Source organism: Methylomonas sp. BW4-1 (assembly GCF_052474385.1).
Window position 1 is genome coordinate 4,369,059 of sequence record NZ_CP184125.1, and the last position, 115,343, is coordinate 4,484,401.

The 115,343-nt window shown below is 53.3% G+C and carries 105 protein-coding genes, 1 other RNA gene and 2 pseudogenes (1 of these 108 only partly in view); 69 read left to right on the forward strand and 39 right to left on the reverse strand.

Annotation, left to right across the window (positions count from 1 at the left end; translation table 11 throughout):
- Positions 1-167: 167 nt before the first annotated feature.
- From ACH5Y9_RS20220 to ACH5Y9_RS20240, 5 genes are all read right to left on the reverse strand, one after another.
- Complete coding sequence (locus ACH5Y9_RS20220; protein ID WP_445367355.1) at positions 168-452, reverse strand: lytic murein transglycosylase; 285 nt, start codon at positions 450-452, stop codon at positions 168-170.
- Positions 370-1,350 (reverse strand): lytic murein transglycosylase, encoded by a 981-nt coding sequence (locus ACH5Y9_RS20225; protein WP_445367356.1) that lies wholly within the window; start codon positions 1,348-1,350, stop codon positions 370-372. The genes ACH5Y9_RS20220 and ACH5Y9_RS20225 overlap by 83 nt, the downstream gene beginning before the upstream one ends.
- A 17-nt stretch (positions 1,351-1,367) precedes the next feature.
- Complete coding sequence (locus tag ACH5Y9_RS20230) at positions 1,368-2,501, reverse strand: PilT/PilU family type 4a pilus ATPase (protein ID WP_445367357.1); 1,134 nt, start codon at positions 2,499-2,501, stop codon at positions 1,368-1,370.
- Positions 2,502-2,516: 15 nt separating this feature from the next.
- Complete coding sequence (locus ACH5Y9_RS20235) at positions 2,517-3,554, reverse strand: type IV pilus twitching motility protein PilT (protein WP_101053853.1); 1,038 nt, start codon at positions 3,552-3,554, stop codon at positions 2,517-2,519.
- A 116-nt stretch (positions 3,555-3,670) separates the two neighbouring features.
- Positions 3,671-4,012 carry a TraR/DksA family transcriptional regulator gene (locus ACH5Y9_RS20240; RefSeq protein ID WP_445367358.1) on the reverse strand — a complete coding sequence of 114 codons (342 nt, stop codon included), beginning with the start codon at positions 4,010-4,012 and terminating at the stop codon, positions 3,671-3,673.
- Between the two features lie 145 nt (positions 4,013-4,157).
- On the opposite strand from ACH5Y9_RS20240, the gene ACH5Y9_RS20245 reads away from it, so the two are divergent.
- The 3 genes from ACH5Y9_RS20245 to ACH5Y9_RS20255 are packed head-to-tail and all read left to right on the forward strand — an operon-like array spanning position 4,158 to position 7,962.
- The gene (locus tag ACH5Y9_RS20245) at positions 4,158-5,063 is read left to right on the forward strand and encodes an AAA family ATPase (protein ID WP_445367359.1); all 906 of its coding nucleotides are present in this window, start codon (positions 4,158-4,160) and stop codon (positions 5,061-5,063) included.
- The gene (locus ACH5Y9_RS20250) at positions 5,060-6,010 is read left to right on the forward strand and encodes a DUF58 domain-containing protein (RefSeq protein ID WP_445367360.1); all 951 of its coding nucleotides are present in this window, start codon (positions 5,060-5,062) and stop codon (positions 6,008-6,010) included. Before ACH5Y9_RS20245 ends, ACH5Y9_RS20250 begins: the two co-directional genes overlap by 4 nt.
- Before the next feature lie 2 nt (positions 6,011-6,012).
- Positions 6,013-7,962, forward strand: coding sequence for a transglutaminase TgpA family protein (locus tag ACH5Y9_RS20255; protein WP_445367361.1), 1,950 nt, complete (start codon positions 6,013-6,015; stop codon positions 7,960-7,962).
- Positions 7,963-8,073: 111 nt separating this feature from the next.
- Here the strand turns inward: ACH5Y9_RS20255 and ACH5Y9_RS20260 are convergent, their stop codons facing one another.
- Entirely contained in the window at positions 8,074-8,337 is a 264-nt protein-coding gene (locus ACH5Y9_RS20260) for a hypothetical protein (protein ID WP_445367362.1), read from the reverse strand.
- Positions 8,338-8,438: 101 nt separating this feature from the next.
- On the opposite strand from ACH5Y9_RS20260, the gene ACH5Y9_RS20265 reads away from it, so the two are divergent.
- The 8 genes from ACH5Y9_RS20265 (at position 8,439) to rimK (ending at position 13,972) form a co-directional block, all read left to right on the forward strand.
- Positions 8,439-9,359 carry an SPFH domain-containing protein gene (locus ACH5Y9_RS20265; protein WP_033158304.1) on the forward strand — a complete coding sequence of 307 codons (921 nt, stop codon included), beginning with the start codon at positions 8,439-8,441 and terminating at the stop codon, positions 9,357-9,359.
- 2 nt (positions 9,360-9,361) lie between these two features.
- Positions 9,362-9,808, forward strand: coding sequence for an NfeD family protein (locus ACH5Y9_RS20270; protein WP_445367363.1), 447 nt, complete (start codon positions 9,362-9,364; stop codon positions 9,806-9,808).
- Between the two features lie 157 nt (positions 9,809-9,965).
- Positions 9,966-10,259: a hypothetical protein gene (locus ACH5Y9_RS20275; RefSeq protein WP_445367364.1), complete on the forward strand. Its 294-nt coding sequence runs from the start codon at positions 9,966-9,968 to the stop codon at positions 10,257-10,259.
- 569 nt (positions 10,260-10,828) lie between these two features.
- An RNA gene (gene rnpB / locus ACH5Y9_RS20280) (RNase P RNA component class A) lies at positions 10,829-11,178 on the forward strand.
- 33 nt (positions 11,179-11,211) lie between these two features.
- Positions 11,212-11,838 (forward strand): methylthioribulose 1-phosphate dehydratase, encoded by a 627-nt coding sequence (locus ACH5Y9_RS20285; RefSeq protein ID WP_033157485.1) that lies wholly within the window; start codon positions 11,212-11,214, stop codon positions 11,836-11,838.
- Positions 11,835-12,392 carry a 1,2-dihydroxy-3-keto-5-methylthiopentene dioxygenase gene (locus ACH5Y9_RS20290; RefSeq protein ID WP_033157486.1) on the forward strand — a complete coding sequence of 186 codons (558 nt, stop codon included), beginning with the start codon at positions 11,835-11,837 and terminating at the stop codon, positions 12,390-12,392. Before ACH5Y9_RS20285 ends, ACH5Y9_RS20290 begins: the two co-directional genes overlap by 4 nt.
- Positions 12,389-13,063 (forward strand): acireductone synthase, encoded by a 675-nt coding sequence (mtnC, locus tag ACH5Y9_RS20295; RefSeq protein WP_445367365.1) that lies wholly within the window; start codon positions 12,389-12,391, stop codon positions 13,061-13,063. The genes ACH5Y9_RS20290 and mtnC overlap by 4 nt, the downstream gene beginning before the upstream one ends.
- A gap of 18 nt (positions 13,064-13,081) precedes the next feature.
- Positions 13,082-13,972 (forward strand): 30S ribosomal protein S6--L-glutamate ligase, encoded by an 891-nt coding sequence (gene rimK / locus ACH5Y9_RS20300; protein ID WP_445367366.1) that lies wholly within the window; start codon positions 13,082-13,084, stop codon positions 13,970-13,972.
- An 82-nt stretch (positions 13,973-14,054) separates the two neighbouring features.
- On the opposite strand, the gene ACH5Y9_RS20305 is transcribed toward rimK, so the two are convergent.
- From ACH5Y9_RS20305 to ACH5Y9_RS20315, 3 genes are read right to left on the reverse strand one after another with little or no spacing between them, the layout of a single operon-like run.
- Entirely contained in the window at positions 14,055-14,465 is a 411-nt protein-coding gene (locus tag ACH5Y9_RS20305) for an ExbD/TolR family protein (protein ID WP_033157489.1), read from the reverse strand.
- A gap of 4 nt (positions 14,466-14,469) precedes the next feature.
- Positions 14,470-15,150: a MotA/TolQ/ExbB proton channel family protein gene (locus ACH5Y9_RS20310; protein ID WP_445367367.1), complete on the reverse strand. Its 681-nt coding sequence runs from the start codon at positions 15,148-15,150 to the stop codon at positions 14,470-14,472.
- Between the two features lie 15 nt (positions 15,151-15,165).
- On the reverse strand, positions 15,166-15,954 hold the full coding sequence (locus tag ACH5Y9_RS20315; RefSeq protein WP_445367368.1) for an energy transducer TonB: 789 nt from the start codon (positions 15,952-15,954) through the stop codon (positions 15,166-15,168).
- A 225-nt stretch (positions 15,955-16,179) separates the two neighbouring features.
- Between ACH5Y9_RS20315 and ACH5Y9_RS20320 the strand changes: the two genes are divergently transcribed.
- The gene (locus ACH5Y9_RS20320; protein WP_445367369.1) at positions 16,180-18,066 is read left to right on the forward strand and encodes a potassium transporter Kup; all 1,887 of its coding nucleotides are present in this window, start codon (positions 16,180-16,182) and stop codon (positions 18,064-18,066) included.
- A gap of 21 nt (positions 18,067-18,087) precedes the next feature.
- Here the strand turns inward: ACH5Y9_RS20320 and ACH5Y9_RS20325 are convergent, their stop codons facing one another.
- Complete coding sequence (locus ACH5Y9_RS20325) at positions 18,088-18,537, reverse strand: hypothetical protein (RefSeq protein ID WP_445367370.1); 450 nt, start codon at positions 18,535-18,537, stop codon at positions 18,088-18,090.
- Between the two features lie 73 nt (positions 18,538-18,610).
- Positions 18,611-19,486 carry a fumarylacetoacetate hydrolase family protein gene (locus tag ACH5Y9_RS20330; RefSeq protein ID WP_445367371.1) on the reverse strand — a complete coding sequence of 292 codons (876 nt, stop codon included), beginning with the start codon at positions 19,484-19,486 and terminating at the stop codon, positions 18,611-18,613.
- A 339-nt stretch (positions 19,487-19,825) separates the two neighbouring features.
- Between ACH5Y9_RS20330 and mmoX the strand changes: the two genes are divergently transcribed.
- The 19 genes and pseudogenes from mmoX to ACH5Y9_RS20425 all read left to right on the forward strand — a co-directional run bounded on the left by mmoX (position 19,826) and on the right by ACH5Y9_RS20425 (position 38,900).
- A complete protein-coding gene (gene mmoX / locus ACH5Y9_RS20335; RefSeq protein ID WP_033157495.1) occupies positions 19,826-21,409 on the forward strand; it encodes an aromatic/alkene monooxygenase hydroxylase subunit alpha in 1,584 nt (527 codons plus the stop codon).
- Positions 21,410-21,437: 28 nt separating this feature from the next.
- Positions 21,438-22,616 carry an aromatic/alkene monooxygenase hydroxylase subunit beta gene (gene mmoY, locus ACH5Y9_RS20340; protein WP_033157496.1) on the forward strand — a complete coding sequence of 393 codons (1,179 nt, stop codon included), beginning with the start codon at positions 21,438-21,440 and terminating at the stop codon, positions 22,614-22,616.
- Between the two features lie 9 nt (positions 22,617-22,625).
- Positions 22,626-23,051, forward strand: a complete 426-nt coding sequence (gene mmoB, locus ACH5Y9_RS20345; RefSeq protein WP_033157497.1) for a methane monooxygenase regulator MmoB — start codon at positions 22,626-22,628, stop codon at positions 23,049-23,051.
- 9 nt (positions 23,052-23,060) lie between these two features.
- Entirely contained in the window at positions 23,061-23,558 is a 498-nt protein-coding gene (gene mmoZ, locus ACH5Y9_RS20350; protein WP_033157498.1) for an aromatic/alkene monooxygenase hydroxylase subunit gamma, read from the forward strand.
- 156 nt (positions 23,559-23,714) lie between these two features.
- Complete coding sequence (mmoD, locus tag ACH5Y9_RS20355) at positions 23,715-23,975, forward strand: soluble methane monooxygenase-binding protein MmoD (protein ID WP_051670140.1); 261 nt, start codon at positions 23,715-23,717, stop codon at positions 23,973-23,975.
- Position 23,976: 1 nt separating this feature from the next.
- The gene (gene mmoC, locus ACH5Y9_RS20360; protein ID WP_171696933.1) at positions 23,977-25,014 is read left to right on the forward strand and encodes an aromatic/alkene monooxygenase hydroxylase FAD-binding subunit MmoC; all 1,038 of its coding nucleotides are present in this window, start codon (positions 23,977-23,979) and stop codon (positions 25,012-25,014) included.
- Positions 24,983-25,423, forward strand: a complete 441-nt coding sequence (locus ACH5Y9_RS20365) for a hypothetical protein (protein WP_445367372.1) — start codon at positions 24,983-24,985, stop codon at positions 25,421-25,423. The genes mmoC and ACH5Y9_RS20365 overlap by 32 nt, the downstream gene beginning before the upstream one ends.
- A 20-nt stretch (positions 25,424-25,443) precedes the next feature.
- Positions 25,444-27,126, forward strand: coding sequence for a chaperonin GroEL (gene groEL, locus ACH5Y9_RS20370; protein ID WP_445367373.1), 1,683 nt, complete (start codon positions 25,444-25,446; stop codon positions 27,124-27,126).
- A 212-nt stretch (positions 27,127-27,338) separates the two neighbouring features.
- A complete protein-coding gene (locus ACH5Y9_RS20375) occupies positions 27,339-29,126 on the forward strand; it encodes a sigma-54-dependent Fis family transcriptional regulator (RefSeq protein WP_445367374.1) in 1,788 nt (595 codons plus the stop codon).
- A 753-nt stretch (positions 29,127-29,879) separates the two neighbouring features.
- Positions 29,880-30,101 (forward strand): hypothetical protein, encoded by a 222-nt coding sequence (locus tag ACH5Y9_RS20380; RefSeq protein ID WP_445369930.1) that lies wholly within the window; start codon positions 29,880-29,882, stop codon positions 30,099-30,101.
- Positions 30,102-30,112: 11 nt separating this feature from the next.
- Positions 30,113-30,208 (forward strand): annotated as a pseudogene (locus ACH5Y9_RS20385) (DUF6531 domain-containing protein); the annotation flags it as partial.
- A gap of 69 nt (positions 30,209-30,277) precedes the next feature.
- Positions 30,278-33,916, forward strand: coding sequence for an RHS repeat-associated core domain-containing protein (locus tag ACH5Y9_RS20390; RefSeq protein ID WP_445369911.1), 3,639 nt, complete (start codon positions 30,278-30,280; stop codon positions 33,914-33,916).
- 5 nt (positions 33,917-33,921) lie between these two features.
- Entirely contained in the window at positions 33,922-34,158 is a 237-nt protein-coding gene (locus ACH5Y9_RS20395) for a hypothetical protein (protein WP_445367375.1), read from the forward strand.
- Between the two features lie 403 nt (positions 34,159-34,561).
- Positions 34,562-36,070 carry an anthranilate synthase component I gene (gene trpE, locus ACH5Y9_RS20400; protein WP_445367376.1) on the forward strand — a complete coding sequence of 503 codons (1,509 nt, stop codon included), beginning with the start codon at positions 34,562-34,564 and terminating at the stop codon, positions 36,068-36,070.
- Complete coding sequence (locus tag ACH5Y9_RS20405; RefSeq protein WP_445367377.1) at positions 36,067-36,657, forward strand: anthranilate synthase component II; 591 nt, start codon at positions 36,067-36,069, stop codon at positions 36,655-36,657. The genes trpE and ACH5Y9_RS20405 overlap by 4 nt, the downstream gene beginning before the upstream one ends.
- Positions 36,626-37,111, forward strand: coding sequence for a hypothetical protein (locus tag ACH5Y9_RS20410; protein ID WP_445367378.1), 486 nt, complete (start codon positions 36,626-36,628; stop codon positions 37,109-37,111). The genes ACH5Y9_RS20405 and ACH5Y9_RS20410 overlap by 32 nt, the downstream gene beginning before the upstream one ends.
- Before the next feature lie 46 nt (positions 37,112-37,157).
- The gene (locus ACH5Y9_RS20415) at positions 37,158-37,394 is read left to right on the forward strand and encodes a hypothetical protein (protein WP_033157508.1); all 237 of its coding nucleotides are present in this window, start codon (positions 37,158-37,160) and stop codon (positions 37,392-37,394) included.
- The gene (locus ACH5Y9_RS20420) at positions 37,391-37,648 is read left to right on the forward strand and encodes a Txe/YoeB family addiction module toxin (protein WP_171696943.1); all 258 of its coding nucleotides are present in this window, start codon (positions 37,391-37,393) and stop codon (positions 37,646-37,648) included. Before ACH5Y9_RS20415 ends, ACH5Y9_RS20420 begins: the two co-directional genes overlap by 4 nt.
- Positions 37,649-37,655: 7 nt before the next feature.
- On the forward strand, positions 37,656-38,900 hold the full coding sequence (locus tag ACH5Y9_RS20425) for a TIGR03862 family flavoprotein (protein ID WP_445367379.1): 1,245 nt from the start codon (positions 37,656-37,658) through the stop codon (positions 38,898-38,900).
- Between the two features lie 66 nt (positions 38,901-38,966).
- Here ACH5Y9_RS20425 and ACH5Y9_RS20430 read toward each other — a convergent pair whose 3' ends face one another.
- Positions 38,967-39,812 carry a hypothetical protein gene (locus ACH5Y9_RS20430; protein ID WP_445367380.1) on the reverse strand — a complete coding sequence of 282 codons (846 nt, stop codon included), beginning with the start codon at positions 39,810-39,812 and terminating at the stop codon, positions 38,967-38,969.
- 376 nt (positions 39,813-40,188) lie between these two features.
- Between ACH5Y9_RS20430 and trpD the strand changes: the two genes are divergently transcribed.
- The 6 genes and pseudogenes from trpD to ACH5Y9_RS20460 all read left to right on the forward strand — a co-directional run bounded on the left by trpD (position 40,189) and on the right by ACH5Y9_RS20460 (position 45,743).
- Positions 40,189-41,205 carry an anthranilate phosphoribosyltransferase gene (trpD, locus tag ACH5Y9_RS20435; RefSeq protein WP_445367381.1) on the forward strand — a complete coding sequence of 339 codons (1,017 nt, stop codon included), beginning with the start codon at positions 40,189-40,191 and terminating at the stop codon, positions 41,203-41,205.
- Positions 41,206-41,244: 39 nt separating this feature from the next.
- Positions 41,245-41,541 carry a type II toxin-antitoxin system RelE/ParE family toxin gene (locus ACH5Y9_RS20440; RefSeq protein ID WP_445367382.1) on the forward strand — a complete coding sequence of 99 codons (297 nt, stop codon included), beginning with the start codon at positions 41,245-41,247 and terminating at the stop codon, positions 41,539-41,541.
- A 3-nt stretch (positions 41,542-41,544) separates the two neighbouring features.
- Positions 41,545-41,850, forward strand: coding sequence for an addiction module antidote protein (locus tag ACH5Y9_RS20445; protein ID WP_445367383.1), 306 nt, complete (start codon positions 41,545-41,547; stop codon positions 41,848-41,850).
- A gap of 489 nt (positions 41,851-42,339) precedes the next feature.
- The gene (locus tag ACH5Y9_RS20450) at positions 42,340-43,434 is read left to right on the forward strand and encodes a hypothetical protein (protein WP_033157515.1); all 1,095 of its coding nucleotides are present in this window, start codon (positions 42,340-42,342) and stop codon (positions 43,432-43,434) included.
- Between the two features lie 359 nt (positions 43,435-43,793).
- Positions 43,794-44,592 (forward strand): annotated as a pseudogene (gene trpC, locus ACH5Y9_RS20455) (indole-3-glycerol phosphate synthase TrpC).
- Between the two features lie 110 nt (positions 44,593-44,702).
- On the forward strand, positions 44,703-45,743 hold the full coding sequence (locus ACH5Y9_RS20460; RefSeq protein WP_205450216.1) for an IS481 family transposase: 1,041 nt from the start codon (positions 44,703-44,705) through the stop codon (positions 45,741-45,743).
- Positions 45,744-46,055: 312 nt separating this feature from the next.
- Here the strand turns inward: ACH5Y9_RS20460 and ACH5Y9_RS20465 are convergent, their stop codons facing one another.
- Positions 46,056-46,799 carry a methylenetetrahydrofolate reductase gene (locus ACH5Y9_RS20465; protein WP_445367384.1) on the reverse strand — a complete coding sequence of 248 codons (744 nt, stop codon included), beginning with the start codon at positions 46,797-46,799 and terminating at the stop codon, positions 46,056-46,058.
- A gap of 240 nt (positions 46,800-47,039) precedes the next feature.
- On the opposite strand from ACH5Y9_RS20465, the gene ACH5Y9_RS20470 reads away from it, so the two are divergent.
- From ACH5Y9_RS20470 to ACH5Y9_RS20530, 13 genes are all read left to right on the forward strand, one after another.
- A complete protein-coding gene (locus ACH5Y9_RS20470; protein ID WP_445367385.1) occupies positions 47,040-48,440 on the forward strand; it encodes an efflux transporter outer membrane subunit in 1,401 nt (466 codons plus the stop codon).
- Positions 48,437-49,615 (forward strand): efflux RND transporter periplasmic adaptor subunit, encoded by a 1,179-nt coding sequence (locus ACH5Y9_RS20475; protein WP_445367386.1) that lies wholly within the window; start codon positions 48,437-48,439, stop codon positions 49,613-49,615. The genes ACH5Y9_RS20470 and ACH5Y9_RS20475 overlap by 4 nt, the downstream gene beginning before the upstream one ends.
- A complete protein-coding gene (locus ACH5Y9_RS20480) occupies positions 49,612-52,719 on the forward strand; it encodes an efflux RND transporter permease subunit (protein WP_445367387.1) in 3,108 nt (1,035 codons plus the stop codon). The genes ACH5Y9_RS20475 and ACH5Y9_RS20480 overlap by 4 nt, the downstream gene beginning before the upstream one ends.
- A 476-nt stretch (positions 52,720-53,195) precedes the next feature.
- Entirely contained in the window at positions 53,196-55,493 is a 2,298-nt protein-coding gene (locus ACH5Y9_RS20485) for a PKD domain-containing protein (protein ID WP_445367388.1), read from the forward strand.
- Between the two features lie 291 nt (positions 55,494-55,784).
- Positions 55,785-57,671, forward strand: coding sequence for an ATP-binding cassette domain-containing protein (locus ACH5Y9_RS20490; protein ID WP_445367389.1), 1,887 nt, complete (start codon positions 55,785-55,787; stop codon positions 57,669-57,671).
- Positions 57,672-57,673: 2 nt separating this feature from the next.
- On the forward strand, positions 57,674-58,183 hold the full coding sequence (locus tag ACH5Y9_RS20495; RefSeq protein WP_445367390.1) for a hypothetical protein: 510 nt from the start codon (positions 57,674-57,676) through the stop codon (positions 58,181-58,183).
- A gap of 8 nt (positions 58,184-58,191) precedes the next feature.
- Positions 58,192-58,635 (forward strand): universal stress protein, encoded by a 444-nt coding sequence (locus tag ACH5Y9_RS20500; protein WP_319961020.1) that lies wholly within the window; start codon positions 58,192-58,194, stop codon positions 58,633-58,635.
- Positions 58,628-59,155: a bifunctional adenosylcobinamide kinase/adenosylcobinamide-phosphate guanylyltransferase gene (gene cobU / locus ACH5Y9_RS20505; protein ID WP_445367391.1), complete on the forward strand. Its 528-nt coding sequence runs from the start codon at positions 58,628-58,630 to the stop codon at positions 59,153-59,155. Before ACH5Y9_RS20500 ends, cobU begins: the two co-directional genes overlap by 8 nt.
- Positions 59,156-59,161: 6 nt before the next feature.
- Positions 59,162-60,202 carry a nicotinate-nucleotide--dimethylbenzimidazole phosphoribosyltransferase gene (cobT, locus tag ACH5Y9_RS20510; RefSeq protein WP_445367392.1) on the forward strand — a complete coding sequence of 347 codons (1,041 nt, stop codon included), beginning with the start codon at positions 59,162-59,164 and terminating at the stop codon, positions 60,200-60,202.
- A 174-nt stretch (positions 60,203-60,376) separates the two neighbouring features.
- Complete coding sequence (locus ACH5Y9_RS20515; protein ID WP_445367393.1) at positions 60,377-60,790, forward strand: TM2 domain-containing protein; 414 nt, start codon at positions 60,377-60,379, stop codon at positions 60,788-60,790.
- A 2-nt stretch (positions 60,791-60,792) separates the two neighbouring features.
- On the forward strand, positions 60,793-61,515 hold the full coding sequence (locus ACH5Y9_RS20520) for an adenosylcobinamide-GDP ribazoletransferase (protein WP_445367394.1): 723 nt from the start codon (positions 60,793-60,795) through the stop codon (positions 61,513-61,515).
- Entirely contained in the window at positions 61,512-62,225 is a 714-nt protein-coding gene (bluB, locus tag ACH5Y9_RS20525; RefSeq protein WP_445367395.1) for a 5,6-dimethylbenzimidazole synthase, read from the forward strand. The genes ACH5Y9_RS20520 and bluB overlap by 4 nt, the downstream gene beginning before the upstream one ends.
- Positions 62,215-63,699 (forward strand): cobyric acid synthase, encoded by a 1,485-nt coding sequence (locus ACH5Y9_RS20530; protein ID WP_445367396.1) that lies wholly within the window; start codon positions 62,215-62,217, stop codon positions 63,697-63,699. Before bluB ends, ACH5Y9_RS20530 begins: the two co-directional genes overlap by 11 nt.
- A 142-nt stretch (positions 63,700-63,841) precedes the next feature.
- Here ACH5Y9_RS20530 and ACH5Y9_RS20535 read toward each other — a convergent pair whose 3' ends face one another.
- Positions 63,842-64,285, reverse strand: coding sequence for a winged helix-turn-helix transcriptional regulator (locus ACH5Y9_RS20535; protein ID WP_445367397.1), 444 nt, complete (start codon positions 64,283-64,285; stop codon positions 63,842-63,844).
- Positions 64,286-64,389: 104 nt separating this feature from the next.
- Between ACH5Y9_RS20535 and ACH5Y9_RS20540 the strand changes: the two genes are divergently transcribed.
- The 7 genes from ACH5Y9_RS20540 to ACH5Y9_RS20570 all read left to right on the forward strand — a co-directional run bounded on the left by ACH5Y9_RS20540 (position 64,390) and on the right by ACH5Y9_RS20570 (position 70,903).
- Positions 64,390-65,232, forward strand: a complete 843-nt coding sequence (locus ACH5Y9_RS20540; protein ID WP_445367398.1) for an oxidoreductase — start codon at positions 64,390-64,392, stop codon at positions 65,230-65,232.
- Between the two features lie 82 nt (positions 65,233-65,314).
- Positions 65,315-66,334, forward strand: a complete 1,020-nt coding sequence (locus tag ACH5Y9_RS20545; RefSeq protein ID WP_445367399.1) for an NADP-dependent oxidoreductase — start codon at positions 65,315-65,317, stop codon at positions 66,332-66,334.
- Between the two features lie 55 nt (positions 66,335-66,389).
- Positions 66,390-67,178, forward strand: a complete 789-nt coding sequence (locus ACH5Y9_RS20550) for an SDR family NAD(P)-dependent oxidoreductase (protein ID WP_445367400.1) — start codon at positions 66,390-66,392, stop codon at positions 67,176-67,178.
- Between the two features lie 439 nt (positions 67,179-67,617).
- A complete protein-coding gene (locus ACH5Y9_RS20555; RefSeq protein ID WP_445367401.1) occupies positions 67,618-68,013 on the forward strand; it encodes a hypothetical protein in 396 nt (131 codons plus the stop codon).
- Positions 68,014-68,036: 23 nt separating this feature from the next.
- Positions 68,037-68,477 carry a hypothetical protein gene (locus ACH5Y9_RS20560; RefSeq protein WP_445367402.1) on the forward strand — a complete coding sequence of 147 codons (441 nt, stop codon included), beginning with the start codon at positions 68,037-68,039 and terminating at the stop codon, positions 68,475-68,477.
- A gap of 222 nt (positions 68,478-68,699) precedes the next feature.
- A complete protein-coding gene (locus tag ACH5Y9_RS20565; RefSeq protein ID WP_445367403.1) occupies positions 68,700-69,797 on the forward strand; it encodes an IS5 family transposase in 1,098 nt (365 codons plus the stop codon).
- Positions 69,798-69,871: 74 nt separating this feature from the next.
- The gene (locus ACH5Y9_RS20570; protein ID WP_445367404.1) at positions 69,872-70,903 is read left to right on the forward strand and encodes a hypothetical protein; all 1,032 of its coding nucleotides are present in this window, start codon (positions 69,872-69,874) and stop codon (positions 70,901-70,903) included.
- 228 nt (positions 70,904-71,131) lie between these two features.
- Here the strand turns inward: ACH5Y9_RS20570 and ACH5Y9_RS20575 are convergent, their stop codons facing one another.
- The 4 genes from ACH5Y9_RS20575 to amoA form a co-directional block, all read right to left on the reverse strand.
- Positions 71,132-72,391, reverse strand: a complete 1,260-nt coding sequence (locus tag ACH5Y9_RS20575) for an MFS transporter (protein WP_445367405.1) — start codon at positions 72,389-72,391, stop codon at positions 71,132-71,134.
- A gap of 183 nt (positions 72,392-72,574) precedes the next feature.
- Positions 72,575-73,348 carry a bacterial ammonia monooxygenase, subunit AmoC gene (gene amoC, locus ACH5Y9_RS20580; RefSeq protein WP_445367406.1) on the reverse strand — a complete coding sequence of 258 codons (774 nt, stop codon included), beginning with the start codon at positions 73,346-73,348 and terminating at the stop codon, positions 72,575-72,577.
- 16 nt (positions 73,349-73,364) lie between these two features.
- Positions 73,365-74,603, reverse strand: coding sequence for a bacterial ammonia monooxygenase, subunit AmoB (amoB, locus tag ACH5Y9_RS20585; protein ID WP_445367407.1), 1,239 nt, complete (start codon positions 74,601-74,603; stop codon positions 73,365-73,367).
- 11 nt (positions 74,604-74,614) lie between these two features.
- Positions 74,615-75,367, reverse strand: a complete 753-nt coding sequence (gene amoA / locus ACH5Y9_RS20590) for a bacterial ammonia monooxygenase, subunit AmoA (RefSeq protein WP_445367408.1) — start codon at positions 75,365-75,367, stop codon at positions 74,615-74,617.
- A gap of 250 nt (positions 75,368-75,617) precedes the next feature.
- On the opposite strand from amoA, the gene ACH5Y9_RS20595 reads away from it, so the two are divergent.
- Positions 75,618-76,553 (forward strand): LysR family transcriptional regulator, encoded by a 936-nt coding sequence (locus ACH5Y9_RS20595; protein WP_445367409.1) that lies wholly within the window; start codon positions 75,618-75,620, stop codon positions 76,551-76,553.
- Here the strand turns inward: ACH5Y9_RS20595 and ACH5Y9_RS20600 are convergent.
- The 3 genes from ACH5Y9_RS20600 to ACH5Y9_RS20610 form a co-directional block, all read right to left on the reverse strand.
- Positions 76,550-77,644 carry an L-dopachrome tautomerase-related protein gene (locus ACH5Y9_RS20600; protein ID WP_445367410.1) on the reverse strand — a complete coding sequence of 365 codons (1,095 nt, stop codon included), beginning with the start codon at positions 77,642-77,644 and terminating at the stop codon, positions 76,550-76,552. The two genes, ACH5Y9_RS20595 and ACH5Y9_RS20600, sit on opposite strands and share 4 nt — an antisense overlap.
- 357 nt (positions 77,645-78,001) lie before the next feature.
- Positions 78,002-78,223 carry a hypothetical protein gene (locus ACH5Y9_RS20605; protein WP_033157545.1) on the reverse strand — a complete coding sequence of 74 codons (222 nt, stop codon included), beginning with the start codon at positions 78,221-78,223 and terminating at the stop codon, positions 78,002-78,004.
- 159 nt (positions 78,224-78,382) lie between these two features.
- Entirely contained in the window at positions 78,383-78,544 is a 162-nt protein-coding gene (locus tag ACH5Y9_RS20610) for a hypothetical protein (RefSeq protein WP_165385901.1), read from the reverse strand.
- Between the two features lie 1,035 nt (positions 78,545-79,579).
- Between ACH5Y9_RS20610 and ACH5Y9_RS20615 the strand changes: the two genes are divergently transcribed.
- Entirely contained in the window at positions 79,580-80,545 is a 966-nt protein-coding gene (locus ACH5Y9_RS20615; RefSeq protein ID WP_445366537.1) for an IS110 family transposase, read from the forward strand.
- Positions 80,546-80,633: 88 nt separating this feature from the next.
- Here ACH5Y9_RS20615 and ACH5Y9_RS20620 read toward each other — a convergent pair whose 3' ends face one another.
- The 3 genes from ACH5Y9_RS20620 to ileS form a co-directional block, all read right to left on the reverse strand.
- Positions 80,634-81,509 (reverse strand): restriction endonuclease, encoded by an 876-nt coding sequence (locus tag ACH5Y9_RS20620; protein WP_445367411.1) that lies wholly within the window; start codon positions 81,507-81,509, stop codon positions 80,634-80,636.
- Positions 81,510-82,075: 566 nt separating this feature from the next.
- Complete coding sequence (lspA, locus tag ACH5Y9_RS20625) at positions 82,076-82,555, reverse strand: signal peptidase II (protein ID WP_445367412.1); 480 nt, start codon at positions 82,553-82,555, stop codon at positions 82,076-82,078.
- On the reverse strand, positions 82,548-85,379 hold the full coding sequence (ileS, locus tag ACH5Y9_RS20630; RefSeq protein ID WP_445367413.1) for an isoleucine--tRNA ligase: 2,832 nt from the start codon (positions 85,377-85,379) through the stop codon (positions 82,548-82,550). Before ileS ends, lspA begins: the two co-directional genes overlap by 8 nt.
- 326 nt (positions 85,380-85,705) lie before the next feature.
- On the opposite strand from ileS, the gene ACH5Y9_RS20635 reads away from it, so the two are divergent.
- On the forward strand, positions 85,706-86,308 hold the full coding sequence (locus ACH5Y9_RS20635) for a nitroreductase family protein (RefSeq protein WP_445367414.1): 603 nt from the start codon (positions 85,706-85,708) through the stop codon (positions 86,306-86,308).
- A 44-nt stretch (positions 86,309-86,352) separates the two neighbouring features.
- The gene (locus ACH5Y9_RS20640; RefSeq protein ID WP_445367415.1) at positions 86,353-87,744 is read left to right on the forward strand and encodes a sensor domain-containing diguanylate cyclase; all 1,392 of its coding nucleotides are present in this window, start codon (positions 86,353-86,355) and stop codon (positions 87,742-87,744) included.
- Positions 87,745-87,816: 72 nt separating this feature from the next.
- Here ACH5Y9_RS20640 and ACH5Y9_RS20645 read toward each other — a convergent pair whose 3' ends face one another.
- Entirely contained in the window at positions 87,817-88,890 is a 1,074-nt protein-coding gene (locus ACH5Y9_RS20645; RefSeq protein ID WP_445367416.1) for a TIGR03790 family protein, read from the reverse strand.
- A gap of 222 nt (positions 88,891-89,112) precedes the next feature.
- Here ACH5Y9_RS20645 and ACH5Y9_RS20650 point away from each other — a divergent pair, with 222 nt between their 5' ends.
- Positions 89,113-89,544 carry a DUF2721 domain-containing protein gene (locus tag ACH5Y9_RS20650; protein ID WP_205452035.1) on the forward strand — a complete coding sequence of 144 codons (432 nt, stop codon included), beginning with the start codon at positions 89,113-89,115 and terminating at the stop codon, positions 89,542-89,544.
- A gap of 39 nt (positions 89,545-89,583) precedes the next feature.
- On the opposite strand, the gene ACH5Y9_RS20655 is transcribed toward ACH5Y9_RS20650, so the two are convergent.
- Complete coding sequence (locus tag ACH5Y9_RS20655; protein WP_445367417.1) at positions 89,584-89,970, reverse strand: MAPEG family protein; 387 nt, start codon at positions 89,968-89,970, stop codon at positions 89,584-89,586.
- Positions 89,971-90,136: 166 nt separating this feature from the next.
- A complete protein-coding gene (locus ACH5Y9_RS20660; protein ID WP_445367418.1) occupies positions 90,137-90,763 on the reverse strand; it encodes a DUF998 domain-containing protein in 627 nt (208 codons plus the stop codon).
- Between the two features lie 213 nt (positions 90,764-90,976).
- Between ACH5Y9_RS20660 and ACH5Y9_RS20665 the strand changes: the two genes are divergently transcribed.
- The 3 genes from ACH5Y9_RS20665 (at position 90,977) to ACH5Y9_RS20675 (ending at position 93,632) form a co-directional block, all read left to right on the forward strand.
- A complete protein-coding gene (locus tag ACH5Y9_RS20665) occupies positions 90,977-91,657 on the forward strand; it encodes an SDR family NAD(P)-dependent oxidoreductase (protein WP_319962757.1) in 681 nt (226 codons plus the stop codon).
- Between the two features lie 46 nt (positions 91,658-91,703).
- The gene (locus tag ACH5Y9_RS20670) at positions 91,704-92,963 is read left to right on the forward strand and encodes an NAD(P)/FAD-dependent oxidoreductase (RefSeq protein WP_445367419.1); all 1,260 of its coding nucleotides are present in this window, start codon (positions 91,704-91,706) and stop codon (positions 92,961-92,963) included.
- A 252-nt stretch (positions 92,964-93,215) separates the two neighbouring features.
- Entirely contained in the window at positions 93,216-93,632 is a 417-nt protein-coding gene (locus ACH5Y9_RS20675) for a hypothetical protein (protein ID WP_171697095.1), read from the forward strand.
- Between the two features lie 267 nt (positions 93,633-93,899).
- Here ACH5Y9_RS20675 and ACH5Y9_RS20680 read toward each other — a convergent pair whose 3' ends face one another.
- Positions 93,900-94,997 (reverse strand): IS5 family transposase, encoded by a 1,098-nt coding sequence (locus ACH5Y9_RS20680; RefSeq protein WP_445367420.1) that lies wholly within the window; start codon positions 94,995-94,997, stop codon positions 93,900-93,902.
- Positions 94,998-95,166: 169 nt separating this feature from the next.
- Positions 95,167-96,018, reverse strand: coding sequence for a YicC/YloC family endoribonuclease (locus tag ACH5Y9_RS20685; RefSeq protein WP_445367421.1), 852 nt, complete (start codon positions 96,016-96,018; stop codon positions 95,167-95,169).
- Positions 96,019-96,072: 54 nt separating this feature from the next.
- Here ACH5Y9_RS20685 and ACH5Y9_RS20690 point away from each other — a divergent pair, with 54 nt between their 5' ends.
- From ACH5Y9_RS20690 to ACH5Y9_RS20705, 4 genes are read left to right on the forward strand one after another with little or no spacing between them, the layout of a single operon-like run.
- Entirely contained in the window at positions 96,073-96,978 is a 906-nt protein-coding gene (locus ACH5Y9_RS20690) for a serine/threonine protein kinase (RefSeq protein ID WP_101053752.1), read from the forward strand.
- 57 nt (positions 96,979-97,035) lie between these two features.
- Positions 97,036-97,785: a ribonuclease PH gene (gene rph / locus ACH5Y9_RS20695; RefSeq protein ID WP_020484022.1), complete on the forward strand. Its 750-nt coding sequence runs from the start codon at positions 97,036-97,038 to the stop codon at positions 97,783-97,785.
- Between the two features lie 5 nt (positions 97,786-97,790).
- The gene (rdgB, locus tag ACH5Y9_RS20700) at positions 97,791-98,378 is read left to right on the forward strand and encodes an RdgB/HAM1 family non-canonical purine NTP pyrophosphatase (protein ID WP_445367422.1); all 588 of its coding nucleotides are present in this window, start codon (positions 97,791-97,793) and stop codon (positions 98,376-98,378) included.
- Positions 98,375-99,439 carry a phosphotransferase enzyme family protein gene (locus ACH5Y9_RS20705; RefSeq protein ID WP_445367423.1) on the forward strand — a complete coding sequence of 355 codons (1,065 nt, stop codon included), beginning with the start codon at positions 98,375-98,377 and terminating at the stop codon, positions 99,437-99,439. Before rdgB ends, ACH5Y9_RS20705 begins: the two co-directional genes overlap by 4 nt.
- Positions 99,440-99,713: 274 nt before the next feature.
- Here ACH5Y9_RS20705 and ACH5Y9_RS20710 read toward each other — a convergent pair whose 3' ends face one another.
- From ACH5Y9_RS20710 to ACH5Y9_RS20755, 10 genes are all read right to left on the reverse strand, one after another.
- Entirely contained in the window at positions 99,714-100,064 is a 351-nt protein-coding gene (locus ACH5Y9_RS20710; protein WP_445367424.1) for an immunity protein Imm33 domain-containing protein, read from the reverse strand.
- Positions 100,065-100,151: 87 nt separating this feature from the next.
- Positions 100,152-100,442, reverse strand: a complete 291-nt coding sequence (locus tag ACH5Y9_RS20715) for a hypothetical protein (protein ID WP_445367425.1) — start codon at positions 100,440-100,442, stop codon at positions 100,152-100,154.
- 326 nt (positions 100,443-100,768) lie between these two features.
- Positions 100,769-103,132: a penicillin acylase family protein gene (locus ACH5Y9_RS20720; RefSeq protein ID WP_445367426.1), complete on the reverse strand. Its 2,364-nt coding sequence runs from the start codon at positions 103,130-103,132 to the stop codon at positions 100,769-100,771.
- A gap of 247 nt (positions 103,133-103,379) precedes the next feature.
- A complete protein-coding gene (locus ACH5Y9_RS20725; protein WP_171697084.1) occupies positions 103,380-104,939 on the reverse strand; it encodes a SulP family inorganic anion transporter in 1,560 nt (519 codons plus the stop codon).
- 32 nt (positions 104,940-104,971) lie between these two features.
- A complete protein-coding gene (can, locus tag ACH5Y9_RS20730) occupies positions 104,972-105,604 on the reverse strand; it encodes a carbonate dehydratase (RefSeq protein ID WP_205452110.1) in 633 nt (210 codons plus the stop codon).
- A 148-nt stretch (positions 105,605-105,752) separates the two neighbouring features.
- On the reverse strand, positions 105,753-107,324 hold the full coding sequence (locus ACH5Y9_RS20735; protein WP_445367427.1) for a complex I subunit 4 family protein: 1,572 nt from the start codon (positions 107,322-107,324) through the stop codon (positions 105,753-105,755).
- Entirely contained in the window at positions 107,317-108,858 is a 1,542-nt protein-coding gene (locus ACH5Y9_RS20740; protein WP_445367428.1) for a complex I subunit 4 family protein, read from the reverse strand. Before ACH5Y9_RS20740 ends, ACH5Y9_RS20735 begins: the two co-directional genes overlap by 8 nt.
- A complete protein-coding gene (locus tag ACH5Y9_RS20745; protein ID WP_346015184.1) occupies positions 108,855-110,432 on the reverse strand; it encodes a proton-conducting transporter transmembrane domain-containing protein in 1,578 nt (525 codons plus the stop codon). The genes ACH5Y9_RS20740 and ACH5Y9_RS20745 overlap by 4 nt, the downstream gene beginning before the upstream one ends.
- On the reverse strand, positions 110,429-113,635 hold the full coding sequence (locus ACH5Y9_RS20750; RefSeq protein WP_445367429.1) for a DUF2309 domain-containing protein: 3,207 nt from the start codon (positions 113,633-113,635) through the stop codon (positions 110,429-110,431). The genes ACH5Y9_RS20745 and ACH5Y9_RS20750 overlap by 4 nt, the downstream gene beginning before the upstream one ends.
- 310 nt (positions 113,636-113,945) lie before the next feature.
- Positions 113,946-115,343, reverse strand: the 3' portion of a protein-coding gene (locus ACH5Y9_RS20755; RefSeq protein WP_445367430.1) for a complex I subunit 4 family protein. It continues 75 nt past the right edge of the window; the window shows 1,398 of its 1,473 coding nt (coding positions 76-1,473); the start codon falls outside the window, past its right edge; the stop codon is at positions 113,946-113,948.

Here is a 115,343-nt window from a genome sequence, read left to right on the forward strand (position 1 = left end):
CTTTCGGCGACCCCGTTCAAAAGCGAGGAGCTCAGGGAATAAGCGGCGTCCGGGTATCTTTTCTTTTGGATACTTTTCTTTGGACAAGCAAAGAAAAGTATCTCGGCTGTCGGTCCGAGAACCGACATTAAATCAAGCCGTCGCGCCAGCGACACAATACCAAATCCCTACCCAGCATCAGACCGATTAACAGCCACCCTCTGATACCCCCTCTTAATCGCCAACGCCAACTCATGCACCGCCATCGCATAATGGGTGCTCTGGTTATACCGCGTAATCGCGTAGAAATTAGGATGGCCCAGTAAATACTCATCCTTACTTTGATGCCTGAGCAACAATAACCGCAACGGATAATCGCAAGCACATGTGTCAGACCGGTTCCACACCTGCTTTAACCAAGGTATCCAAAGAATAAGCATGGTCCGCGCCGGGTTCCAGGCTGTCGATGCCATGGAAGCTGCCGCGTGTGGCCGAGACGATGGGTTGACCGGCTTGCCAGCCGTGCTGAGCAAAATAATTGGCCACGCTGCCGATCACGTCTTCCGGGTTCCACAGGTCGCGGCGGCCGTCGCCGTTAAAGTCCACCGCCCATTGCAAAAAACTGCCGGGCATGAATTGGCCCAGGCCCATCGCGCCGGCGAACGAGCCGACCGGTTTGCCGGGGTCCAGGCTCTCGCTGCGGCTCATCACCAGAAAATTTTCCAGCTCGCTACGGAAATATTCGCCGCGCCGCTGGTAGTCAAAGCCCAAGGTAGTTAAAGCGTCGATGATTCTATGATTACCGACGAAGCTACCGAAGGTGGTTTCCACCGCCATGATGCCCAGGATGTATTCCGCCGGTACGCCGTATTGCTGGCTGGCGCGTTGCAGGGCCGTATGATGCTGTTGCCAGAAGCTGATGCCGGCGTTGATATGCCGGTCGTCCAGAAATTGCGCGCGGTAGCGGGTCCAGCCGCCTTTGCTGGGTTTACCTTTCATGCCCTGATCGGATTTGGCCAGATAATCCAACGTCCATTGCTTGCGTTTGGCTTGCGAGAACAGGCCTTGCAGATACTCGCGGTTAAAGCCGTGCTTTTGCACCATCTGTTCGATGAACTGGTCCAAAGCCGGATAGCCGGCGTAATCGCCGGTGACTGTCGTGGCATGATAGCCGCCGACGCTGGCGAACGGCCGTAAGTCCGGCGTGGCGTGGCGTGATTGGTTGGGTGCGGTTTGTTGGGTGGGTGTGCGGACGCGGTTATTGGCTTTATCGCCGGCGGGCGGCTGCGAGGCGCAGCCCGCCAGCAAAGTTATTAACAGTGCCGAACCGGCGTTTTGTAGCGAGACTTTACTAGTACTAAATGTATACAAGCGAGTTATATCCAGGGCTATTTAAAAAGACTGCCTCCCTCGTCGTCATTTTCGGCCAGGGTCATGCCGGCGGTTTCGAAATTGACGTTCTCGGCCCCCAGTTTAATCATCAGGCGCACCTCGTTGCGGGAGTCGGCAGCGTGCAAGGCGTCATCGTAACCAATTTTACCCGCCGTATACAGATCGTAAAGCGCTTGGTCGAAAGTCTGCATGCCATGCTCGCGGGAGCTTTTCATCAGCTCTTTTAATTTGTGTACTTCGCCCTTGCGGATCATGTCTGATGCCAGCGGGGTATTCAGCAAAATCTCAATAGCCGGGTAGCGGCCCTTGCCGTCGGCGCGCTGAATCAATTGTTGGGCGACGATGCCGCGCAGATTCAAAGACAAATCCATGAACAGCTGGCTGTGCATTTCTTCCGGGAAAAAATGCAGGATACGGTCGATGGCCTGGTTGGCGTTATTAGCGTGCAAGGTGCAAACGCACAAATGGCCGGTTTCGGCGAAGGTGATGGCGTGTTGCATGGTTTCCCGGCTTCTGACCTCGCCGATCAGAATCACGTCCGGCGCTTGCCGCAGGGTGTTTTTTAAAGCCACTTCGAACGATTCGGTATCCAGGCCCACTTCGCGCTGGGTAATGATGCAGCCCTTGTGCGGATGGATAAACTCGATAGGGTCTTCAATGGAAATGATATGGCCGCTGCTGTTTTCGTTGCGGTGCCGAATCAAAGCTGCCAGCGAGGTGGATTTACCGGTACCGGTGGCACCGACAAACATCACCAGACCGCGCTTGTACATGATCAGTTCTTTCAACACCGGCGGCAGGTGCAATTCCTCGGCGCTGGGGATGGTGGTTTCGATGCGGCGTAACACCATGCCGGCCGAGTCGCGTTGGGTGAAGGCGCTGACCCGGAACCGACCCAAACTGTGGGCGCTTAAGGCAAACTGGCATTCGTGAGTGTTTTCAAACTCGTCGCGTTGGCGCTGCGACATGATACTGAGTACCAGCATCATTGTCTGTTCGCTCGTTAAAACGGTTTTGGACACTTCGACGACTTTGCCGTTGACTTTCATCGACGGCGACCGACCGGCGGTGATAAACAAGTCGGACGCTTTCTTTTCCACCATCAGGGCCAATAGGGCTTTAAAGTCCATGACGCCTCCTAAAATTTAACGGAACATGTCTTTGTTGACGGCTTTAACCATCGCGCCTTTCGCGGTAATCAGGCCTTTATCGACCAACTCCTTCAGGTTTTGATCCAGAGTCTGCATACCGTCCTTGCGGCCGGTTTGGATCGCGGAATACATCTGCGCTACCTTCGCTTCGCGGATCAGGTTGCGGATGGCCGGGGTGCCGACCATGATTTCGTGCGCGGCAATCCGGCCGCCGCCGACTTTTTTCAATAGCGTTTGCGAGATAACCGCCTGCAAAGATTCGGACAGCATGGCGCGGATCATGTCTTTTTCGGCGGCGGGGAATACGTCGATAATCCGGTCTATGGTTTTCGCGGCCGAGGTGGTATGCAGCGTGCCGAATACCAAGTGCCCGGTTTCCGCGGCGGTCAATGCCAGGCGGATGGTTTCCAAATCCCGCATCTCACCCACCAGAATGATGTCCGGGTCTTCCCTTAATGCCGAGCGCAATGCTTCGTTGAAACCTAAGGTATCGCGATGTACTTCGCGCTGGTTGATTAGGCATTTTTGGCTTTCGTGGACAAACTCGATAGGGTCTTCGACGGTCAGGATGTGCGCGTAATCGTTGGTGTTAATGTGGTTCACCATCGCCGCCAGCGTGGTGGATTTACCGGAACCGGTCGGGCCAGTGACCAGAATCAGGCCGCGCGGTTTGGTACACAGTTCCGCGAAAAATTTTGGTGCATCCAGGTCTTCCAGGGTCAAAACTTTGGATGGAATGGTCCGGAATACCGCGCCGGCGCCTCTATCCTGATTGAAGGCGTTGACCCGGAAGCGAGCCACGCCGGGCAACGCGAAGGAAAAGTCGGTTTCCAGAAATTCTTCGTAATCGCGGCGCTGCTTGTCGTTCATGATGTCGTAAATCAGCGCGTGGACTTCTTTGTGATTCAAGGACGGGATATTGATGCGGCGGATGTCGCCGTCCACCCGAATCATCGGCGGCAGGCCGGCGGAAAGATGCAAGTCGGAGGCTTTGTTTTTGACGGAAAAGGTCAAGAGTTCGGCGATATCCATGATTTATGTCCCAACAATAAAAGGAATGATCGTCGGCAAGGATAGTACACAATTCAAAACCGGCCGGCTTATTCCTGCATGGCAGCAACCCTTATGCTGGTAAGTGGTGGATCGGCCTAGCGGTGTTGGCTTTTTTCGGCGCAGTGTATACATTGATTGGCATACGGCACCGCAGCCAAGCGTTCCTTTCTTATGGGTTCGCCGCAACTCAGGCAAATGCCGTAGGTACCAGCATCGATACGGGAAATGGCTTGTTTGATTTTTTCGACTTCATCGCGCGTAGCATTGCCCAAGGCGTCCAATACTTCGTCATTTTCGGTTTCGACGGCCTGCTCGGAAAAGTCCTGGGCCAGCGGTTTGTCGGTGTGTCTGACGTCTTCGGTGATTTTTCCCAGCCTGTCGTCCAGGTCTTCCAGCATATTCAATAGTTGGTCGCGTACATCGGTATAGTCTTTCATGGTGCTCTCCGCAGCAGGGCTGCATGGTTTAATAACCGGCTTCTGTCGGCCGGATGTCAATCCCTGGTTTATACAATGAAGCCGATAGCAGGTGCAACCAAGCTGATCTATACTCGAGTCATCGACCTTTCTTGTTTTTTGCACAATGGACCTTGCTCTCGATCGCTTACTCGCCGCCGCCAATCAAGTCATTCTCGGTAAACAATCACAAATTCGCCTAGCCGTTTGCTGCTTATTAGCGCGCGGGCATTTGCTGATTGAGGACATTCCCGGTGTCGGCAAAACCACCCTCTCCCACACTCTGGCTCGTTTGTTCGGTTTGGAATATCAGCGGATTCAATTCACCAGCGATATTTTACCGGCCGACATCGTTGGCTCTTCGGTATTCGACGCTCATCAGCAGCTCTTCAGTTTTCATCCGGGGCCGATTTTCAAACAAATGATCCTGGCCGACGAGATCAATCGAGCCACGCCAAAGGCGCAAAGTGCCTTGTTGGAGGCGATGGAAGAGCGGCAAGTAACCGTCGAAGGCCGGACTTACCCCTTGCCGCAACCGTTTTTCGTCATCGCTACGCAAAATCCGGCGCATCAGATTGGCACCTTCCCGTTACCGGAATCGCAAGTAGACCGTTTTTTGATGCGTATCGAGTTGGGTTACCCCAGCCGGCAAGCCGAACGGGAATTACTGAGCGGTCAACCCCGGCATGTCTTAATCGACGAGCTGCCGGTGGCTTTACTGCCCGCGCAATTGGCCGAGTTGCAACAGGCGGCGGATCAGGTGCATGTGTCGCCGGCCTTGCTGGATTATCTGCAAGCGATTCTGGCGTTCAGCCGCCAATCCACGGACTTTGCCAGCGGTTTGTCGCCGCGGGCCGGACTGGGTTTGCTGGCCGCCGCCAAGGCTTGGGCGCTTATCGACAAGCGCAAGGCCGTGTTGCCGGAAGATCTGCAAGCGGTTTTGCCGGCAGTGGCCGGGCATCGTTTAAACGTGGGCGCCAATGATTCGGCTGCCATCGTCGCGCCCATTCTCAAGCACGTACCGGTACTTTGAACGAAGCAGCCTTATCCTTAAAACAGCGCTTTAAACTGTCGCGCTTTTTTACCGGCGAGGCGCCGATTGCCGGGCCGATTGTGTTGACGCAGCGGCGGGTATTTATTCTCCCCACGCAACGCGGCTTGGCTTTTGTACTGTTGATTCTGTTATTGGTGCTGATCGGTTTTGTCTACAACAACAACCTGGCCTATTTGCTGGGATTTTTGCTGGCCAGCATCTTTTTCGTGACCATCCTGCACAGCTTCAAATCCTTGGCCGGATTAACGATTCAGCCGGCCCGGCAGCAAGCGGTGTTTGCCGGCCAGGCCGGTCCGTTTAATTTCCAGATCAGCAATCCGGGCTCGCAGCCGCGCTTTGCTTTGGATTTGGCTTTGCAATCTGAGTTATCCATAAGCTTGGCCGCCGAGCAAACCCAAACCGTCACGCTATATCAACCCACCCGGCAGCGTGGCTGGCAGTTGCCGGGCACATTGACCCTTTCCAGCACTTATCCCTTGGGCTTGTTTCGGGCCTGGGCACCGTTGCGCTTCGATAGTCCTATGCTGGTGTATCCCAAGCCGGCCAGCAAACTATTGCCGTTTCCGGATAGCGACGGCGGTCAAGATAAACCCGGCCAAAACCGCCGCAGCGGCGATGAATTTGATGGGGTAAGAGTGTATCAGCGTGGCGACGCGATTCGGCAAATCCATTGGAAAGCCTTTGCCAAAGGCCAGGGCGTGCACAGTAAATATTACAGCGGCGCCAGTGCCAGTGAATTGTGGTTGGATTATCAACAAGCGCCCGGCCATCATATGGAAGAACGCCTCAGTCAGTTGTGCCGTTGGCTGGTAGACGCGGAACAAGCTGGTTTGCGTTACGGTTTGGTACTGCCCGGCTTGCGTCTGCCGCCGGACAACGGCGCCGCGCATTACCGTCACTGCCTGCAAGCCTTGGCGCTGTTTTGAGCATGCCGTTTCTACCCTCCACACGGCTGATGTTGTTTATGTTGGGTTCGATAGGCCTGATCACCTTGCCGCATGCCTGGCATATTCCGCCAGTATTGTTCAGTTTTTTTACTCTGCTGCTGCTTTGGCGCTTGCTGAGTGTTTGGCAACCCCGCTATTTGCCAAACCGGTTTGGCGTGTTTTTATTGATGCTGCTGGGAATAGGCTTGTTATACAGCCAGCAGCACTCGGTATTCGGCCGCGATGCCGGCACCAGTCTGTTCTTGGTGGCCTTGGGTTTGAAGTTGCTGGAAATTCATGGCCGGCGCGATGTGTATGTGATCGTTTATCTGGCATTCATCGTCGCCGTGACGCAGTTTTTGTACGAAGAAAGCATCTTGATGGCGCTTTATATCCTGCTGGTGTGCGCGGTGTTGCTGGCTACTTTGATTACGCAAAACAGCCACACGCCGCAAACCCTGGCGGCCTTAAAAACCTCGGCGGCGATTATTCTGCAAAGCCTGCCGCTGGCTCTGGTGTTGTTTGTGTTGTTTCCGCGACTGGAAGCGCCACACTGGAGTTGGTTGGACGATGATACGCATGCCAAAAGCGGTTTAAGCAATACATTGGAGCCTGGCTCCATCGCTGAACTAAGCCTGTCGCCGGAACTGGTGTTCAGGGTTAAATTTGACGGAGAAATGCCGCCGCCGGCGCAGCGCTATTGGCGCGGACCTATTTACGCCAGTACCGATGGCGTAAGTTGGCGAGCGCCGCCGGTGTTAGGGCGGGAGAAAAATCCGGATCAACCTGTTTTTACAGGCACGACTTACGATTACACGCTGATGATGGAGCCGCAAAAACAAAATTGGGTATTCGCATTGGAGATGCCCAGCCAGTTTGACGGCTTGCGGCGCAATGGTTTGTATCAGCTAATTACCAACAAAAACCCCGGCGACCGCGCCGAGTATCGGCTGAGTTCGTCGCCTGCCTATAACACCGGCGGCATCAGTAAATCCGAGCGTCGGGAAAGCTTGCAACTACCCGGCAAAGCGTCGGAAAAAATCGTCGAATTGGTTAAGCAGTTACAAGGGCGGCAGGCAGGCCCCGAGTTGTTTATCGCCAATTTGTTGCAGCATTTTCGCCAGGAGAATTTTCATTACACCTTAAGCCCGGAAGCGATGCCGGATAAACCTATCGAGACGTTTTTGTTCGAGCGCCGTGCCGGGTTTTGCAGCCATTACGCCACGGCCTTCGTGTATTTGCTGCGGGTGGCCGAGATTCCGGCGCGGGTGGTGGGTGGCTATCAAGGTGGGCAGATTAACCAAGTCGGCGGCTTTCTGGAGATCAGGCAAGCCGACGCCCATGCCTGGGCGGAAGCCTGGTTGGAAGGACGCGGTTGGGTTAGATTCGATCCGACCGCCGCCATCGCTCCGGAACGCATCGAGCGCGGCGTGAACGTTGATTTGCAAATCGCCAGCGGCGCGGTTAATTTCAGCCCGGTACAACTCGACGCCAAGACCTTGTCCTGGCTGCAACGCGGCCGGCAATTGTGGCAAAGCGTCGATTACAACTGGCAACGCTGGGTTATCAACTATGACACGGTTAATCAGAAAGCGTTTTTACAGGGCTTAGGCATCGATAATTTCGTCAAGCTGGGCTATTGGCTGGTGATTAGCGTTGCCGGTATCGGTGGTGTCGTGGCTTGGCGCTTGTTGCGGCCTAACCGGCGCCGCCAAGATCCGGCGTTGCGCTTGTACCGGCAATTTTGTACCAAGTTGGCTAAAGCCGGCTTAAGCGTTGAAATTGGCGATGGCCCGAAAACCGTCGCCGAGCGCGCCAAAAAACTGCGCCCGGATTTGGCCGAAACGATTGAGCGGATCACCGCGCTTTATATTCGCTTACGCTACCAAGCCGACAGCGAAGCCGGCGATTTGCAGGTTCTAAAAGGACTAGTCGCGCATTTTAGGGTTTAAATATACCTTTCCCACCGCAAATTTCGGCATATATGCTTGATAGCCATCAGGGAGCGGGCTGGCGTGAGGGAAGCAAAAAATGAAATTTGCAGCGCGAATTTATGCGACGGATTAATGTAAATCCGGCACTTCTTCAGCCCCTTTTAGGGCTGGATTCTTGACCGCGGCCGCGGCTTGTTCCTGCTGTTTTTGTTTGTTGCCTTCGCCGAACATCACCGCGCCGGCCATGAATATGGCGCCGGCAATCGCGATGATAGGCAGGCGGCCGGGCTTATCCATCCACAACAATATCCACTTCGGTTTAATCAGGCCGACGACCAATATAATCGCCGCCAAAATCATCACGTTAAAACTGTAGTAGATCAAAGTATTCATGAATCGGAACCCTGTTTCCAGCAAGTTAAAGAGACATACATTATTATTAGCCGCGTGACCGTTGGCAATACACAATTCATTTTCATAATTTAGGAGGCGCTATGGGCGGCTTTGGTTTATTCGCAATAATGTTGTTGGTATTTGCGGTTTTGATGGTGTTCATGAGCGTCAAATCTGTTCCGCAAGGCATGGAATACACCGTCGAACGCTTCGGTAAATATACCGCGACTTTGACGCCTGGCTTAAATATCATCATGCCGATCATCGACCGCATCGGCCGCAAGCTGAATATGATGGAACAGGTGCTGGACGTGCCGTCGCAAGAGGTCATTACCAAAGACAACGCCATGGTGCGGGTGGATGGGGTGATTTTTTACCAGATCATGGATGCCGCCAAAGCGGCGTATGAAGTCAATTTCCTCGACGTGGCAATCATCAACTTGGTGATGACCAATATCCGAACAGTGATGGGTTCCATGGACCTGGACGAACTCTTGTCACGTCGTGATGAAATCAACGCCCGCCTGCTCAATGTAGTCGACGAGGCCACCTCGCCGTGGGGTATTAAAGTCACCCGTATCGAAATCAAAGACATCGCCCCGCCCAAGGACTTGGTCGATTCCATGGCCCGGCAAATGAAAGCTGAGCGGGAAAAACGCGCACAGATTCTGGAAGCCGAAGGCTTGCGGCAAGCGGAAATTCTGAAAGCCGAAGGTTTGAAACAAGGTGCGATTTTGGATGCGGAAGGCCGCAAAGAAGCCGCATTCCGCGACGCCGAAGCCCGCGAACGTCTGGCAGAAGCGGAAGCCCGCGCCACGATGATGGTGTCGGAAGCCATTTCCAAAGGCGATGTGCAGGCCATCAATTACTTCGTCGCGCAAAAATATATCGAATCCTTGAAAGATGTTGCCTCAGCCAATAACAGCAAATTGATCTTCATGCCACTGGAAGCCTCCAGCGTCATCGGCGCGCTGGGCGGCATCGGCGAACTGGCTAAAGAAGCCTTAAACAAAAAGGCCTGATTATGGGGGATCAAGACATCGTATTTTGGTACTGGTGGGTGCTAGCGGTCGGCTTTTTGGCCTTGGAAATCGTCGTCACCGGCTTCTTTTTTCTGTGGTTGGCGGTGTCGGCGTTCATCGTCGGCGGGGTGGTGCTGTTAGTGCCGGCCACGCCGTTCAACGTGCAGTTACTGATGTTTTCCTTGTTGGCGGTGTTGTCGGTATTGGGCTGGCGCAAATACGCCCGCACCCGCGCCGTGGATGCCACCGATCATCCTTTATTGAATCAGCGTGGCGCTCAGTACATCGGCCGGACTTTTTTTCTGATTGCGCCTATCGAGAATGGTCAGGGCAAGATTAAGGCCGACGATACGGTTTGGAAGGTGCATGGGGAGGATAGTCCGCTGGGGGCTAAGGTTAAGGTAGTGGCGGTTAAGGGGACGGTGTTTGAGGTGGAGGTTTGTCGATAGTTATGGACTCTTTAACAAAGTTGTATTTAGGGGTAAAAAATTGCTAACGGCTATTTTGTCATTTTTGGGTGTAGTAATTGGGGCTTCACTCCAATATTTTTTTACAAGGCATATTGAGAATTTGCGACATCGAAGAGAGCTGTGTTCGAAGGCTTATATGGACTACTTGAAGTGTGTTTGTGAACAAGCTCAATTTCGATTTCAGAACAATACTAAAGAGCAGCAGGAGCTTTTTGCTAGAACAGGCGACGCGAAGGCAAGGATCTGTTTATATGGTTCGAAAAGGGCGATCGAAGCATTTTCTATATTTGAAAAGCTCGGAGCCTCTATGAATAGTGACGAGCAACGCCAAGCATTTACGAATATGATTTCAATTATGCGTAACGATTCTGGTAGTGAGTTAGGCGTTAAAGCCGAAGACTTAAAAAATGTATTGTTGGGGGTACGATAATAGGTTTAGTTTCGTAGGGTGGGCACGGTTTTTGTGCCCACGCGAATTTTAAGCATTTCGAAATAATGTTTCGCTGACGCGACGGCTCGTTTTAATGTCGGTTCGCGGACCGACGACCGCGATACTTTCGCTACGAAAACCGTCCATGGTTTTCGCCCTCCGGGCCAGCCTACCGGCTGTTCAAATTCGCTCCAGGCGAATTTGTGCTCCGCCAAAAGAAAGTATCCAAAGAAAAGGCGGCCCGGATGCCGCTTTTGTCCTGCGCTCCAAAGCTTTTATCGAGGGTCGGCAGAAGGGGCTTCCCTGCCCCTCCGCCGACGCGCCGCATCCCTGCGGCGCCCCTTCGGGCTGTTCTCGATAAAAGATCCGGTACTCGGCGCGGCATACGGGAGAAAACCCCGTCCAGTGATTTGAAGCTTAATACGCATCGCGTACTTTTTCGCTTTCGCCGATACAGTGGCCTTCGACTTTTGCGACTACCGATCCATCACATCCCGTCTGATTCCTCTCTGAGTAGCTAAAGTGCGCAATTACTCCTATTTCCCGGCTTTGCCTGTATAATCCACAACAGAGTTGGCCGAACAGTCGCCGTTTTATGCAAATAAAAGGGAGGAAAGTCCGGGCTCCATAGGGCAGGGTGCCAGGTAATGCCTGGGAGGCGTGAGCCTACGGAAAGTGCCGCAGAAAATATACCGCCTGGTTTTTCGGAACCCGGTAAGGGTGAAATGGTGCGGTAAGAGCGCACCGCGCAACTGGTAACAGGTGTGGCAGGGTAAACCCCACCCGGAGCAAGATCAAATAGAGGAGCATTGGCGTGGCCCGCGCTGCTCCTGGGTAGATTGCTTGAGCGTCAGAGTGATCTGACGCCTAGATGAATGGCTGTTCAAGACAGAACCCGGCTTACAGGCCAACTCTTTCTCTTCTTTTTCTTTTGCAATCCGCAAAATACTCCATGACAGCAAAAACCGACGAATTTTTCCGCAAGGCAGATCAGTTGATTGCCGCCGGCCGCTTCATCGACGGCAAGGGCTGGGTGCCCGCCACCAGCGGTAATTTCTCCGCTAAACTCAGCGACGGCAATATCGCGATTACCGTATCCGGCCGCCATAAAGGCCGCTTGCAAACCGATGACATCATGTTGATCGACAGCAAAGGTCATTCCCTGGACGGCAAGAAACCTTCGGCGGAAACGCTATTGCACACCTCGCTGTACCAACGTTTTCCGGAGGTTCAGGCGGTGCTGCATCCGCATTCGATCAACGCCACGTTAACGGCGCGCTTGTTCAAGCATGAGATCGTGCTGAAAGATTACGAACTGCTCAAGGCGTTTGCCGGCATTAATACCCATGAGACCCGCATTTCCATCCCGATTTTTGCTAACGATCAGGACATTCCCCGGTTGGCCGACAAGGTGGACAATTACCTGGACCATCACACGCACGACGTTTACGGCTATATTATTGCCGGCCACGGTTTTTATACTTGGGGCGCATCGGTAGATGATGCCTTGCGCCACCTGGAAGCCCTGGAATTTTTATTCGACGTTGAAATTCGCCTACATGGAGTAACACGATTATGAGCGCATTAACCCTTTACCCTGCCGATAAACCGCACCAAGGCCATACCTTTCTCGACTTTGCAGCCATCGCCGAGCAGCTGCAAGGCATAGGCGTACAGTTCGAGCGCTGGCAGGCCGATTGCGAATTTTCGCAGACGGATGATGCCGATGCGGTACTAAAGGCCTATCAAAGCTCGATAGACAAACTCAAACAGCAATACGGTTTTCAGTCGGTGGACGTCATCAGCCTGAACGCCGACCATCCCAATAAAGATGCGTTACGGCAGAAGTTTTTGGCCGAGCATACCCACAGCGATTTTGAAGTGCGTTTCTTCGTGGAAGGCAAAGGGCTGTTTTATCTGCATGTCGGCGATCAAGTTTATGCCATGCTGTGCGAACAAGGCGATTTGATCAGTGTGCCCGCCAATACCACGCACTGGTTCGATATGGGGGAAAATCCGGCGTTTAAATGCATCCGTTTGTTCACCACCGAAGACGGCTGGGTAGCGGAGTTTACCGGCAATCCGATTGCAGAAAGTTTTCCGACGCTGGACCAATACGTCGCCGGCTTATGATCAAGGCTATTGTTACCGACATTGAGGGAACCACGTCGTCATTGTCGTTCGTCAAAGATGTGTTGTTTCCTTATGCCCGCGCCCGCTTGCCGGATTTTGTGAGACGCCATCGAGAGCAAGCCGAGATCAAGCTATTATTGGCCGATGCCAAGCAGTTAGCCGGCGGTGAGTTGGATGACGACGCACTGATTGCACAGCTCATCCACTGGATAGATACCGATCAAAAGATTACGCCGTTAAAATCTTTACAGGGCTTGATCTGGCAGGAAGGCTATCGCAACGGCGATTTCACCGGCCATGTCTATGAAGACGCTGTGCGCAACTTGAGAAACTGGTTTGGCCTGGGCTACAAGCTTTATGTCTATTCCTCCGGCTCGGTGCAGGCGCAAAAGCTGTTGTTCGGGTACAGTGACTTCGGCGATCTTACCCCTTTATTTTCCGGTTATTTCGATACACACATCGGTGGCAAGAAAGAGGCAACATCGTATGAGCGAATTGCCGCCGAGCTTGGCTTGCCGGCTGAACAAATCCTGTTCTTGTCGGATATAAAAGACGAATTGGACGCCGCCCGCCAGGCCGGCTTCGCCACTTGCTGGCTGGTGCGCGACCAGGTTCCCGACACCAGCGCCGAACATGTGCAAGTCAGCGATTTTGATGGCATTCATCTGTAAACCTGGCACTGTTTACCTATGAAAATAGCAATCCTGTCGCGTGACGCGACGCTGTATTCCAGCGTCCGGCTGCTGGAGGCCGCCGCCGCTCGCGGCCATGAGGCCAGGGTGCTGGACCCGACCCACTGTTACATGAACATCACCTCCATGAAGCCGTCCATTCATTACATGGGTGAAAATCTGTCGGGTTACGATGCGGTTATTCCCCGCATCGGCGCGTCGATCACTTTTTACGGCACCGCGGTTTTGCGGCAGTTCGAGGTGATGAATACTTTCGTCCTCAACAATTCCGCATCCATAAGCCGCTCCCGCGACAAGTTGGCGTCCAGCCAGTTGCTGGCCCGCAAGGGCATCGATCTGCCGATTACCGCGTTTGCCCACAATCCGGACAATATCGAAGATCTAATCGCCGAAGTCGGCGGCGCACCGCTGGTGATCAAATTGGTGGAAGGCTCGCAAGGTATAGGCGTCGTACTCGCTGAAACTCACAATGCCGCGCATAGCGTGATTCAGGCGTTCATGGGCCTTAATGCCAACATCATGGTGCAGGAGTTCATACAGGAAGCGGCAGGTAGCGACATCCGCTGCTTCGTGATCGGCGACAAGGTGGTGGCGGCGATGAAACGCCAAGGCCGCGAAGGCGAGTTTCGCTCGAATCTGCATCGTGGCGGCACGGCCACGCTGGTCAGGCTGACCCCGCAGGAACGCTCGGCGGCAGTACGTGCCGCTAAAATCATGGGTCTCAATGTTTGCGGCGTCGATTTGCTGCGTTCCAAACGCGGACCGCTGGTGATGGAAGTCAATTCCTCGCCTGGTTTGGAAGGCATAGAAAAGACCAGCGACAAGGATATTGCCGGCTTGATGATCGAGTATATTGAAAAGAATGCCGGGAAAAATAAATCCGGGTAATCGGTAACCCGGATTTAGTCAACAGAATCGTTAAGCGTTGGAGGGGGATCGCGAGTTGGGCGAGAAACCCAACCGATAGGGGTTATTTTTCCAATGTCACGAATGCCAACTTGGAAATCCCGGCATGCTGTACTGTCGCCATCACTTCCGCCACTTTGCCGTAATTAACGCCTTGATCGGCATAAATGTGAATGATTAGCTCGGGGTTGCCGGCCAATTCGTTCCTCAGCGTGGTATCCAACGCCGCTAAATCGGCCACGGCGTTTTTATTCAGGGTTACGGCACCTTGCGCGTCGATACCCAGTTGCATAGGCTGCTTTTCCAAATCCGGGGTCGTTGAGGCCGTTTTCGGCAAAGCCACGTTGACCGATTGGGTCAACAACGGTGCGGTGACCAACAAGATAATCACCAACACCAACATCACATCTACCAGCGGCGTAACATTAATCTCGCTAACCGGCCCATCGTCGTCTGAGTTTGTTTTGAATCCCATGTAATTAATCCTTGTTTTTACTGGTACTGATGTTTGAGTCGCCGAAGGCGATATGCAGAAAACCCTCGACGAAATTTTCCAGCGAAGCCCGGTGGTGCTTGGCGCGACGCTGGAAGAAATTATAGGCCAACACTGCTGGTACGGCTACGGCGATACCGATAGCCGTAGCAATTAATGCATCGCCGATAGGCCCGGCCACTACGTCCAAACTGGCCGAACCGCTGGCGCTGATGTCGTGCATGGCGTGCATGATGCCAAGCACGGTGCCGAACAGGCCGACGAACGGCGCGGTGCTACCGATACTGGCCAGCATGGTCAAGCCGCTTTCCATTCGGCGTTGTTCGTCCTGAGTCTGTTTACGCAGGGTTTGTTCCAGCAAGTCTTGTGGAGAGCCACGAAACTTCAGGCTGGTGCAGGTTTCCGGATGCGTCATTTCCGCCAACCAGGCAAAGCCGCAGGCTGCAACCCTGGCTTTGGGGCCGCGTGCGGTTTCGGCGGGCAGTTGCTCGGCGGCTTTTAAATCAGTAGTGTCCCAAAAAGCGCTGTCGTATTGTTTGTTGTAATAATTATTCTTGGCAAACTGCCAGATTTTGAAAAAAATCAACGTCCACGTTATCAACGAAAACACTAGCAATGTGTAAAGGGTAGCGTCGATAACCGCTTCCGGGGCTATATGGTAGGGCATTAATCTCTCCGATTTTTATTCACGCAAAGTAAAAATTATTGGCACAATCACCGAACTGGCCACCGGCGTCTCGCCGCGTTTGGCCGGAATGAATTTCCATTTTTTCACGGCTTCCACCGCCGATTCGTCTAGCATCTCGTGGCCGCTGCTGTGCTCGACAGCCACCGAATCGCTTAAACCCTCCGGCGAAACTTGCACCCGTAACATCACCTTGCCCTGCCATCCGCGGCTTTTCGCAATCATCGGATATTCCGGCTTGGGGTTGTGGGCGTAGTTTGCCCGAAAATTGGCTTCGGTAAACTGCTCGGCGTTGGTCGCGGTCGTGTTGGTCGTCGTAGTCGTTACCGGCGCACTGCTCGCTGTATTGCTTACCGGTGTCGGCGGCGGCTCGGAAACCGGCTCAACCGGCGCATATTCAGGCGCCTTTTGCACGATGGGCGGCGCTTTTTTGGGAACCGGCTTGGGCTGCGGCTTTTTCGGCGGCGGCTCTTTTTTGGGCGGCGGGGCAGGAGGAGGCGGGGCGGCGGCGGGCTTAGGTGCGGACATCGCAATCATCGATACTTCCATCATCAAAGGTTGCGCCGGCGTGACTTTTTCCTCGGGTTTCAGCAATTGCTGCAAACCCCAAACATGCAGCAACGCGACTAATAGCGTTAACAGCCTCAGCATGCTGGCGGGCCGTTCCTCTCCCAATAGCGTCCGCCAAAATGAGCCGGAACCGCTTGCCACTGCCGGCAGATAACCGCCGAACGACGCTAACTCTTTATTTTGCAAAGCATCCTCGTGGTTTTTAAATAAATACATATAAACTGTTGAATACAAAATTAAGCGCGATTCGAATTTAGCCGGGCATTGTAAATTAATACGTCTTAGCGCGACAGCCATCCTTACAGGAAACAACACTATCTAACCATTCCTTACTAAGACGTTTCAGCCGTCAAAATCCCCACTGGCTGATGACGGTTTCGGGCTAAATTACAATCTGTGGCATAATTTCCACTCCCGTCTTGTATTTCCGATTGATTCCATATGTCCGTAAAACAATCCGATCATCCCCAGGGTCAAGTCAACACACTGGCTTTAAGCGCGATAGGCGTGGTGTTTGGGGACATCGGCACCAGTCCTTTGTATGCGGTAAAAGAGGTTTTTCACGGCGGCTTGCCGACCGATGCCGCCCATGTGCTCGGGGTGCTGTCCTTGATTTTTTGGGCTATCACCTTGGTGGTCACCACCAAATACGCCATTTTTATCATGCGCGCCGACAATAAGGGCGAAGGCGGCATCATGGCCTTGATGGCGCTGGCCTTGCAGGGGTCCAAAGATAATCCGGAACGCAAAGCGTTCATCGTCACCATCGGCCTGCTTGGTGCATCGTTGTTTTATGGCGACAGCATGATTACCCCGGCGATTTCGGTACTCAGCGCCGTGGAAGGTTTGCAAATCGTGGCGCCGCGCCTGGAACATTACGTTTTGCCGATCACCATCATCGTGCTCAGCGTGCTGTTTTTTATCCAGACCAAAGGCACCGGCAAAGTCGGCAGAATGTTTGCGCCCATCATGTGCTTCTGGTTTGCCACGCTGGGTCTGTTGGGCGGCATCAGTATTGTCCAACATCCGGATGTATTGATGGCGGTCAACCCCTATTACGCGGTCAGTTTGTTAATTGAATTGGGCTGGAAAGGCTTTTTAATCATGGGCGCGGTGGTGTTGGCGATAACCGGCGCCGAAGCCTTATATGCCGATATGGGACATTTCGGCTTAAAACCAATTCGGCGCGCCTGGTTCTATTTCGTGTTTCCGGCCTTGCTGCTTAATTACTTTGGCCAAGGCGCATTGTTGATCGGCAATCCCAAGGCCGTTGAAAATCCGTTTTATCTAATGGCACCGCATTGGGCCCTGTATCCGCTGCTGATCCTGGCGACACTGTCCACCGTGATTGCCTCGCAAGCCGTCATTTCCGGGGCGTTTTCTGTAACCCGGCAAGCCATACAACTCGGTTACTGTCCCAGGATGAATGTTCGCCACACCTCCGGCGACGAAATGGGCCAAGTCTATTTGCCTGCCGTGAATTGGCTGCTAATGGTCTCGGTGTTTATTTTAGTTTTGAGTTTCAGATCGTCGTCCGCATTGGCATCGGCATACGGCATTGCCGTAACCGGCACGATGATTGTCGATACCATCCTGGCCTTTATCGTCATCCAGGCCCTATGGCAATGGAACAAAGCCACCAGCATTGCTTTTCTGTCGACCTTTTTGATTATCGACCTGCTGTTTCTATCTTCCAACAGCCTGAAAATCCCGCACGGCGGCTGGTTGCCGCTGGTGGTGGGTACGGTGTTTTTCTTGATTATGACCACCTGGATCAAAGGCAAGGAATTATTAGCCCGGTACCTGGACGAAAAACGGGTATTGTTCGAGGACTTGGACGAACGTTTGAAAGACCGGCCCCTGGTTACGGTACCCGGCACGGCAATCTATATGGCCCGCAGCGTACACGGTGTGCCGCAGGTCTTGCTGCACAACCTGGAGCACAACCATGTGATGCACGAAAAACTCATCGTGCTGACCATCGTGACCCGCGAGGAACCTTACGTGGATGAAGCCCATAGGGTAAAAATCCGCATGTTCGGCGATAGCGGTGGCTTTTACCGGGTGAAATTGTATTTCGGATTTCAGGAGGAACAGGACGTGCGCCGCGCCCTGCAACTTTGCTGCCACGAAGGCTTGGATATCGATCAAAAATCCGTCTCGTTTTTTATCGGTAGCGAGAAACTGTCGTTCCGCCGCAAAAGCCCGATGCCGAAATGGCGGCGCTCCTTGTTCAGTTTCTTAACGCATAATTCCAGTAGCGCGATAGAGTATTTCAAAATCCCCGTCGAACGTGTGATCGAGCTGGGAATCCGCATCGAATTGTAGAAATCCACTGCCTAGGCGCGCTTAGTCTCCGCGTCTGCCGAAACGCCCGCCCCAGCCGCCGCGCTGATGGTCGCCGTCACTGTCCCTGCGCCCGAAACCGCGTTCCTGCCGCTCCGGCATCGATTGTTGTTGGAGGGATCTTTGTTCGGCATGCCGTTCACGATCAAAGTCCCGACGCCCAAAGTCTCGTCCTTGCCAGCCGCCAACACGATGATCGAAATGCGGCGCAGGTTGATGCCAGTCATGATGATCGTCGTGATGATGCTCCGAGCGATAACTGGGCTGCACATAGTAACGGCCATACGTGATGCTGGTGCTCGGGTTGGCATAGCCGCGACCATAATTTTGCGAATAGCTGGGCGATGAATAGCCGCCACCGTAACCCACATAGCCACGCTGATAATAGCCGGTCGCGCAACCCGACAGGGTTAATGCGGCGATGGTGAGAATGGCGACTTGTATGGTTTTCATGACTGCCTCTTGGCTGGTTGGCCCTCTAATCTAAAGTTGGGCTTAGCATATCCGAGTCAGACTTAATCGATGCTTAACCTGAGGCGCCGACCAAAAAATGTTCCGGCTCGGCAATCACCGGATTGCTTAGCGTGCCGATGCCTTCAATCTCGATACGCACGGTTTGCCCCGGCTTTAAATAGCCGCGCGGCTTCATTTTTACCCCCACCCCGGCCGGTGTACCGGTACTGATCACATCGCCCGGCTCCAACGTCATCACTTGCGTCAGATAAGCAATCAATTCGTAACAATTAAAAATCATATCGCCGGTATTACCGTTTTGCCGCAACTCGTCGCCCACCCAGGTTTTTAAACTGAGATTATGCGGATCGACGATTTCGTCGGCCGTCACCAGCCATGGCCCCAGTGGACCATGAGTATCGAAGGATTTGCCCAAGGTCCAGGTTGGCGTGCGTTGCTGCCAATCACGCACCGTCACATCGTTGCAAATGGTGTAGCCGGCGATGACTTCATGCGCCTGTTCGACCGATACGTGTTTGCAGCGCTTGCCAATCACAAACGCCAACTCGCCCTCGTAATCAACCTTGTCCGACACCGGCGGCAGATGAATCGCATCGCCATCGGCGATGACGCAGGTACTTTGCTTGGTAAAAAAGGTTGGATATTCCGGTTTTTCCAAACCCGTTTCACCGATGTGATCGGCGTAATTCAAACCAACGCCCAACAGCTTGCCGGGACGCGGAATCGGCGCCAACAACTGCACGTCGCTGAGAGCGATGCGTTCGCCGTCGGCAGCAATCTGCTTTTGCAGCGCTAGTTTCGCCGACTCTCCAGCCGCCAGAAAATCGAGCATATTGCCGGGCAAATCCGCGCCGGCCGGGACAATTTGCGCGCCAACCAGTGCGCCAATATGTACTTGACCATTGTATTTATAGCTCAGTAGTTTCATACCGAATCAACTCTTCATCCAAACAAAATCCGCATTGTATCGCAGTGCCGGTATCGCCCAGCAAAACCCGCGAACTGGACGTCTTATTTCTAAGCACTGTCCAGTTATTGGACGCTCATTCTTTAAAAAGCGCCGGCTCAAAGCCATAGACAACGCCATCTAAGGCATTGTTAATAAAAGACTTAATCAAATAAAGCAATACTGGCACACGTGTTGCAATCTGACCACCGAGGCTGGCGTCAGTCCAGGCCAATCAGCGCTTTAAGGCAACGGAAAGTCACCGCTTAGCTTAATGACGACAGCCTCACCATTCTTATAACACCACAACGAGGATTCAATATGGCTATAAGTACCGCCACAAAAGCCGCAACCGATGCGTTGGCCGCCAATCCGGCGCCCGTCAGTGTGGGTGCACAGGAAGTTCACCGCTGGATGCAGAGCTTTACCTGGGATTTTGATAAAAATCGCACCAAGTATTCGACCAAATACAAAATGGCCAACGATACCAAGGAGCAATTCAAGCTGATCGCTAAAGAATATGCTCGCATGGAATCGGTGAAGGACGAGCGTCAATTCGGCAGCTTGCAAGACGTGTTGACGCGGGTGGATGCGGCGAACCGCGTGCATCCGAAATGGAACGAGTCGATGAAGATCATCTCCAACTTCCTGGAAGTGGGCGAATACAACGCCATTGCCGCTACCGGCATGCTGTGGGATTCCGCGACCGCGCCCGAGCAAAAAAACGGTTACTTGGGCCAAGTGCTCGACGAAATTCGCCACACCAACCAATGCGCTTACATCAACTATTACTTTGCCAAGCAAGGCCAAGACGCCGCCGGTCATAACGATGCCCGTCGCACCCGAGCCATTGGCCCGCTGTGGAAAGGCATGAAACGGGTATTCTCCGATGGCTTTATTTCCGGCGATGCGGTGGAATGCTCCATCAACCTGCAGTTGGTCGGCGAAGCCTGCTTTACCAATCCATTGATCGTGGCCGTAACCGAATGGGCGTCCGCCAACGGCGACGAGATGACGCCGACCGTGTTCTTGTCCATCGAAACCGACGAGTTGCGTCACATGGCTAACGGTTATCAAACCGTGGTATCCATCGCCAACGACGAAGCGGCTTCGAAATATCTGAATACCGATTTGAACAACGCCTTCTGGACCCAACAAAAATACTTCACACCGGTATTGGGCATGATGTTCGAGTACGGCAGCCATTTCAAGGTCGAGCCTTGGGTGAAAACCTGGAACCGCTGGGTGTACGAAGATTGGGGCGGTATCTGGATCGGCCGTTTGGGCAAATACGGCGTCGAGTCGCCACGCAGCTTGCGCGATGCCAAAAAAGACGCTTACTGGGCGCATCACGACTTGTTCCTGATTGCTTATGCCTTGTGGCCCACCGGTTTCTTCCGTTTGAGCCTGCCAACCCAGGAAGAAGCGGAATGGTACGAAGCCAATTACCCCGGCTGGTACGACATGTACGGCAAAGTCTACGACGAATGGCGCGCGCGCGGTTGCGAAGATCCCAGCAGCGGCTTCCTGCCCATCCAATGGTTCATCGAAAACAACCATCCGATCTATATCGACCGGGTTTCGCAAGTGCCGTTCTGCCCTAGTTACTGCAAAGGCGAAAGCACGCTGCGGGTACTGGAATACAACGGCAAAAAACATTCCTTCAGCGACCAATGGGGCGAAAGAATGTGGCTGTCCGAGCCCGAGCGTTATGAGTGCCAAAACATCTTCGAACAATACGAAGGCCGCGAATTGTCGGAAGTGATTGCCGAAGGCTTTGGCGTGCGTAGCGACGGTAAAACCCTGATCAGCCAGCCACACACCAAAAAGGACGGCAAGCTGTGGACACTGGACGACATCAAACGGATTAATTGCGTGTTTTCCGATCCGTTGAAAGCCCTGTAATCGTTTCAATTCTTTAAGGAAATAGCTTATGTCTATAGAAGTAAATGGCGGCAGACGCGGCCTGACCGACCCGGAAATCGCCGCAGTGATCATGGCCGCAGTGCCGGACAAGCCTCTGGAAACCCAGCGCAAAATGAATTACTTCATGAAGCCGCGCGGTAAGCGGATCAATGAATATGAAGTGTTGTGTTGCTATAGCCAGCCGACACCAGACTGGATTCCCGGCGGCTTGGACTGGGGCGATTGGACCCAAAAATTCCATGGCGGTCGTCCGTCCTGGAGTAACGAATCCACCGAAATGCGCAGCTCGGATTGGCTGGCGCACCGCGACCCGGCTTTCCGTTGGCATGCGCTGTATGTCAAGGATAAAGCCGAAGAGTGGCGTTATACCGACCGCTTTCTGAAAGCCTATTCCGCCGACGGCCACGTGCGTTCGATCGATCCGGTCTGGCGCGATGAAGTATTGGGCGACTATCTCGGCGCCTTCGGTTTTTACGAGTATGGCTTGTTCAATGCGCATTCCTCGGTGGTGCGCGATTGCCTGGGCGACACCTTACGGATGAGCAGTGCCATGATCGGTTTGGACAAGGTAGACAACGCGCAAATGATTCAAGCGGAACGTACCTTTTTGTCTAAATTGGTGCCGGGTTTCCCCGAGTCGACCGACATTCCCAAACAGGAATGGACTAAGGGGGCGATTTTCAAAGGCGCCAGGGAACTGGTCCAGGATATTTGGCAAGCTACTTATGACTGGAACGAAATCTTGTTCTCCGGCCATATGATTTGCGACCCCATCTTCGGGCAATTTGTACGCAGAGAGTTCTTTATGCGTTTGTCGTCTTATTACGGCGATAACTTGACCCCGTTCTTTATCAATCAAATGCAGTTGTATTTCTCGCAAACCAAAGGCATCACCACCGACATGTTCCATACCTGTCTGGGGGCCGACGTGGAATTCGGCGATTACAACAACCGGTTGATGCGGGCTTGGGCCAATAAGTGGCTGCCCAGAACCGTCGATGCGCTGAAAGATTTCATGGCTATTTACGCCACGATTCCGGAAATCAAAGGCGTCAGCGACAAAGCCGCCATCGAAGCGGCGCTGGTTAGGGTATTTGCCGATTGGAAACGCGATTTCGCCGATCCTATCAACTTTAAAGTCGATACCAATGCCCTCGTCAAAACCGTGTTAAGCGGACTCAAATAAGGAAAACTCATGTCGAAAAGTTCAAATGCTTACAACGCAGGCATTATGCAAAAAACCGGCAAAGCCTTTGCCGATGAATACTTTGCCGAAGATAACCAGGTCGTGCACGAAAGCCACGAAGTGGTGCTGGTTCTGAAAAAATCCGATGAACTCAACACCGTGGTGGAAGAAATTCTGCAAGGTTCGCACAAGGCGGACAACCCCACGCTGGTGGTGGAAGACCGCGCCGGTTTCTGGTGGCTGAAAGCGACCGGCAAAATCGAGATCGACTGCGTCGAAGTTTCGGAATTACTGGGCAAGCACTACAGTGTTTACGACCTGTTGGTGGATGTGTCGTCCACCATCGGCCGTGCTTATACCCTGGGCGAGACCTTCACCATCACTTCCGAGTTGATGGGTCTTGACGTGAAACTGAAAGACTTGGCTGCGGCGTAGGAGAACACCATGGCAAATATTCATGACAACCCCACCCGTAATGCCTGGATGGCCAAAATTGCCACGCTGGATACCCTGGCAAAGGCGCACGCCTTCATTACCGACTTCCGCGCCAAGCACATGAGTCCGTTCAAAACCGATTGGTCGCTGGAATTGGATGGCCTGTGGATTGAGTTGAAAATCGAAGAAAAGCTGGCGCTGTTGAAGCACAAGGAATTCAACGACACTCAACTGCTCAACAACTGCACCTGCGGCGCCAATGCCCAGCAAGTGGCAAATGAAGTAATTGCCAAAATGGAGGCATGCACGGACATGTACGAAGCAGAGCGCATTCACATCAACTTCAGACTGGCCTGCAAACCGCCTGTGATGCCGGTCAATGTGTTTCTGGACACCGACCGCCAGTTGGGGACCAAGTTGATGGAACTGCGCAACACCGACTACTACGCCTTGCCGTTAGAGGCATTGCGTCAGAAACGCGGCGTGAAAGTGGTCACCTTGCAGTAATCGTTCGGCAGGATGCGCCGCACTTGCGCGTGGCGCATCCTTTTATAGCCAACAAACCGATAGCGGACAAAACCTACTCGCCGCTTACATCGCCGTGAGCGAGAGGGCGTTTGTGTGCGCTTCGATCTCAACGAACCATTTCATAGAATCAGTATTATGGATTTTTTCTCAAATTTTAAGTCGGCGGTTGCGCCCGCTTTTCCCAGTGAAGCCGACAAACTCACCACGCTATACGACACCGCGCCTTACGCTGCTTTCTGCGAAGATCTCGAGTTCATGTGGCGCTGGACCATCTACCGCGACCAAAAATTGGTGCAGGAAGGTTGCTCGCTAACCCTGGACGCATCGCGGCGTGCGGTTGAGCACGTATTGGCTTTTTTCAGCGTGTCGGCCAAAAACCAATGCCTGGGAGAATGACATGAGCGCCCATCAAATTAAAATCATTACGCAAGACGGGGAATCCGTTTGCTTTGATTGTTACGAAGACGAGGATGTCATCACGGCAGCGGTGCGGCAGGATATATATTTGATGTCTTCTTGCCGGGAAGGCGGTTGCGCGACTTGCAAAGGATTTTGCGCGGAAGGCGATTACGTTTTGGGCAAATGCAGTTCGCAGGCTTTGCCCTACGAAGAAGAAGAGGCCGGCGAAGTGTTGTTATGCCGTTGCTACCCCGTGAGCGATTTGGAAGTCGAAGTACCTTATACCTACGACCGGATTTCATTCTCACCGGAAGGTTTGACGTTTGTAGCGGAAGTCATTGAGCTAACGCCAATTTCCATCAACGTGGTGAAACTGCTGCTGCGGCGCACGGGCGACGATCAAACCATCAAGTTCGACTCCGGGCAGTTTTTTGATTTGGAAATTCCCGGCACCACCATCACCCGTTCATACTCCCCCGCCAACACGTCCAATAAAACCGGCGATCTGGAGTTTTTGATTCGCATCGTCGATGGCGGCAAATTTTCAGAATATTTAAAAAACGACGCCAAGTTGGGTCAGAAATTAAACGTCAAAGGCCCGTCCGGCGTTTTCGGTTTGAAGGAAAACGGTTTTACCCCGCGCTATTTTGTGGCCGGCGGCACCGGACTGGCGCCGATATTATCGATGGTGCGGCGGATGCACGAATGGGAAGAACCGCAAAAGTGCATCATCTATTTTGGGGTAAACACCGAAGCCGAAATTTTCCATCTGGATGAACTGAATCAACTGGCCGCACAAATGCCGACGCTGGAGCTGAGAAACTGCGTCTGGAAATGTTCGGACGACTGGCATTGCGAAAAAGGCAGTGTGGTCGACATCCTGCGCCGCGATTTGCAGGATACCGGCGCCAAGCCGGATTTATATCTGTGCGGGCCGCCGGGCATGGTCGACGCCACCTTTGCGGTGTGCGCCGAAATGGGCATCCCTAAGGAACGTATCTACCTTGAAAAATTCCTGCCTAGCGGTTCGCCTTAACGCCACGGGCAAACAGGGTGCTGCGCTGCCGTTTCCCTGCGCAGCCACCCTGTTTGCCGATCCAAATCAGCCTTTTTTTCCTATCGAAAAATCGCGCAACCACGCTGAGGCGACTATGAAAGCCGACGATGTAGAGTTTCTGGTTGGTATGGCGGTGCAACTAGACGAAACGATCAGAAAACTGGTGATAGATGAGCAGGAGATTTTTGAAAAATTGGGCGATGCCAGAGTTCAGGAATTAAAGACATTCTGGAATCAGGAATTCACGGATGAAGAAGAGCAGGACTTTAAACGCAGCCTGGATTACTGGGACAAAATCCTGATTCGTACTTGGGCCAATGCGCAACGTGCTCGTCAAACCCGCGCCCAGGTAGGGCAAACCTTGATGAAATTAAATTCGCACCTCTAACCAATGGGGACACCCTAGAAATGAGTAAACACGTTATTTACAACCCGGAAGCTCGCCAACGTCTGCTGCAAGGCATCAATGCGGTAGCACGCGCGGCGAGCGTTACGCTGGGTAGCGCCGGCCCTGCCGTGATGATTCAACACCGAACCGACGGCGTCATGCCCGTCTTTACCCGAGATGGCGTTACTGTTGCCAATGCCATCATCATGGAAGACCGGATTGCCGATTTGGGTGCCCGCATGTTGCGGGACGTCGCCGGCGCGGTGTCTCGCGAAGTGGGCGACGGTACCACCACGGCGATTGTGCTGGCGCAAAGCCTGGCGGAGGAAGCGCTGAAAAGCGTCGCGGCCGGTTTTCATCCCCTGCAATTGCAAAAAGGCATGGAGTTGGCGCTGATCTTGGTGGAGCAGCATTTACAAAAATCGGCTGTCACCGACAGCGCGGCAGACTGGGTCGAAAAGATTACGCGGGTCGCCAGTAAAGGCGAAGCCGGTGTCGGCAAGCTCCTGAAACAGGCCCTGGCCGAGCTTGGCGAAACCGGCACCTTGACCTTTCAATTGGGTAATGGCCGCGAAGACCAACTGGAGATTGTGGAAGGTATCCATTACGAGCAGGGCTTTTTGTCGCCCTATTTCATCACCGATAAAACCCGCGCCGAAGCGGTTTTGGAGCAGCCCTACATTCTGTTGTACGACCGGGAAATCAGCGACTTCATGGATCTGGTACCCCTGCTGGAAGACGTCGCGGCGGAAGGCCGCGCGCTTTTGGTCATCGCCGAAGCGGTCGCCGAGAAAGCGTTAACGGGCTTGTTGCTGAATCATGTGCGCGGCATTTTCAAAGTGGTGGCGGTCAAGCCGCCAGGCTTCGGTGACAAACGCATCAACAGGCTGAGCGATTTGGCCCTGTTGACCGGCGGCGCCGCTATTTTGCAGGAGCGGGCCATGCGGCTGGAAGACGTCACGCTGGCGCAACTGGGTCAGGCGCAGCGCGCGGTCATCTCGGAAGGTAATACGACGATCATCGGCGCGGCGGGTACGCGCGAACCCGTGAACGCACGCATAGAGGCCTTAAGGCGCGAGTTGGCACTGGTTCGCGCCCGTAAACCCGGCGAAGGTTCCGCCACCGGCAATTTACACGAAGCCGAAGAGCTGGAAGAGCGCATCGCTATCCTATCCGGGAAGACCGGCAGCTTCCAGGTCGGCGGTATCTCCGACGTGGAAATCAAAGAGCGGCTGGTGCGCATCGAAAATGCCTATTTGTCCGCCAAGGCTGCGCTGCAAGAAGGCGTGTTACCCGGCGGCGGTATCGGTTTGTGGCGTTGCACCACGGTGCTGGACGAAGTGATTGCCGAAAATGCCGAGCAGCAACAAGGCATCGCCATCGTCAAGCAGGCACTGGGCGCGCCGCTCCGGCAATTGTTGAACAATGGCGGCCTGAACAACGAAGACGTGCTGATGCGCTTAGCTACCCAGGCTGACCCGGCATTTGCCGTGGATATGCAGTATTTAAACTACGGGCATTTTCTGGATATTGGGATTATCGATCCGGTCAAAGTGTTGCGCACCGCCTTGCGCAATGCAGTGAGCGTGGTGGCTACTTTGATCAGCAGCGAGACGGTGATCATGAACGTGCCGGACTTGTCCATCATGGCCGGTTATTCGCCGGAATGGGCTGCCGCCACCCGCGAAGATCCCCGTATGTAATTGTAATTTCTACCTCAACCTCCTCTCTCCGAAAGTTAGAGCTATCCATTATTCTGCAATGGAGTAAGGCAATGTGACGTTATGTCGCATTGCCTCTTTTTTTGATTTTGTTATTTTGGACAACATCGCCGTAAAAAGCAGCTAAACCTCTGTTTTTTATATTTTTGTTTTGTGCCGATACTAAATTGGCGCACCAAAATACAAGAGGAAAAATGGATATTGCCTTGCACTTGCCCCACAACGTTAAAATCATCAAAGAAGCCTGCGAGTTCAAAACCTCCCTAGCGTTTGAAGTTGACCGCCCGATACAGGCCTGGCGCTGGATGGCACAGAGCCGTTGCGTGCCCGATCACACGGACTGGGTACGCCCGGAAGTCTCGGAATCCTGGCGCCGCTGTCTGGAAGAATACCAATTGCCATTGGGCAATTACGCGCGCTGGGATCATTGGCGTTTCACCACCGATCCGGAGCCGCGCATCAACCGTGCCGCTCACGATATTGCCGAAATGCTGCGGCATTTGGGGCATCAGTTCGACGTGTTTTTGAAAGAAGCCGGCGTCATGCTGGTATTGACCGATGCCGACGGACACCTGTTGCAAGTCTTGGGCGAAAATCCGTTTGCCAGCCCTTTCATGCTGAGTTTGTACGAAAAGCACAGCCGCTGGAGCGAAGCGGTGTTGGGCAATAACGGCATCGGCACCGCCGCGCAACTGAAAAAACCGATTGCTTTTCAGGGCATGGAGCATTTTGTCAGCCTGTTACATCCCTTCACCACGGTCGGTTACCCCTTGTTGGATGAGGACGATAACGTCCAAGCTGTGATCGGCTTGATCAGCGATAGACAGGAAAGCATGAACTCCTTGTTCGCATTCTTGCATTTGTTGTGCGTACTCCTAAATACCAATCTGCCCTTAACCCGGAGTCCGGTTGCGCAAGCGCGGGTGTTGGAAAAAATCCCGTTCAAACCGGCCAAAAGGCCGCCCAGCCAATACGAATCGGCAATGTCCGAACAATTGACGGCCTTGGTAGATAAGGCCGTGAAGCTGCAACACCATAAGATTCCCATGCTGATTACCGGCGAATCCGGCGTGGGCAAGGATCATTTCGTCAATCTGCTGAAACAGGCCGGACCGCGGAAAAATCAGTCTTTGATTGCGATCAACTGTGCATCGATTCCGCATGACTTGATCGAAAGCGAGCTGTTCGGTTACGAAGCCGGCAGCTTTACCGGCGCGCGCAGTGCCGGCAAACCGGGGAAATTTCTGTTAGCGGACAAAGGCATTCTGTTTCTGGACGAAATCGGCGATATGAGCCTGGATTTGCAGTCCACGCTGTTACGTGTCCTGGAAACCTCGGAGTTCACGCCAGTCGGTGGTAGCAAACCGATCAAGGTGGATGTGCAAATCGTCGCGGCTACCAACGTACCCTTGTTGGAAGCCGTCGAAGCCGGCCGCTTCCGCCGCGATTTGTATTACCGTTTGAACGGCGCGCAAATTCATCTGCCGCCCTTGCGCGAGCGCGAGGACAAGCTGGGCATCATTCACCACATCTTGCAGCGCGAACTGGCCAATCTGCCCAATCCGCAGGCAATCAGTATTTGCCCCAGCGTCATTGCCTTGATTGAGCAACACCCGTGGCCGGGCAATATTCGCCAGTTGATCAACGTCATCAGAGCAACGCTATACACCGCCGGCGACACGCTGATTACCCGCGAGGATTTGCCGCTGGATTTTGTCGAAGAGCTGGGTAAAGTGCTGCCGGGGAACGACAATAACGCTTTGGACAACACGCTGACTTATCCAATATCGGCGGCTGCGGGCCGTACCATGACCCTGGAAGACTGGGAGTTGCACGGCATTAAAGCCAGTTTGCGGGAATGCGCGGGCAACATTTCCTTGGCTGCGAAAAACCTGGGGATAACTCGTACCACGCTGTACCGGAAAATCGAACGTTTTAGGCTGGATAAAATCGACTGGCGGGAGCATTCCAAAGTCGGCTAAGAATCACACTGATTCGGCAGGCGCGTAATTGCATCCATTTGCACACCCTCGGGCTGACGGGTGTGCAAGTGATGGTTTTAGGCCGTATTTTTGCCTTTCAGCTTCCGCATTGATTCCCCGTTGCTTGACCCGTTTTAGCCGTTAGTTAATTGGCTAATATGTTTTTTGGTTAGTTTTCAGAGCTGTTACCCATGATTTTTTCTCTGTTTGTTGGGCTGGCTGAAGCTCTGATAATAATAGACCTGGTGTAGATTCAGTCACAAAAATACCCGTTAGTGGCTAACCTAGCTCTTGAAACTAGTTTTTGCGGCCAAGCTGAGTGGACAGTAAATATTAGGGATTGGATGTTGTGCTTTCTAAAATGGCTCAGAGAACAGGACAGATACCAGGATTTAATCTGACAGCCCGCCGAACATTATTGGCAACACGCACTATTGCTGATCGCTTGACACAAAATCATTGGATAAATTATGAGCCACAAACAAAACAAAGTATTGCCCGTAACTTATGTCACTTGGTGGAGTCATAACACAAACCATCATATTTTGATGGTTGCAGCTTTGATTATGGCAATAATATTGCCAACAACTGGATTAGCAACTTACCCCGCTACCATTGTGAGCTGGTACGATTATGGCTACGCTCCCGGTAAGCTTTCTATGCCGCCCTCTGGAAATGGGCGTATAGCTGATTGGCACGCCACATGGCCGGGTCACCCAGACATGTATTTAAGCCCTGCTCAATGTTCTTATTATGGACAAGGACTTATTATTAACTGCTCAAGTACTGGATGTGGAGGGGGATTTACATGTAGAGCAGATCTTTCATGTCCTGATGGTTCTGCACCAAATTACGCTAATGGGACGTGCGCCGGGGTCAATTACCAAAAGAGTGCGGGTGAAAATAGTGGTTGCGCTAGTAAAGTTGGAAATCCATGTGATTCCGCAACAGGAAATAAATATCAAAAAGACGTAGACTTTTCTAATGAAAGTATTGGTTTATCTTTCAGACGTCACTATAACAGTGTTCAGCAATTACGGAATACTAATAGCATAGGCTACGGTTGGAGCCATCAACTTGCCCCCAGTCTGGAAATTCTAACCGGCAAGATTTTTATCCACCAAGCCGATGGCCGTGCCGAATGGTTCACATTGAGCAACGGACTCTGGCAAGGCGATGCCGACAGCCGATTGCGGCTGACCCAAGATAGCACCGGCTACAGCTTGACCGATCAACTGGGCGTGGTGGAACGTTACGACACCGCCGGTCGCATCATGTCCCGCACCGAAGCCAACGGTCGCACCACCACATACAGCTATGACGGCAGCCAACGCTTGGCTACGGTCACCGGTCCCTTCGGCCACAGCCTGCAACTGGCTTACGACAGCGCCAACCGAATCGGCAGCGTCACCTACCCGGACGGCCTGAGTAGCCAATATCAATACGATAGCGCCGGCAATCTCAGCAAAGTGATCTATCAGGATGGCAGCTTCAAACTTTACCATTACGAAAACACCTCCCTCCCGCATGCCCTGACCGGCATCACCGACGAGAACGGCGACCGTTATGCGACTTGGGCTTACGACAGCCAAGGCCGCGCCAATTTATCCAAACATGCCGGCGACGTTGAACAAGTAGCGCTGAGCTATAACAACGACAATAGCACCGATGTCGTCGATAGCTTCAATGCCAGCCGGCATTACACGTTTCAGACTATCTTAAACGTTCAGAAACTAACCGCTATTAGCCAGCCCGCCGGAGCCGGTAGTGTTGCGGCAACCCACACCCAAAGTTACGACGCCAACGGCAACCTTGCCAGCCGCACCGACTTCAACGGCAACCTCAACTGTTATGCCTACGATCTAACCCGCAACCTGGAAACCGTCCGGGTGGAAGGCCTGGCGCCCAGTTCGAGTTGCCCGGCCAACCTCAGTGCTTACACGCCGGCGCCGAACAGCATCGAACGCAAACGCAGTACCCAGTGGCACGCCAACTACCGCCTGCCCACCCAAATCGACGAGGCCGGCCGGCGCACCGCCTTCAATTACGACGCGGGCGGCAACCTGCTGAGTAGAACCTCCACCGATACTGTGACCGGGCAAAACCGCAGGTGGAGCTATACCTACAACAACCTCGGCCAAGTGCTGAGCGCCGACGGCCCCCGTACCGATGTTAACGACATCACCGCCTATAGCTATTACTCGGATACCACGGCCACTCACCATCCCGGCGACCTGTGGAAAATCACCAATGCCCTGGGCCACACCACCACCTTTACCGCCTACGACGCTAACGGCCACCTGCTCAGCCTGACCGATCCTAACGGCTTGGTGATTGGCTTTGCTTACGACGCCCGCGGCCGCCTGACCCAAAAAACCGTCGACGGCAACACCACCGTCTACACCTACGACAAAGCCGGCAACCTGACTCAAACTACCTCGGCAGCCGGTGTGACCCATACGTTTACCTACGACGCCGCTCACCGTCTGACCGACATCACCGACGCCCTGGGTGGCAAGATTCATTACACGCTGGATGCGATGGGGAACCGCACCAAAGAGGAAATTCTCGATAGCAGCGGCGCAGTGGTTAAAACCCGCAGTCGCGTCTACGACGCCTTGAACCGCCTGGCCCAAGACATCGGCGCCTACAACCAGACCACACGCTACGAATACGACGCCAACGGCAACCTGACCCAGGTCACGGACGCTAACGGCCATGCCACCCAGCACCAATACGACAGCCTGAACCGGCTGATCCGCAGCACCGATGCTCTCGCCGGCTTGACCGACTATCGCTACGACGGCCAAGACCGCCTCACCCAAGTCACCGATGCCAACAACCACGACACCGTCTACAGCTACAACGGCCTCGGCGACCTGATGCAACTGGACAGTCCCAATACCGGGATTACTCAATACGGCTACGACAGCGCCGGTAACCGGATCGGTAAAACGGATGCGGCCAATGTGTCGGTAACATATACCTACGATGCGCTGAATCGGATTAAAAGTGGCGATGGCGGCGCGCAGTTTTATTACGACGAAAACGGCAACCTGGGCAAGCTGTCGCGCGCCTTACGTTCGGGCTTCAACGGTAACCGGACTCTCAAGTACGACCGGGCAGGACGGTTGACTTCCATCACCGCCAAGGGTTTGCCGCATACCTACGATAACTTTATTTACTATGCCTACGACGCCGATGGCAAGGTAGAAAAAATATCGCATTCGGGATACCGTGAAGTTCTTTATGGCTTTGATGCGGCCGGCCAAGTCGACTCGGTATCGCTGCACGACTGGGATGATGGTACCGTTAGCTGGGTCTACGACATAACAACACCGCTAGCAACTCACATCACCCATCTGCCGTTCGGCCCGGTCAAATCGCTCACCTACGGCAATGGCAAACAGATCAGCCGTCGCTACGACTTAGACTACCGGGAAACCGGGCGCACCGTGCCGGGCGTCATGGCCGCCACCTATGGCTATGACTTGAACGGTAACCTCGACAGTGTGGCCGACGAATTAAGTCCCTCGGGGCGTCATCGAAATTTCGGTTACGACCCGCTGGACCGGCTGTCCAGCGCCACCGGCGTGAACACCCATGCCTTTAGCTATGACGATGTAGGCAACCGTCTGAGCAGCGAGCGGAATGGCGCACAGACCTCGTATACCTACGACCTCGGCAGCCAGAAACTGCTGGCGCTCACGGGCGCGCAGCAGGCCAGCTATCAGTACGACGCAAACGGCGACGCGAGCCAGAAAGGCAGCCGGCATTTTTACCAGGCCACCGACCATTTGGTGACGGCCATCAAGGATGAGGTGGGCGGAAGCCTAGTCTCGGTTCAGGCTAATAAGTACGACGCCTTCGGCTATCGCAGCATGAAACTGACAAACAGCGGTAACGTCGCGATTGATTATGACGTATTGAGCGGCAATCTGCTGGATGAAACCAAGTGGGGAGGCACATCCTTCTCGCACAGCTACGTTTACCTGGAAGGCGAGCCGCTGGCGCGGATCAACTATGACGTGGACTCGGATCCAAACCAGACACCCTGGCCTATCCATTATTACCACAACGACCGGTTGGGCACGCCCCAAAAAACCACGGACCGCACGGGCAACATCAGTTGGGCAGCAGATTTCGATCCGTTCGGCAAGGCCACGCCGACCACGGCCTTCATCACCCAGAACCTGCGTTTCCCCGGTCAATACTACGATGAAGAAACCGGCCTGCATTACAATATCGCCCGTTTCTACGATCCTAACCTCGGGCGCTACCTGCAATCCGATCCGATTGGGTTGGCGGGGGGCGTTAATACTTATACCTATGTCAACAATAACCCGCTAAGATGGATCGATCCATTTGGATTAGATAGCAGCGACCCTGAGCCTGGCCTGCAAGGTGTATATCCAGAAATGGCATTGCCTGTATTTCGTGCCTTACGTTTACCTGCAATGTTGGCAAAACAGAATCAACCTGCAGAACAATGTCCGAATTATTCGATTAAGGAAAATTTTGCCAAAAAGATTTTTGGTGATCGGGAAGGACATTTGCCAGATACACCCACCAATAGGCAATTATTGGAAAATGTTGCTAATGACAAAACGACAACATTAGGGCCCGATAGGTTCGGAAATCAGTGGTCTGCGAAAACACTTGAAGATGGTACACAAGTTTGGACGCAAACCAGGGATGGCAATATCATCAATGGTGGTTTAAATGAGTCGCCAATACAATATAACCCTGAAACTGGACTTTCTTCTCCTATAAGACCTAATTGGAAATAGATTTCATGATTAATGAAGATGATCAAATAACTGTAAAGGCAGCTTATGCTGCAATGTATAAATTCCTCGAAAACGAATACGAGCTGACAAACTCAGGTGATATAGGTGGTTTACTTGGTGGAATGTCCTTGTTAGAAGATGGGCATACTGCTGATCCAGCAGTGTGGGGCGAGTGGTTAAAGGCAATCGAGAAAGCTTCAGGGAAAGACCTAGATATTAAGTTACACATTAAATCCACCTAACTCAAATCCATCAGGCGGAACCGCTTACAGGTTCCGCCGACTGCTACGGCCCTACATGCGCATAGACGGCCCAAGCCCTCTACTCACCGTCAAGGTTTTAACCTTGCCGACAGGGCTATCAGCTGCCGAAGGCCCTTGATCAGCTGCTGCCTCGTCTTGTCCCAAGCGCTGATGCCTTTCCTGCTCCAGCGCCCCAATGTCACGCTGTAACAACTCCATTTTTATCAGCCCGATAGATAGAGGGCAAAATATAAGGCTGTCAACGTGCAGCCAGTTTAATTTTGGACGTCCAAGCAGTTTACAATTTCGCAGTAGGCTCAGTTTTCAGCCGCGCGGGTCGCTGCTGGGCGCGTTGTGCGTTACAATCGCGAGTCGCACAACCGGTTGCTTCAAGAGAATAATAATGACACCCGCCGAATTTACCGCATACGCCCAACAAGGCTACAACCGCATCCCGATCTGCCGCGAAGTGCTGGCCGATCTGGACACGCCGCTCAGCGCTTACTTAAAGCTGGCCGACGGCCCTTATTCCTACTTGTTTGAGTCCGTACACGGCGGCGAGCAGTGGGGACGGTATTCGATCATCGGCTTACCTTGCAAAACCCGTATCAAAATCAGCGGCCACCGCATCACGGTAGAAAAAGACGGCCAGGACACCCAAGTTTTTGAGCACGCTCAACCGCTGGAATGGATAGAAGAATTTCGGCAAAACTATAAGGTACCGGACGTACCGGGATTACCGCGCTTCAACGGCGGCCTGGTCGGTTATTTCGGTTATGAAACCATCGGCTATATCGAGCCGCGTTTAAAGCCCAGCGGCAAACCGGACCCTATCGGCGCGCCGGACATTTTGTTGATGGTGTCGCAAGATTTGCTGATATTCGACAACCTGTCCGGCAAAATGCTGTTGCTGACCCATGCCGATCCGGCACAAGCCCAAGCTTACGAAAACGCCAAGGCCAGACTCGACGAACTGGTGGTGAAGCTGCGTGAATTGCAAGCCAATCCGCAAGCGCATCCTGCCGTTAAGCACGTGCACGAACACGATTTTGTCTCCGGCTTTACCCAGCAAGGCTACGAAGACGCGGTGTTAAAAGCCAAACAATACATCACCGACGGCGATTGCATGCAGGTGGTATTATCGCAGCGCATGTCGATTCCATTTGAAGCCGCGCCGCTGGATTTGTATCGGGCTTTGCGGTGCCTGAATCCGTCGCCGTATATGTTTTTCATGAACCTGGACGATCTATATGTAGTGGGCTCGTCGCCTGAAATTTTGGTGCGGCTGGAAGACAACGAAGTTACTGTCAGGCCGATTGCCGGCACCCGCCGTCGCGGTGAAACCCACGAGCAGGATCTGGAACTAGAAAAGGAACTGCTGGCCGATCCGAAAGAAATTGCCGAGCATTTGATGCTGATCGACCTGGGCCGCAACGATACCGGCCGCGTCGCCAAAATCGGCAGCGTCAAACTCACCGACAAGATGATCGTCGAGCGCTATTCGCACGTGATGCACATCGTTTCCAACGTCACCGGCGAATTGCAAGAGGGCAAGAATGCCTTCGACGTATTGGCAGCCACCTTTCCGGCCGGCACCGTCAGCGGCGCACCGAAAATTCGGGCGATGGAAATCATCGACGAACTGGAGCCGGTCAAGCGCGGCATTTATTCCGGCGCAGTCGGTTATATCTCCTGGTCCGGCAACCTGGATACCGCGATCGCGATCCGCACCGCCGTCATCAAAGACCAAACCTTACACATTCAAGCCGGCGCCGGCATCGTTTACGATTCCGTGCCGCGCAACGAGTGGGATGAAACAATGAACAAAGGCCGCGCGGTGTTCCGCGCCGTCAGCATGGCCGAAGCCGGCCTCCTGAGCAGCGCGGCTCAATCTAAAGGAGCACAAACATGAGCGGCGTCAGATTGGTGATGGTCGACAACTACGATTCGTTCACCTACAACCTGGTGCAATATTTCGGCGAACTGGGCGCCGACGTGGTGGTGGTACGCAACGACGAAGTGACGGTGGAAGACATTGAGGGCCTGCGCCCGGACAAAATCGTCATTTCCCCCGGCCCGTGCACACCCAAGGAAGCCGGCATTTCCGTGGAAACCATCCACCGCTACGCCGGCAAATACCCGATTTTGGGCGTTTGCCTGGGCCACCAAAGCATAGGCTACGCCTTCGGCGGCAACATCATCCACGCCAAGCAAATCATGCACGGCAAAGTATCGCCGGTGTATCACAAAGATTTGGGCGTGTTCAAAGGCCTGAGCAACCCGTTCACCGCCACTCGCTACCATTCGCTGGTGATCGAGCAATCGACTATGCCCGATTGCCTGGAAGTGACGGCCTGGACCCAGGACGAGACTGGCAACATCGACGAAATCATGGGCGTAAGACATAAAACGCTGGACATCGAAGGCGTGCAATTCCATCCCGAGTCGATCCTGACCGAGCATGGGCATGACATGTTGCGGAATTTTTTGGAGCGGTAAAATTGAAATGACAGGAGCTAGGCCTTGCATTTCAACATTGCTTGGCTTGAGCTTTTGGTTCTTGATTTTCGCTTGGGACTTATATTTCGTATACCGTTGTCTGGAAGCATTGTTTACCGGCGAAATCGGCTTTGGTCGCAGTAGCGCGATTATTCATATTGACAAGCGTCCCGGATGGTTCTGGTTTGCTTTTTGGTTTCAATTCATTTTGGGTTTAGCCGCAATGACTATTATTTGGCAGGAAATTTCAAAGCTCCGAAGAAATTCTACGACACCCAACTCGGATACTCCGGATAGCGATACAGCTTTCAGCGTTGAAGTAACCCAAATTTCCAGTCATGGCCTTTGGTTGAAAACTAGGGAAAAAACCTTGTACATGTCATATGCTGATTTCCCAAGTTTTAAAAACCAGTCTCTTCTTGAATTAGGGAGTAACGGCAATTCCTGTTACTAATGCTGACTTTGTTACCGCCAACTCAAAATTTCCGGAGCGCATTAACATGTACACGACTTACAAACTCAAAGCCAGCGAGCTTAACGACGATTTTCTGCAATCTGTTAAAGCCTTGTTCCACGATAAAGTAGTGGAAATCGCCATTTGCGATAGCTTGGAGGCCGAAGAAGACGAAACCACATATTTGCTGAAAAATCCGGTTAACAGCGAACGCTTGCTAACAGCCATTAACAATATCGAGCAAAAGCAAAATATCGTTCGCGTTGACCTATCCGAGCTATGAAAATCGCTTTCGAGCAAAGTGCATTTCAAGACTTCAATGAATGGGCGCAAACCGACAGAAAAATCTACCAGCGTATCGTTTCGCTGATTAACGACATAGCCCGCAATCCTCATAGTGGATTGGGTAAACCTGAGCCTTTGAAGCATCAGCTGCAAGGATTTTGGTCTAGGAGAATCGACCAGGAACATCGTTTGGTTTACCGGGTGCAAAATGGTGAGTGCCTAATCGTCGCGTGCAAATATCATTACCGTTGATTCCAAGGTGGCCGCCATTAGCTATTCAGCAATTATCATCGGCGCCGGCCCCGCCGGCTTGATGGCCGCCGAAGTGCTCAGCCAGGCCGGCTTAAGCGTCGCTGTTTATGACGCGATGCCGTCGGCCGGGCGTAAGTTTTTGATGGCCGGTAAGGGTGGATTAAACATTACCCATTCGGAACCGTTCGAGCCGTTTTTGACTCGCTACGGCACGCAGCGCGCCGAACTGGAACCGATGCTAAACGCCTTCTCTCCGGAGGCCCTGAGAGCCTGGGTGCAAGGCTTGGGCATAGCCACCTTTGTCGGCACGTCCGGCCGCGTGTTTCCAACGGAGATGAAGGCCGCGCCCTTGCTGCGCGCCTGGTTGCATCGCTTGCGTTCAAACGGTGTGCACTTTCATATGCGCCACCGCTGGCTGGGCTGGAATGACGATGGCTCGCTGCGCCTGAGCAATCCGGATGGCGAAATTTCGGTCAAGCCGCAAGCAACCGTGTTGGCCTTGGGCGGTGCCAGCTGGCCGCAACTAGGGTCGGATGGCGCGTGGGTGACTTGGTTACAGGCGCGCGGAGTGGAAATTGCACCCTTGCAAAGCGCGAATTGTGGGTTTGAGGTGGCGTGGAGTGCGCATCTGCGCGAGAAGTTTGCCGGCGCGCCGCTCAAATCGATCACGCTAACCTTTACCGACATCCAGGGCCACACCGAACGACGGCAAGGCGAAATGGTGATTAGCACGCACGGCGTGGAAGGCAGCCTGATTTACGCATTTTCGCAGCGGCTGCGCGAATATCTGCATGTTCACGGCAGCGCCACCTTCACGGTTGACCTGCTGCCCGGACGCGATGCGGAACGGGTGTTGGCCGAAATCAGCCGCCCCAGGGGTTCCCGGTCCTTATCCAGCCATTTACAGAGTCGGCTGGGTATTTCCGGCGTCAAGGCGGCCTTGCTGCGTGAGGTACTCAGTCAAGTGCAATTTGCCGATGCCGCCATTCTAGCGAAGACGATCAAAGCCTTGCCCATCACCGTCCAGACCGCCCGGCCCATCGCCGAAGCGATCAGCAGCGCCGGCGGCGTGAGTTTTAACAGTCTTGATCAAAATCTGATGCTTACCGCGCTACCCGGCGTTTTTGTCGCCGGTGAGATGCTGGATTGGGAAGCGCCGACCGGGGGATATTTGCTTTCGGCTTGCTTCGCTACCGGCCGCAGTGCAGGACTGGGCGTGTGTGACTGGCTAAACCGGCATCAAAAGTTTTAAAGAACTCCCCACTCCATAGCCGGACGCAAAAAAGGGGTAGCCGGCGCCACCCCTTCAACATCTTGTTTAGCGTGCGACTTCTGCGAATGGCCGCATTCTGCGCATTGTATTAGCCGACCGCAACGAGGCGGCTCCGGCCAATACACTGCCAAATAGCCAGAAAGCCCCCGGTAGCGGTACGCTGCCGCCGCCTCCGGTTCCGTAGTCGTACCCGTAAACCGATGCACTGGTATTCGCGGAAAAACTTCCGCTCCAACCGTCTTTAAAGACCAAAGCAACAGACAATATATCGTTTTCCGTCACGGGCGCGGAGCCGGTTGATAGGTACTGATTGACATTTTGGTTGACTGACCCGGAGTTTCCGCCATTGTAGTAACTCAAATTGAAGCTTGCGTTGGAGCTTGCCGACGCATTACTTGAGGCCCCCAGGTCCCCCATCAAACTGTAGTTCGCTTCGAAAATTAACAGTCCGCTGCCTTGCACGGTAAAACTGCCGGATCGCTGGCTACCGCTGCTGGCCGATAAACTTTGATACGGAAAAGAACCGTTCAGAGTGGCATTGGCATTGATTTGATTAATCGATGTAGCGCTGGAAGCAGATCTGCTATAGGTCGATGTGGACAGTGTCTCTGTAGTCGAAGTCCCTGAGCTCCAATTTGCCGCGCTATCATAGGTGTTGTAGTAGTAACCAGTATTCACTTGGCTAGTGTCGTTCTGATTGCTCCAGGTCACAGTTGGCAGGCCATTGCCAATATCAATGGCGGTAATTTTAAAGGTACTCCAGTCGATGACCGCGCTCGCAGAAACCGTCGCCGCCTCAGCAGATTGGGCAAGGCAAAGCGATAGCACCAGAATGCTGAACAGATTAGTCTTAAAGTAAGGTCGCCGAATCGGCTTGGCAAGGTGTTTCATGGTAATGTCTCCATTGATTAACGAGCACAAATTTTCAGCGTACGGCCAAACGGCCAAAAACCGTTGCCATGCTGATCAAGACTAGCTCTTTGCGACAAGCCGCTTATTTAAAATGCTAGTCTTGACCGTCATTTAACAGCTAAGTTAACCACCGTCAATTACCATAAAAACATAACGGCTTAATCAATGTGCTAAGTCAATAAAACTTGAAATTTATAAGCTGGCTTGGAATAAAATCGCCTTTTTATCTACCCGTTCTCGAGATGGTGTAAGCAAGCGACCTCGCTCGCGAGGGATTCACGGCCCGCAAGGTTTTCGATATGAGCCGTCGTTTGTTATCATCCCTGCCTTGACCAAAACACCGGCTATTCACTCCATGCAAATCCAAGCCACGCTGCAAAAACTTCTGGATAAACAAGACCTCAGCACCGAGGAAATGCGCGATGTGATGCGTACCATGATGCAAGGCGAGCTGACCGACGCGCAAATCGCCGGCTTTTTGATCGCGTTGCGTTGCAAGGGCGAGACCATCGAGGAAATCGCCGCGGCGGTCAGCGTATTGCGCGAGTTGGTGCGGCCGGTTCCGGTGCATGGAGAGCATGTCATCGACACCTGCGGCACGGGCGGCGACGGTGCCAACACTTTCAATATTTCGACAACGGCGGCCTTCGTGGTCGCGGCGGCGGGCGGCAAGGTGGCCAAACACGGCAATCGCTCGGTATCCAGTAGCTGCGGCAGCGCCGATGTATTGGAAGCAGCAGGCATCAATCTGGATATGCCCGCCGAACAAGTGGCGCAATGCGTCAACGACATCGGCGTCGGCTTTTTGTTTGCCGCCAAACATCACAGCGCGGTGCGCCACACGGTTGGTCCGCGCAAGGAAATGGGGGTGCGCACCCTGTTCAACCTGATCGGCCCGCTCTCCAATCCGGCCAACGCGCCGCATCAATTGATCGGCGTGTTCGATAAACAATGGTTGGTTCCGGTCGCGGAAGTCTTGAAAAAACTGGGCAGCAAGCATGTGCTGGTGGTGCATGCGCGCGACGGCCTGGATGAAATCAGCATCGCCGCACCGACCGACGTCGCCGAACTGATCGACGGCATCGTGCACAGCTACACCGTCACCCCGGAACAATTCGGCATGCCGCGCGCCAGCCTGGCAACCTTGTCGATTACTTGCGCAGCCGATAGCCTGGCAATTATGCGCGCGGTATTAAATAACCAAGCCGGCCCGGCCCGCGACATTGTGGCATTAAACGCCGGCGCGGCGATTTACGCCGCCGATTTGGCCGATTCGCTGGATGCCGGCATTCGCCGAGCGCATCAGGTGTTGGCGGATGGGAGTGCGTTGGGGAAATTTGAGGCGTTGATCGAGTATTCCAAAGCTGGGTAAGCTATTGACGCAATGTAATCGTTCGATTACAGTTTCTGCATGTACACAATCAAACAACTCCCCGTATTCAGCGAATGGCTGTTTGGCTTGAAAGATGGGTTGACCCGTCGCCGTTTGGCGCGCCGACTGGAAAAAGCCCAACAAGGCAAACTCGGTGACGTGAAAGCCGTAGGCGAGGGTGTTTTTGAAATGCGTGAACATTTTGGTCCGGGCTGGCGGATGTACTACGTGCAGCGGGGCGAGGTGTTGATTGTGATGCTGGGTGGCGGCGATAAATCCAGTCAGACCGCCGATATTGCTAAAGCTCAGCGCCTAGCCGCGTTGTTGGAGGACTGAATCATGAATGAAAAAATCAAAATCGCCGATTTACCCGTGTTTGACATTACCGAACATCTGGATAGCGATCAAGCCATTGCCGAATACCTGACCGTGGTTCTGGAAGAAGATGATCCTGCTGCCTTGGCGCATGCACTCGGCAGCATTGCCAGAGCGCGAGGCATGACCGAAATTGCCAATGCCGCTGGCATCAGCCGCGAAGCCTTGTATAAAGCCTTACGTGCCGACGCCCAGCCGCGCTTCGAGACCATTGCCAAAGTTTGTAAGGCGCTTGGGGTTAAGTTGACGGTGCAGACAATAGCGGCATGAGATTCCTCTGAGGGAATGCATTGGGTAAGTTTGAGGCGTTGATAGGGTATTCTCAGGCGGTCTAATTTTGTGTCGCTATCGCGACGGTTTTTTATATGTCGGGTCTCGGCCCGACAGCCGAGATACTTTCTTTTGTTTGGCCAAAAGAAAGTATCCAAAGAAAAAGCCACCCCGATGCCGCTTATTTCCTGCGCGCCGAAGGGTTTGAACGGGGTTTTCGGAAGGGCTATCCCTAGCCCTCCGAAAACGAGCGGCATCCCTGCCGCTCCCCTGCGGGCTGACCCGTCCAAACCCTCCGGTGCTCGGCGCGGCATAGGGGTGAAAACCCCGCAGGGAAATTCGAAAGCGTCTAATATTTTGAGGTTTTCGTAGGCTGGGTTGAATGAAAATGAAACCCAGCAAGAATATATTTAAGCGAGGTTTTACTTCGCTCAACCCAGCCCACGGACTCTTTGTCGCGAAGCAACTCAATTACGCCAGATACGAGATATGAGTTTAAAGTTAGAGAGTCATCAAGAAAGTGTTTTAGAAGAGCTAATGCAAAAGTCTTTTGGGGCCCAAAATATTTATATACCTCAAAATTACAAGAAAGGTGAAAAAAAGCATAAAGAAAAAGAACCTTGTGATTTAGCTTGGTTTGGAAATGGGGTTTTGGTACTATTTTATTTAACATCTGGCAACAAATCTCTCGAGAAGCAAGATGAACATAACCTTAAACAAGCAAGAAAATGGATTCACTATTGGAGGCATCAGTCTAATCAAAAACTTAATGGAATAAATAGATTTGGTGATTCTGTATCAATTTCTTTTAAGGAAATAAATTACTGCGTATTATTGTCAGTGGTGTCCCATTCAACTGGAATTGTATTTCACAAGGTTGCCAAGAACAAACCTTATGGATATACGTGCACAATTCCAGAGTCATTGATACATGCTATTTCTGGTTTTCATGGAACTGTAGTCGATCTATTAGATTTAATTTATAAGTATTCATCGAACCCGCGCCGTGCAATACTAAATCATAATCCGTTAGGCGATGAAAGATTATCAATATTAATTAAGAAAAAACAACAAGACTTAGACTCAATACTCAAACTTCGGCATGATTCAAGTCTTAATGAAAATGACTTTTCATTCATTTATGAAATGATAAATTTAAACAGGCTTCCTGCTCCGATTGGGGATAGGCTTGTTTCCAACTCATCTGGCAGGGAGCTTATTTCAAGTTATTTTGCCGATATGACTGCGCGAGACTTTATACATATTGCTATATTAGCTGAAGGCCTAATAAAAAGAACTGATAACGCTAAGTTTAGTGTTGCAGGAGAAACAAAAGGAATGCATTTAAATTGGATTATTTGTGCTACAAGTTTTTCTTCACGCAATATGATGGAATATGTCGAGCCTATCATTAAACAAGCCAGCGAAAGAAATATGCCACTTCTAGTGTACGCATACACATTCGAGTTTACCGACTATCGTTCGCCATCCATGTATGCGTTACCTCCAAAAAGAAACAAGTCCCAATCAGAACATCTTGTAAGCTTAACTACCCAAAGATTATCTATTGCTTTTAGCATGTAAATTTTTATTGTTTCGAAGTAAAACCTAAAAAATACTGGGTAACAGTATCTACCAATACCGATTTTATTGTTTGTAATTCCGGGACGGTTTTATCCCTTATGCCGCGCCGAGCACTGGAGGGTTTGAACGGATCAGCCCGAAGGGGAGCGGCAGGGATGCCGCTCGTTTTCGGAGGGCTAGGGATAGCCCTTCCGAAAACCCCGTTCAAACCCTTCGGAGCGCAGGATATAAGCGGCATCTGGGTGGCTTTTTCTTTGGGTACTTTCTTTTGGCCAAGCAAAAGAAAGTACCTCGGCTATCGGGCCGAGACCCGATGTTAAAATAACCGTCGCCTTAGCGACACAAACCCAACAAGAACAATGACCGATACACCAGACATCCTAAAAACCATCCTAACCAAAAAAGCCGAAGAAGTAGCCCGCCGCAAAAGCAATACGCCATTGTCGATGCTGGAAGAATTAGCCGGCACCGTGCAAGGCCCGCGCGGCTTTTATTCGGCGCTACGCAGCAAGGCCGATCAGAAAAAGCCGGCGATTATCGCCGAAATCAAGAAGGCCTCGCCCAGCCAGGGCGTGATCCGCGAGAACTTCAAGCCGGTGGAAATTGCCGTGGATTATGCGTTCAGCGGCGCGACTTGTTTGTCGGTGCTGACCGACAAGGAGTTTTTCCAGGGTTCGGAAGCCAATCTGCAAATGGTGCGGCAAAACTGCCCGCTGCCGGCGATTCGCAAGGACTTCATGATCGATCCGTATCAAATTCACGAATCGCGAGCTTTGGGCGCCGATTGTATCTTGTTGATCGTCGCAGCACTGGACGACGCGATGTTGAAAGAACTGGCCGACACCGCCACTAGCTTGGGCATGGACGTGTTGACCGAAGTACATGATGCGGAGGAACTGGAACGAGCGCTAAAGCTCAACACCAATATGATAGGCATCAACAACCGCAATCTGCGCACCTTCGAAGTGTCCTTGCAAACCACGCTGGATTTGAAAAATACCATCCCGGCCGACAAGTTGATCGTCACCGAAAGCGGCATCCACACCCCAGACCGACGTGAAATTGATGCAGGATAACGGTATTTATACCTTCCTGGTTGGCGAAGCGTTTATGCGTGCCGAATCGCCGGGGCAAAAAATGCGCGAGTTGTTTTTTTAGGTTAACTGTATTAGTCACGACTTGATCTGACACATCGACTTGAAAAGATGAGAGTTACCGGTTTTGATAGGGGTGTCGAATCCTTACACAAAACACAAAAGGTAACTCTCATGATCCATACAAACAATCCGATCATTAAACACAAAGCGGGGCTGTTAAATTTAGCCCAAGAACTGAATAACGTCTCCAGAGCCTGCAAGGTGATGGGTGTCTCGCGCGATACGTTTTATCGTTATCAAGAGCTGGTAGCCGAAGGTGGCATTGATGCCTTAATCGACAAAAACCGCCGGTCTCCGAATCTGAAGAATCGCGTCGATGAAAGCATTGAGCTGGCAGTGAAAGCCTATGCGGTTGAGTGGCCAGCGCATGGACAGCATCGAACCAGTAATGAACTGCGTAAACAAGGGGTATTCGTATCCGGCAGCGGCGTTCGCTCCATCTGGTTACGGCATGACCTGGAGAACTTTAAAAAGAGGCTTAAAGCACTGGAAGCCAAGGTAGCCGCCGAAGGGTTAATGCTGAGCGATGCGCAGATTGCGGCGTTGGAGAAAAAGCAGCAGGATGATCAAGCCTGCGGCGAAATCGAAACAGCCCATCCCGGTTACCTGGGTTCGCAGGATACTTTTTACGTCGGCAACCTCAAAGGGGTTGGGCGGATATACCAGCAGACTTACGTGGACACTTATAGCAAAGTCGCACACTGCAAACTGTACACCACCAAAACGCCGATTACTGCCGCGGATATCCTGAATGACAAAGTATTGCCGTTCTACGAAGCCAACGCATTACCCGTTCTACGCATTCTGACGGATCGCGGCACAGAATATTGTGGCAAGGTCGAACAGCATGATTATCAGCTATACCTGGCGATCAACGACATCGACCATACCAAAACCAAGGCCATGTCGCCGCAAACCAATGGGATTTGCGAACGCTTCCACAAGACCATCTTGCAGGAGTTCTATCAGGTCACGTTCCGCAAAAAGCTCTATAGCGACCTGGATGAACTCCAAAAAGATCTGGACGAATGGCTGGTTTATTACAACAATGACCGAACTCATCAGGGCAGAATGTGCAACGGCAGAACGCCGATGGATACCTTGCTGGATGGAAAACAGATTTGGGCTCAAAAAAATCTGAACCAAATCTAATCTGACAGACACCCCGCAAAAACGGTAACTGTCAGATCAGGTCTGAGCTAATACAGGTTAACTCTTGGCTTAGATTGATGCCGGCTGCCGATGCTGGAAGCGGCATTCAACCGGGTTTAGGGATAGTAAATCAAAGTATCTACCGGACGACACAGAGCGTCCATGGCGGCGTTCCCACGCGATACCTCACGCCAGCGTCAGCCCCTTCTCCCACCGGGAGAAGGTTGGGATGAGGGGATCAGAATAAAGTTTTTTCTAATTTATCCCCTCACCCTCTCCCAGTAGGAGAGGGAACTATTGCTGGTGTCAACATTACCCGCTCAATTTAATCGCCCCAAAATACCGCGCCAAATCAATCCGGATCGGCATGAAATAGACATTCAAACCATTCGCTGCCGCCGAGGCAATCACGCCATTGGCAAATTCCACATTCCAGTCGTAATCCGGCCGAAAACGCTTCGGAAACTTCACCTTATTTTTCACTTCCCAGTAGTTCATCGAGGCCTTGCTGGTGATCGGGCTGATGCCGATATAGGTTTCCAGGTCTTGCATATGCTCGGCGTAGATGTCGATCATGCGGCTGTCGTAGAACGGCTGGGAGAAAAAGCCGCCGGCGCCGGCATCGACCTTGCGCTGGATGTAATCGCATTCATCCTGAACGCCGCTGCGATGCGGGTCGAAGCCGGCATAAATATGTAAGTTTGGGAAACGCTGGCGCACGGCCCGAATCAAATCCACCACATCGGTATTGTAAAACGACCGCTTCAAACCTTCCGGCGGATCGCCGGACACCAACAACACGCTATCCAGCGCATACTCTTCGATAATGCGGTAGAGTTCGCCGCTGTCGATTTTGAAGTCTATCGCCCGAAAATGCGGAATAAAGCGGTATTTGCTCCGATCAACGCGGGTTGCCAATTCCCAGCTGCGGGTATCGAAGCGTTGGATGTCCGGGACATTAATGATGTTGATGCCTTTGTCCAGAGTTTGCAAAAAGGCGTATTGCTGGTCGAAAGCCTCTAGGCTGCGCGGGACGATTTCAAACGAAATATTCATCGTGTGGCTGGGTAGTTAAAAGATTTGACGGGAAACGTGCGCGATGCGCAAAGTATGGATTGTAACGCAGTAAAAACAAAGCCCAGCCGGCTTGCTGAACAATTAGTCGGTCCCAAGCTATCGCGGCGAGTGGATTGCCTCTATTATTTTTTCACTTGCGGTGGGGATTTGGTCTGTTTGAACGTCTTACTCAATAACCGCGCCTCTATTCATCGGATTTTTTCTGCCATTCCCGCCCTAATGCCCGCCAAACCTTGCCGCCCGATGTTATGGATTTTGTCAGCTCTATCGGCGCTATGGACTGTTGGCTGCGAAGCGCCCGCGCCTCGGGACCCACATGCTTTGGCTTTTCAGGCACCACCACACTGGAGCAGCAACGGCCATTTTGCCGAAGCGGCCGCAACGAGCTGGTTGGCCGCCTTTAATGATGAGCATCTGACGGGCTTGGTAAGCAGCGGTCTGGCCGATAATTTTGATTTAAAAAGTGCCGCGGCCCGCGTCGATGCGGCACGCGAACAAGCCGTTATCGCCGGTTCCGGCCGCTGGCCGCAATTGTCGTTAACACCCGGCTATCAACGCGCAAAGACTAATATAGGTGGCGAAAGCAGCGAATCCGGCGCGTTTACGGCGCTGTTCAATCTGAGCTGGGAACTGGATGTCTGGGGTCGGATTAAGGCCGGACAACAAGCGGCGGAAACCGAAGCCGAGGCGACTGGCGATGACTATCGCGCCGCGCAATTATCGCTGGCCGCACGGATTGCCCAAGCCTATTTCGAATTCACTGAAGCGCAATGGCAAGCGACGGTGGCGGCACAGTCGGTCAAGGACCGCGGCACCATTGTCGATCTGGTGCGCGGCCGTTTCAACCGGGGTTTGACCCGCGGCCTGGATTTGCGCTTGGTGCTGACCGATCTGGCAAATGCCCAAGCGCAACTGGCCCAGGCTAGAAATGATGCGCAATTAATCGGTAAGCGCCTGCAAACCCTACTGGGCCGGTATCCGGGTAATGATGCAGCTAAACAAGAATTCGACGCGACATTCCAATTACCGCAGCCGCCGGAAACCTTGAGCGCCGGTTTGCCAGCCGAGCTGCTGGAACGCCGCCCGGACGTCATCGCCGCATTCAAACGCTTGCGGGCCGCCGACTCGCGCTTGGAAAGCGCCGAAAAAGCCCTGTTGCCGCGCGTGACGCTGACCGGTGCCGGCGGCGCCGGCAGCGCGGCCTTGACCGAGATCATCGACCCGCGCGCGGCAGCGTGGAATTTAGCCGCCGGCCTGGCCCAGCCGCTATTTACCGGCGGCCGGCTGCAAGGCGAAATTCGCTTTAATGAAGCTAAAGTCCAGGAAGCGTTTAACCAATACCAAAGTGTGGCCTTAAACGCCTTTCGCGAAGTCGAGCAAGCGCTGGCCGCCGAAGCCTGGCTGCGCACCCAGGAACAGGCTTTGCGCGAAGCCGTCGAGCAAACCGAGGCCAGCCGCAAGCTGGCGGTGTATTCCTACCGGCAGGGTTTGATCGAAATCCTGACTTTACTCGACAGCTACCGCAGCACCCTCAATGCGCAAAGCGCGCATTTGGCCGTGCAGCGGCAATTATTGAACAATCGTATCAACCTTTATCTGGCATTAGGCGGTGGCGTTTGAATCCGCATGCACTCAATTTAAAAATCCTGTTACCGATTCTGGTATTGCTGGCGGCGGCCGGCGCGGCCTGGGCGATTATCGCCGGCAAGCCGCATACCGTTCAGCAAAACACCGAACCAACGATTCCCAAGGTCAATGTGGTTCGCGTCGAGCCGCAAAGCTTGCAGCTGAACGTCATGTCCCAAGGCGTGGTCGCGCCGCGCGAGACTATTGACTTGGTCACCGAAGTGGGCGGTAAAGTAGCGCAGGTACATTCGGCGATGGCTGCCGGCGGTTTCTTTGCCGCCAACGAATTGCTGCTGACCATAGACCCGCGCGATTACGATTACGCCATCGTCGCCGCCGAAGCCCAGCTGGCCGAGGCCCAACGGGTCTTGATCAACGAACAGGCGCAAGTAGAGCAGGCACAGAGCGAATGGCAAGCATTGGGCGAAGGCGAACCTACTGCGTTGGCGCTACGCAAGCCGCAACTCGCCGAGGCGCAAGCCAAGCTCAAGGCCGCCGAAGCCGATCTGGCCAAGGCCAAACTCAATCGCAGCCGCTGCGAATTGAGGGCACCGTTTGCCGGGCGGGTGCTCAGCAAGCAAGCAGGCTTGGGTCAATATCTGCCATCAGGCGCAGTGATAGCACGGATTTATGCCAGCGATGTCGCCGAGGTACGTCTACCCATAAGCACCGAGCAACTGGCCTTTTTGGAACTGCCTTTGGGGCAAAATGGCAAGGCCGGCCGCTGGCCGGCCGTGACCTTGCGCGCGGAACTGGCCGGCCAGCCGCATAGCTGGCAAGGCCGCATCGTGCGCAGCGAAGCGGCGCTGGACGACAACAGCGGCCAGCTTTATCTGGTCGCGCAAGTCGCCGAGCCGTTCCGGGAAAGCGCGGATAGGCCACCCTTGCTGAGCGGATTATTCGTGCAAGCCGAAATCGAAGGCGTGCGCCGCGACGGCTTGTTTAGCTTGCCGCGCACGGCTTTGAACGGTTTGCAACAAGCCAAATTGGTCGACGCCGAGCAACGCTTGGAAATCCGCCAGCTGCAAGTGCTGCGCCACGACGCCGAGCGTGTCGTCGTCAAGGCCGGATTAAATCCCGGCGAGCGGGTGGTGGTGTCGGAACTGCCGGTGGCGGTGGCCGGCATGAAAGTCACCGCAGTCGAAGCGCAGCCTGACGCTGCCCCATGATGCCCACCAACCAGCGATTGGGTTTATTGGCTTGGTTCGCCGGCAATCCGGTCGCCGCCAATCTGTTGATGCTGCTGATTCTGACCGGCGGCGTGCTGGGTGTGCTTGGCGTCGATAAAGAAGTATTTCCGCGCTTCAGCCCTAATATCATCGTGATCGAAGCCGTATTCCCTGGCGCTGGTCCCTCGGAAGTCGAGGAATCGGTATGCGTGCCCATTGAGGAAGCCATCCACGATGTGCCGGGCGTTAAACATCTGCACGCCGAGATTAGGGGCGATAACTGCAAGATCGAAGTTGAAATTCTGCCGGACCACGACCGAAACCAGATGATGGCAACCCTGCAAAGCCGGGTGGAAGCCATTCCGCGCCTGCCGAAACAGCTGGAAAAAATCCAGGTGTTGCCGGCAGGCCGGGACGACGACGACGGCGTGATCTGGCTGGCCTTGCACGGGGCTACCGATGCCGCCACCTTGCAACGTTACGGCGACCGGATTCAGGAACAACTGGCAGCGATTCCGGGCGTCAGCCGCGCGCGTAACTACGGTGAGCTGGCCTATGAAATCGACATCGAAGTGTTGCCGCATCAATTACGCAAATATCAGCTGACACTGGACGACGTGGCACAAGCCTTGCGTAAGGCCTCGGTGGATCTGCCGGGTGGCCTGATCAAGAATCCCGACGGCGAGCTGCAATTGCGCGTCAGTGGCCGCGCCCGCGACGCCGACGCGGTCGGGGCCTTGATCGTCAAGACTTTGCCGGACGGCAACCGAGTGCGGCTTGAGCAAATCGCCACCATCAAGGACGGCCTGGAAGAACGCTTATGGGCCTGGCATCACAATGGCGAAACTGCGCAGGGTTGGGAGATTCACGCCGAACAGGACAGCGTCGCAGTAGCCCGGCGCGTCAAAGCGTATGTCGAAGAGATGCGCGGGCAATTGCCGGACGGCTTGCGTCTGATTACCTGGTGGGACGATTCACAAGCTTACGACGAGCGCATCGGCACCTTGCTGGAAGACGGCTTGAGCGGTTTCGTGCTGGTCTGCCTGGTGCTGACCTTGTTCTTAAGGTTGCGGGTGGCGCTGTGGGCCGGCGTCGGCATTTTTACCTCGGTGCTGGGTGCGTTTTGGCTGATGCCGGCCCTGGATATTTCTCTGAACATGCTGTCCTTATTCGGTTTTTTGCTGGCGATGGGCATCTTGGTGGACGACGCCATCATCATCGGCGAGAGTGTGCATAGCCGGCAGATAGAAGGCCGTGAGTCACCGCTGCAAGCGACGATTAACGGGGTGCAGGAGGTGGCGCTACCGGTGAGTCTGTCGGTATTAATCGTACTGGTAGCGTTTTTGCCCGGCCTATTTTTACCGGGTTGGGCAGGACAACTGATGCGGCCGATTTGCCTGGTGATGATCTTGACGCTGGTGTTCTCGCTAATCGAAGCCCTGCTGATTTTGCCATCGCATCTGGTCGGCGACATCGATACCCAGGCCAAACCCGGCCGTTTACAACGCTTGCGCGAGCGAATGAATCAGAGCTTGGATCGTTTCGTCGTGCGTGTTTACCAGCCGCTGTTGGAAGCCGCACTGGCCTGGCGTTATTTGACCGTGGCCTTGTTCATCGCCTTGCTGGCAATTTGCACGGCCTTGGTGCTGAGCGACCGGGTGCGGCAGTCGATTAATCCGGACGTCACCAAGGATAGTTTTTGGGTATCGATGCAATTGCCGCAGAGTGCGCCTTACAGCGAGGCTCAAGCACTGGCAACCCAAGTGGAAAAAGCTCTGTTTGCTTTACGCGACGAACTGGACGGCGTGGATCAGGCAAGCCGACAAAATATGCACGCCGCTCATGCCAACGACCAGAGTGTGATTGTCGGTGTGGAAACGATTATTTGGGAGCATGGCGCCGGTATTTGGTTGGAATTCTCGGCAGAAGGCCGCCGGCGTTTGAAAGTTGAAGACTTCATCCGCGACTGGCGACAACGGATCGGCGATATTGGCCGGGGCAAGGTGGATTTTATTTATAAAGAAGGCGATGTGCCTTACGACATCGAGTTGCTGCTGGGCTCCGGCGACCCAAGCCTGCTGCAACCCGCCGCCGAGCAACTCAAAATGGCATTGGCAGCGTTTCCCGGGGTTTACGATGTGATCGACTCGTCCGAACCGGGCAAACCGGAAGTACGGCTGGCGTTAAAGCCGGAAGCCGAACGCCTGGGCTTGCGCCTGGAACAACTGGCCGAGCAAGTCCGCCAGGGTTATTACGGCGAGGAGGTACACCGCTTCCTGCGCGGCCGCCGCGAAGTGAAAGTGATGGTGCGCTATCCTCTGGAACAACGGCAATCGCTGGATGCGTTGAAGGCGCAACCGGTGCGCCTGCCGAACGGCAGCAGCGTACCGCTGAACGATCTGGCCGAGATCAAGCTGGTGCAAGGCTATTCCCGGCTGAATCGCGAAGACCGGCATCGGGTATTGAAGGTGCAGGCCCGCGTCGATCCGACCAAGGCCGATGTCAACGGCATTTACGCCGAGCTCGAGAACAGTGCTTTGCCGCGTCTGGAGCAGGCGTTTCCCGGCTTGAATGTGCAAATCGGCCAGCAGCGACAGGAACAGGAAGCGATGCTGGCGGCCTTCGGTAAAAATACCTTGATCGCGCTGTTGGTGATCTATGCTTTGATCGCGGTGCCGTTTAAATCTTACAGCAAACCGCTGATCTTTCTGTTGGCCGCACCGGTGGCCTGGAGCGGCGCGGTGCTGGCGCATTGGGCGGCCGGACTGCCCTTGTCGATGGAATCGTTAGTGGGCATGATTGCGGCTAGTGGCGTGGTGGTAAACGACAGCCTGGTGCTGCTGGATTATATTCGTCAGCACGGCGACGAAGATACCCCGGTGGAACAGCTGATCAGCGCCGCCTGTATCGCCCGTTTCCGGCCGATCTTGCTGGCCTTTCTAACCAACTTTGCCGGTTTTTTGCCGACCTTACTGGAAACCAGCCAGCAAGCGCAGTTCCTGATTCCGATGACTTTGTCGCTGTCAGCCGGCCTGTTGATCGGGATGGCAGCCAGCTTGATTTTGACGCCGGTTTGCTATGCGATTTTGGGGGCCAGACGGTAGGTGGTATCTAGGTAAAAACCAAAGCGGTAAGTTTGGCCTGATACATTGGTGGCGGTTTTTTTTGACAGGTAGCGGTGTTGCCACCGCTTACTAAATTAGCGGCGGATTCGCGTTGTAAGGCAATCCTATCAAGCCGGTGTTATGCTGCGAGGTACGGTGGCAGTGACGGCTATTTTCAACTACGACAATCATAGCTTTAGGGAGGTCTGAAAACATTTGTCATCGTTGTGTATGCGCGGATCTAGTAAGGTGATTGCAAAGGGCCCGCGCTTTCAGGGGAGCGGCGCTTGGGTATTGTTATGAGTTACCTTGGGAAAGGTCGGCGCCGTTCAGTTTTTTCCGTTCTTTTTAAAATAGCCACTCTGATCTCAGAATTTTTGGGCACATTGTTCTTTACTTTGTCGTCAGTATTACTCGCCTGTGCCTGCCGATTTTGAGAATGGGTACAGTGATCTTTCCATACACGGGAGTCCACCATGAACAAACAAACATTCATCGCATCCGCCGTCATCACTACCTTAGTGGGTTGCGCCACGCCGCCGATTGAGCAGAAAGCGACCATCGAAAATGATTTGAGTACCGAATTACCCGCATCAGCCGCCGGCATATCTGCAGAGCCACTGTACTTTTCTTCGCAACAAGAAGCCGAAAGCGCTTTGATCGGTTATAACTACGGGCTGACCCTGCTTGCCGATGGCCGGGTTCAAGCATTTGTCTCGGGTTTAAACGGATCGGGCATGGAAAACCCCTTCGACGTGGTCAGGGCAAAATCGCAAAGTTCATCAGCCAAGATTACCGAATTGGCCGAAGCGGAAACTGAAATGGCGTTTCCGCAAATTACGCTAACAGGCAAAAAGAACGGTCAGGCAGCTATCGACGCATTGGGCGACAAGCTGGGGGATGTGGCGAAAGCCTACGACATGTCCAGCGAACGCCTGGAAGATATATTGCGCACCGATGCGTCCGCCTGGATCGATGAAAGCGGCCGCCTGCTTTATATCGATGAGCATACCAAAATCACTCAAGGACAAGGCGAGCAAGAAACCGCCACGGTCACCAGCGCAGGTAGCGGCGTAGCCAGTACGGCCACTGCCGACCCATTCGCCCTGCACAGCAAGCCTGGTTCCAATCGGGTTATTTATTTGGACTTCAATGGCCACGTCGCAACCAACACGGCCTGGAGTATGACTACGCTTACCGCTCAAGCCTATGATATAGACGGGAACCCGGGCGCTTTCAGCACTACGGAATTAAATAACATTCGCGAAATATGGCAACGGGTAGCGGAAGACTACGCCCCATTCGATGTTGACGTGACGACCCAGGAGCCCACTTTGGATGCCTTGAGGCGCAGTAGCACCAGTGACATTCAGTACGGCACTCGAGCCGTGGTGACCCGGTCTATGCCGGAACTTTGCAACCAAACTTGCGGCGGCGTGGCTTACGTTAATGTGTTTTCATATTATTCAGCCGCCTACCCGGAACGCTATCGGCCCGCCTGGGTATTCTTCGACAAACTGGGCAACGGTTATCCCAAATATGTTGCAGAAGCTATTTCACACGAAGTAGGGCATAACTTAAACCTCAATCATGATGGCAATGCCAGCACCGGCTACTATGCCGGCCATGGTAGCGGTGCTACCGGCTGGGCGCCGATCATGGGAGTGGGCTACTACAAACCTGTCGCACAATGGAGTAAAGGCGAGTATCCGGGCGCCAACAATCTACAGGATGATCTTGCAGTAATAAACGCTGCGGGTGCGTCTGTGCGGCCCGATGACTTCCCTGACACAACTGCCAGTGCGGCACCATTAGCCGGCGACGCCAGTGCGGTTTCACAAAGTGGCATCATCGAGCGCACAACGGACGTCGACGTTTTCGTATTTTCAACCGGCGGGGGCAGCGCGCAGTTGAATGTTACACCCGATGCAATAGCGCCCAATTTGGATGTGTTGTTAACGTTAATTGACGCGCAAGGCAAAACGGTGGCCCAAGCCAATCCGGTGGACAGCTTGGCGGCATCCTTAAACGTCTCGCTCAACGCCGGAAAATATTTCCTGAAAATCGAAGGGGTAGGCAAAGGCGACTTAACTACGGGTTACTCTGACTACGGCAGCCTTGGCCAATACCAAATTACCGGCAATTACCCGGTTGTGGCGCTGGTGCCACCCTCAGCAGTCATCACGGCGCTGCCAACTGTCGGCGACGCTCCGCTCAATGTTACATTGAATGGTGCCGGCTCAAGCGCTAAAAACGGCTCGATCGCTTCATACGCCTGGAATTTCGGCGATGGTTCTGCGGCAACAACTGGCACATCGGTCAGTCACATCTACAATACCCCTGGCGCCTATACCGCAACACTAACCGTTACCGATAGCAGCGGTTTGAAAACCAGCACCACACAAAGTATTCAGGCGGCGCAAAGTGTCGTAGCGATGAATATGAAAGTTGCCAGTACCGTGATGACTCGAAAATTGTTAAGCGGAGGTAAATCGCAATGCGTCGCCAACATTACCGTTAAATCCGGAACATCGACCATTACCGGCGCCGGCGTTTATGGTACCTGGAGTGGCTCAGTCACCTCGGGCACCAGCAAAACTAATGTGACCGGGGCAAGCTATTCCATTACCGGCACAAAGGGCTCGACCAGTTTGAGCAGTGCCCTGTTACCTAGCAACAGCAAGGGTACTTGCGCGTTCACCGTCACCAAGGTAGTTAAAAATGGCTACTTATACGATGGTAGTGGCGCTATTTCACGCAGTTTGTCCTGGTAAGTTAATGCTCGAGGGCGGCTGGTTCTTGGCCGTCCCCGACGTATTCCGGAGTTGTCCCGGTTGACGATAATTCATCCGAAATCGGGATAGCCTTAAAAACATTGCCGCTCCCGCTTACATCCCCTAGCGGCTTATCCCTCCTCTCCCAAAAGATTCTGTTGCCCGGCTCAACAACAAGCCCGCAAATAGCCGGCTCTGCGTCGTCACGTAAACTGCAAAAGACGCGCAACCCCCTCCCGCGCTAAAATTCCCCTATTGTGCGGCGTCGCACTCAGCCAACTTTTTACCATCATGCTCAATTTCAAAAACATCGCCATCCGTCGCGGCAACCGTTTGCTGTTTAGCGAGGCCTCTTTCACGATACATAAAGGCCAAAAAATCGGTCTGACCGGGGCCAATGGCGCTGGCAAATCCAGCCTGTTCGCGTTACTTCGCGGCGAATTACATGCCGACGAAGGTGATTTTTCCATGCCGCCGAATCTGGAAATCGCTCATGTTGCTCAGGAAACGCCTGCTTTGGAATGTTCAGCCATTGACTATGTGCTGGACGGCGACAGAGAGCTGCGTGCGTTGCAGGCAAAGTTACATAAGGCCGAGCAAGCGCATGACGGCATCAAATTGGCGGAGCTACATGCGGCCTTGGATCATGTCGGCGGTTACACGGCCCAGGCTCGGGCGTCACGTTTGTTAAACGGCCTGGGTTTTAGCACCGAGCAAGAAAGCCGGCCGGTCAGCTCATTCTCCGGTGGTTGGCGTATGCGTTTAAATTTGGCGCAAGCGCTGATGTGTCGTTCCGATGTTTTACTTTTGGACGAGCCCACCAACCACTTGGACTTGGACGCAGTGATTTATCTACAGGATTGGCTCGGCAAATGCCCCGGCACGCTGCTGTTGATTTCTCATGACCGCGATTTTCTGGACAACATCACCGACCACATCGTGCATATCGAGCAAAACAAAGCCGAAATATACACAGGCAATTATTCCGACTTCGAACGCATGCGCGCCGAAAAACTGGCCCAACAGCAAACCGCCTACGAAAAGCAGCAGCGCGAAATTGCCCATATCCAAAGTTTTGTCGACCGTTTTAAAGCGCAAGCCACCAAAGCCAGACAGGCGCAAAGCCGTATCAAGGCTTTGGAACGCATGGAGTTGATCGCTCAGGCTCATGTCGATTCACCGTTTGGTTTTAGTTTTCCACCGCCGAAGAAAATGCCCAATCCACTGCTGAAAATCGAAGAAGCCGACATCGGCTACGGCGATAAAGTGGTGATTAAAAACGCCAGCCTGTCGATTGCGCCAGGCGACCGTATCGGCTTGCTCGGGCCCAACGGCGCCGGCAAGTCCAGCCTGATCAAAGTACTTTCCGGGCAAATGCCGGCATTGACTGGTAAGCTACAAACCGCTCAGGATTTGCATATCGGCTATTTCGCTCAGCATCAACTGGAATTGCTAAGCCTGGAAGAAAGCCCGCTCTGGCATCTGCAAAAGCTGGATAAACAAGCGACTGAAAAAGATTTGCGCAATTTTTTGGGCGGCTTTGATTTTCGCGGCGACAAGGTCAACGATCCGGTCGGACCGTTTTCCGGCGGCGAAAAAGCCCGCTTGGTGCTGGCGATGTTGGTTTATCAAAATCCGAATTTGCTGCTGTTGGACGAACCCACCAACCATCTGGATTTGGAAATGCGCCACGCGCTGAGCGTGGCTTTGCAGGAATACCAGGGCGCTCTGGTCGTAGTTTCGCATGATAGGCATTTACTGCGTTCCGTAACCGACCAACTGTTATTGGTGGCTGGCGGCAAAATCCAGCCGTTCGACGGGGATTTGGACGATTACAAGCAATGGTTGGCCGAACAGAAAAAAGCGGGCGACGAACCGGTCGCCAACGAGAATGGCGGCGGGGTGTCGCGCAAGGATCAGCGTAAACTCGATGCGGAACGTCGGCAGCGTTTGAAACCATTGTTGGACGCCGTGAAAAAAGCCGAAGCGGCGGTAGAAAAGTTTCATCAGCAACAGCGCGATCTGGAAGAACAATTGGCCGATCCGGCCATTTATGCCGAGGAATATAAGGAACAATTAAAGCAGTTACTGAGCCGGAAAGGCCAAATCGATAGCGCGCTGGAACAGGCAGAAATGGATTGGCTGGCAGCGGAGGAAAACCTACAACAAGCGGAGTGATCATGTACCAACTGATGGTGTTGTTTTTTGAGATTTGCATTATGCGCAAAGGCCCACAGGATGTGCCGGCGTCGCCTTGGTTAATGCGGCTGATGTTCATACCCTATTTGCTGGTTAATCTATTGATTTTGCTGCTGGATAGCGATTGGCCGCATGCCCTGCTGCAAATTGCCGCCGAGACGGTGTTGATGATAGGTTTTTGCTATCCGCTACTCTATTTTTCCGGGAAAACCGCCCGTTTTCCGCAAACCCTGACGGCATTACTGGGTTCCGATGTGGTGATTAGTTTGTGCGCCATTCCGGCGGTCGCCAGTCTGTATACCCAGATCAGTCAGGTGGCATACATCGCGATGATAGCTCTGATGGGCTGGCATTGGCTGGTTAACGGCAATATTTTTCGGCATGCCCTGGATAGGCCGCTGATGTTCGGCTTGGCGTTGGCTTTTTTATATATACTGATTTCCACACAGGTCATGACTTTGTTGTTTACCGAGATCGCTGTTAGCGATTAGGAGGAATTATGTCGATTTATAAACATGTTTTATTGGCGGCCGATTTTTTTGAACATGGCGGTCAAGTTGCGGAAAAAGCCAGGCAAATCGCCGCGCAAAACGCTGCCCAACTGAGCTTGGTACATGTGGTCGATAATTTGCCGATTACCGATCCGGCCTATGGCCCCATCATTCCCTTCGATGTGGATCTGACCCAGGAACTGATGGATGCCACCAAGAAACGCCTGCACGAGCTGGGCGAAAAACTGAATGTCCCTACCGAACGGCAACATCTGGAAATGGGTAGCCCCAAACTGGAAATCGTCCGGGTAGCCGAAGAGATTCAGGCCGACTTGATTGTCGTAGGTTCGCACGGCCGCCATGGTTTTGCTTTATTACTCGGCTCTACTGCCAACGGCGTGCTGCATCACGCTAAATGCGATGTACTGGCGGTGCGGTTGGCGGATGATTGAGCTGGTATTGGGCGGCGCCCGTTCCGGTAAAAGCCGCTATGCTGAGCAACAAGCTTTAGCCTCCGGCTTGCCCGTGGTCTACATCGCCACCGCTGAAGCAGGCGACGACGAAATGCACAGCCGCATCCAGCACCATCAACAGCGTCGGCCACAGCACTGGTTAACCATTGAAGAACCCATCGCTTTGGCGGAGGTGATTGGCGAGTATGCCGGCAAACAACATTGCTTGTTGGTGGACTGTCTGACACTTTGGTTATGCAATGTGTTGTTCGATAAACAAGGCAATCTGCAAGAGCAGCGCTATCGGCAACAAACCGATGCCTTATGTGCGGTGCTGGCGGCCGGTAGGCAACGGGTGATTATGGTCAGCAACGAAGTGGGCCTAGGTGTCGTAGCCGCCGACGCGATGACGCGCCGTTTTGTCGATGAAGCCGGCTTTTTACATCAAAGACTCGCGCAAATCAGCGATAAAGTGGTCCTAGTCACCGCCGGTTTGACGCAAATTCTCAAAAACCTCTAATTTCATATGAACAGTTTATCCGCGCCGATTGCCGCGCCTGATGCCGCTTATCACCAACAAGCTTTAAACAGGCAAGCGCAAATGACCAAGCCGCCCGGCTCCTTGGGGTTGCTGGAGGATTGCGCGGTCAGGTTGGCGGCGATGCAGCGCCGGGCAATGCCTAAACTGGAAAAAATCCATGTCAGCGTATTCGCCGCCGATCACGGCATTGCCGAGGAAGGCGTCTCTGCGTTTCCGCAAGTGGTGACGATGGAAATGGTAAAAAACTTCGCGGCCGGTGGCGCTGCCGTGAACGTGTTGGCTCGGCATGTCGATGCGTATTTCGAAGTTGTTGATGTCGGGCTGATACAGCCGGTGGCTTCAGCCGATGTCATCAGTCATAGAGCCGGCACCGGCACCGCCAATTTCTCGCGGACAGCGGCGATGAACGACGAACAGTTAACTATCGCCTTGGCCGCAGGCCAAGCTGCCGTTGCGCGGGCTGTGGCGAACGGGGCCGATTTGTTTATCGGCGGGGAAATGGGCATTGCCAATACCACCAGCGCCAGCGCTTTGGCGGCCGCCAGTTTACGGATACCGGCCGCCGAGATTACCGGGGCCGGTACCGGTTTGAATGCCGGACAAATCGACCACAAAGCCCGTGTCATCGACTCGGCCTTGCAGCGCCACCATGCCGTTTTGCAGTCGCCTTTGGGTATTTTAAAAACCTTGGGCGGTTTTGAAATCGCTGCGCTAGCTGCAGCCTATATCAGCGCCGCCCAGCAAAGTTTGCCGGTGTTGATCGATGGCTTTATCAGCAGTGTCGCGGCGTTGCTGGCAGTGGAGATCAATCCCGGCTGCGTGGACTGGTTTTTTTACGGCCACTGTTCCGCGGAAAAAGGCCATGCCCGCGTCCTGCAAGCCTTGAACGCTCAGCCGTTGTTGAATCTACAAATGCGTCTGGGCGAGGGTAGCGGCGCGGTGTTGGCGGTACCCTTACTGCAAATGGCCTGTCGTTTACACAATGAAATGGCCACATTCAGTCAGGCGCAAGTCTCTACTGCCTGAAATAGGCTTGCGTTGGCAAGCTGCGTCAAGCGCAATGGCGGGGCCTTGGGCTTTCCCGTATCATTAGCCGCGAAAAATAAGCTGGGCTGACGTCGAGCTTGCTTTGCGACCGGCAACTGTCCTAATGACAGCTGCACATAATAATAAAAACATACAACTGATTTGGTAAACAACATGCTAGGACACATAGAAAGTTACGATGAAAGATGCCGGACCGGCGTGATCAAATACGAAGGTCAATTCTACGAATTCCATCTCGATCAATGGACTTCCGAAGCGCAGCCCAAAGCCGGCGACGACGTGGATTTCGATCACGACGACGGCAAAGTCACCGACGTCAGCCTGGTCGGCGCTTATCTGATGGAAGCCAAGCCGGTCAAAAGCAAAATAGTGGCGGCCTTGTTGGGCATAGCGTTCGGCGCGATCGGTTTACATCGCATTTATCTGGGTTTTTATTTCCTCGGCTTCACCCAAGCGGTAGTCACGCTGATTACCGGCGGTTTTGGCGTCATGTGGGGATTCATCGAAGGCGTGTTGATTGCTACCGGCCACATCTACAAAGATGCCAAGGGACGTCATCTTAAATAGTCGTGGATGCTTTTCTGCTTGCCTTGCAATTTCTGACCCGCATACCCGTTAGTTCGCGTGACGAAGCAGGCGCTGTCTTGCTGGGGCGTTCGGTTCTGTACTATCCGGCGGTCGGCCTGCTACTGGGTATGCTCCTTAGCCTGCCGCCGATACTGTTTGCCGGCAGTTCGTCGATGCTGTTGGCGGCTATCGTATTGACTGGCTGGGTATTACTGACCGGCGGCTTGCATTTGGACGGTCTGGCCGATTGTGCCGATGCCTGGGTCGGCGGCCACGGCGATAAACAGCGCAGCCTGCAAATCATGAAAGACCCGGCCTCCGGACCTATTGCGGTTAGCTTGCTGGTGCTGGTTTTAGTCCTGAAGTTTGCCGCGCTGACCGCCATGTTCGAGCAAACTCGCTTCGCCCCCTTGCTGCTGGCTCCCGTTTTAGGGCGAGCCGCAATTCTAGGCTTGATGTTGACAACCGACTATATTCGTCCGCAAGGCCTGGCCGAGGTGCTGTTGCAACAATTGCCAAAAGCGCATACCCAAATGGTATTGGTGATTAGCGTCCTGACTGCCGCGGTGTTTTTAGGTTTACCGGCTGTAATGTTCGCCGGTGGTTTACTATTTTGGGTACGGCAAACCGCGGTGTCGCGCTTGGGCGGGGTAACCGGCGACGTTTACGGTGCGGCGGTCGAGCTAACGGAAGCCGCCGTGATAATGGTCGCCACGCTACAATGACACAGCACTCGCCGCGTTCGCCGGCAACTCCCGAGCACAAATCGGCACGGCAAGACGCCTCTGCCGCGCACCGCTTCCCTGACCAACAACTCGCCGGCGTCTATCGTGCCATCGCCGAACGCCGCGATATGCGGCATTTTCTTTCCGATCCGGTCGATGCCGAGGTATTGGCTCGTCTGTTACAAGCCGCGCACCAGGCCGGCAGCGTCGGCTTGATGCAGCCTTGGCGCTTTATCCGCGTTACTGATCGCCGTTTACGTAACGATATTTACGCGCTGGTCGAACAGGAACGCAAACTTACCGCCGAAGCCCTCGCCGAACGGCACGACCAATTCATGAAGCTCAAAGTAGAAGGCATACTCGATTGCGGCGAATTGCTGATCGTCGCATTGCCGGACCGGCGCGAGCAACACATTTTCGGTCGGCGCACACTGCCGGAAATGGATCTGGCCTCGGCGGCCTGCGCGATTCAAAATCTGTGGCTGGCGGCCCGCGCCGAAGGCCTGGGGCTGGGTTGGGTATCGCTATTCGATCCGGACGCATTGGCAAAACTATTGAAAATGCCTGCCGATAGCCGGCCGATTGCGGTGCTTTGCCTAGGCCATGTCGCCGAGTTTTATTCCAAACCCATGCTGGAACTGGAAAACTGGGCAACGCCGCAACCCTTGTCAGCATTTGTCTACGAAAACGGCTGGCCCGATGCATCCTAAGCCGCCTTTCCAAGCCCTAATGGTGCAAGGCACCACCTCCGATGCCGGCAAAAGCACCTTGGTGACGGCTTTGTGTCGTTATTACCGGCGTCAAGGCATCGCCGTCGCGCCATTCAAGCCGCAAAACATGGCATTGAATAGCGCGGTAACCATAGACGGCGGCGAGATCGGCCGCGCCCAAGCCGCGCAAGCCGCGGCCTGCGGTTTGCCGCCGCACAGCGATATGAATCCGGTGCTGCTCAAGCCTAATACCGATACCACCGCGCAAGTGATTATTCACGGCAAAGTCCTGCAAAACCAATCGGCCAGCCAATACCACGATTATAAAAAAGTCGCCAAGCAAGCGGTTCTGGAATCGTGGCAACGCTTGGGCGCTCAGTACCAGATGCTGATTGTCGAAGGCGCCGGCAGTCCGGCGGAGATTAATTTGCGCGCCGGCGACATCGCCAACATGGGCTTTGCCGAAGCGGTGGATTGTCCGGTGATTCTAATCGCCGATATTGATCGCGGCGGCGTGTTTGCCCATTTGGTCGGCACGCTGGAATTGCTGTCGGCAAGCGAACAACAGCGCGTGATCGGTTTTGTCATCAACCGCTTCCGGGGCGACATCGCGCTATTAAAGCCAGGCTTGGACTGGCTGGAACAGCGAACCGGCAAGCCGGTGTTGGCCGTGCTGCCGTATCTGCACGATCTTTATCTGGAAGCCGAAGATGCTTTATCCACTCGGCATGCCCAACAGGGCCAAACCGGCGCGTTTCATATCGTCGTACCGCATCTGCCCAGCTTCAGCAATCACACCGACTTCGATCCACTGCAATTACATCCCGGCATACAGGTCAGCTTTGCGAAAAGTCCGGATCAGGTAATCGGTGCCGATTTGATCGTACTACCCGGCAGCAAATCGGTGCGTGGTGATTTAGCGCGTCTTAGAGAACAGGGCTGGGACAGATTTATTGCCCGCCATCTGCGTTACGGCGGCAAACTGCTGGGGATTTGCGGCGGCTTTCAGATGCTGGGCAAAAGCATAGACGACCCACTGGGGCTGGAAGGTCCGGCCGGTAGTGCTGCCGGTCTGGATTTGTTGGATATGCAGACGGTTTTGCAAGCGGAAAAATGTCTGAAACAAACCACCGGCACGTTTTATGGGCAAGCTACAAAGGTGGCCGGCTACGAGATTCATCTGGGCGTCAGTAGTGGTCCGGCGCTGGCACAACCCTTATTTTCGCTAGCGGATGGTCACGATGGCGCCGTTTCGGCAGACGGGCAGGTGGCGGGCAGTTATCTGCACGGTTTATTCGATTTGCCCGCCGCCTGCGATGCGCTGTTGCATTGGGCAGGCTATCGGCAAGCGCAAGCCCTGGATTTCAATGCGGTGCGCGAAGCCGGCATCGAGCGTCTGGCCGATTGCCTGGCAACGCATTGCAATTTCACCTTGCTGGAAGCGTTGGCGGCATCTACCCGGCGAGTTTGCTGACGCTCAGCCATTGCGGCTAATGGCTGAAATATGTGCAATTTTCGACTGCGGATTTTTTGCATAAACCCCTTTGTTTGATTAGGTCTGTTGCCGTTTTGACTGGGCGACCAAATAAAAGCGCAGGCCAAAACAGCAACACCCCCTAGTCGCCATCCGGCTCGACAATGCGTATCGGGCGATTCCCGATCTTTATCCCGGTGACCTCGTCCACAAGCACCGGTCTGATTTCTGCCCCCGTTTCTGCATCCAAGATGCGCACCAGTTGGCCCTCGCCGCGATATTGACGTCCCCAGGCACCCATCGTGAACAGCACCGGTAGAAAATCGCGGCCGGCGGCAGTCAACACATACTCCTCGCGCGGCGGGCGTTCCGAATAAAGCCTTTTTTCCAACAATCCTTCCTCAGTCAGGGTCGCCAATCTTCGGGTCAGGATCGCGGGTCCGATACCCAGATTTTTCCGAAACTGGTCAAAGCGGGTAAGGCCGAAATGGGCGTCCCGCAGAATCAAAAGACTCCATGCGTCACCCAGAAAAGCCAAGCAGCGCGCGATTGGACAAGGATCATCACAAATATTTTTATCGTTCATACAATTTTGGTAGTGACTTGCTTTCAAATTGGTAGTAACATAACTACCGAAATGATAGTAACACTTAGATGATAGACAATCCACCCCGCAAGGAGATTTGAGTTATGAGTATTAAGCAAAATATTAGTGTCGCGTTGGTCACGGGCGCATCCTCGGGCATCGGCGAAGCAACCGCTCTGCGGCTGACGGCGGCTGGCTACAAGGTCTACGGAACCAGCAGACGGGGCGCCCAAACCGGTCAACGTTCTTTTCAGATGCTGCCTCTCGACGTGACTAGCGATGTCTCCGTCGAGGCTGCCGTTAGCGAGGTGATGCAACGGGAAGGACGCATTGACCTGTTGGTGAACAACGCAGGCTTCGGCGTTGCGCCTGCTGGCGCGGAAGAGAGTTCGATTGAACAGTCCCAGTCGGTTTTCGACACGAACTTCTTCGGCATCGTCCGCATGACTCGCGCCGTTACACCCCATATGCGGCGCCAAGGCAGCGGTCGCATTATCAACATTGGCTCCGTGCTTGGCGTATTGCCGATGCCGTATATGGCAATTTACGCCGCGAGCAAGCACGCGATCGAAGGCTATTCGGAATCGCTAGACCACGAGTTGCGTACCAGAGGCATCCGAGTCTCCGTCATCGAGCCCGCATACACAAAAACGAAGTTTGACGCGAACCTACTGGCAGCCGATTCGCAGCTTGAGGAGTATCACGAAACCCGAGCGGTTTTGGATAAGGTGCTGGAGGAAGTGATGGCTATTGCCGACGAACCGGAAGTCGTGGCCGATGTGGTGCTGAAAGCAGCCAGAGCGGCTCGTCCCAAGCTCCGATATACCGCCGGCGGTCTCGCTAAGCGCTTGAGCTTGCTACGCCGTTTTGCGCCTGCTCGCGTATTGGATGCAGGGCTCCGCAAAGACCTGCGCCTCGACGCGATAAAAAAACCACAAATGTCATGAAGGCGTTCGTCGTCCAGCGTTATGGAAACCAAGTCGCATTTCAACACCGATTTAGTCTGAACTTAGCAACAAGGAATTTTTTGTGAATAGCACCTTAACAATGAAAGCGCTCACCTTCAAACGCTACGGCAAGTCGCCCGAGATCGGTTTTTCCGACATTTCTCGTCCGACACCGAAGGCTGACGAACTGCTGGTACAAGTCCACGCTGCGGGCCTGAACCCGATCGACAACATGATTCCAACCGGAATGTTCAAGCCCGTTCTGCATTTCCAGTTGCCGGCCACGCTGGGCAGCGATCTGGCGGGTGTGGTGACTGAAGTCGGCAGCGGCGTGACTCGCTTCAAGCCCGGCGATGCGGTCTTCGCCAGTATCTTCGACCTTGGCACGGGGTCGCTTGCCGAATTCGCGGTGGTGCCGGAAAGCGCCGCCGCGCTGAAGCCGAGCAATCTGGATTTCGTGCAGGCCGCATCCATTCCGATGGTCGGGCTTACCTCCTGGCAAGCGCTGAAGGAACGCGCCCAACTCCGCGCCGGCCAGAAGCTGTTCATCCCGGCAGGGTCCGGCGGCATTGGCACCTTTGCGATCCAACTGGCAAAGCACCTGGGCGCCACGGTGGCAACCACCACCAGCACCGGCAACGTTGAACTGGTGCGCAGCCTGGGAGCCGATGAAGTCGTCGACTACAAGAAGCAAGATTTCGAGAAAGTGCTGGGCGGCTACGACGTGGTGCTTGGCACGCTCAAGGGGGCCGAACCCGAGAGAACCGTCGGCATCCTCAAACCGGGAGGCAAGATCGTCTCTCTGATCGGGCCGTTGGATGCGGCGTTCGCACGTGCCAAGCGCTTGAATTTCGTTCTCAGGTTCGTGTTCGGACTGATGAGCCGCAAGATCATGCGGCTTGCCAGAAAACGGGCAGTCACTTACTCATTTCTTTTCGTGCGTCCCGATGGCGCTCAACTCAGAGAAATCGGCAAACTCCTCGAAGCCGAGCGTATCAAACCTGTGATCGACAAGGTGTTTCCGTTCGCGGAAGCAAAAGATGCGCTTGCCTACCTCGCCGAGGGGCGTTCGAAGGGGAAAGTCGTCGTCAAGATGACGTGAACAAAAGACAACCCAAGCTCCAAATTTTTCAAACACTTTACTAAAGGCAAAAACCATGACCTCATCTAAAAAAATCGCTGTTGTGACAGGTGCTTCTTCCGGCATCGGATCCATCTACGCTGAGCGTCTAGCTCAACGCGGATATGACCTGTTGCTGGTCGCCCGGCGCGGCGACCGCTTGCAAAATCTCGCCGCCAAACTAGAGCAGGCTTACGGCATCAAGGCCGAAACGCTGGTGGTCGATCTTGAGAACGAAACAGATCTCGCGGGTCTTGAAGCCGTTCTCGCTGCCAATCCCGCTATCAGTCTATTGGTCAACAATGCCGGCATTGCCAGATTGAGCCCTGTGACTGAAGCGCCAGTGAAAGACTCCTTGGCGCAGATCGCGTTGAATATCACGGCGCTGACGCGATTGACGCATGCCGTGCTGCCTGCGTTCAAGGCACGCAACGAAGGTGTGATTATCAATATCGCCTCGGTACTGGCTGTTCATGCGTTTCCGGTGAGCGCGGTATACAGCGGCACGAAAGCGTTCGTGCTCAATTTCAGTCGCGGTCTACAGCAAGAACTGGCAGATACTGGGATTAGGGTGCAAGTGGTGTTGCCTGCCGCCACAGCCACCGAACTTTGGGATACCGCCGGGATGCCACTGAGCGCGTTTCCAGAAGAAGCGGTGATGACTACCGAGCATCTTGTCGATGCCGCGCTGGCTGGTTTCGACCAAGGCGAGCTGGTCACCTGGCCCTACCTGGCTGACGCCGGGCACTGGGACCGATACGACGCTCACCGGTCCGAACTCTTCGCGGCGACGCAAACCGGCAAGTCCGCGCCACGTCTCCTTTAGCTACACCATTCTTATTATTTTCAATGTGAATAACGTGCTCCGTTTTTGATAACTCCACAAGTCGCTATAAATCGCATCTGGAAAAGCGCGGCACTGGTTGGCGTTCTGATGATGAGCGCCACAGTGGTGTAGGTTGTCGTGATGTGGAAATAAAAAGGCTATTTGCAGAATGAGGTTTGGAATGATGGCCGATAGTCTTTATCATTGAACTTGAGCAAGTGGTTGGAATTTGATTTTCTGATATCTCATGACGTGGTTGAATAGAGCTTGATTGTCTTGTTACGCCCCTTTGCTGACTGTCGCTTCATTTGATTCAGTGGAGGCAACTTGAACAATACCGGCCATAATTAGCTGTCACCGAATATACCGAATTGAAAATCATATTTGAGAGATGCATGGTTAACTGCATGATTCCGTTAGATATTAAATGAGCTCTTTTTTGAAGGAAGACTTAAACTTGCTTGGAGCACGACTTGCTGAAGAACTGAGCAAATACATATACTTTTTACTTGCGGCGTCTGGAGCGGCGATTGCTTATGCACTAGAACAAATGGAAGGGAAGGTGCTTTCCAAGGACTTAATTTTAGTTATTCTTGCCTTGCTCGCATGGTGTGGCAGTTTTTATTTTGGCGTTCGTCATCTCCACCTACATCGACAACACATGATCGAAAACGCAAAGGCGTTTTTGGCCGAAGAGACGTTCCAACAAATGCAAAAGCGACTTGAGCCATTCGTTGAAAAAATGGAGAGAGCAAGTAATCTGCAATACGTATTATTCATTATTGGTGTGTTTTTCTATATTTTGTGGCGAGTTTTTACGCTATTCAATACCTAACGGGCATATACTTAAGGAAACCTATGAACAAATCAGAGCTTTGTATAAATTTGTGGTTTTGCTTCGACAAAGAAGCAGGCTTTGTTGATGCGATTGCAGGACGCGGATATTTCTTAAATGGCAGCGATGAACAAAAAACTGCGGCTTTAAAAATATTGGCGTCATCAGATTTTCAAAACGCAGTATGGCAGCGAATACCTGACCGCTATCAAACCAAAATTGTTGGCTCGGTTAAAAGTGAGTCGGAGTCGTTTTTCGGTGTTGTTCATTCCTCAGACATCGATATACTTGGTTTGGAGTTGTTTGAAGAAGTTTTCAAACAAATTGAATCAGTTAATCAAATTTATTGCCCAATAAAAAATACAGGAGTCGTTAAAGTTCCCGATGAGCCGTTGTATGTAATAACCCCAGTTGAATATTCTAATGGAACAATTAAAGCCGTAATAGGTTCATTTAATGAATAACTGGGATCAAACATGCCTTCCATTTCAACCTTAAATAAGCGCCTTGCTGTCGCCTTACGAAAACAAGACAAGATTTTAGCTAAAAGCCTGTGCGAACAAGGCGCTGATCCAAATTGTGATATTGGCCTAACAGGCTGGTGAAAAACTCGAAAAGCCAAGTAAGCTAAGGCATAGATGAGCGGCCAACTGTTAAAATAGGCTACCTAAATTTGGAGCCTTTCAATGCGCGGACACGATGCCATTCAAAACAGCTGGTTCAGCTATGTTAGCCTGGAAGACCGTATTCCCAAACAGCATCCGTTGCGTCGTTTACGGCTACTGGTTGATGGCGTATTGGCCTCTATGGATGCCGTCTTTGCCGAGCGTTACTCGCACACAGGCCGTCCCTCGATGGCCCCTGAAAAACTGCTGCGCGCCTTGCTGTTACAAGTCCTGTATACGGTCCGTAGCGAGCGTCAGTTGATGGAACAACTGGACTACAACCTGTTGTTTCGCTGGTTTGTCGGTCTGGGCATCGACGACGCCGTGTGGGAACGCACAGTGTTCAGTGCCAACCGCGAACGCCTGCTGTCCGAAGCCCTGAGTCGCGAATTTTTTGAGCGGGTACTGGCCATAGCCGAATGGCAAAATCTGGTGTCCGACGAACACTTCAGCGTCGACGGTAGCCTCATTGAAGCCTGGGCCTCGCACAAAAGCTTCGTTAAAAAAGACGGCAGCGGCCCGGACAAACCCGCCGGCCGCAATCCCGAGATCGACTTCAGTGGCGAAAAGCGCAGCAACGCCACCCATCAAAGTACAACCGATCCCGAAGCCCGGCTTTACAAGAAAGGCGAATACACCGAGGCCAAACTGCGTTACATCACCCATGCCTTGTCCGAGAATCGCAACGGCCTGATTGTCGATGTCGAAACCACTCAAGCCACCGGCACCGCCGAAATCGAAGCCGCGCAAAAAATGATCAAACGCCGCGTGCCCCAAGGTGGCAGCGTCGGTGCCGACAAAGGCTATGACCAACCGGCGTTCGTCAACGGACTCGAGTCCCGTGATATCAAAGCCCATGTGGCCCGCAAAAAGATTGGCAGTGCCGTCGACGGCCGCACCGCGCGCGGCAAAGGTTACGCCCAAAGTCTCAAGCGCCGCAAAATCGTCGAAGAAGCCTTTGGCTGGGTCAAAACGGTCGGCGGCCTGCGCAAAACCCGTCACATCGGCTTAGCCAAAGTCGCGGGTCAGGCCTTGTTTTGCTTTGCCGCATACAACCTGACGCGCATGCTCAACCTATTGATGTTCACGCCGAAACCGGCGTGGAGTGCGCCCGCCTAGGGTGAAGTTCGCCTGAAAACCGTCCACAGACGGCTTCAGGCGAATCAAAAGCCCTTGAAACCGGGGCAAAACGCTTGAAACTCGATGTCATGACCGATTTCAACTCGAAAAAATCACGAACATCGTGGGTAAGGGGAAATATCGGCGGGTTTTTCACCAGCCTGCTAAGCGAAGGTCAGTTTCTAAGATATGCTGTAGATAGTACAGATATTGAGCTTGTAAAACTTCTCCTTGAGATAGGCGCAAACCCTAACAAAGTTGAAGATGTAGTATCTATTTTTACCCGGCTTGTAAGTGCTGGATTGAATCAATGCCGATGTTATTTAGATGAGCTTTTAATAGTCGGGAACCAGTTTCGTCATGGTGAAATTTCACAGCGTCAATGTACTTTACGACAAAACAAGCTAAAAGAACGCTATGAAGAAAATGATTTTGGTATTCTTAAATTAAGAATCGCCAAAATGCTTGTAGATGCAGGTGGTGATATTAATTACCTTATGTGCCATCCTCTTGATGCCGCTATACAGGATGGAATGCAAGAGTTTAGGCTTATAGCTTTCTTTTTGCTGTACTGTGATATTAACTGGGGTCTTGTTTACACAGATTATGATGGAACTACGAACAAGGCAATAGTAAGGCTGTGGAAAGACATAGTCGATACCCTTTCGCTTTCAACAAACATTAAAGAATCAATCGTTAGTTATGGTATTGACGAACTTATATCATTAAAGCAGGAAGATATTTTTATTATACTTAAAAAATTATATGGTAAGCATTTTAGCTATATTGAGGATCATGACGATGCATTCAACTGCATCGTTGTCAAAAATGTTTATGGGGATGAGTTTGAGTTAGTTGGAAACGGTTATGCATTAAATCAACGTAAAATAAATGATATAGATGAGTTTTTATTTCTTATAGAACCAGAAGATATTAAGCGGAAATTAGATAACTTTATTTTAGGTAAAGAGCATTTTTTTTACTTAATAATCGGTTCAACCAGGATAGCGTTTGAGATTGCTGCCGTAGAAGTAGCTGAAGATTTTTCACCTTACGCAAATCGCTATGTCTGCAAGCGACGAGACGACATGCACTTTTCGGTTTAGCAAGCAGCCTCGATGGAGTCGAGGATTCCAAGGCCGACGCCTTCGATTTTGCTAACGCCGCATCAAATCTACGCAAGACTTACCCCGGTCGTGCAATCAAAAACACTATCAGGGCGGTTGTCCATTCCTCTGCGGTCACTAAAGCCGAAGCCTAGCGGTCCGCAAACTGGCCGGTAACGAGCATTGGCAGCCCAACCAATTTTTGTACATAACAAGCCATTGCGCTTATCAACGTTCCAACCAGGTTTGCGGTTCTCTGATAAAAAGAACGATGCCGGTTGCGACAAAAGCGAATAGGCCTGATGCGACAAAAGCCAAGTGGTAGTCACCCATCAGACTATGGACGTAACCGGCACTGTAAGCAGCAATGGCCGCCCCGATTTGATGCGCAAAGCAAATCCAGCCAAATACCACACCGACGTTTTGTTTGCCGAAGAGATCGGCGGTCAAGGCCGAGGTTGCCGGAATGGTCGACAACCAATTCATGCCGTAGATAATCGAGAACAGCATTAATTGTCCGGTCGTATCTATGCTCGGCAGCACTATCAGCGTTGCGCCTCTGACGACGTAATAAAACGCCAGCGGCCAGCGCTTGCCGTAGCGGTCGCATAGCCAGCCGGACAAAATGGTGCCGAACACATCGGCCGCGCCCATGACGCCTAAGGACATGGCCATGGTCATTTCGGTAAAGCCGTGTTCGATGCCGTGTGGAATCAAATGCGTCTGAAAAAGCCCGGAGGTGGTTAAGCCGCAAATACCAAAACTCAAGGCCAACAACCAGAACTGCGGACTGCGCATGGCCGAGCACATGGGATTTTGATCAGGCTTAAGCATTGTTCGATGAACGCCATGGTCGCCATAGGCCGACAGGCCTTTTGATTCGGGATCGTCTCTTAAAAATTTCAGCACCAAAGGTAAAGCCACCAAGCCTAACGCTACGGCGATAAATAGCGTCGCCGCGCGCCAGCCTTCATGAACATTGATTTGCATTAACACCGGGGTAAACACTAACTGGCCGGAAGAGAAGGCTGCTCCCAATATGCCTAATGCCAGCCCCCGGTGTTTATGGAACCAGCGATTGATCAACGCCGATCCCATAATCATGGAAGTGCCGCCCGAACCTGCGCCAATCAGCAATCCCCAAAACAAATACATTTGCCAGGATTCCTGCATAAAAACGCTGCCGCCAGCGCCTGCCACCGACAAAATCAAGGTGATAACGCTGATGCGTTTGGCGCCGTAGACATCCATCAACCGACCTAGAAATGGACCGGCAAGGCCAAATAACAGCAGATTGAGCGAAATCGCGCCGCTAATGGTTTCTCTGTTCCAGGCAAACTCCTGTTCCAGGGACATCATGATGATCCCTGGAACAGAACGCAGTGCCGATGCAACAAACAAGCACAGAAAAGTGACTGCGAGCACTACCCAGGCATAGTGAACTGAATCAGCGTGACTCTTTGGCATGGTTACTAAGGACTTAAACATTATCGTAAGGGTTTATATGCTCGCCGTTATACACATCTATGTTTGATAACCGTCATTCCGGCAGGGATTGCCGGAATCCAGGCTGCAAGGATAGCTTGAAGCTACCATCCATGGCACTGGATGCCCGCGTCCTGCGGGCATGACGGCACTTGTGTATAACTGTGGGTTTATTAGAAAACAGACTTATTCGGCGTCTTCGATTTTGTCCAGCAGTTCGATCAGCCTAGTAACCCCTTGCAGCAGGATGCCACCGACGCCCAACGCAAACCACACGCCAATCACAAAGCCCCAATGTATCGGCGCGGCAAAAAATTCCTCTCTAAACCAGAAGGTATGTCCCCACTCGTTGAAGCCGACGCTGACCAAAATCATGAACGGTCCGAACACCGCCAAGGTCAATGGCAAGGAAATACCTTTGGCATACAAGGGCAAGCGGGTTCTAGCGTACAGCCAGGCGCAGCCGCCCAGAATCACATACAACGGGAAGTTGAAATAAAACTCGATGATGTGATTGGCGGTAAACGGCGTATCGCGTATCGCCACCTGGTGCCAGGAGTTGTCCTGTTCGGCAAAATAACTGCCCGCCCAATATACGGCAAAGGTGTAAATGCTGATCCACATCGTCAAGGTGAAATAGCGGCGTATCTCTTCCTTGGGTTGCAGCTGATCCAGATTTCGGTCCCGCGTGGTCCATAGGTAACCCCAAAAGCCGCTGGCGACGGCGGCGATCACCACCAGTTCGATATAAAACAGCCGCATCCAGTACTGTTCGAACGCCGGTTCCGTGGAATCCAAACCATGCGCTATGGCAAACGCGCCCTGATACAGTCGTAAACTGATGTACATAACGGTTAAAAAGCCAAATCCTTTTAAATATTTGGGTAAGTCAATCAAATACCAAGGCAATGATTTGGGTTTTTCGGTGCTTAAGCTCACGTGTTCTGTGGTGGTAGCCATGATAAATGCTCCTGAATTAATTGAATTTGGGAATGACGGCAGCGGAAATGCTGGAGATATAGCGTTTTCCCATCGCGTCGTCGTAAAGGAACAGCAAACCGCCGAGCCGGCTATCTGCGTCTTTGATCAGTCCATCCAGTTTTTCCGACTCCCAGGCTGCATCGCGCACTTCAATCGTGACGGTGCGTTGTTCACCGGGCTCGATAGGCGCGTTATTATCCAAGCTCAGACCGTTATTACTGACGTCATCCTTGCCGGGAATGTTGCCCACATTGGCTAATTCAGCGTTCATAAAATGCACGTTAGAGCTGGAAAACTCACCGATCCTGACCGCACCTTCGCTGCGATTATCGACGCTGACCTGCAACAACATGGCACGTTGAGCCACGTTATATTCCGCTTTTAGGGTGTCGACATTGACCGTTCCGGCATTGACTTTAGCCGGTAAAGGCAAAATCCGATCCAATCCCGCTTGTAATGGAATAGCGTCCGGGTACTGGTTGGCGGTGACGGCATTCAGCACCAATACCAATACCGGCACGCCCACTAACACGGCTTTGGCGATGAGTTTGTCCTGAGCGGTGATCAACTCATGTTCCAAACCGGCATCCAGCATCCGGTAACGGCTGATGAACAAGGGGCGACGCACCCACCACAACAACCAGGCCGCAGCCAATAGCCCCCAGAACAGGTGCCAGAACACGCCATTGGCAAACCCAAAGCTCTCCATATCGATCATTTCACCGTTAATGGTTTTAATCGTATTGGTGAAATCGCTGGGATCGCCGCCGATTTCCAGCCACACACCTGGGCCCATCACCTGACCCGCGTCTTTTAAGTTAAAAAATGGGTGAATGTGATAACGCCCCGGCAAACGGCCTTTCAAGACCACTTTGAAGTCGTAGTCGCCACCCGGCTCCAAGGCCACCGAGTTGGTCCACGGCTTACCGTTCAGGTAGCGCTCGGTACGAATCAGCACCGGTCCCGGCGTGGAGATATTCAAAAAGCTGGCTTCCGGTTTCGGCACGCTGACCGGCCAATCTTCGGCGACATGAAACTTGCCGCTGACACTGACTTCATCGTTGACGTTGAATTTTTGCGTGGACCATTGCACGTCATACCACTGAATGGTGCGCATCCTGATGAACGGCTCCAGGGCTTTTTCGCCATGGGCCTGCGCGGTGGGTAATGCAAATATCGACAATACGTTGATGCAAAGCACTGCCAACAGCCAAGGTTTAAAAAATGATTTCATGGCTGTTCTCCTTAGATTTTTTTCAGATAACGGGTATCAGCGAACAATTTACCGATTTTCCACCAGAGCGGATACATCAGCGAGCACAACAACGCTGAGCAAAATGCCGACAATGGCGTCGCGTACTGGCCATAAGTGCGTAAGGTGCCGCGCTCGATGATGCGCAGGTATTCCGGCATGCCGGTGCGGATGTATTGGAAACCAAACACGTCGGCGACCGAAAGCTGGCTATTGTGGTAATCGACCGCTTGGTGGAACATGCCGAAAATCGGCCAGTTGGTGGGGTAAAACAACAAGGCAAACGCGCCACCGCCAAAAATCGAGGTGATGGTCAAGCTGTTGGTGAGCATCAGCATGGTATCCAATACCAAGGCACCCGGCACCATGGTCGCTGGCAGCACCATGTTAATGGGGAAGAAGTTCCAGTAGTGATAGGCGAAGACGCGGGTGACCCAGGTGCCCAGCAACAAGGCAGCGACACAGAGCGTAGCGCCCAAAGGTAGCCGGAACTTATCCCATAACACAGCTTGAACAGCCGCTGGAAAGGTGATGCCGATCAACGGTGTCACCAAAGGCCACCATTGCCGATCTTTCCAATCGACCCAGAAGTCCCAGTCGCCGACGGTCAGGGCAAAATGCAGGTGAAACGAGCCGATGAATAAAAATAGGGCCAGTACCAGGATCAGATAATCGTAAGCCCGGGCCAAGCGGGCTTTTTCGCCCCGATAAGGTTTGAAGGTTGAAATTGGAATTTGTGCAGACATGGTAAGAATCCCCCGTAATGCGTTTTAGTGAATGGCTGTTGCCATTGAGTTTTGGGCGCGCCGCCAACCGAAAAGCTACCCTTGGGGGGAGTTAAACCTTGTAGGCTTGGACGACGCGCTCGGGGTATAAGGTAGGGAGAAACGGCTTGGCTGTGAAATGGTGAAATTTCATCCGCTACCATCAAGACTGTTCATACCGGCCAGCAGCGATATTGTTTAGTATGCAGCCGAATTTTTTGAGGAACTCAGGATGGCTAACCTACGCACTTTCGACTTAAACCTATTGCTGGCTTTCGATGTTTTGATGCGGGAGCGCAATGTCACCCGCGCGGCGGAATGTATGTTCGTGACGCAGTCGGCGATGAGTCATACCTTGCACCGCTTACGCCAGCAATTGAACGATCCGGTCTTGGTTAAATCGCCCACCGGCATGCAGCCGACCGCACTGGCGCTGGCCTTGGTGGAGCCGGTACGCAGTCTATTACAGGAAATGGAACGCTTGCTCGAGGCTCCGCAAGCCTTCGATCCGGCATCAAGCCAACGCCGTTTCACCATCGCCGCGACCGATTACATGGAGTTTTTGATCTTGCCCGAGTTGTCGCAATTGATAGAGCAAACGGCACCGGGCGTGGATATTCATGTCAAACGCACGGAATCTGCTTTTCCCTTGGCGCAGTTGGAAAACGGCAGTCTGGATGTGGTCTTGGGCTTTGCCTCGGTACTGAATCCGCCCGCGCATTTGCACTGCGAACATTTATTCATGGATCGCATGGCTTGCGTGGTCAGGCAGGATCATCCCACCATCCAAGCCGCACCGTCGTTGGAGGACTATTTGGCGGGGACGCACATGCTGATCTCCCGAACCGGCGATAAGTTGGGCGTGATAGACGAGAAATTGACCGAGTTGGGCCTGGAACGCCGCATTAATTTCATCGTGCCGCATTTTTTATCGGCACCCTTGATCGTCGCCCAGTCCAATATGATTTTGTCCTTACCCTATCGTTTGGCCATCGCCTTTCAGAAACTGGTGCCGCTGCAAGTATTGCCGGTGCCGGTGAGTTTGCCGGACTACGATTTGGCGATGATTTGGCACCCGCTATGGGAAAAAGACCCGGCCCATGGCTGGTTGCGTGAGCAAATCAACGCCATAGGCCGGACAATAAGCGCATCTCAAATCAATCTTTAACGTCCTGGCAGGCCCGCGGCCAAGGCTTTGACCTTCAACAGAAAGTAAGGCGGTTTGGATTGGTTGTCACCGCCGTTCAGTGTGGCCGAACGATGTAAGCGATTAACCACGGCATAGAGTTGTCCGTTCGCACCGAAACTAAATGAGTCCACCCATGACAGCCGCGGACATTGCGCCAATTGCCGATATTGTCGGTTAGGCGCTATCACGCCAATCGCATTATTGGCTAAATCCCCCAGATAAATATTGTTGTTTTCATCAATGCTGATGCCGTCCGAAATCGGTTTGTCGCTGTAGCGTTCAACCCGCTGAGCGAGTTCTTCAGGCGTTAACGACTCGTTGATCAAGTCGGCGGCTTTAATCCGGTAAAGACTGAGGCCGTGCATCGGCCCGAAATAGACCCATTCGTTCGCTAAATCTTCAGTAATCGGATTCACGCCAATATGCGGTTTCACTAATTCGCCCGCCGGAGTCTTCACCTGAATCGGCACATTGTCGATGACCAAATCGACGTTCTCCGGTATCACACTTTTATGGCCTTCCAGCACCCGCCGTGCCGCGCCGGTGGACAAGTTGACCACGATCAAGCCGGCATTGGCACCGCCGGCCGGATCGCTGATGAAGGCATGATTGTGGTTGGCATCCAAAGCAAAGTCGTTGACGAACGCATCTTTCGGCGCAATCGGGGCCGGCAGGTAAATCAGCCGTTGGAGTTTGTTGGTTTTGGTATTCCAGCCGACCAGCTTAGGCGTCACGCCGCTGCGCATGCCGTTGTCCAGCATCCAAACGATGCCGTTGGCGTCGGAGCGGATACCCAACACCGAGTCGAGTTTGATCGGCGCGGTCGAATCGGCCGCGGACAGCTCTTTGTTCGGAAAAGGCAGCAAGGTTTGATCCTTGTATTCCACCACCGTGTATTGCGGTTGATAAAACTGATGTTGGCTCATGATGATCCGGCCGTTGGCAGTCGCTGTAACATTGCCGGGCCCGTTATCGAGGTTGGCGAATACATCAAAATGAGAGTTGCCATCCGCCAAAGCCTCAAAGGCTGCAAACACCATGGCGGTGCAAAATAGGATTCCACGGTTCATTATCATCTCCAGTAAGTTGTTGGGTTAGGCAACACCATACTGGATCGTTAGACCCCTGTTAAATGACATCCATTCATCACGAACCATTCAGTACATTGATGATGATTGGCGTATTCAATTTTGGAAGCGCAGCGATAGCGAAATGAAGGTTTTTATCCCTAGATAGCCGCAGCGCCAAGTCGAGGGAGAATCTAAGCTTAACCCCTGGTTAGAGCGGAACAATGTTACACGGGTGCCGTTCGGGCTGAGCCCATCGAAGCCCAGGCTGGCGCCCCCTTCGATAGACTCAAGGCGAATGGTATTTAGGGGGCGAGTTAATAATAACGCCCAGAAAAACGCCGTATTTGAATTTATCCATTACATTTCAACATCCAATACATTCAAAACATCCGGCCTTTGTTGCACGAACACTTCTGGTCGCTGAAGTATTCGATGCCAATTGCGACGAGTCATTTGCTCAATCCAGTCCAACACATCATCAAACTCGTCATCGCTCCATGATTCGATAATCGCCAGGGTGACGGGAGGCGCATATAAAAATTCGAGCGCACTTTTCATATTTGCGTAACGTAAATTCATGGTATTTCTCCTATGGCTTTATGCTTGGCAGTGAATGACTGTAAGGATCTTTAATATGTCTAAGATTTGGGTTTGTTTTACCCATAAGGTTCCGCCGTGATTAGCAATGCCGGCATTTAAGTCTGCGCCACAAGTGCCAATAGCGGTCAGCCTACACTCTTAAACCCGCGCAGGTGTTGCTTGATTCAAGTTACTGGCCAATGATGCGGAACCAAATAAAAGTGTGGACAGGATAAATTGACCGGAGACGAAGCTGAGCACGCCGGTGACAAAAAACAAGCCAATCATCACGTCTCTATATATGTTTTTTGAAATATTCATGGGGTCCACCTTGACTATGTTTAGTCGTTTTGTAAGTACGACTTCACTATATACCTGCCAAAAATATTTACAATCAGGCATTTAATGCATGATTTGTTTCCTTAATGGCAACAAATTGCCCGGAACTTTTGCAATCTGTAGCGCAATATAGCTACCGTCATTCAAATTCGCGGAATTGTGTGAGTGGTGGTTTAGCAGCTTGTTTGACGTGGGATTTTTGACCTTAGCGTGGCTGGGTTTGCGTTCCCAATTAGCTCAAAACTGCCCTCTTATTAGGTTATCAACGGATAAGAATAATTTTTCTGCGCGGCGGTGCCGCGGGCGGGATTTGAGATTTCGGGGATGATGCCAATGCGGTTGGTGTTATTAGGTGTCGCTAGCGCGACGGCTGGTTTTAATGTCGGGTCTCGGCCCGACTGCCGAGTAACTTTTCTTTGTTTGGCCAAAGAAAAGTCACCAAAAGAAAGGCCACCCGGATGCCGCTTATTCCCTGCGCTCCTCGCTTTTGAACGGGGTTGCCGAAAGGGGCTTCCTGCCCCTTCGGCAACGCGATGCATCCCTGCATCGCCCCTAACGGGCTGATCCGTTCAAAAGCTCCGGTGCTCGGCGCGGCATACGAGAGAAAACCCGTGCGCGATTTGCAGGGTTTGAGCTTATAAAAATTGTAGCCATCTTGAGGTAGCTCCGAATAGCAAAGCGTATTCGGAGGAATGAAGGAAGCTTACAATCATTGTTTGCCTTATTGGAAGCAGCACATACTCTTAAAGATTTAATTCAACATGCGTCCGATTACGCTGCGCTAATCGCACCTTGTATTATCCACCCGTGTTTTTCAGGAGATAATAAAATCTCGAAAAACATGCCTGAGGGGCACCTCAGGTTTGGGTCACTGGATGCCGTATCGGACCTTGGACTATTGAAGCCCGAGACGTAGACCCCTGCAGCAGTGACCCACCCTCGATCAACGATCGGACAGTCTCTTCGGCCCGGATTCCGGCAGCCTGCATTCACAAGGTAGATCATTTGAGGTTTTCAATGTCCCATTTTTATCTCGGTATCGATGTTGCTAAAGCCAAGCTGGACTGCGCGTTGCGCTTGCCCAGCGGTAAGTTTCGCGCCAAAGTCATTCCCAATTCTCTCGACGGCTTCGCGACGTTGTTGACGTGGTTGGCCGCTCAAAAGGCCGAATCGCCTCATGTCTGCATGGAAGCGACCGGCATTTATTGGGAAGACGTTGCTCAGCATCTGGCAACCAACGGCTTAACTGTCAGCGTCGTCAATCCGGCACAAATCAAAGCTTATGGCGCTTCACGGCTCACCCGCAGCAAGACCGACATGGTCGATGCTAAACTCATTGCCGATTTCTGCGCCGAACGCAAACCATCCGCTTGGCAACCCCGTTGCGAGGCGGAAGTCACGTTACGCGCACTAGTGCTACGCCTGGACGCCCTGCAAACCATGCGCACCCAAGAAAGCAACCGTTTGCAGGTGGCTCGCGAAGCGGTACGCGAGGACATTCAGCAGCATCTGAATTGGCTGGATACCGCTATCCAACAATTGATCGACGCCATCAATGATCACATTGATCGTCATCCCGATCTGAAGCAACAGCGCGAATTACTCGACAGCATCCCCGGCATTGGCGAGCGCACCAGCGCCATCATCCTGGCGTTTTATGCCGATACCTCCCGCTTCGCCAACAGTCGGCAGGCCGCCGCCTTCGCTGGACTCGATCCCCGGCAATACGAATCGGGTAGTAGTATCAAGGGCAAACCCAGACTCTCCAAAATAGGCCACTCGTTCTTGCGAAAAGCCATGTATATGCCTGCCATGGTGACACTTTATAAAACGGCCTGGGGAAAACAATTCAGAAACCGATTAGCCTGCGCCGGTAAGCCCAATAAACTCATTATCGGCGCCATGATGCGAAAATTGATTCATGTGGCGTTCGGCGTCTTAAAATCCGCCAAACCCTTCGATTCGGCTATTCATTTGGCTTGACTTGGATAACAGTATCTACTGCGCTTTATCTCGTTCCCACGCTGAGAACATGTGATTTCGGTACGCAATTTTCAGATTTAACTAGATGTTAGATATCCTCATTTTCAAAGAAATCATTATCTAACGCTTTGACCTCATATGAGTTTTTCACTTGAACCCCTACCCCGAATTTGTACATCAACTCAACCAATCGCAGTCCGTTAACTAGAACGATTGTGTGATGGGCTGCCTTAGCCTTCTTCTTTGCATTTTCGTCAAAATCGGAGGTTGTGACAAAAATTCCCTTGGCTGTGTCACCACTCATGGCCCCGATGAAATTTCGAATATCGGGTTCACGGACCTTGTTGTCAGTATACCGTTTGGCCTGAATGTAGATCTTCTCCAAACCAAGTTGATCTTCATTTATGATTCCGTCAATTCCGCCATCACGGGATTTGGAAGTTTCAATGAATTCGCCATAGCCCATTCGATTCAGCAAGATAAGAATAACTCTTTCGAAAGCGAATGGATCAATCAGCTTCAGTTTCTGTAAAAGCTCAATTTTGACATTGTCTTCAATCTGTTCAATGCCAGAATCAATAAGGTCCTGTGGACTTGAGTTGGCAATTTCTTGCTTTTCAGAAATCGCTCCCTCCGGTTTGTAGAAGCCGATAACGTCAGACGCCAGTTGATCTATTGAAATCGTTTCGACCTTTGCGGACTTACCTTTCTCGGTAATCTGGACATAACCGCGTTGAGGATAGTGGACTAGACCACCTTTCTTGAGATAGGACTTTCCCCAGGCGATTCTGTTTTCCAGAAGTCGATCACCACTCTTTGTTGTCTGATTCAGCAATTCTGGCGGAAGCGTTGAGTAGTATTTCTCTTCGACAAGCCGTAACAACTCCCGTCCTGGAACGATCCTACCATCACGCAGAATGTCAATTATTGGAAGGAATGTGTCATTGAACTTCGGTAATTCCAATTTTTTTCTCCTCTGTCAACCCGATAAGGCGCAATTGGTAGGGCGTCAATAGGCGTAGCCGTATTGCGCCGTATGTTGGTCTTAAATCATTCGGCGCATTACGCTATCGCTAACGCACCCTACAAAGGGTCGTAAACAATAAGCCGCGGATTTGGCGCGGGGTTTTCCCTTATGCCACGCCGAGCACCGAAGCTTTTGAAGGGATCAGCCCGCAGGGGCGATGCAAGGATGCATCGCGTTGCCGAAGGGGCAGGAAGCCCCTTTCGGCGACCCCGTTCAAAAGCGAGGAGCGCAGGGATTAAGCGGCGTCCGGGTGGCGTTTTCTTTGGATACTTTCTTTTGGCCAAGCAAAAAGAAAGTATCTCTGCTGTCGGGCCGAGACCCGACATTAAAAACCAGCCGTCGCGCTAGCGACACCTGATTGGAAAATCTCCCCTAGCCCCTCGGCAACCGTTCCGGACGTTGCCCTACCTCCTGCGTCCATGCAGTCGTCTTTTTCAAAGAGGGGAAATAAACAGAATTCACAGTTTTTGGCTAACGTTTGATCAAAAAGAAATTCGAAAAGCCTATTCCAAAACATCCACGGTTTTGCGCCCAACCCCAAAACTCTCCAACAACATCAACCCCACCCCAATACAAATCGCCGAATCAGCAATATTGAACGCCGGCCAATGCCAGTCTTGGTAATACACATCCAGAAAATCGATCACATAGCCATAAGCCACCCGATCAATCAGATTGCCGATGGCGCCACCCAAAACCAGGGACAAAGCCACCGCCATCAAGGTTTCGTGCTTTTGCAGACGATGCAGCCAAACCGCAATGATGCCGCTCATCACTACCGCCAAGCCGGCGAACAGCCAGCGCTGCCAGCCGCCGGCCTGGGCTAGAAAGCTGAATGCCGCACCGGTGTTATGCACGTAGGTCAGATTGAAATACGGAAGCAAGGGGATCGACTCAAATAGCTGCATCGAACCGTCCACCGCCAGCTTACTGGCTTGGTCCAACACCAGTGTGACTGCGGAAATCCACAACCACTTAAGCATAACGACGGGTCTCGCCAGGGCCGGCGACGTTTTCGACGCAGCGACCGCAGAGCTCCGGATGCTCCGGGTTTTCGCCGATGTCGTAACGTTGGTGCCAGCAGCGCACGCATTTTGGATGCTCGGATACCGTCACTTTCAGTTTCACGCCGTCCAATTCGGTCGCTACCGCATCGTCCGGGCAAAATTGCATGTCGGCAACGCCAGCGTTGGAAGTGATAAACACAAAATGCAGCTCGCTCGCCAGTTTGTTTAGCTCCGAGCCATAAGTCTCGTCGCAATACAATTCCACTTCAGCATTTAAGGAAGCACCAATCGCGCCCTTGCCGCGCAGTTGCTCCAATTCTTTGGACACCACGGTGCGTACCGCCATGACTTTGTCCCAGGTGTCGCGGTTGATCGAAGCGTTGGCGTCCAGCGGGAACAAGCCTTCGTACCAGGTTTCCAGAAACACCGACTCGCCGCGTTGACCCGGAATGAATTGCCATAATTCGTCAGCGGTGTAGCTGGTGATGGGCGCCAGCCAGCGGGTCAGCGCTTCGATGACGTGATACATCGCGGTTTGCGCGGAACGACGGGCCAGACAATCTTCCTTGGCGGTGTATTGGCGGTCTTTGATGATGTCCAGGTAAAAGCCGCCCAAATCGATGCTGCAGAAGGTCAGCACTTTTTGGTAGATGCTTTGGAATTGATAGGCGTTGTAAGCGGCTTTGATCTCTTCCTGCAATTGCCAGGCTTTATCAACCGCCCAACGGTCCAGCGCCAGCAGATCGTCTTTAGCTACCAGATGTTGCGCCGGGTCGAAGCCGTCAAGGTTGGAGAGCAGGAAGCGCGCGGTGTTACGCAAGCGGCGGTAGCCGTCGGAGGTGCGTTTCAGAATCTCTTCAGACACCGACATTTCGCCGCGATAATCGGTGCCGGCCACCCACAAGCGCAACACATCCGCGCCCAGCGATTTCATCACGGTTTGCGGCAGCACCACGTTGCCTTTGGATTTGGACATTTTCTTGCCCTCGGCATCGACAGTAAAGCCGTGGGTCAAGACTTGTTTGTAAGGCGCGACGTCGTTCATCGCCACCGAAGCCAACAACGACGATTGGAACCAGCCGCGATGTTGATCCGAGCCTTCCAGATACAGGTCGGCCGGGAAGCGCAGTTGCTCGCGGCGTTCTAAAACCGCCGCATGGGTCACGCCGGAATCGAACCAGACATCCAGGGTGTCGGTCATTTTTTGATAATGCTCGGCATCGGCGCCGATCAGTTCCGCCGCGTCCAGTTCAAACCAGGCGTCTATGCCTTGTTGTTCGATGCGTTTGGCCACTTGTTCGATCAACTCGCCGGTTCGCGGATGCAATTCGCCGGTTTCTTTATGCACGAAAAAGGCAATCGGTACACCCCAGGTACGTTGGCGGGAGATACACCAATCCGGACGGTTATTCAGCATCGCTTCGATACGGGCTTGGCCCCAATCCGGTATCCACTCTACCCGTTTCACTTCATTCAAAGCGGTATCGCGCAGGCCGTTTTTTTCCATGGAAACGAACCATTGCGGGGTGGCGCGGAAGATGATCGGGGTTTTGTGGCGCCAGCAATGCGGATAACTGTGCAGCAAGGCGTGGTGATGCAGCAATTTGCCGCGTTCGCGCAACACCTCCAACACTTTTTCGTTGGCGGTAAATACATGCAGGCCGGCGAACAACTCGGTACTGGGCAAAAATACGCCGTTGCTGCCGACCGGGTTGTCCACCGGCAAGCCGTATTTCATCCCAACCACATAGTCTTCCTGGCCGTGACCGGGCGCGGTGTGTACCGCGCCGGTACCGGCATCGGTGGTGACGTGGTCGCCCAAGATGACTGGCACTTGCCGGTCGTAAAACGGATGTTGCAACAATTGGTTTTCCAATGCCGCGCCTTTGCAGTAGCCAACGATATGATGTTCACCGATACCGTAACGGAGTACCGCGTCTTTCAGCAAGGCTTCGGCGATGACCAAGCGCTCGGTTTGGCCGTCGATTTCGCATTGCACCACCGCATATTCCAGATCCGGATTCAAGGCCACGGCTTGGTTGGCCGGCAGCGTCCACGGCGTAGTGGTCCAGATCACCACTGACAGCGGGCCTTTGCCTTCGCGGTCGCCGGCATGGTGGCACTTTGCCATGAATGCGTGTTCATCAACGACGGCGAAACGCACATCAATGGCCGGCGAATGTTTGTCTTCATATTCCACTTCCGCCTCGGCGAGCGCCGAGCCGCAATCGGTACACCAATGTACCGGTTTGGCACCCTTGCTCAAGTGGCCGTTGGCGGCGATTTTGCCTAAGGCGCGGACGATGTCGGCCTCGAAGGCGAAATCCATGGTTAAGTAAGGATTGTCCCAATCGCCCAACACACCCAGGCGGATGAATTCTTCTTTCTGGATGTTGACTTGCTTCTTGGCGTAGGCACGGCACTCTTTACGAAACTCGGCAGGCGACACTTTGACGCCGGCTTTGCCGACCGATTTTTCCACCATCAACTCAATCGGCAAGCCGTGGCAATCCCAGCCCGGCACATAAGGCGCATCGAAACCGCTGAGGGTTTTGGATTTGACGATGATGTCCTTCAACACTTTGTTGACGGCGTGGCCGATGTGAATCGCGCCGTTGGCATAAGGAGGGCCGTCATGCAGCACAAATTTAGGCCGGCCAGCGCACACCTCGCGAATTTTTTGATAGAGCTGGTTTTCGTTCCATTTTTTCAGCATCTCCGGTTCGCGTTGCGCCAGATTGGCTTTCATCGCAAACTCGGTCTTGGGGAGGTTCAGGGTTTGTTTGTAATCCATGGTCATGATGTTGTCTGCGTTGCATTCCAGCGGCTGGGTGCGGACTTAGGCCGCTGAAAATAACGGTTGCGCCGATTAGCCGAATGAGTCTAAGGATGATAGTAAACGCGCGATTTTAGCACCAAGTGCCAAGTGGCATAAAGCCTACTCGGCGCTGGACCTTGAACCGTGCTAAAAATAGACGGGACGGCGTCGGCGAGTTACCATCGGCTAGCGTATCCGGTTTGCTGATTTAGGAAATTTACCGGCGGGTTTATGCGTGGCACAGAGCCGGCAAACTACTGGTCCGGCACGCGCAAAAAGTTACTTAAGCACACACAAGGGGCTCAACCATGCAACATAAACGCGCCACCACCCAGGTTCAGATTCACGACTTGATCGCCAGCCGTTGGAGCCCGCGGGCTTTTGCCGTGGATAAAATGGTCAGCCACCCGGATTTAACCGCGTGCCTGGAAGCGGCGCGCTGGGCGCCGTCTTGTTTTAACGACCAACCTTGGCGCTTTGTGGTTTGCGACAAATCCAGCAATCTCGCAGCCTGGGAAACCGCGCTATCGGTGATTGTCGAAAAAAACCAGCTGTGGGCCAAAAACGCCCCGGTATTTATCTTGACGGTGGCGATGCAGAATTTTAATCACAACGGCAAAACCAACCGCTTTGCCGCTTACGACACCGGCGCCGCCACGCTGAGCTTATGCTTGCAAGCCAACGCCTTAGGCTTGATTACCCATCAAATGGGCGGTTTCGATGCCGATAAAGCCCGGCAAGTGCTGAATTTACCGGACGACAGCACGCCGATGGCGATGTTGGCGTTAGGCTATCAAGCCGAGGCGGATAACTTAGCCGAAGAGTTTCAAGCCGGCGAACAGGCGGAACGCAGCCGTGCGACCCTGGAGCAGCGGTTTTATCTCGGGCAATGGGGCGAGGTATTTAAATAAGCGCAGCCGATAATGATGAACTACGGTTGCATTGAGTCGCGCCAATGAAAAATATTAAAACCTCCTATGCGCGCAGCCTGATCGAGGCCAGTCTCGATCCGCTGGTGACTATCAGCGCGGAAGGTAAGATCATGGACGTGAACAGCGCTACCGAAAAAGTCACCGGCGTACCGCGGCAGCAATTGATCGGCAGCGATTTTTCCACTTACTTTACCGATCCGCAAAAAGCCCGCGACGGTTATCGCCTGGCGTTTTCGCAAGGCAAAGTCACGGATTATCCTCTGGCTATCTGCCATACCTCCGGCCAGATCACCGAGGTGATGTACAACGCCTCGGTTTATCGGGATGACAAAGGCGACGTCGCCGGGATTTTTGCTGCGGCGCGGGACGTTACCGCCTTAAAAAAAGCCCAAACCGAATTGGAAGCCGCGATATTGCATATGCAATTAATCCGCGAAATGACCGATTTGTTGCAGAGCTGTCAAAAAGTGGACGAGGCCTATCCGATTATCAAAGCGGCATTGATACGTTTGTTTGCCGATTCCGTCGGCGGTCTGTATATGCTGGACGCCGCTGGCAATTCGCTGGTGCTGGCCGATGCTTGGGGCTGTGGCGAAAGCGAACTGGAAGCCGTGTTTACTCCCGACGAATGCTGGGGCATGCGGCGCGGCTGCATTCATATGGCGCGCGTCGGCCAGAGTATCAATCCGGTTTGCAGCCACGTAAAACCGGGAACCAGCCCTTATCTGTGCATTCCGTTATTGGCGCATTCGCGCGCTTTGGGTTTGATTTACATCGAGCATCGGTTTACTAGTGGCCACCCGGAAGATATTCAGCGCGAGCTGTCGATAGCCGAAGCCGCCGCCGATAGCGCCCGGCTGGCCTTGGCGAACTTGAGCTTGCGCGAGGAATTGCACGAGTTATCGATCCGCGATCCGCTCACAGGTCTGTTCAATCGGCGCTTTCTGGAAGAAGTGCTGGATAGAGAACTGTTGCGGATGAGCCGCAGCGGCAAAATGCTGGCCGTGGCGATGATCGACATCGATCATTTTAAAACCTTCAACGATAACTACGGCCACGATGCCGGCGATGAAGTATTGAAGAAAACCGCGCAATTGATGAACGGCTTTCGGGAAGGCAGCGACATGGTGTGCCGTTTTGGCGGTGAAGAATTCGTGGTGGTTACCACCGAAATCCAGCCGGATAAAATTTTGCATCGCCTCGAAGCATTGCGTGCGGCCATCGAAAGCTTATCGCTAAAGTTCGGTAATCATCAGTTGCCGCAAGTCACGGTATCGATAGGTGTGGCGATTTATCCGGTCCATGGCGGCAATCGGCTCGATCTGTTAACCCGCGCCGACCAAGCCCTGTACGTCGCTAAGGAAGCCGGCCGCAATCGGCTTGTCGTCGCCGATGACGAAGCGGATCTGGGGTGACCTCTAAAAATCCCCTCATCCCAACCTTCTCCCGGAGGGAGAAGGAGGATTTTTAATTTATATAGATCCCTTCTAGGGAGTCGGCGCCAGGCGCGGCCGATAGGCAAACGGCTTGGCCAGCGGTTCGCCGACGAAAATCCCCTGGCCGGGTTGGGCGACGCTTTTCCAGTAGGCTTCGATCACACTGCTACCGCGCAGGTAGAAATACATCAATACGCCGGGATTGGGGAATTTGGCCGGGAAATTACAGGGTTCCACGACCGCGCCATAGCTGGCAGTAGCGCCAGCGCTCAGCCATTCGGTGATATTCATCTGGTCACTGCCCGACATCACACCGCCCGCGGAGGTAAGATGATCGGCAACAGCGCCCGGTAAATAGCGGTTATCCGCCAGATGCGGCACTTTGGTCAGACCGGTGAAATAAAACATCACGTCCTGACGGCCTTCAATGTAGTCTTGCTCCAGATAATTCACCGGCCAGAAACTGCTTAACGATTCGGCCACTTTCGGAAACATTACCGCTCTGGAGCTACGCGCCTGGTCCGAGGTTTTTAACAGATATGCCGAGCCTTGCGGATGCGAATAATCCGAGGCAACACCGGTATCGATCAGTCTTTTCGCCTCCGCGAAGGTTTTACCCGCCACGGCCATGGTGGGCCGCCAGCCGTGCGTTTTAAACGGTTTATCGGTTTCGGAGGTGAAATAAGGGCTGCTATGGGTTTGAACGCAGCCTTTCGCGCAAAATGATTCGCTAAAACCGGCCGCGAAGGCCGTGGTGATGGACATGCAATCGACGCGAAACGGTTGTAACCAGGTCAAGGCAAAGGCTTGTACATGTGCCGGCGTTTTTTGATCGACTTCCTGCTTCACTTGCTCAAATTGTTGTTTGGACAACACGGCCTGATTCGGTGCAAAACGCACATGTATCATCTGTTCCGCCGGAATTTGCCGCTGCTTTTGGTAATAAGCGGCGATTTGTACGCTCAAGGGATCGGCGTCGTTGACGATGACGGCCAGATCTTGGCCGGTCAGCGCCGAGGATGGCCGGTACATCGGCGAGACCGGGGCGGCCAATGTGGGCGAGCAAAGCAGCTGGCTGAGGATAAGCCCGAGCAGGGCAAATTTGCATGACTTAACGGGAAACACACCTTACTCCGTGAGGTTGGCGGTCGAATTTATCGGATCGGTCACTTTAACCGGACACGCATTAAATGCAACACTCATTGTAAAATTTTTCGACAGTGGGCAAGGTGCGCGTTTACCTTGTCCGATTAAACCCGGCCTTTGAATGTCGCGGGAATCAGGAATCCGGGGCATTTAAAGCTTGGGTGGATAAATGCGTTATTTTTAATTTTGCGGATAGTTATTATGGATGCCATAGCCAACATACCGACAGTTGCTCATGTGATTCAACAAGCGGTCGCTCCGGTTTTTCTGCTGTCCGGCGTTGCCGGTATTTTGGCGGTATTGACCAACCGCCTGGGACGCACCGTGGACCGGTTTCGTTTGCTCAGTGAGCTTGATGGCGCGCAAGCCGAGCAACATCATCCGGAATTGCAAATCTTGACGCGGCGGGCACGTTGGAACCAATGGTCCATCATCCTGTGCACCAGTTGCGCCTTGCTGGTTTGCCTGTCCATCGTCGTCATGTTTGTCGGCGTGGAATTGGCCATCGATCTCTCGGATGCGGTCTCTCTTTTGTTTGTGGCATCAATGCTGGCGCTGATAGCCGGTCTTTTGTGTTTTCTTAGAGAAATCATCTTGGCAACGGGCATTTTAGCCCTGCTCAAACGGCCTTAAGCTATCCAGCAATTCCGCAGATTATTGCCCAAGCATCAGTTAACCGTATGCGGCATAAGCGGCGTAGCCCAAATTAGCGACGGCTAGGCCTATCAGGGTGAAAATAGTGATTTGCATGCCAAGCACTCGTTGATCCAGATTCGCACGCAGCAAGCCCCGGGCGTGGACTATTCGACCCAGGATGATCGCAAAGCCGCCGATATGCAGCAGCGCGGCATGTCCGCCGCTTAATTCCAGCAGCGCCAATAAAATCAACAATATCGGTATGTATTCCGTAGCGTTGCCTTGGGCGCGGATGGCGATTTGCAAATCGGTCTCGCCGCCATCGCCGAAAATCACTTTTTTGGCCCGGCGCAATTTGATAACTCTCTGTGACAACCCGGCTATTAGCAAGGCCGCCAAAGCGGCATATACGGCACTGATCACATTATTCTCCCGCGGTTTTAGTGTTGAAATTTCGGTGATTGAAATCCTGGAAAGTTCCTGCCATCAAGCAGACCCTTAAATTTCATACTCCACTGCACTCCACACTTGCCTGCGCCGAAGTGTCGTTACAAGGGCCGGGCAATAACTAAAGTTTTTAGCAACAGCGCTATTCATCGGTCGCTACGGGAGTGCGCCGTAAACGCAACGCCAACACCAATGTCCAGATGGAAAGCATGCCGGTTGCCCAGTGTTCGAACAGGCCGGGGGTTTGGATAGGATTGGCCTCCCAAGTCATCAGCAGCAGCAAAGTCGTCGCCAGCAAGCCGCTACCAATCGAGTATGCGCTAAGCATGCCCAGCCACGCATGGCGTCGGAACACCACACCGCAAACAAGTGTTGCCAGAATAGCCGCGGAAAACCCGGTCATCGCAAACAGCCTATGTAATTCCTGGCTGGAAGACAAGCCATCGCAGCCGGGGTCGCAGGCGAATACACCGGCCCCAATACGCCCAATGCCGTCCAGACCAATCAGCGTGGCGAGCAGCGCCGAACGCCAACCTTCGCGCAAAGTGGCCGGGACTGCTAATGCAAAGCACACATACAAAAAACCGGCGAACCCGAAGCCGATATAGCGCATCGGTATTTCCGTACTACTGCCGCGCTCGCCCAATTCGCTGATGTACTGATAGCTGTGGCTGAACTCCGGTCGCATGGCGCCGGCCAAACCAATCAGCGACAGCCAGATTACCGGTGCCGCGATGCCGCTAAAGATGCCAAATCGGCCTGGATTCATCCGCAAATCTCGTCACGTAAAAACACTAGTTTATCCCGTCCAGCTTAGCCGTGCGCAGCGCATTGACTAACTGCATCTCTAAGGTAGCCTTCAGACCACGGGGGGCTAGTGGTGCAAAACTCAGTCTGTTACGGCGCATACAAGAAGAAATCATTAGCACCCCCACCGCAAACGACAGATTTTGTTTGGATTGATCGGCTGACAGAGGACAACATGGGTAATGTTTTGATTGTAGGAGCCAGTAGCGGGATTGGGGCGGCACTTGCCGGTTTGGCTCAGCCGCACTGTCAAATTTACTCGTTAAGCCGTTCTGCTGCGGTGCCGAACGTGTTCAAACATTTTAGTTGCGATGTAGCAAGCGACGCATTGCCGGCCATTGATGAACCCTTGCAAGGTTTGGTGTATTGCCCCGGCACTATCAATTTAAAGCCTTTCGCCAGGATCAAACCCGAGGAGTTTATTGCGGATTTTCAACTTAATTTGATCGGTGCCGTGCGCTGCCTGCAGCACTATCAGCGCAATCTACAAGCGGCAGAGGGTGCTTCGGTGGTGCTGTTCAGCACGGTGGCCGTGCAAACCGGGTTTCCTTTCCATGCCACGGTCTCTGCATCCAAGGGTGCGATAGAGGGTTTGACCCGCGCCTTGGCGGCGGAATGGGCGCCAAAAATCCGGGTAAACGCTATCGCGCCGTCATTGACCGACACGCCATTAGCGGAAAGTCTCTTGCGCGAAGACAGCAAAAAACAGGCTGCGGCAGCGCGGCACCCTTTGAAACGTCTAGGCAAAGCAGAGGATATTGCCCAGATGGCCTGGTTTTTACTGTCTGAAAATGCTGCCTGGATTACCGGGCAAGTCATGCATGTCGATGGGGGAATGTCTGCTATCAAGACTTGATAGCCGCTGAAAACTGCTTTGCAGCGCCAGGCTGCGTGGAGACTTGATGAATAAGCTCTATCATACCGTGGTGATTGGTGGTGGCTGCCTCGGCGCGGCATGCGCTTTTTCGGTACAACGCCGGCTGGGCAATAACAGACATAAAGTCGCCATTATCGAGAAAAAAGTTTTGGGTGCCGGTCTTAGCTCCCGGCATAGCGCCATCGTCCGCTCCGCCAATGCGTCGCCGATGGCCGCCAGGATGGCCAAAATGGCCACCCAATATTGGAAAAATCTCAAACCCCTTTGGGGCGTTAACATCCCCTACGAGCAACCGGGCGCAATCTGGATTGCAGAAAATACCCCCGACAGCCGCGCCGAGAGTTGGACGGCGCTGGAGCAAATGCTGCAACAGGAAGGCATAGGCTTTGCGATGCTTGCTCATCGCGACGTGATGGATCTGAGCCGCCAAGCCCTAAAAACCGTGCCGGACGAAATTTACTATTACGAACCCGACGTTTTGCAGTTGGACTCGCCGCAGATATTAAATGCCATGCAAACGGCGGCTAAAAAGAACCGCATCGATGTGCTGGAGCATTGCGAAGTCATAGACTTTGCACATGCCGAGCAAGGTATCAGCGCCATTAATACGAGCCAGGGCAAAATTTTTGCCGAACACGTGATCAATGCCGCCGGGGCTTGGAGCGCGGAATTATTTCCCGGTATCGGCTTAAGCATCCCGGTGGCTTTGGAACCGGTGTACGCTGCCAATTTTTTAGTGAGCGCCGATGACATTCCCGAAGGCATGCCCATCATTGCCGATTATGTCAATCAAGCCTATTTTCGGCGCTGGCGTGGCAGTATTTTGCACATGCACCAACCTCGCAACCGCAGCGCCAAGGATATTGCCCGCTCGTTTAGCCGGGCAGTGATGAATCCGGAGGGCGCCAACGTTATTTATGACGCGCTGAGTTTTAATGTTACCCATCAACAGCTCGATAATTATCTGGGTAAGGTGATTAATCGTTTCCCCAAAATTGGTAAGCCGGTCTATGCCGGCGGCTATCATTCGTTTTTCGATATTACCCCCGATTTGAAATTTATCTTAGGTCCGGACACCCGGTTGACTAATCTTTACCACTGTTTGGGCGCCGGACAAGCTTTGAAATATGCGCCAATTTTCGGAGAGATCATTGCCGACTTAATTATTGAAGGCAATGTGACTGCAAAGTCTATTGATATTGCAGAGTTTTCCATAGATAGGTTTTCGAATAACGATATATCACAGTATTGGCAGTCCAATGCACTGAAGAAAAACAGCTTGTAAATTCTAGTTATTATTAATCGAGGAGTTAATCCATAGAAGGGATTTATTTTGCCTATTATTTTTATTGAGTTTTTGTAAATTTGCAGTTGATTTGTAAATATTCGACAAACCTATTTTTTATGGAATAGTGAGTTAGCGTAAGCTGGTAGCTAAATACTCTAACCGCCGAGTAATTTATTAGCGAGCCAAAAATATAGTTTTTAGAGATTAAATTATATTAAACATCAATATTAAATAGTGAGGAATTTACTCATGAAAACATCAAGTAGTATTTACCGTTTTATCCGCACCTCAATTGCCATCGGCTCAATTGCATTGTTTTTTAATCCTGTGACAGTTCAAGCCTCCGACCATGAATCAGAATGCTTTAACTCGGTGCAAGGCAAAATCCCCTGGAATGACGAGAAAAATATGAATTGGGAGCCCAAAAACGTCAAGCAACTCTGTGCCGGAACGACTAAACCCGCAGAGCCCGGCGCATGCTTTCTAAGTGTACTGGACGGCCGAGTGAACTGGGGCAAGGGTATCAGTTGGGATTGGCAAAATATTATTAATCTCTGTGCCGGCACTAATAATGCCAAAAACACAGTAGAGTGCTTCCAGAATGCCACAGGAAAAGGTTTGGATTGGCGAGACGCAATATTGTTTTGTCAGCGCGCTGATAAGTAGTGCTTTAATTTACGCTATCAGTGTTGTTTAGCTTTATTATAGGTCTTGAGCTTGTCGGATAATAGTGAGCCGCTAACGCCGACAAGCTCAGTTTGAACCTTAACAGGCTGGTGAAAAACCCGCCGATATTTCCCCTTACCCACGATGTTCGTGATTTTTTCGAGTTGAAATCGGTCATGACATCGAGTTTCAAGCGTTTTGCCCCGGTTTCAAGGGCTTTTGATTCGCCTGAAGCCGTCTGTGGACGGTTTTCAGGCGAACTTCACCCTAGGCGGGCGCACTCCACGCCGGTTTCGGCGTGAACATCAATAGGTTGAGCATGCGCGTCAGGTTGTATGCGGCAAAGCAAAACAAGGCCTGACCCGCGACTTTGGCTAAGCCGATGTGACGGGTTTTGCGCAGGCCGCCGACCGTTTTGACCCAGCCAAAGGCTTCTTCGACGATTTTGCGGCGCTTGAGACTTTGGGCGTAACCTTTGCCGCGAGCGGTCCGGCCATCGACGGCACTGCCGGTCTTTTTGCGGGCCACATGGGCTTTGATGTCACGGGACTCGAGTCCGTTGACGAACGCCGCTTGGTCATAGCCTTTGTCGGCACCGACGCTGCCGCCTTTGGGCTCGCGGCGTTTGATCATTTTTTGCGCGGCTTCGATTTCGGCGGTGCCGGTGGCTTGAGTGGTTTCGACATCGACAATCAGGCCGTTGCGGTTCTCAGACAGGGCGTGGGTGATGTAACGCAGTTTGGCCTCGGTGTATTCGCCTTTTTTGTAAAGCCGGGCTTCGGGATCGGTTGTACTTTGATGGGTGGCGTTGCTGCGCTTTTCGCCGCTGAAGTCGACCTCGGGATTGCGGCCGGCGGGTTTGTCCGGGCCGCTGCCGTCTTTTTTAACGAAGCTTTTATGCGAGGCCCAGGCTTCAATGAGGCTACCGTCGACGCTGAAGTGTTCGTCGGACACCAGATTTTGCCATTCGGCTATGGCCAGTACCCGCTCAAAAAATTCGCGACTCAGGGCTTCGGACAGCAGGCGTTCGCGGTTGGCACTGAACACTGTGCGTTCCCACACGGCGTCGTCGATGCCCAGACCGACAAACCAGCGAAACAACAGGTTGTAGTCCAGTTGTTCCATCAACTGACGCTCGCTACGGACCGTATACAGGACTTGTAACAGCAAGGCGCGCAGCAGTTTTTCAGGGGCCATCGAGGGACGGCCTGTGTGCGAGTAACGCTCGGCAAAGACGGCATCCATAGAGGCCAATACGCCATCAACCAGTAGCCGTAAACGACGCAACGGATGCTGTTTGGGAATACGGTCTTCCAGGCTAACATAGCTGAACCAGCTGTTTTGAATGGCATCGTGTCCGCGCATTGAAAGGCTCCAAATTTAGGTAGCCTATTTTAACAGTTGGCCGCTCATCTATGCCTTAGCTTACTTGGCTTTTCGAGTTTTTCACCAGCCTGTTAAATTAGAGGGATCACAAAATATATGCGGCACGAGAAGTAAGATAAAAGTCTAAGCGCCTGTCTTGGTTGAGACTTCATTCAATGTTCTGTATTTGTTCGCGCATCTGTTCGATAAGCACTTTCAAATCGATGGAAATCTGCGTCATTTCCCGGTCAGCGGATTTGGAGCCCAAGGTGTTAGCCTCGCGGTTCATTTCCTGCATTAAAAAATCCAGGCGGCGTCCGGTGGGTTCCGGTTGTTTCAGGGTGCGCAGCACTTCGGCGACATGGGTTTCCAGGCGATCCAGTTCTTCCGCTACGTCCAGCTTTTGCGCCAGCAACACCAACTCCTGCTCCAAGCGATCAAAATTGGGTTCGGCGACCATCTCCAGCACTCGGCTGGTAAGTTTGCTACGCAGGTTATGCAGCACATCCGGCATACGTTTATGCGCCGCGTCGACCAGCAAATTAATCTTCTGACAGCGGTCTTCCAGAAGTTGCGCCAGTTGCGCACCTTCGCGGGCGCGGGTTTCCAGCATTTTGTCCAGGGTTGAGTCCAGCAACCGGACGATTTTATCGCGTAGCGCTTCCTTGTCGGTTTCGGTTTCTTGTTGCACCCCCGGAAACGCCAACACCTCCAGCGCGGAAAACGGCTGCGGGTTGTTCATCAAGGCTTCGATGCCGGCAGTAGCGGACAACAGTTTTTCGACTATCTCCCGATTGATATTAAAGCTGTTGTCGCTGGCTTGTTTTTTGTAACTCAAGGCGCATTCGATTTTGCCGCGCTTGAGTTTATCGGCAATCAGGCGGCGGGCGTCGGCTTCGACAAAGCGCAGTCGCTCCGGCAACTTGACGCTAACATCGCTGTAACGATGGTTGACCGAACGTAATTCGCAAAGGATGGTCAGATTGTCGGCGCTTATTTCGCCGTCCGCGAAAGCGGTCATGCTTCTTATCATTTTTCACCTATAATCGTTACGCTTAACCCGCGCAGCTTGCACATGGCCGAATACTACGATCCAGAAACTTATCCCAAGGAATGGAATTACCTTCAATCGGGAACCATTATAGATCAGTACATGATCGAGCGGGAATTGGCGCACGGCGGCTTCAGCTCGGTGTATCTGGCCAGGCAGCTGGCCGATCAAATTCAGGTGGCGATTAAAGAATATCTACCGCGCAAGCTGGCGCACCGCACCTGGAATAATCTAGTCGTACCCAATAATGAGGAGGCCAAGACGCTGTTCATGCGCGGCCGCTCGCTATTCTTTGAAGAAGCCAAAGTGCTGGCGATGCTGAAGCACCATAATATCGTCGATGTGATTAATTTCTTCCAGGCCAATGACACAGTGTATATGGTGATGACTTACGACTATGGCATCACGCTAGACAAAATCCTGCACAAACGCAGCCTGCCGATCAACGAAGCCTTCCTGCTGACGGTATTCAAGCTGTTGCTGACTGGCGTGGAAGCGGTGCATCAAAAAGGTCTGGTACATCTGGACATCAAGCCCGCCAATATTCTGATCCGCAGCGAAAACGACCCCTTGCTGCTGGATTTTGGCGCTATCCGCAAAATCACGCTGGACCCGCAGCGCAACCGGGCTAAGGTACTGACCAACGGTTATTCGCCTATCGAACAATACGATAACAATGGCAATCTTGGGCCTTGGTCGGACATTTATGCGGTGGGTGCCAGCATGCGCGCCTGTCTGGATTATAAAATCCCGCAGCCCTCGCCGGATCGCATCAAACAGGACGATTTAGCGCCGGCCGTGAAGGCGCATAAACGGCATTTTCCCGAGTATTTACTGAAAGCCATCGATTGGGCCATGGCGGTTTTTCCGGAGAATAGACCGCAAAGCGTGGCAGAGTTACAGCAGGCTCTCAGTCCCGGCAATAGTTAAAAATCCGCCCGGTAAAGCCAGTATAATGCCGGCAATTTATATACCAGCGAGATGAATATGAGACCAAGCGGACGCAACCCCGATCAACTGCGCGAAATACGCTTCACCTGCAATTACACCAAACATGCCGAAGGCTCGGTGTTAGTGGAGTTCGGCGATACTCGGGTTCTATGCACCGCCAGCGTCGACAACAGCGTTCCTCGCTTCTTGAAAGGCAAAGGTGAGGGCTGGGTAACCGCGGAATACGGCATGTTGCCGCGCTCCACCCACAGCCGGATGGACCGCGAAGCCGGTCGCGGCAAACAAGGCGGCCGCACCCTGGAAATTCAACGTTTGATCGGCCGCTCCTTGCGCGCGGCCATTGACTTAAAAGCCCTGGGTGAAAACACCATCACCATCGATTGCGACGTGATTCAAGCCGACGGCGGCACCCGCACCGCGTCCATCACTGGCGGCTTCGTCGCTTTGTCGATTGCTATTGAACATCTGTTAAAAACTCACAAAATCAAGAAAAACCCGCTGCATGGGCAAGTGGCTTCGGTATCGGTGGGGATTTACAACGGCGTGCCGGTGTTGGACTTGGATTATGCCGAAGATCATCAAGCCGAAACTGATATGAACGTGGTGATGAACGAAGCCGGCCACTTCATCGAAGTGCAAGGTACCGCCGAAGGTCATGCGTTTAGAAAAGACGAGCTTAACGCGATGCTGGAATTGGCCGAGTTCGGCATCAATCAGCTGCTGGAAAAACAGCAAGCGGCATTGCGGGAAGCGAAAAAGCCAGCCCCGCTGCGAGTCGTGCTGTAAAAGAAATGAGTTCGATAGTTTTGGCCAGCGGTAATGCCGGCAAGATTCGGGAAATTCAGGCCATCCTGCAAAACGACCAAATCCTGCCGCAATCGCAGTTTAATGTGGTCGAGCCGGAAGAAACCGGCGCGACCTTTATCGAAAACGCCATCATCAAGGCCCGCAACGCTGCGGCGCATTGCAACTTGCCGGCCATTGCCGATGACTCGGGTTTGGCGGTGGATGCGTTGGGCGGCGCGCCTGGCGTGATTTCGGCGCGCTATGCCGGCGTCGGCGCTGCGGACCAAGCGAACCTGGACAAGTTACTGGAAGAAATGCGCGACGTGCCGGACACAGAACGCAGCGCGCGTTTCATCTGCGTGATGGTTTATCTACGTCATGCGTTGGACCCGACGCCCATCATCGCCCAAGGCGTTTGGGAAGGCCGGATTTTGCGGCAAGCAGTGGGTGAAAACGGCTTTGGTTACGATCCGGTGTTCTGGGTTGAGCAGTACCAATGCTCGTCGGCGCAACTGGCCCCGGAATTAAAAAACGCTCTCAGCCATCGCGGCCAAGCTTTGCGGGCGCTTAGTCAACAACTTGCCGGGCTGTGATTCGGCTACAGCAGATAGCCGAACAATTTACCGGCCTCGGCAGCGCACCGCAGATCAGCCCGCTCGGTAACGGCCTGATCAACGACACCTATCTCGTCACCCCAAGCAACGGCAATCGCTTTGTATTGCAAGGCTTGAACGGCCGGGTATTTCCGCAACCGGAACAGGTCATCGCTAATCTGCAACGGCTGAATCGGCACATCGGCTCGCAGCGTGCCGCCGATGTGCGTCTGCAAATTCCAGTCACGCTGCCCACTGTGGCTGGATCAGCGAGTTATCGGGACGACAGCGGCCAAGTCTGGCGAGCGTTGGAATTGATCGAGCCCGCCGAGAGCCGCGAGTACATCAGCAATCCGGCGGAAGCCAGCCAAGTCGGCTTTGCCCTGGCACACTTTCACAAGCTATGCGCCATCCTGCCCGCCGCTGAGCTGCACGACACCCTGCCGGGCTTCCATATCACGCCAAGCTACTTTGAAACTTATCGGCAACGGCTGGCGCAGCCGTTGCAAGTCACCTGCGATACGGCATTTAACGAATGCCGGGATTTTATCGACCGGATGCAGCAACAAATCCCCGTCCTGGAGCAAGCCAAACAGCGCGGAGAACTGTGCGAACGGGTGATACACGGCGACCCGAAACTGAACAATTTTCTATTCGAACTCGGCAGCGACCGCATCGTCAGCCTGATCGATCTGGACACCGTCAAACCCGGCCTGGTGCATTACGACATCGGCGACTGCCTGCGCTCCTGCTGCCACAACCCCAGCAACAACGAATTCGACCTGGCCCGCTGCCAGACCATACTGGAAAGCTACCTGCAAGAAGCCGGCGAGTTTTTCACAGCCAACGACTACGACTATCTCTACCCGGCCATCTGGCTGATTCCGTTTGAACTGGGCCTGCGCTTTTTCAGCGATTATCTGGACGGCAATCAGTACTTCAAGGTAAACGCACCCCGGCAAAACCTGGAAAGGGCGCTGGCGTTATTTGCCTTGTGCGGGAGTATTGAGCGGCAGAAGGATTTGTTGGAGGGATTGATTGCTCGGTGCCGACAGGAGTAGCCAGAGCACTCTAAATTCCCGCGAACTGGTGTGTTGAGCACCGATCAAAACAGCCGCCACCGTCCACATCAAAACCAACTGAAGTACCGATTTGAGCGTCGAGATAAATTCGGCAGGATTTTTTGGAGGCGGGAACGGCCACTTTGCGACATTCAAGATTTGAAATGTATGGCTGCTGCATCGCAGCTAGCTGACATTCAACGATGAAAGTAACCGGACGCCGCGCGGCCAGCCAAAACAACGGCGGTTCCCAGCGGTCCAGTTGACTGCATTGTTAGCTGTGGGCACCTAGAACAGCATCATCAAACCAAACATCTTCGTATCCTGGAGCGAGCAAAACACGCCAGCCTGGGGCAAGAGCCAGATACGGCAATAGATTTGGCACATAGTTTGGAACATGTGAAACATGCAGCGGCTGGAAAAAATCAGGAGCTTCTGACATTACCTCTCCGCCCCAAATATACCAACCACATGTACCGTTCTCTTGGGGAAGCCGTAGCGCGTTAAGTGGAAGTTGGCTCAGCGAGGCAATAGCAATCCCCAGTTTCAGCGCCGACGATGAGGGCACGACAGCCGAATTGAAACGGCGGCAAACGTCGATTTGAGCTTCCGATGCGGTTTCCATATCGCTAGCGCTTGTCATAACCGGCGCGCAAATGCGAAGCGCAGCATAGCTTTCGCTCCTCCGAGTTGATGGCGTCGTTAGCACCTTCTAGCTGATTTTGCGCTTCCGAAGATTCCACGATAGCTTCCCGAGCATGACAAGTGCCAAGTATAGGACAGCCGCTAACATGCGGCCAGACGGTTGAACCCAAAAACCAACTTCCGAATCCGGCACAACCAACGGTGGACCAATCCAGGCAACTGGAACGTAATACAATTGATGCAAATAAAACCAAAGTAAACCTCTGGCCTGATCTAGGTCAGCTAGCCATTGCATGCCAAAGGGATAAACGATCAGGACTGCGATGACAATGTTCTTCCATATTGATATGCGGTCCATGACTCATCTCCGTAGATGCGCTAACAAGGAATTAGATAGTTAACTGCATATCTACCCCGAAAATGCTATACGAGACAATAATTTATTGATCTGCATTTGATTTTCCTTTCTGTATATCATCGGCGATAGGTGGCTATGACCGGTAACTATCAAATAGCAGGCATTGAATCACTCAGAGCGGCAGACCGCAATGGGTCGTCATTTTCCATTCACTCAAGGCGCCGATAGTCGGTGGTGGAGTGATTGCTTTCGGATCGTCCGCTTGATTTACCTTGATGGGTGGCCGCTCGTCAGTGGACATTAAAGGACATCAAATAACGCTGCCGTTACCTCGGCACGAAACGCAACACATCCCCAGCCTTCGCCGACTGCAACGGCAAGGCCACCCCATCCCGCCAAAAATTCTGCTGGTCGCGGTAGTGTGCCGATAAAGGGTGGCCGGACTGGCCGCCCGGCATGTGGAACAGGGCGTTTTCCGGGTGCGACGGCGACAAGACCAGCCGTTCGCTGGCGCCATGGGCGTTATCCATGACCTTGACGCAAACGCTGGCGCAGCCGTCGCTGTCGAAGGCCGGCATGTCCAGCACGCCGCTCAAAGCAGACGCTACTTTGCTGAACGGGTGGCGTAAATTAACCGGGTGGGTCATGCCCCAGGTCAATTGATCGGGCTCGACAGCAGGATATTTCTCGCGCAATGCTTGCACGGTTTGCCGCAAGGTCGCCACGATCATGGCCTGCCAATCGTCTTGATAACGCGGGTTCAGCACGCCTTTGGGCCGTTGCGTCAATAATTGCCGCAGCGGCATTTCCATTTCCCGCCAGGCATAACGGAATTGCGGGTCCAGGGTTTGACCTGCCGCGACTACTTTCTCAAATACTGCGCCGGCCAGTTGGGTGCGGAATTCACTCAAGATTGGCGCGCCTATGCTGCCGGTTTGCATGTAGCCGTCCCAGGCGGCGATGGCGTTGCGGGCTTTTTGCAAGCTGTCGTCCGCCGCGCTCGGATTGCTCAGAGCGTCCAGCGCCAATTGCTGGTAAAACGCCAGAATTTCGCTGCGGGTATCCAATTGGATTGCCAGCAAATCCGGCTCGGTCAAGCCGCTGCGATTTTTCAGCAACTCTTCAATGCGGTGCGCCCGATAGCTCAAGGACCAGTTATGGCCGATCACATAGGGGTAATCCCGCCCCAGAGTACGATTGTTGGCTGTGACGATAAAACCGTCCGCCGGATCGAACAGGCGCGGCAATTCATCGGGAGGGATAGAGCCGTCCCAAGCAAAGTTGCCGTCGGCCCACGACTGGCTGATCAGGCCGTCGAATCCGCGGCGTTTGGGAAAGCGGCCCATGTAAGTCCAGGCGATATGGCCGTCACGATCAGCAATCACTACGTTCTGCGGCGGACCGCCGAAGCGATTCATCACCGCCACGGCTTGCTGGGTATTGCGGGCTTGGTCCATATCCATCAGGCCCAGGTCCACAAAGTGCGGCTCAAGCGCAGTCCATTTGATCGCCACGGGTTGACCCAGTAAATCTTGATCCGATACCGGCCCCCATTCGCTGTCGCGTAAGGTCAGCGTCACGTCAGGTTCGCCTTTAACCCGAATGGTTTCCTGGTGTTCGGTGAACGCTTGCCAGCCCTGCGGGGTGCGATATTGGCCGGGATGGGCGGGATCAGTTTCCAGGCGGATCAAATCCAGAAAGTCGCCGGTGACATTGGTAAAGCCCCAGGCCACATCATCGTTGCCACCCAGGATTACGGCAGGAGCACCAGGTAAGGTCACGCCGTAAATATGGCGATTGCCATAACTCAGATCCGCGCGGTACCAGATGTTGGGCACATTTAGCGCCAAGTGCATATCGCTGGCGATCATCGCCCGGCCATCGCGGGTTTTGCTGCCGGCAACCACCCAGTTGTTGGACCCGGACACCACGTTTTCGGCATCCACTGCTTGGTTAAGCGCCAGCGTTGAATCGGTGCCGGGCAGGCTGGCTAGCGCCTCAAGCGGAATTGACGGATTAAAGCGGCGCGGTAGGCTGCCGCCGATTAATTCCTTGGCGTAGGGATCAGTATCCGGCGTCAAGAAAGTCACCAATTCCTGAGGCAGCGCGCGGGCCATGACGCTGACCATGCGCTCGTCCTGTTCCTGGCCGTTCAGGGTTTGAAACATCGCCAACTCGACGAGGATGCTGTCTTCAGGGCGCCAAGGCTCGGGACGGTGGCGCAGCGCCAGAAATTCCGGCGGTAGAACACGGGCAGCGCCGATGAATTGATTCACGCCGTCGACATAAGCTTGCAGCGTCAAACGCTGAGCCGGGGGCAAATCGGCAACGATGCGTTGCGCGGCGCGATCCATTTGATAGACACGTTGCTTGCGGTCCGCGTCCAGTGCCTTGGCGCCGAACAATTCGGCCAGGCGCCCGGCGCTTTTGCGGCGCATCAATTCCATCTGAAACAATCGGTCGCGGGCATGCAAGTAGCCCAGCACGCGATAGGCGTCTTCCCGCCGGGTTGCTTCGATGTCCGGCACACCGAAGGTATCGCTTTTGACGCGGGCTTGACTGGAAAGGCCGGGTAAAACTACTTTGCCATTTTCGGCGGGTAGCGATGCCAGCAACAGCCCTGTTACCAAAGCAATTCCACCGACAATAACACCGGCAATCGACAGGGAGGCAACGCGCATTTTGGACATGGTTGATATAGCCTCGGGGAGATTGGAAAAATTGGCGCGGAGAAAGTCGCCAACTGCCCCGGCTATTATAGGGCTAAGAATTTAAAAGGTGCCTGATGGGATTTTTAGCAAAGCGGAGTTTAGCAATTAGACTCCGCTAGCAAAAACATTCGAAATTCATGCGTCAAAAAATCGGTTTCGGTACGGCGTTTTCCGAAACCGATTAGCAACTTTCCATTTGTAGCGGTTTAAAGAAATTGACTTTGCATCAGTGAGCGGACGAAGACACGTCGCACGAGACGCTAAAGCCCTGGATTTCCACATTAATACCGCGGTCCGGCGCGGCCAGTAGAAAATCCGCGATGGTTTCAATGATGTCTTGATCGATGAACAACGCTTTGGAGCCGTCAATCAGCAATTCGCAGTCATCGGTTACGGCAGATAGATGCTTACGTAGCAAGGCTTTATTCAAGAAGGAGACATCTTTATGTAAGCGCAACAAATAATGATCGCCGTGCTGAGTCAAGGTAATCGCCGCGTGGAAGTTGGCTTTCAAGACGAAGTAGAATCCAGCCGCCATACCAATCGCGATACCCAACAACAGGTCAGTGAATAAAATCGCCACCACGGTAATCGCAAAAGGCGCGAACTGATTCCAGCCCTTGCGATAAAACTCCACGAACAGTGCCGGCTTGGCCAGTTTGTAGCCGGTTTGCAGCAGAATTGCCGCCAAACAGGCCAACGGAATCATATTCAAATATTTCGCAAAAAACAGCACACTGACCAATAGCAAAACGCCGTGTAAGAATGACGCGATTCTGGTCTGGCCGCCGGCATTGATATTGGCCGAACTACGTACGATCACGGCGGTAATTGGTAGGCCGCCCATCAAGCCGCTGACCATGTTGCCCAGGCCCTGCGCTTTCAGCTCCCGATTGGTCGGCGCAACCCGTTTGTGCGGGTCCAATTTATCGACCGCCTCTATGCTCAGCAAGGTTTCCAGGCTGGCGATAATCGCAATGGTCACCGCCACGCTGTAAATTTTCGGGTTACTGAAATAACTGAAATCCGGGAGACGCAATTGGTTGATAAAGTTGGCGGCACTGCCCAACTCGGGAAGCGACACCAAGTGCTTTTCGCCAATCATCATTTCCGGGGCAAAACGCACTGCCAAAGCGTTGAAACCGACACCCCAAATAACCGCCAGCAACGGACCGGGAATTAACTTTAAAAGCTTGAACTGCTTGATAAACCCGGAATCCCAGACCACCAAAATCAATAGCGCCACGGCACTAACGATGGTAACGCCGGGGGTAATCGCTTCCAAGGCCTCGGACAATTCGAAGAAGCTGGATTCAGCGCTCTCCTGCATATAACTTTCATCGCCTTCGAAGCTAGTATCGTAACCGGTGGCATGCGGCGTTTGCTTGATAATCAAAATCAAGCCAATCGCCGCCAGCATGCCTTTAATCACCGAAGCCGGAAAAAATGCGCCAATTACCCCGGCTTTTAAATAGCCCAGAATTATTTGCAAGCCGCCGGCCAGCACCACGCTGAGTAAAAAACCACCAAAGCCGCCCAAGGTTTCGATGGCTTCGAAGACGATAACCGTCAATCCGGCTGCCGGTCCGGAAACGCTCAATTGCGAGCCGCTGGCCCAGGAAACCAGAATGCCGCCCACCAAGCCGGCGATAATGCCGGAGAACAACGGCGCACCGGAGGCTAGCGCAACCCCCAGGCATAACGGTAAAGCCACCAGAAAGACCACGATACCGGCCGGTAAGTCCTGGTGCAGATGTTTCATATAAGAATTCAATTGCGATGTCATTGGTTTACCCAGTCGTTGCGAAAATCCGGATGCTAGTCGGCATAGCGGTAAATCGGATTGATTTGCGTGTTATGGTCGAGCTTGATCAGTTCATTGATCAAGCCATCGTTCAGTCCGTATACCCAGCCGTGTAAAGTGGGTTTGTGCCCATGTTTCCAGGCCGACTGAATAATCGAGGTATGCGCCAGGCGATAAACTTGCTCGATGATATTCAGCTCGATCAAGCGATCGGTTTTTTTCTCCGGCGCAATAGACTCAAGCTCTTCCTGATGCAAACGGTAGACATCTTTAATATGCAGCAGCCATTTATTGGTGATAACCAGATCGGATTTTTGCGGCTGCAAGGCCGCTCTCACGCCGCCACAGCCGTAATGGCCGCAAACGATAACGTGCTTAACTTTTAAGACGGAAATGGCGTATTGCAAGACGCTCAGGCAATTGAAATCGGTGACGATGACCTGATTGGCAATATTGCGATGCACAAAAATCTCGCCGGGCTTGGCGTTGACGACGGTCTCCGCAGGCACCCGGCTATCCGAGCAGCCTATCCATAAAAAGTCGGGCCTTTGCTCTTTGGCCAACTGGACAAAAAAATCAGGATCTTTCCTACTGACTTCTTCCGACCAGGCTTTGTTTTCCAGCAGTAATTTCGTGGGTGTAATCATAATGGGTGTCCTTATTTTCTATCACTATGCGTTCTGGAGCGGATCCGGAACGGGTTGTTCAAAAGAATGTGTCTTTACTGGCAATACTATATCGAATCGAAACTACATGGCAATTGCTTTACGCTCTAAATCTGGGTTAAAGCAAAATTTATATTGAACCATCGCTCAGCGCGCCTGAAATTGTGGTTCTCTGCGTGAGTATGGATGTTGGTGCCGCCCGCGGAGCCACCACGCTTAAGCGCTGCCACCAGGACTGCACACTGGTTTCTTGCCAGGACAACAGCCATTGCGGATACAGACCTATCATCAATACCAGCAGCGCCGGCACGACCAGCAATGCCAACTCGCGTGGGCGCAGATCCTGTACTTTGGCTACGCTGTTGTGCACAAGCGGGCCGAAGAATGCCCGTCTGACAAAACCCAACAGATACGCCGCGCCCAATACCGCGCCAAACAACGCCACCATCGCCAGTGCCGGATAAGCCTGCAATGCGCCGAGTATCATCAGCAATTCCGCGGGGAAGCCATTGGTGCCGGGCACGCCGATACTGGATAGCGCAAACACGAAAAATAGCGTAGTTAAGCGCGGCATGGGTTTGGCCAAGCCGCCGAGATGAACCAGATCGTTGCTACCCAAGCGTTGCTGGATCATGCCGGCGATCAACATCAGGCTGCCGGCGACTATACCGAAATTCAGCAACTGCATGACCGCACCTTGTAAACCTTGCAAATTAAAAGCGGCGATGCCGACGATGACCAGGCCGACGTGGCTAATACTGGAATAAGCCAGCAAACGGCGCAGATTGGTTTGCTGCAACGCGATCAAGGCGCCGTAAATCAGCGTCACCGCACCGAGTATCGCCAACAGCCAGCGATGTTCCAAGGCGACTTGCGGCGCCAGCGGTATCGCAAAACGAATGATGCCGTAAACGCCCAGTTTCAAACCGACCAGCAAGGCGCTGAGAAAAGTCGGCGCCTCAATGGCCGTGGTCGGCAGCCAGGTATGAAACGGCAGCAGCGGCGCTTTCACCGCAAACCCCAAAAACAGCAGCAGAAAGATCAGACCCTGCGCCGACTCGGGTATCGGCGTGTTGAGTAAAACCGGCAAACTGAAAGCCAAATCCTGCGGAATGGTCCCGCCGTTAGCCTGCGCGTGATTCATCGCCAGCAAAATAATCCCGAACAACAGCGGTACGCCGCCGAATAACATATACAAGGTATATTTCATCGCCGCGTACCGTCGCTCGGCGCCGATGCCCCATAAACCGATCAAGAAAAAAATCGGTGGTAAGGTCAGCTCCCAAAACAGGAAGAACAAGGCCAGGTCCAATGCGGTAAACACACCGATAGTCACGCTTTCCAATGCCAACATCAACGCCAACTGAAAGCGGTTTAATTGCCGCACGCTGTTCCAGCCGGCCAACAAAGCCATCAGGGTCAGCAAGGCCGTCATCGGCAAAAACAGGATCGAGATGCCGTCCACACCGAGTTGATAGTGAATATTCAGGCCCGGTATCCAGGCATAGTCTTCCAGCAACTGAAAATCGCCGCGTGCGCTATCAAAAACCCCAGCCGCCGCGACGGTAAACAGTAATTCCACAACGGCTACTAACAAAGCGCCGCGCTTGGCTAACTGGGTATCCTGAATGAAAGCCAGCGATAAGGCCCCCAACAATGGCCAGACCAGACAGAGGGACAGCAAAGGAAAACTATCAGTCATGGTGCGGGCCGTTCATGTGATGACTATGATGTTCAGGATAATGTTCGCCGATTTCCTTGGCTTCCTGATCGATGTATTTCAGCCAGGGCGTGGTGTAAAAACCGGTGCCGATCAGCAGGCCGCAGATGGTCACAGCGATAATCCGCTCCTTAACCACCGGATGGTGGACGCTGCCGTAAGGCTGAACAATGCGTTTGGCATGAGCAATAAACAGACGCTGAAACGCCCACAACAGAAAGGCTGCCCCCAGCACGTTACCCAGCAAAATCGCGATGGCGATATACCAGCCGTGTTCCTCGATGGTGCCTTCTATCAGTAGATGCGCCGCATCGAAACCCGGCGTACCAGGCATGACCATGGTGCTGAGCGCGGAAATCAAAAACAGCAAGGCTATCGTCGAATTAGTCTCGAACAATCCGCCCAGGCGCGGCAGAAAGGAGGTACGGGTACGTTCGTAAATCAAGCCAATGCTGAACAGCATGCCGGCAGTCGCCAACCCATAGGCTATCGACAGCAAAATGCTGCCTTCCAAGGCAAAATCGTTGAAGGAGAACACCCCTATCGCCAACATGCCAGTATGACTGATCACTGCAAACGCTAACAGCCGGCGCATATTGATTTGCATCAGCGCCAACAAGGCGCCGTAAAAAATCCCGATCAAGCCCAGATCGACGACAAAGTGCACCCATTGCTCGGCTGCACCCGGCACTAGCGGCAGAATAAAGCGGATCAAGGCGTAAATGCCCAGCTTCAAACCGGTCAGAAAAATCGCCGCGCTGGCGGCGGTGCCGTGCTCCGCCAGCAAAGGCAACCAGGCGTGAAACGGAAACAGCGGCATACGGATGGCAAAGCCGAAAAACAGCAGGATAAAGATCAGGGTTTCGTTGGGAATCGCCAGATTGTGGTGCTTTAAGGTCAACCAATCAAAGCTCAAATCCAAACCATTTTGCGCCAAACCATAGCTCAGCAACACAAAGCCGGCCAGACTCATCGCCAAACCGGACAGCCAGTATTGCAACACCGATTTCACCACCTGATTGCGCTGCTTACCGGTACCGGCAAATACCGTTAATAACACCACCGGCACCAGCTCCAGCAAGCACCAGAACCAGAATTGCAGGGTATTCAGCGCCGCGAATGCGCCGATTAATATGCCTTGGTAGGCCAGCAGGCAGGCGATAAACAGGCGGTCGCTTCGGTGGCGGGTGATCAAGGTATAGATCAGTGCCAGCAAGCCTAAAATTGCCGTCAGCGGAATAAACAGAATATTGGTGCCGTCCACGCCAACCCGATAGTTCATACCCAACAATTGAAAATGTTCGGCAAGATGGAGCCCAGGGGTTTCCGAGTCGAATATCAGCAAGAGATAAATACTCAGCAATACGTTCAGCAATGCGCCGGCAAAAGCCAGCCGCACGCTATAAATCGGCTTGGCAAACACCACCGCTAACATGGCCAGCAAAGGCACCAGCGTCATCAAGGTCAATAGCGGTACCGCCGCCACTGCCTGCCAGAAAACAATAGGGGTATTCATCGGTATCCCAGCGCTACCATCAAGGTGATCAACACAAACAACGCCAGATAGCGCGGCTGTAACAATAATTGTTCGAAACGGTTGGCAGCCTGACCCAGGCGCCGGCCAAATCGAATCGAATCGCGGCCGATGCCGCGCAGAATGAAGTGATATTCAAACCAGTTCAGCAAGGCGGCGGTCCATTGCGCCAGTTTGCCGGCCAGACCGCTGCCTTGGGCGAAGCTGTCTTCCTGGCTATCCAGGTTGGCGCCCATTTTTTGTTCTTCCCACTGCGCCAAGGACGACACCGCTTTGATAGCCGGTGCCGGCGCGCCCAAGGCCTTATCCACAATGTGTTCGTCGATGTAACGCGCATCCTTGGCTAAGCGTAAAACCGGCTTGACCAGCAACCAATCCAGGGCTGGCTCCAACCAGCCGCGCTGCAAAGAGGCGATAAAGGCCCAGCGGCAATTTGCCAGCGCCGGCGCCACCGATTTGATGGGTTGTCCGTGGGTGTTGTGCAAGATGGACGGCGCGGTTAGCAGCAAATAACAACGCACTACGGCATGCGCGGCCAGATGCCAGGCCGCCAAAGTCCAAAATCCCAAGCCGCATTCAACAAACATCAAACCCAGTTGCGCGGAGGTGGCGAAGATTTGCGAGCTTTTGATGTCGGTCTGGCTCAAGCCTACCCAGTAACTGTAAATTGCCGTCAGTGCGCCAACCACCGTCAGCACCAGCATGGCCAGCGGTGCCTGCATGAACAGGGGCTGCAATTGAATCACTAAAAACACGCCGGCATGAATCATCGCCCCGCCGTAGAAAATAGCGCTGGACGGCGTCGGCCCTTCCATTGCCCGCGCCAACCAGGGCGTGAACGGAATCTGCGCGGATTTGGCGCATGCCGCCATGGCAAAACTCAGGGCCAGCAAGGTAGCGTCGCCCGCCTCCAGATCCGCCGCGCTGCTGTTGATGGTTTGCCAATCGGCGTTTTCCAACCAGGCCAGGGCCAGACCGATTGCCAAAATAAAACCGCCGTCGCCGATGCGGTTGGTCACAAATACGCGGGTGGCGTTATTCGCGGCGATGGGTCTGTCGTAGGCGTAAGCAATCAGCCAATACGAGCAAACCCCGGCCATCTCCCAGGCGATAAAGGTAAACACCGCGTTGCCGGACAAAACCAACAGCAGCATGGCCGCCGCGAATAAATTCAGGATGAAAAAAAAGCGGTGGAAGCCGGCCTCGCGGTGCAGGTAATTCACTGAAAAGCGCATCACGACCAGCAGTAACAGCGAGAACAAACCGGCCAAGGCCAGATTAAAACCGCCGGTGCTGAGTGTGTAGTCTATGCTCAGCGAGCCGCTACGCAGCCAGGTGCCGTACGACACCGAGTCGGGCAACTGACCGGACAAATTGCCGGCCAATAAAGCCAGGGCCGTCAGTACCGATAAGCCAATAGCCGTCACGCCCAGCCGGGCCGTGGTTTTCTCGCCGGCCTCGCCATCGATAATCCGGAAAAAGTGCAGGCCGCCAATCAACAGCGCCGCCAGCAACGGAAACAAAGGAATCAGGGTTGCGTAGGCGGCCATACTCATACAACCGCCATTAAATCGGGCTGCTTGATCAGCATAGGCGCCACCGGCTGAGTTTCATCGCGATAGCAATCCGGCGAATTGTCCCGTAGCGGCAGTTCGATGTTGTCGGGTTGCCAGCGCACGAAGCCGACACCGCGCTGAAACACAAATATCTCACCGCTGTCCGGATCTTTGGCACTGAGATGCACCCAGCCGCCGCCGATCAGTTCTCGCAGGCTTTCCTGCCGGCCGTAAATTTGCTCCAACACCGCGGTTTTCGCCTCGACAACGATTTGTAAACGCATGGCCTCGTGAATCTCGATCATCTGCCTTGGTAAGCCGGTGCGCAAGTCGCTACCGGCACCTTCCATCACCGCACAGAAGCCAGTCAGATTGTGCGGCACTTTCGAGCCGCAACCCAGCCGTTCGTTATTCACGGTGGAAAAATAATATTCCAGGTTGATGCCGGCCCCGACCGGACCGACCGCCAGCAAAATGCCTTCCAACACTGTCCCCTCCGGGTCCTGGCTCGGATCGTAGGAAATCAAAAACAGGCGACGGTCAAAAAATGCACCTTGCGTTAAAGAGCGTCTACCGACCAGTGCCGCGGCATTGGTGGCATGGCCCAACTCCGGCCGAGCCTGGGAATAATCGGCAGCGCGATTTAGAAAATGCCGTAACGCTTGCTTGGGCTCCGGCCGGCGCGGCGCGGACGCCAAACGCCGGCAGCGCTCGTGAGCCGACATGCGCTGCGCGTGTTGCATCTGCTGCATAAATTTGTTGAAGGCCGGTTGGCGCTCCCGCGGCACGGCGCTGCTGTCATACCAGATGATGTCTTCGTCGCAGGTATTATGTTCGGCGCCGATGAACCAGGTGTCGGCTGGAATGACGATACCGCGCTCGGCCAGTAATTGCCTGACTTCTGGCCGATTCGCCATTGCCGCGAACAACCGGGCATTCGGCCCACCGTGCCGGCCGCTGCAGGCGCCGCAATCGTATGCGGACAAATGCGGATTGTTTTGGCTCATCGAACCATGGCCCATCAATACCACCAATTCGGCAAAGCCGTAAGTCAGACCGGTATTACGCAAAAACCCGGCGATGCGCTCGGCTTGCTCCTGGTCGGTAAAGCCTAATCTGGGCTGTTGGGGGGAGGCAGGCGTCTCGGGGTTGCCAGCGGTAAAATGCAATTGCGATGGCACGTCGGGCGCGATGCCTTTCGCCAGCGCAACCAGCAACTGCTGCTGCGTTTTGGGAATGAAACTTTTCGCCAGCAACCCGAGCAAAGTAAAAGGTGCCATGGCATTGATCACCGGATATGCCAGCAGCGTATCACGGCGCAAACCGTGCTGAAGCAAATCGGCAAGCCGTTGCTTTAGATTGCGGCCTTGCCGGCGCCGGGCCAAGGCTTTTTCCTGGCCGGGTTGACTGCATTCCTGAACGTTATGTGCCGGTACGACCACCACCGGACAAAGGGCCGTCAATTTGCTATCGTCCAAGCCTTGGTAATTCATCGGCACCCCGAAAAATCCGGCGGCTCCCAGCGTTTCGATAGCCGGATTGAGTTCTTCCAAGTGACGGCGGATGCCTTCCTCGCGATCATCCATGCAAAACACGATTTGTGCTGCGGGGCGGTTGTCTCGTTGCGCCCAGCGCCCGCGATTATGATTGGCGTGCAGGGCTTGCAGCAGCGCTTGTTGATAGTGGCGTTCGTAGGCGTTAAGCCAGACAGTATTGCGATCGGCTTCGCTGAAAGCGTCGATGCTGGCCAAGCAATTCAATAACTGGGCGGATTCGATATGCTGCACGTCACTAGCAGTCAAACCGAGCAACTGGCAAACGCGAAATAGCCGCCAGCCCTGGTTGTAAATATTGAGATTTGAGGATGGGGGGGCCAATGGACTGAGTTGCCAGGTCCAAATCCGTTCGGCCACGGTCTGCCAGACCTGTTTGTCCCGCGCCGAATCTTTCAGTAAAGCCTGTGACGCAAGCGCCAGATATTCCGGCAATTGGCCTTGAAACAAAGTGTGCCTGACCGAAAACTCAGCCAGGTTTTTCGAAAAATAACCGCGGAGTTTGTCCAGTTGCGCCTCGCAACCCCATTGCTGCCTGCATAGCTGTTCTGCGTACAGCCGATCCAGAATCAAGCGTATCGCCAGATAATCGGCCAATAGGGGTTGGGTGGCGTCATCCGCTTGATAATCGGGATGAGTTTGCCGCCAGTTGATCAAACCCGACCAACCCGGTAGTTCGAGGGCTAGCCTTTGCAGATAGCCAACCCAGCGGGATTCTGGGATTTTCAGTGCTACCAGCTCTTGCGCAATCGCATCTATGGGTTCGGCAGGTAATGCTCCCGTAACCGTTTGCCAATTATGTAGTTCCTGAAAAACCGGCTGGGCATCGTAGATCAAACTCTCACGCCAGGCTTCGTACAAACCCAGTTCTTGGCGCTTGGGCAATCGCCAGGCCGCCAGGCCTTCATCCAATAACGATGCGCATAAACGAATCAATTGCGGACGCACCGTGTCCAGAATATCCTCGCCGGTCAACGCCAACAGCAAGCCGCGCAAGGTCAAACGGTCGCCGACCCGTGCAAAAAGGCTTTCCAGGCTCTCCATGCAAGATTGGCGCATCTGCTGTTCCGCACCGGCATTCGCCGCATCCGGCAGCCATTGCCGGATTTGCTCGGCGGACAAATCCAGCAAATCTTCCGGATGCAAATTCGGTGTTTGCAGCTCAAGCTTGGCGAGCAAGGCATCCCACAATTCACGAGCCGTTTCGCCAGCGGCGGCCGGCTTATCCAGCACTCCGAGCTCGCGCACCTGCCAATCGAATTGCCCGGGTGTCAGCGCCTGCAACTCGTGCAGCAAGGCCAGCCGGTAAAGCATCTGCTGAGTAATGGGTTTGCCATTGACCTTGCAAATCTCAGTGTCCAGCGCTTCTCCAAATTGCTGCGCCAATGCGCCATCAATATCTTGATCGGCTATCCGGCCCTGTGCATAAAACTCGCGAAACTGTTCGGCCGGCAGGTAGCAACTGATACCCGTCAATTCGTTAAATTCCTCCAGCGCTTGCTCGAACGGCAAATGCTGAAAGCCATGCAAGGTATTGTGATGCACGAAATCGTGAATCGGCGCCTGCCCCGGTAATACGTGATCCAGATGATGGATCGCGTCAAGGATGATTTGTCGGGGCGACAAGGTGCTTGTAGACGATGCCATCATTGCCTTAACACCCTGATCTTCGAAAATGGTGTCGCTAGCGCGACGGATATTTTAATGTCGGTTCTCGGACCGACAACCGAGATACTTTCTTTTGCATCGCCAAAAGAAAGTATCCAAAGAAAAAGCGACCCGAATACCGCTTTGATCCTGCGCGCCAAAGCTTTTGCCGAGGGTTTTCGGAAGGGGCTTCCCAGCCCCTCCGAAAACGAGCGGCATCCCTGCCGCTCCACTAGCGGGCTGACCTCGGCAAAAGCTTCGGTGCTCGGCGCGGCATACGGGAGCCGGACCCTTCCTTCAATATGGACTGTGTTCACGGCAACCTCTCCCCCATTACCGCCAACATTTTCCCCACTGTTGCCATAGACAAATCAATCAACGGCGCCGGTAGCAAACCAAACAATACAATACCGCCGACCAACACGCCGGAAGCCATCAGTTCCAAAGATTTCAGGTCGGCAATCTTCCGCATCTGCGATTTCACCGGACCGGTAAACAGCAAGCCGATGGTGCGCATCGCATAGGCGGCGCTGATCAGAATACTGAGGCTAAAAAACACCATCAAACCGCCCCATTCCTGAAAGCCGCCGATTAGGGTATGCAGTTCCGCGATAAAACCCACGGAGCCGGGCAAGCCCATAGCCGCCAGCAAGGTCAAGGTAGTTAAGGTAGCGAAGCGCGGCATGACCTGCACCAGCGAACTGTAATCTTGAATGTTACGGGTATGCGTGCGTTCGTAAAGCAGACCAACCAATAAAAACAACGCGCCGGCGATCAGGCCGTGCGCGGTCATTTGTAATATCGCACCGGTGAAGCCTGTTTGATTCAGCGCGGCAATGCCCAGCAGGACCACACCCATATGACTCAAAGAGGAGTAGGCCACCATGGCTTTCAGATCGCGTTGCCGCCAGGCCAGCAAACCGCCGTAAAGCATGCCGAACAGCGCCAGAAATACCAGCAGCGGCTGAATCAATTTGGCGGCAACCGGCAGCATCACCACGCAGCGCAGCAAGCCGTAGGCGCCCATTTTCAAAAGAATGCCCGAGAGTAAAATGCTGATTGGACTAGGCGCTTCGACGTGCGCCAACGGTAGCCAGCCATGCAAGGGAAAGATCGGCATTTTCACGCCAAAGCCGATCAGGAAGCCCAACAGAACCAGCACCTGTTCGATCTCTGGCATGTTTTGCGCGGCTTGGCCCATCGACGCCATCAAAGAACCTTGGTTTTCCAGATCGTATTGACTGATCGCCAATAAACTCAGCAACATGAACACCGAGCCGCCCATGGTGTACAGCACGAAATTTAAACTGGCGGCATGCCGGCGTTTGCCGCCCCAGCGGTCGATCAGGAAAAACAGTGGGATCAAGGTCACTTCCCAGAAGATGTAAAACAGCGCCCAGTCTTGCGCCATAAACACGCCGAGCATGCCGAATTCCAACAACAGCACGGAAATATGATAGCCCTTGATGCTGTCGGTTAAAGAAAAGGAAGCCAGCAGGGCAATGCAAGTCAACAGCGCAGCCAGCACCAGCATCGGCATGGACAGGCCGTCCACACCCAAAGCATAAGCACTGCCCAGTTTGGGGTTAAGCGGATAGAACTCGCTAAATTGCAGCGCGGTGTCGTCGGCGTCGAACTGGAGCAATAGCAAACCAGCCAGCAACAAAGCCGCCAAGCTGAATAGATTAGCTACAATTCTGATCAATCGGCT

Bases quoted from the DNA above. Each gene is read 5' to 3' on its own strand.
- ACH5Y9_RS20220 (WP_445367355.1), bottom strand. From the start codon at position 452: ATGGCATCGACAGCCTGGAACCCGGCGCGGACCATGCTTATTCTTTGG.
- ACH5Y9_RS20230 (WP_445367357.1), bottom strand. From the start codon at position 2,501: ATGGACTTTAAAGCCCTATTGGCCCTGATGGTGGAAAAGAAAGCGTCC.
- ACH5Y9_RS20235 (WP_101053853.1), bottom strand. From the start codon at position 3,554: ATGGATATCGCCGAACTCTTGACCTTTTCCGTCAAAAACAAAGCCTCC.
- ACH5Y9_RS20240 (WP_445367358.1), bottom strand. From the start codon at position 4,012: ATGAAAGACTATACCGATGTACGCGACCAACTATTGAATATGCTGGAA.
- ACH5Y9_RS20245 (WP_445367359.1), top strand. From the start codon at position 4,158: ATGGACCTTGCTCTCGATCGCTTACTCGCCGCCGCCAATCAAGTCATT.
- ACH5Y9_RS20255 (WP_445367361.1), top strand. From the start codon at position 6,013: ATGCCGTTTCTACCCTCCACACGGCTGATGTTGTTTATGTTGGGTTCG.
- ACH5Y9_RS20260 (WP_445367362.1), bottom strand. From the start codon at position 8,337: ATGAATACTTTGATCTACTACAGTTTTAACGTGATGATTTTGGCGGCG.
- ACH5Y9_RS20265 (WP_033158304.1), top strand. From the start codon at position 8,439: ATGGGCGGCTTTGGTTTATTCGCAATAATGTTGTTGGTATTTGCGGTT.
- ACH5Y9_RS20270 (WP_445367363.1), top strand. From the start codon at position 9,362: ATGGGGGATCAAGACATCGTATTTTGGTACTGGTGGGTGCTAGCGGTC.
- ACH5Y9_RS20275 (WP_445367364.1), top strand. From the start codon at position 9,966: ATGGACTACTTGAAGTGTGTTTGTGAACAAGCTCAATTTCGATTTCAG.
- ACH5Y9_RS20285 (WP_033157485.1), top strand. From the start codon at position 11,212: ATGACAGCAAAAACCGACGAATTTTTCCGCAAGGCAGATCAGTTGATT.
- ACH5Y9_RS20290 (WP_033157486.1), top strand. From the start codon at position 11,835: ATGAGCGCATTAACCCTTTACCCTGCCGATAAACCGCACCAAGGCCAT.
- mtnC (WP_445367365.1), top strand. From the start codon at position 12,389: ATGATCAAGGCTATTGTTACCGACATTGAGGGAACCACGTCGTCATTG.
- rimK (WP_445367366.1), top strand. From the start codon at position 13,082: ATGAAAATAGCAATCCTGTCGCGTGACGCGACGCTGTATTCCAGCGTC.
- ACH5Y9_RS20305 (WP_033157489.1), bottom strand. From the start codon at position 14,465: ATGGGATTCAAAACAAACTCAGACGACGATGGGCCGGTTAGCGAGATT.
- ACH5Y9_RS20310 (WP_445367367.1), bottom strand. From the start codon at position 15,150: ATGCCCTACCATATAGCCCCGGAAGCGGTTATCGACGCTACCCTTTAC.
- ACH5Y9_RS20315 (WP_445367368.1), bottom strand. From the start codon at position 15,954: ATGTATTTATTTAAAAACCACGAGGATGCTTTGCAAAATAAAGAGTTA.
- ACH5Y9_RS20320 (WP_445367369.1), top strand. From the start codon at position 16,180: ATGTCCGTAAAACAATCCGATCATCCCCAGGGTCAAGTCAACACACTG.
- ACH5Y9_RS20325 (WP_445367370.1), bottom strand. From the start codon at position 18,537: ATGAAAACCATACAAGTCGCCATTCTCACCATCGCCGCATTAACCCTG.
- ACH5Y9_RS20330 (WP_445367371.1), bottom strand. From the start codon at position 19,486: ATGAAACTACTGAGCTATAAATACAATGGTCAAGTACATATTGGCGCA.
- mmoX (WP_033157495.1), top strand. From the start codon at position 19,826: ATGGCTATAAGTACCGCCACAAAAGCCGCAACCGATGCGTTGGCCGCC.
- mmoY (WP_033157496.1), top strand. From the start codon at position 21,438: ATGTCTATAGAAGTAAATGGCGGCAGACGCGGCCTGACCGACCCGGAA.
- mmoB (WP_033157497.1), top strand. From the start codon at position 22,626: ATGTCGAAAAGTTCAAATGCTTACAACGCAGGCATTATGCAAAAAACC.
- mmoZ (WP_033157498.1), top strand. From the start codon at position 23,061: ATGGCAAATATTCATGACAACCCCACCCGTAATGCCTGGATGGCCAAA.
- mmoD (WP_051670140.1), top strand. From the start codon at position 23,715: ATGGATTTTTTCTCAAATTTTAAGTCGGCGGTTGCGCCCGCTTTTCCC.
- mmoC (WP_171696933.1), top strand. From the start codon at position 23,977: ATGAGCGCCCATCAAATTAAAATCATTACGCAAGACGGGGAATCCGTT.
- groEL (WP_445367373.1), top strand. From the start codon at position 25,444: ATGAGTAAACACGTTATTTACAACCCGGAAGCTCGCCAACGTCTGCTG.
- ACH5Y9_RS20375 (WP_445367374.1), top strand. From the start codon at position 27,339: ATGGATATTGCCTTGCACTTGCCCCACAACGTTAAAATCATCAAAGAA.
- ACH5Y9_RS20380 (WP_445369930.1), top strand. From the start codon at position 29,880: ATGGACAAGGACTTATTATTAACTGCTCAAGTACTGGATGTGGAGGGG.
- ACH5Y9_RS20395 (WP_445367375.1), top strand. From the start codon at position 33,922: ATGATTAATGAAGATGATCAAATAACTGTAAAGGCAGCTTATGCTGCA.
- trpE (WP_445367376.1), top strand. From the start codon at position 34,562: ATGACACCCGCCGAATTTACCGCATACGCCCAACAAGGCTACAACCGC.
- ACH5Y9_RS20405 (WP_445367377.1), top strand. From the start codon at position 36,067: ATGAGCGGCGTCAGATTGGTGATGGTCGACAACTACGATTCGTTCACC.
- ACH5Y9_RS20410 (WP_445367378.1), top strand. From the start codon at position 36,626: ATGACATGTTGCGGAATTTTTTGGAGCGGTAAAATTGAAATGACAGGA.
- ACH5Y9_RS20415 (WP_033157508.1), top strand. From the start codon at position 37,158: ATGTACACGACTTACAAACTCAAAGCCAGCGAGCTTAACGACGATTTT.
- ACH5Y9_RS20420 (WP_171696943.1), top strand. From the start codon at position 37,391: ATGAAAATCGCTTTCGAGCAAAGTGCATTTCAAGACTTCAATGAATGG.
- ACH5Y9_RS20430 (WP_445367380.1), bottom strand. From the start codon at position 39,812: ATGAAACACCTTGCCAAGCCGATTCGGCGACCTTACTTTAAGACTAAT.
- trpD (WP_445367381.1), top strand. From the start codon at position 40,189: ATGCAAATCCAAGCCACGCTGCAAAAACTTCTGGATAAACAAGACCTC.
- ACH5Y9_RS20440 (WP_445367382.1), top strand. From the start codon at position 41,245: ATGTACACAATCAAACAACTCCCCGTATTCAGCGAATGGCTGTTTGGC.
- ACH5Y9_RS20445 (WP_445367383.1), top strand. From the start codon at position 41,545: ATGAATGAAAAAATCAAAATCGCCGATTTACCCGTGTTTGACATTACC.
- ACH5Y9_RS20450 (WP_033157515.1), top strand. From the start codon at position 42,340: ATGAGTTTAAAGTTAGAGAGTCATCAAGAAAGTGTTTTAGAAGAGCTA.
- ACH5Y9_RS20460 (WP_205450216.1), top strand. From the start codon at position 44,703: ATGATCCATACAAACAATCCGATCATTAAACACAAAGCGGGGCTGTTA.
- ACH5Y9_RS20465 (WP_445367384.1), bottom strand. From the start codon at position 46,799: ATGAATATTTCGTTTGAAATCGTCCCGCGCAGCCTAGAGGCTTTCGAC.
- ACH5Y9_RS20470 (WP_445367385.1), top strand. From the start codon at position 47,040: ATGCCCGCCAAACCTTGCCGCCCGATGTTATGGATTTTGTCAGCTCTA.
- ACH5Y9_RS20480 (WP_445367387.1), top strand. From the start codon at position 49,612: ATGATGCCCACCAACCAGCGATTGGGTTTATTGGCTTGGTTCGCCGGC.
- ACH5Y9_RS20485 (WP_445367388.1), top strand. From the start codon at position 53,196: ATGAACAAACAAACATTCATCGCATCCGCCGTCATCACTACCTTAGTG.
- ACH5Y9_RS20490 (WP_445367389.1), top strand. From the start codon at position 55,785: ATGCTCAATTTCAAAAACATCGCCATCCGTCGCGGCAACCGTTTGCTG.
- ACH5Y9_RS20495 (WP_445367390.1), top strand. From the start codon at position 57,674: ATGTACCAACTGATGGTGTTGTTTTTTGAGATTTGCATTATGCGCAAA.
- ACH5Y9_RS20500 (WP_319961020.1), top strand. From the start codon at position 58,192: ATGTCGATTTATAAACATGTTTTATTGGCGGCCGATTTTTTTGAACAT.
- cobU (WP_445367391.1), top strand. From the start codon at position 58,628: ATGATTGAGCTGGTATTGGGCGGCGCCCGTTCCGGTAAAAGCCGCTAT.
- cobT (WP_445367392.1), top strand. From the start codon at position 59,162: ATGAACAGTTTATCCGCGCCGATTGCCGCGCCTGATGCCGCTTATCAC.
- ACH5Y9_RS20515 (WP_445367393.1), top strand. From the start codon at position 60,377: ATGCTAGGACACATAGAAAGTTACGATGAAAGATGCCGGACCGGCGTG.
- bluB (WP_445367395.1), top strand. From the start codon at position 61,512: ATGACACAGCACTCGCCGCGTTCGCCGGCAACTCCCGAGCACAAATCG.
- ACH5Y9_RS20530 (WP_445367396.1), top strand. From the start codon at position 62,215: ATGCATCCTAAGCCGCCTTTCCAAGCCCTAATGGTGCAAGGCACCACC.
- ACH5Y9_RS20535 (WP_445367397.1), bottom strand. From the start codon at position 64,285: ATGAACGATAAAAATATTTGTGATGATCCTTGTCCAATCGCGCGCTGC.
- ACH5Y9_RS20540 (WP_445367398.1), top strand. From the start codon at position 64,390: ATGAGTATTAAGCAAAATATTAGTGTCGCGTTGGTCACGGGCGCATCC.
- ACH5Y9_RS20550 (WP_445367400.1), top strand. From the start codon at position 66,390: ATGACCTCATCTAAAAAAATCGCTGTTGTGACAGGTGCTTCTTCCGGC.
- ACH5Y9_RS20560 (WP_445367402.1), top strand. From the start codon at position 68,037: ATGAACAAATCAGAGCTTTGTATAAATTTGTGGTTTTGCTTCGACAAA.
- ACH5Y9_RS20565 (WP_445367403.1), top strand. From the start codon at position 68,700: ATGCGCGGACACGATGCCATTCAAAACAGCTGGTTCAGCTATGTTAGC.
- ACH5Y9_RS20575 (WP_445367405.1), bottom strand. From the start codon at position 72,391: ATGTTTAAGTCCTTAGTAACCATGCCAAAGAGTCACGCTGATTCAGTT.
- amoC (WP_445367406.1), bottom strand. From the start codon at position 73,348: ATGGCTACCACCACAGAACACGTGAGCTTAAGCACCGAAAAACCCAAA.
- amoB (WP_445367407.1), bottom strand. From the start codon at position 74,603: ATGAAATCATTTTTTAAACCTTGGCTGTTGGCAGTGCTTTGCATCAAC.
- amoA (WP_445367408.1), bottom strand. From the start codon at position 75,367: ATGTCTGCACAAATTCCAATTTCAACCTTCAAACCTTATCGGGGCGAA.
- ACH5Y9_RS20595 (WP_445367409.1), top strand. From the start codon at position 75,618: ATGGCTAACCTACGCACTTTCGACTTAAACCTATTGCTGGCTTTCGAT.
- ACH5Y9_RS20600 (WP_445367410.1), bottom strand. From the start codon at position 77,644: ATGAACCGTGGAATCCTATTTTGCACCGCCATGGTGTTTGCAGCCTTT.
- ACH5Y9_RS20605 (WP_033157545.1), bottom strand. From the start codon at position 78,223: ATGAATTTACGTTACGCAAATATGAAAAGTGCGCTCGAATTTTTATAT.
- ACH5Y9_RS20610 (WP_165385901.1), bottom strand. From the start codon at position 78,544: ATGAATATTTCAAAAAACATATATAGAGACGTGATGATTGGCTTGTTT.
- ACH5Y9_RS20615 (WP_445366537.1), top strand. From the start codon at position 79,580: ATGTCCCATTTTTATCTCGGTATCGATGTTGCTAAAGCCAAGCTGGAC.
- lspA (WP_445367412.1), bottom strand. From the start codon at position 82,555: ATGCTTAAGTGGTTGTGGATTTCCGCAGTCACACTGGTGTTGGACCAA.
- ileS (WP_445367413.1), bottom strand. From the start codon at position 85,379: ATGACCATGGATTACAAACAAACCCTGAACCTCCCCAAGACCGAGTTT.
- ACH5Y9_RS20635 (WP_445367414.1), top strand. From the start codon at position 85,706: ATGCAACATAAACGCGCCACCACCCAGGTTCAGATTCACGACTTGATC.
- ACH5Y9_RS20640 (WP_445367415.1), top strand. From the start codon at position 86,353: ATGAAAAATATTAAAACCTCCTATGCGCGCAGCCTGATCGAGGCCAGT.
- ACH5Y9_RS20650 (WP_205452035.1), top strand. From the start codon at position 89,113: ATGGATGCCATAGCCAACATACCGACAGTTGCTCATGTGATTCAACAA.
- ACH5Y9_RS20660 (WP_445367418.1), bottom strand. From the start codon at position 90,763: ATGAATCCAGGCCGATTTGGCATCTTTAGCGGCATCGCGGCACCGGTA.
- ACH5Y9_RS20665 (WP_319962757.1), top strand. From the start codon at position 90,977: ATGGGTAATGTTTTGATTGTAGGAGCCAGTAGCGGGATTGGGGCGGCA.
- ACH5Y9_RS20670 (WP_445367419.1), top strand. From the start codon at position 91,704: ATGAATAAGCTCTATCATACCGTGGTGATTGGTGGTGGCTGCCTCGGC.
- ACH5Y9_RS20675 (WP_171697095.1), top strand. From the start codon at position 93,216: ATGAAAACATCAAGTAGTATTTACCGTTTTATCCGCACCTCAATTGCC.
- ACH5Y9_RS20680 (WP_445367420.1), bottom strand. From the start codon at position 94,997: ATGCGCGGACACGATGCCATTCAAAACAGCTGGTTCAGCTATGTTAGC.
- ACH5Y9_RS20685 (WP_445367421.1), bottom strand. From the start codon at position 96,018: ATGACCGCTTTCGCGGACGGCGAAATAAGCGCCGACAATCTGACCATC.
- ACH5Y9_RS20690 (WP_101053752.1), top strand. From the start codon at position 96,073: ATGGCCGAATACTACGATCCAGAAACTTATCCCAAGGAATGGAATTAC.
- rph (WP_020484022.1), top strand. From the start codon at position 97,036: ATGAGACCAAGCGGACGCAACCCCGATCAACTGCGCGAAATACGCTTC.
- rdgB (WP_445367422.1), top strand. From the start codon at position 97,791: ATGAGTTCGATAGTTTTGGCCAGCGGTAATGCCGGCAAGATTCGGGAA.
- ACH5Y9_RS20710 (WP_445367424.1), bottom strand. From the start codon at position 100,064: ATGGAAACCGCATCGGAAGCTCAAATCGACGTTTGCCGCCGTTTCAAT.
- ACH5Y9_RS20715 (WP_445367425.1), bottom strand. From the start codon at position 100,442: ATGGACCGCATATCAATATGGAAGAACATTGTCATCGCAGTCCTGATC.
- ACH5Y9_RS20720 (WP_445367426.1), bottom strand. From the start codon at position 103,132: ATGTCCAAAATGCGCGTTGCCTCCCTGTCGATTGCCGGTGTTATTGTC.
- ACH5Y9_RS20725 (WP_171697084.1), bottom strand. From the start codon at position 104,939: ATGACATCGCAATTGAATTCTTATATGAAACATCTGCACCAGGACTTA.
- can (WP_205452110.1), bottom strand. From the start codon at position 105,604: ATGATTACACCCACGAAATTACTGCTGGAAAACAAAGCCTGGTCGGAA.
- ACH5Y9_RS20735 (WP_445367427.1), bottom strand. From the start codon at position 107,324: ATGACTGATAGTTTTCCTTTGCTGTCCCTCTGTCTGGTCTGGCCATTG.
- ACH5Y9_RS20740 (WP_445367428.1), bottom strand. From the start codon at position 108,858: ATGAATACCCCTATTGTTTTCTGGCAGGCAGTGGCGGCGGTACCGCTA.
- ACH5Y9_RS20745 (WP_346015184.1), bottom strand. From the start codon at position 110,432: ATGAGTATGGCCGCCTACGCAACCCTGATTCCTTTGTTTCCGTTGCTG.
- ACH5Y9_RS20750 (WP_445367429.1), bottom strand. From the start codon at position 113,635: ATGATGGCATCGTCTACAAGCACCTTGTCGCCCCGACAAATCATCCTT.